This window comes from Geobacter sp. AOG1 (assembly GCF_019972315.1).
In the GTDB taxonomy this organism is placed as follows: domain Bacteria; phylum Desulfobacterota; class Desulfuromonadia; order Geobacterales; family Geobacteraceae; genus Geomobilimonas.
In genome coordinates this window covers 574,832-689,367 of record NZ_BLIZ01000001.1, presented here as the reverse complement: position 1 = coordinate 689,367, position 114,536 = coordinate 574,832, and the positions used below count along the sequence as shown (strand labels likewise).

Sequence of the window (114,536 nt, the reverse complement as noted above, 5' to 3'; positions counted from 1 at the left end):
TGCCAGTGCAACCTCACCGTCAACAGTTTTACCGGCGACAAGACCTCATTCAACCCCGGAGCCGGCCAGACCTTGAACTTTTCCATGGCCTTTACCGAGACCTACAACAACCCGGTGACATGGACCATTACGGTTGGAGGCAAGTCTTTCAGTAACTCCGACCCGTCGCCTCCTGTTTGGGACGGCACGGGAGCGGATGGCAGGGTCGTCCAGCCCGGGACCTACCCCGCCACCCTTACCGCTTCCGTCAATGGGGGGTGTTCGCAGACCATGAATATCAACGTTGATGTCATTGAATCTGGATCTGGCCAATGCCCGATCACCGGCAAAATAGGGCCATAGCCATAATTCGACGTAAAGATAATAGTGAAGACATGATTTTTCCCAACTGAAGGAGAAGCACTTGAACATAGGGAATTCAGAACCTTGTGTAAAAAAATCGGTTTCTCTCGTCCTCTGCACGCTCATGGCGCTGTCGTTCATGCTCAGTTCCAGTGCGGCATGGGGAAGCTCGGCAAACCTGGCAAATGGTGAGTTGTCCCATGACCAGGGACTCCTGTCCCTCAGGGGCACGGCCATGTCGACAACCATCACCCTCTACTACAAGAGCCTTCGTTCCAAAACCGGCGTGATGGGGCAAGGATGGACCCACAGCTATGATATCGGTCTGACGTCTGGCAGCAGCGGCTGGCTGGTTTTCGCGGAAGGGCCCACATCCCGGCTGTATAAGCCCTCCGGCTCAATCTACCTGTCCCAATCCGGCGATTACTCCACCCTGGTGAAAAACGCCGACGGGACCTGCGTCATTACGGAACAGAGCGGCCTCACCCACCGGTTCGATCCGGCTGGGAAAATCGTTTCACGTACCGACAAGAACGGCAACACCATGACCTTTGCCTACACGGGGGGGAACCTGACCGGCATAACCGACGGCGCCGGGAGAACCACCACTCTCGCCTACGATGCCAACAACGTTCTCACCTCCATCACCGATCCCAAGGGGAATGTCTATTCCTTCGCGTACACGACTGGTCTGCTCTCCTCCGTTACCAATCCCGATGGGGGGCAGTGGAGCTATACCTATGACGTCGGCGGCTTCATCCTCACTAAGACCGACCCCGCCGGCCGGGCCACGACCTACACCTACGATGCCAACCACAAGGTGATCTCCGGCACCGATCCGGCAGGGATAGCGAGAAGCGTCGTCTATCCCTCCTTGTCGGCAAGCGCCAGCGCCATCACCACCTTCACCGAGGCCGATGGCGGCATCTGGACCTACAACAACGACAGATCGAAGGGGACTCTTACCAGCAAGACCGACCCCTACCTCAACGTCACGAGCTACACCTACGACGCCAACCGGAACATGCTGACCAAGACCGAGCCGGTGGTCGGGACGACGACCTACACCTATGACGCCAACGGCAACATGACGTCGGAGAAGAACCCGCTCAACCAGACCACCACCTACACCTACAACGGCCTCGGCCAGGTGTTGACCAGCAGCGGCCCGCAGGGGACCACGACCAACACCTACGACGGAAGCGGCAACCTCCTCACCGCCACCGACGCGGCCAATGCGACCACCACCTACGAATACGACGCCAAAGGGAACATGACCAAGATCACCACCGCCAAGGGGCAGGTGACCACCATGACCTACGACAGCGCCGGGTTCCTCGCCTCCACCACCGACCCGACCGGCGCTGTCACCACCAGCACCTACGACGCCAACGGCAACCTGGCGACCCAGACCGACCCGGCCGGCAAGGTGACCACCTTCGAGTACGACGGCATGAACCGGCTCACCAAGGTCACCGACCCTCTCGGCAACGTCACCACCTACGGCTACGACAAGCGGGGGAACCGGACCACCGTCACCGATGCCAACGGCAACACCACCACCTCCACCTACAACGACGAGGGGCAGGTACTCACGAGCACCGATGCCCAGGGGAATGTTACCACCTATACCTATGGCACCAGCGGCTGCACCAGCTGTGGCGGCGGGGTGGGCAAACTGACGGCGCTCACTGACGCCAAGGGGCAGACCACCAACTGGCAGTACGACCTTCTCGGCCGGCTCACCCGGGAGACCGACCCCCTGCAGAAGAACACCGCCTATCAGTACGACCCTGCCGGGAACATGATCCTCAGGACCGACGCCAATGGCGTCGCCATCTCCTACGGCTACGACCCGCTGAAAAGGCTCACCGGCAAGGGCTATCCCGACGGGAGCAGCCTGACCTACACCTACGACACCACCGGCCGCATCCAGACCGCCGCCAACGGCAACGTCTCCTACACCTACGCCTATGATGCCGCTGGCCGGACGACGAGTGTCACCGACTCCCGCGGCTACACCACCACCTACGAGTACGACCAGGTGGGGAACCGGACCAAGATGACCTTCCAGCCCGGCACCGCCGACCAGCGGGTAACCACCTACGCCTATGACGACGCCGGCCGCCTGACCGGCATCACCTCCCCGGCGGGGACCTTCACCTACGGCTACGACACCCTCGGCCGGAGGACGTCGCTCGCCTACCCGAACCAGGTCACCGCCAGCTATGGTTACGACGACGGCGGCCGGCTCACCAGCCTCACCCATGCCGCCGGCGGCAACACCATCGCCTCCTTCACCTACACCCTCGACAAGGTGGGGAACCGGACGAGCAAGGCGGCGGCGGAGTTGGAAACCTACGCCTACGACCTCGTCTACCGGCTCCTTACCGTCACCGCCACCAAGCCCGAGGTCTTCAGCTACGACGCAGTGGGGAACCGTCAGACCGGCCCCGGCGCCAAGGACACCGGCTACCTGTACAATGCCGGCAACCAGATGACCCAGGGGCGGCGGCTCGCCTACGGCTACGACAACGCGGGGAACCAGACCACCCGGACCGTCGCCGGTGCGACCGACCGGAGCTGGACCCAGAGCTGGGACTACGAGAACCGGCTTGCCACCGTGACCATGTCCAAGGGTGCGGAGACGCGGATCGTCACCTTCCTCTACGACTCGCAGGGGCGGCGGACATGGAAGCAACTGACCACCACCGTCGACGGCGTTGCCGCGACCAGCAGCTGGCGGTACGTCTACGACAACGACAACATCCTGCTCGAAATCTACACCGACCCGAGCGGCGCGGTCGAGAAGACCTTCTACACCCATGGTGCAAACGTGGATGAGCACCTTGCGCTGGAGCGGAATGGCCAGTTCTACTACTATCACGCTGACGGGTTGGGGAGTGTCACTACCATCACAGACGCCAACCACAACGTCGTACAGAGCTACGCGTACGACTCCTTCGGGATGGTCAAGCCCGCAACCGGCTTCCGCAATAGCTACACCTACACAGGCAGGGAGTGGGATAAAGAGACGGGACTTTACTACTACCGTGCTCGCTACTATGACCCGATGGAGGGAAGATTAATCTCAAAAGACCCAATCTCCTTCGCTGGGGGGGACGTTAATCTCTATGGGTACGTTCAAAATAATCCAATCAACTATATCGATCCGACAGGGTTAGCTACTGTAACTAGTAATCCGTATATAGATGCTGATATGTTTTTTGATTACGTGGTTAGGACGATAAGAGTTAAAACAAATAGCTTAATGCGACCGCTTTGCAGGAAAGCCTGCGAATACTATTTTGATAAAATTGCGAGTAAATTGCGTGTAAAAGGACTTGCAAAGGAATGCGTCAATGAAGTTAAACCAGATATTTGTTCTGAACTGTGTGACAATAGACTTTTTAATGATGGGATAGATAATGATGTGCTTGATATTTATAATAATGGAATAACAAGTAATAAATAATAGGGGTTAAATAATGAAGCGTATTATTGTTTATATTTTGTTGATTATTTTAGGATATATATTTTTTCCAGTTGTTAGTGGTGGAATAAGTGGTGCATATTTTGTTGCTAAGGTGAATAGCGATATTACCTTGCAGGCTAAAATTAATAAAATATATAAGGATTATCCAAATAGTTTAAGTAATAACATTGATAGAAAACGTATTGTATATATGGCTTATTCAGAACGCATGACAAATACTGATAGATTAATAATAATTTCACTTATTAACATAGTAACATTTTCAGTTATTGGACTTGTCTATGGTTTTGCCTTGCGGAGTTATTTGCTATCAGGAGTTATTCCTTGTTTTATGTTAATGTTGACTTTACAATCATTTAGTTCAGATTATTTGATAATTAATAACAAAGTTGCTACTGTTATTTTTGGCTTACTGATTCAAATAATAACTATTTATTTATTTTCATATCTTGGCTGTGCCATAAAAAACAGGATGCAAAAGAGAAGCTCATAGGGGACATCCCTGACACAATACAAACAGCACTTATACCACCTGAGAACACGTAAAAGCAAAGATAGGTTCAATACTATTAGCCATTTGCACTGCATACAAGGAGTGGCAAGATGAAAAAAACCGGGATCGTGGTGACCATTCTCGTGCTGGTGGGGGCGCTCCTGCTCCCCTGGTCAGGTGCATGGGCGGCAACTGACGGCTTTTACCAGCTTTCGGAAACGACTGCTGCCTGGGATGGCACGGACGAAAGCCGCACGAAGGCGCCGACCCCCGACTATAACTACACCTACGGCGATGAGTCGAGCGTCACCTACTCCCTCCCGTGGGTCTTCACCTTCTACGGCCAGAGCTACGGCGCCATCACCGCCGATACCAACGGCAACGTTTGGTTCACCGCAGCCGGCTCTGCCCACTCTTTCAACCTCACCACCACCGGCCGCGGCCCGGTCATCGCCGCCTGGAACAACGACCTCTCCTCCTACTTCTACGGCGGTGTCTTTGTGCAGCACAAGACCAACCCGGAACGGGTGGTGGTCGAGTGGCAGACCGAGACCTACACCGAGCAGGGATATTATCGTCCCAACACCTTCGAAGTGGTGATCTTCCAGAACGGCACCGTCCGCTTCGACTACAAGTCCTTCACCACCGCCTATGGCAAGGACTTCGAGTCAGGGATTTCCAAGGGAGACGGGAGCACTCCTCTCAACATCACCGCGAATTACGGCAATGTCTCTTCTCTGGCTGGCCGGTCGTTTGTGATTGGTGTGCCTCCCATAGTGAATGTCGATCCGCACGCGCCCCTCACCAATGGTTCCAGTGCAACCTTCAACGGTTCCATGACGGAAGGGGCGACGGTGTCAGCCACCGTCAACACGACCGCCGTGGTGGGGACGGTATCCTATCCGACAGCAACCACCTGGAGCCTCACGGTGAACGGGCTTATGGAGGGAGAAAACGTTCTTGCCATCACGGCTACCAACCAGTCCGGGATCAGCACCACCACCCAGAAGACCGTGACCAGAGATAGTACTCCGCCGACCGTCCACATCATCGCACCGACCGGATTCATCCGCGAGGCAACGCCGGTTCTCAGATATACCGTGAGCGATGGAGATATAACGGTAATTGTCGACAACAATACGGTATCCAAGGTTGCTGGAGATCGTCTCGATACTCTAACTACCGGCGGCATCCACTCGCTTCGGGTGGAATCGCGCGATTTGGCAGGGAATATCGGCTTCGCCGAAAATGTCTTTACGGTTGACACAACCCTTCCTTATCCGTCGCCCCTAGCGGTGGACCGTATTGGCGTTTCCCACGGCAACGGCGAGTGGGACCTTGACTCGAACGGCAACGGCGCATGGGATGTTGGAAACAGTGCGTTTACGTTCGGCATGCCAGGTGATATCCCGGTAACCGGGGATTGGAACGGAGATGGCAGGAAAAAAATTGGCGTCTACAGAAACGGTCAATGGTATCTGGATATGAATGGTAACGGTGTCTTTGATCCGGGAGTAGATGCAATCTATAATTTTGGAAATCCTGGAGATGTTCCTGTAACCGGAGACTGGAACGGAGACGGCAGAACAAAAGTCGGCGTCTACAAAAACGGAGAATGGTATCTCGACCTGAACGGCAACGGTGCATGGGACGGCACACCAACCGACGGCCTGTATTCTTTCGGCGGTCTCACGGAAGACGTACCGGTCACCGGAAACTGGACGGGAACCGGAACCACGAAAATCGGAGTGTACCGTAACGGGACATGGTCCCTCGACCTGAACGGCAACGGCACATGGGACGGCACACCAACCGATGGCCTATACACTTACGGCATCGGTCTCGCGGGAGCCGTGCCGGTCACCGGGGACTGGACGGGCAATGGAACCAGTAAGTTAGGAGTTTACGATAACGGGTTATGGTATCTTGACCTGAACGGCAACGGAGTATGGGATGGTACGCCAACCGATACCATGCATGCTTTCGGTATCGGTCAAGCAGGGGCTGTACCCGTGACTGCTGACTGGTCAGGTAGCGGTACCACAAAAATCGGGGTGTTCGCAAACGGGGCATGGTATGTCGACCTGAGCGGTAACGGAGTATGGAATGGAGGAGATAGAGTATCTACGTTCGGGAATACTGGCGATATTCCGATAACCGGAGACTGGAATGGGACCGGCACCACTAAGAGCGGTGCTTATAATCCGACTACGAGCGCATGGCATCTGGACTTCAATGGCAACGGCATCTTGGACGGCCCGCCAACCGATAAATTGTACTACTTTGGCTTTACAGGCGCCATTCCCGTAACAGGAGACTGGAACGGGACCGGCACTACTAAGATCGGAGTCTACGACCCTGCTACGAGTGCATGGTACCTGGATTACAACGGCAACGGCGTCTGGGACGGTCCGCCAACCGACAAATTGTACTACTTCGGCTTTACAGGGGTCATCCCCGTAACAGGAGACTGGAGTGGGACCGGCATTACTAAGATCGGAGTCTATGACCCTACTATGAATACATGGTACCTGGACTACAACGGTAACGGCATCTTGGATGCCACGCCAACCGATAAATTGTACTACTTCGGCCTTACAGGTGCTACTCCCATAACAGGAGATTGGAACGGTAGCGGCACGAGCAAAATTGGGGTGTTTACGGACGGGACATGGTATCTTGACTCGGATGGCGATGGATCTTGGGACCCGGGAACAGATATCTTGTACTTGTATAGCTTTGGTGCTTCAGGTGATAAGCCTGTGACCGGAAAATGGTAGCATCGCGATTTCGCATGCGAACTTTAAAAGGTCTCATCGCTTGTTCTGATCGGACGGCAAAAATCTCAAAAAGGTTGTCGGAGACGAGCTGAAAAAGTTCCTAATTTCGTCCGCCAGGGGGAGCCAATAAAAACAGGCACTTACAAGTTTTCTTGTAGGTGCCTTTTCTTTTGAGATGTAATAAAGTTATCTGCTACCCCTCTTCCACAACAAAAAAAGCCGGAGAAAACTCCCCGACTCTTCCTCCCCTCACTACCCGCATTCTGCAGCCGCAGCAGGGATTTACCCTTTACTTGTTATAAAAATCCATGAACTGATGCCTGACACGCTCCTCCGGGTTCTGCTCATAGAATTCGTTCTCTGCAAATGAAAAACGATATTCGGAAATGTAGTCTTGGATTATGCGATAGGCCGCATTTATTTGACGGATTGCTTCCGGTTCGGACGTGACACAGGCATCAGGATGATGGCGCTTAACCAACTGTCGATGCCTGGCTTTGATTTCTCTCTGCGTCGCCCGTTCACCCAATCCTAAAATCCGCAGTGCCTCTTGTAAATCGGCATAGGTCATAGTGTGCTTAGTGCGTCCAGTCGATAATCTTCGTTTCGGGGCCGAGTTTATTCTCTACCGCTCCTTTGATTGCGGCAAAGTGCGGGCAGGAATATCCGATTGGGTTGCCGTTTTTCATACAGGAAGCGAATACGATTGCCTCAGCTCCACGGTCAACCATCATCTTGGCCCGTGTGACTGCCTTCTTGCCTGAACATCCACCACAGGAGAGAAACCCGATAATCTCTACCGGACCGGTTTCCTCGAAGGCCAATGTCCCCTCCTTGGCAGCCTTGAAATCGGTGCTGCCGGGGCACATGTCCTCGGTCAACTGACAACGTATGATGCCTATCTTCATATATCCTCCTTGTCACGTTTTTGAGCTCTAATAACGACGAAACCTCCAGCGCCGAAACCTTCGCGAACAGTTACGTCAGGTGGTTCTCCTGGAAGCAATGTCTGCCAGTATGAGAAGTCTTCAAAACCGGCTCTATGCAGTAACACCACCAAGTCACCTACAGAATAAAAGGTGGCGTCACGATAGAAAACGCTCTGTTCTTGCTTCTGCTCATAGCTGCGGCCAAGAGCACTCTCCCGGTCTATGAATCCGACGACAAGAGATCCTCCAGGCTTGAGTATGCGCCAAGCTTCCCGGAACGCTTTGGGTAGATCGTCAAGGAAGCAGACAACCGTGACCATGAGCGCATAATCAAAACTGTTGTCGGTAAGCGGAAGGGCTTCCGCCACACCTTCCAGCACTTCAACTCCTCGTTGTCGAGCCAGTTCAGCCATGCCAAGCGACGGGTCTACCCCTGTGGAGATACTGAGAGGAGCTGCAAAACGGCCTGTCCCGACACCAATTTCCACTCCTTGACCACTTTTGGGAACAGCAGCATATATTGCAGCAAGCTCTGCCTGGTAGAGGTCATGATGCCTTTCAAACCAGGAATCGTAATCGTTTGGCTGTTCATCAAAAGCTGTTGTCTTGGTCATTGTGGTTTTCGGCGGCCTCACGGGCAGTAAGAAGATCATCAGGTAAAAGGCTTCCTGAAGAGTAACCCGTAGTGGTGAGGCGGCAGGTTGTAGCGATTTCGCTCATTGAAGTTGAATCCAGCTTCCTTCCCCCATTCGATGCATTGTTCCGGTCGGGGACGGATCTCCATGGCCGGCCCGCGGGGCGTTGTGGGGTCGTAGTTCCAGTGAATCACCGCCAGCATGCCGTTCGGCTTGAGTACGCGAAGAGCCTCTTTCATTAAGGCCACCGGCTCTTCATGATGCAGGATATTGAAGAGCAAGGCAGCATCCATTGAGTTGTCGGCTAGGCCGGTGCCGGTGGCGACAAAGTCGCGGAGCGTAACTTTCACATTTTGTACCCCGGCATCTAGGCACTTCTTCTGAACTACGGCCGTCATCTCCGGTTCTATATCCAGGGCATGCACGGTTCCTGAAGCAATCGCGGCGGCGGCCAGGGTAAAGGTGCCATAGCCGCAACCAAATTCAACCAGGTCTTGAAGGCCACGGTCGAGACCAAACGTGGCCAGTACCTTGGCTGGCTCAAAAAAACCGTCCCACATTTCCTCATCCGGCATTCCGCTGTCACGAACCTTCATGCGTCTCCTCACCGTCCAGTGCCTGTTCAAGATACTCCTGCATTCGGCCCGCCGATGTTGCGATGTCGAGGGGAACCCATGCATCGTTAAGAAAGACGGTTGTTGCCGCTCTCAGCACATAGTTGGCGGCTTCCGGTGAATCAATCAGATGTATCGCTACGTCAATCGCCCCACCAAAGTGGTCCTTCATTTTATTGGCTACACCTGTAGCCATGGCGCAACTTGTTCAACCCTTACTTCCGGTGTGAAATACGACGAGCTTCAACATGGAAACCTCCAAGGGATAGATTCAGTTATGCTCCAGGAGTGCGGACAGTGCCAGTGCACAGACTTTCAACGCAGTTTCATGGCCATCGTCGCCACCCTTTTCAAAATCATCATCACGGGTGGCCATGGAATTTGTTATGTGGGCGAAGCAGATTACTGGCTTGTTGAGGGCCGTGCCCATCGCCAGCAAGGCGGCAGCTTCCATTTCCACGGAAATGATGCCTTCGTCTCTTCGTGCTGAAATCAGTTTCTGTGTCTCGCGGAATGGCGCATCGGTTGTCCAGGATTTGCCACGGATACACTGGAGACCAGCATCATTCAATTGCCGGGCTACTGCCTCCAGCAACGGTGATGATGCCTGTGCATAACGCTCGGGCGGCAGATAGTGATAACTTGTTCCTTCATCACGCAACGCCTGCTCGATTAACAAAAACAAGGGTGTCTGGAGCTGTTCGGCAATGAGTCCGGCTGAAGAGATGGTTACCAGTGCCCTGCACCCCAAGGCGAAGAGTTCTTCTGCTACAAGTACCGCGAATGATGCCCCGACAGTGCCGCCGATAATCCCGTATTCGGTTCCGTTAACCGACCAGCGGTAAAGGCGAGTATGGAAACAGGGCCAGGCTGGTTCGTGAGTTGCTGCCCCAGTCATCAGCAAAAAGTCCACCAGTTCGCCGTCAAAATCCAATAGGCAACCATGTGGCACTGTCAGCGATGGTAAATTCTTCTGAACTCTGGCGGCTTCCAGCATGTTGCCAGCAAGGAACACGGGTCTCTCTGCATGGTCGTGCTCAAAGAGAGGCACCTTGACTTCATCAGACACAGCAGGCACCTCCAGAACGTTTTTCCTGGTCAATCTCTTCCTTTGTCTTACGTGTAACCGGCTCCCCTGCGGCAAGTTGTGAAAGAATCGCAGACACGAGGTTGGGACGGCTTACGAAGTAACACCGTTGGGAGCCGTCCTGGGAGAAACTCACGATTCCCGCATTACGAAGTACGGTAAGGTGCTGCGAGATGTTGGACTGAGACGCAGGCAATATCTCTTGAATGTCGGTCACGCATTTGGTGCCTTTGAGGAGTTCCGCGACAATCTGAAGGCGTGTAGGGTGCGCTATAGCCTTTAAGAGTTCGGCCCATTCAAGTGATGTATTAAAATCCACGATGTTCTCCTTGCTGATATTCGAATATCCTAATATCAGCTCCAGGCGAAAAGTTCAAGAGTAAAAACTCCCGATCAGCGATAGCATCGAGAATTAGACCATCCAGCTTATCCAACGGTCAACGCTGTAACGTTGGCCTTGCACCATTTCTTGCGTCTGGCGGAGTTGGTCAGTTGGTCAGGGAATGAGGTGCGCTCGAGCCGATGTTTCACATCCTTTCTGTGGATGGATTGCAACAGTGTCAGTCATGTTGATAAGAAGATTTTCTAGCTTTGAAAAATGATTATGAAGGTGCTATAGAAAGGAGGGATGTATTTTTGAAGGCCCCATGTTACGGGGTGGTCTTTGGAGAAACTGGCCGCTTTAAGAATTCTATATGGAACGTCTACCAATAATGGGATTAGCCACCAAGGGACAACAAACTATGAGATTGTTAAACAAGTTAATGCTAGCAGGGCACCAAATATTTACAAAGCCGAGCACTCCAGTGCTGGAAAACGTCGGTAATTGCCCAACGTGTGAAAGCGAAGTCACATTTGTGGCCCGGGAAGCATGGCTTAGAGATCACTATTTCTGCTCAAAATGCGGAAGTATACCGCGCGAACGAGCACTAATGCTGACTATTGACACTTACTTTCCAGACTGGCGAAATTTAATTATTCATGAGTCCTCACCCGGAAATCGGGGCGCTAGTAAGCGTCTTGCGCAACAATGTAATCATTATATCCCCTCACAGTTTTTCCCCAACAATGATCCTGGAAGTATCGTAGGGGGTACACGCTGTGAAAATCTTGAGGCACTTTCATTTAACGATGAAAGCGTAGACTTGCACATCACGCAGGATGTCTTGGAGCATGTTTTCCATCCATCAAAGGTATTTAGTGAAATTGCTCGCACATTGAAACCAGGTGGGGCACATATATTTACTGTGCCCATTGTGAACAAATATAGGCCTTCCAAGCTTCGGGCACGATGTGACAACGGTGAAATAACCCATCTTGTGTCACCTGTATTCCATGGTAACCCAATAAGCGATGAAGGGTCCTTAGTTACTGTAGATTGGGGATTTGATATTTGCCATCACATATTTAAATCTAGTGGCCTTTTCACTCAACTTATTTACATTGATGACATAAGCAAAGGCATTAGAGCTGAGTATATTGAGGTTTTCATTACCTTCAAACTCAGTGATTCCGGCCGAGGAAATGCAATTCCATGAGATGTTTGCTAACAACTGGCAGCAAACGTAAACGAGCTGCTACGCTTAGAACCGTCATAAAAATTATATGTTCTTGCCAGTGACCAGATTAGTCCGCGCTGGGGAGCCTAGCAACAAGGGCTTACAGAGATTGTCTGTAAGCCCTTGTTGTTGTATTCTGGTTCCGTTGCACGGACCGTTTGCCGGCTTCCCCTAGAGGAACCGAGAGCCCACGGTTAGGTTCCTCATTATCAAGAATCATCCGTTACTTGTGTTTTTTCTTAGCATATTGTTACTGAGTAATATGTCGTACGGGTATCTGATCAGAGGTTTGAAGCTACTTAAACACTTAAGTAATTGCTTCAACGTATATTGCCCCTTATATAGTTCTATGTTGCTGTATTCAGTATATATAAATCGAGTTTTTGTTAAAGTATTCCGCCCTCCCTGAAACACGTCAATCTCAGCACCTTGAACATCCATCCACATTAAATCAATGGACTCTATGCCTTGTTCACTGCACCAAGTATCTAAAGTTGACGTTTTTACGGTTATTTTGTGGTCAAACGTAACTGACGGTACATATTTGAGATGTTCCAGTGGAGGTTTAATCGAGCCTGAACGATCCCATCCTTTAGCCATTATCTTTGCTGATTCTTCATCAAATTGACCGCCACTTTGGTAAAAAGTAATATCACCGTTATGCCCACTCAGCGCATTTTCAAATAGTGTAACGTTAGATCGTTGACCAACTTGCCGTTTGAATCGAGCTGCCGCCCTTGGATCAGGCTCAAAACAAAATATTTTAGGATTTTCAAATATCTCTAAAAACCACAAGGTGTGAGTTCCATCGTTGCAACCAATGTCAAGAATCGTGGGATCTTGTTTTCCGATGCATTCCCGTAACAATTCTTTTGTAATTTCTGAATGAGAGACTCGCGGTATTCCCTGGTAGGCATGGTAAATGGATGTCAATATGGTTTCCAAGCGAGGATACCGGGCAATAAAATTATAAATAAATTGCATTCCCACCCCAATTCTAGTTATTTCTGGAAGAGAACATTCCAGGCACTGGATCAAAAATTAATTTGCCTGCCTTACCGCTACTGCAACCGGCTCTTTAGTAAACCACGATTCTGCATTGTGCCTCTTTTCGGACGGCGAAAGTCTAATATATTTATTTATACCAATGTATCAGGGGGACATAATTACCACTCTAGGCATGAATTGCTGAGTAAAGTCGATCGAACTAATTGTTTTTAATGCTGGCAGTCGATACCTGTTGAGTTTTGTGGCAAAGTGTGATTGTACCCGCAGCTCCAGCTTCAATCAAGGCATTTTGTTTCCATAACTGTGGTAAATATGCCTAACGGGCCGCACAGCGTCCAAACCGTTGATGGGAAGCACCATTGTATCTGTCGGAACACCAACAAAAAGTCAAAGAAGAGTCGTTACTATTTTGCTCTGCCGCCTGCAACTGTCCGGACTGAACATCCAGATACTCGATCTGACTTGAGAAAAAAGTTGACAACCCTCCATGGAAATGTAAAATTCAGAAAAATTGTTTGAGAGTAGATAGACGATAATACTTAACCATTCGCAAGAATGGGGCGGAAAGCCTACGGGTCTTACTGAGACAGCCGGGTTGCCGAAATATCACACGATATTCGGTCCCGGCTTTTTTGTTGCCAAAAACATACGTGGAGGTTGCGTTAGCAAGAGGTTCGCCATTGAAGGGCGCGTAGTATGCCGGTTCGTGTCGGTGGCGGAAAGCGGCATCAAATCGGTTGGTGGTACACGATAATACTCAACCATCCGCGAGGATGGGGCGGAAAGCCTACAGGGTCTCACTGAGACAGCCGGGTTGCCGAAATGTCACCTTATCTTCGGTCCCGGCTTTTTTTTATCAATCATCATCGAGAAAGGTACCTTATTTATCCCATGCGCCGAATTGCAGAACTGTCACTCTTGACCAATTGGCTTTGTTTTATTGCTCTCTGTACGGTCATTGTATCTCTCAATGGCTGTGCCGCTATGAAAAATGTCCAGGAGCCAAGCCATCCTGAAAGCGAGATCAAACGAAACGATTTTCCGGTTGCACGAGGAGAAGACGTCGTTGGCCAGCTGGCAATCATCAAGCTTGAAGAGGGTGATACGCTGCCGGATATTGCGCGACATTTCGGCCTGGGGATCAATGCGATCAGCGCCGTCAATCCAGGGGTAGATGTATGGGTGCCCAAGGCCGGAGAGCGCATCACGTTGCCGCTGAGTTTTATCCTGCCGGACGCACCCCGAAAAGGGATTGTGATCAATCAGGCCACCATGAGGCTCTTTCAATTCAAGGGGGATAGTCCGTCATTGGTGGTCTCGACCTATCCGGTCGGTGTCGGAACCGAAGAGCGGCCTACCCCCATGGGCCAAACGCGTGTGGCGCGCAAGGCACCCCGACCGACCTGGCATGTGCCCGCGTCAATTGCCGAGGACCATCGGAAAAAAGGAGATATTCTGCCCGCAGAAATTCCGCCGGGACCTGAGAATCCTTTGGGAGAATACGCGCTCTATTTGAGTAAAACGGGTTATTTGATCCATGGTACCAATAAACCGGCCAGCATCGGTCTGAGAGCAACCAATGGCTGCATGAGACTCTATCCGGAAAACATTGCGATGCTTTACAAGGACACCCCGGTCAATACGCCGGTACTCATTGTTAACCAGCCCTATCTCATAGGCCAACGAGATGGCGTGCTTTACCTGGAAGCCCATACCCCTTTTGAAGGCTCGGGCACTGGCGAGCTGGAGAAGATAAATGCGAAATTGAGAAGTATTGAAAAGCAGTCGGCGCGCACGCTTGACTGGAAAAAAGTCAAGGAGGTGCAGGCCGAGGCCCGAGGAATTCCTGTCCCCATCCTGGAGATGGGGCAAGGAGGTTACAAAGAGGAGGTGAAACCGATAAAAGTCGAGCATCCGGACACGTTATACGGCAGACCGGCCATGCCGGAACTGAAACTGGAGGCATGGTATGTCCTGGCTGCAGATGTGCGTGAAGAGATCGATGCCCGGAGGCTTGCCGCCATTATCAACCACCAGGGGCCGCCAATACCGGCAAGGGTACTGTCAAAGAGCAGCGGTTACCGTGTTGTCGCCGGCCCTTTCGATGATATCGGTGCGGCCAGAGAAGCAACCAAACGTTTGAAAATCGATTTGGACATAGATGGCATAGTGATAGAACCGGCTAAGCAGATATAGAACCGAAAGGAGGTGATTGGAGTCGAAGCAACGCTCTTTTGGTAATCTCAACAATAAACTAGACAAAAAGGAGGAATTAAAGATGAAGACACGTCTTTTGGTGATCTCAATGATGCTCGTTGTTGGTGCTGCGGTGTCGGGTTGTGCAACATCCGGTGACCTTGAGAAAGTGCAGGCGCAGCAAAATCTTATTAATGCGAAAGCCGAGCAGGCATTGCAGGATGCGCAAGCTGCCAAGGCTGCCGCCGATGCAGCCAAGTTAAAGGCAGATGATGCCACCGCCCGCGCCGATAGTGCTGAGAAGGCGGCAGCGGAACGAGAAAAAATCGCAGACGAAAAGGCGCAAAGAGCCGACGCCGCTTTCCAGAAATCGATGAGGAAATAGGTTGACTATTAACGTTGCCCGTGGTGCTTCGGATGATGAAGTGGCAGGGTCTCGATAACCCTGCCACTTCATCATCCGGCATTTCAGGTCTCTCAGTGCATTCAAACAAATTACTTGTTAGGTTAGTGTATGTCACGTATGGCAAAAAATCAGAGCAGGATGGGTGAGCGCCTTTGTCTTTTCTTTATCTACAGCATATTCGTGCCAATTCTCATATCCGGATGCAGTCACTTTGATGAAGGCTATCAGGCCAGGTCAACCTTCAAGGAAGCGAATGACCTGTTCAATCAGGGAAGCTACAACGCCTCTCTGGACAAATATGAGCAGATTGTTGCGAAATATCCTGCGAGGGGAGACAGGGTGCTCTTCGAGATGGGTATTATTTATGCGTATCCGAAGAATGGGCAAAAAGATTATCAGAAATCACAGGAATGCTTTCAGAAAGTGATAAAGGATTACCCCGAGAGTAGTTACCGGCAGAACAGTGAGACAATGATATTCTCTATCAATAATGGCGTTATCAAGGACAAAACGATTGCTATGCAGCAAGCGCAGATTGACACTCTCCATAAAGAGCTTGAAAGCAAGGGAAATGAAGTTATTACACTGCAAAAAAAGATTGATGTGCTTGAACAAGAGGTTAGGAACAAAGAGGATGAGAAGGTTAAATTATTTGTAAGCCAGAAGGGAACAGCAGATAAGATCCTGATAGAAAAACAAGCCCGCCGATTGACGTTGATCTCAAAGGGTGAGGTGCTCAAAACCTACAAGATAGCCTTGGGGGGAAACCCGACTGGCCCAAAGGAAAGGCAGGGGGATAACAAGACCCCGGAGGGAACCTACGTCATCGATTCAAGAAACAAGGGGAGCCTCTATCACCTGGCTCTTCATGTTTCCTACCCAAACGAGAGAGACAAAAAACGGGCAAAAGAACTGGGCGTTTCTCCGGGCGGCAACATCATGATCCACGGCATCAAGAATGGTTTCTCGTGGGTTGGTGATGCTCACACAGAGGTTGACTGGACGAAGGGGTGTATTGCCGTAACAGACGAAGAAATAGAGGAAATTGGCAAGTTAGCGTCAAATGGTACGCTTGTCGAGATAAGGCCCTAAAAAACGGCTGTTTTTCATGTGTATCATGACTCTGCCGTCGCGCGCAGAAAATGTAAGGCTCCCTGCAAAGGCACAATCAGTTCTTCGCTTTCCTGTTTTTCAACACCTCATCCAAAAGCCTGGCAGCCCTTGACGCTTCATCTTTTCCGACCTTGTTGCCGAGCACGGACACGAACTGCCTCAACTGAGCCTCGGTCAGGCCGACGTTCATACTGACGTTCAGATGTGCCTGCAGTTGGGGATTGACGCCGTCCATGCTGGCCAAAGCCGAAACGGTGGCAATCTCCCTGCTCTGAAAGTCCAGGTTGTCACGCCCGAAGATATCGCCGAACAGGTGGCCTTTTAAAAACTGGTCGATTGCGGGAGCGAAGGTATAGAGTGCCCCGGTGACCGGCTTTCCGACCAGGCGCGTCTGAATGTCCGTGCCAAGCTCGATGCTGCTCTTGTTGACTGGCAAGGGGCTTGCCTCCCTGCCAGTCTCGTCCTTGATCCCCTTCTTCTGCCGCTCTTCCATAACACCCATGAAGGTGCCGATACCGTTCAGGCTGCGCGGGAAGCCGGTATACGCGTACAGTTGCACCAGGATTTCCTTGATTTCGTTCACGGTCAGGCCGGCATCCAGACCTTCATTCAGGGCGACTTTCAGTTTTTCCGGATCACCCTTGGCGGTAAAGGCTGCAATGCTGATGATACCTTGCTGTCTTGCACTCAGTGCCTGATTTTTGTCCATGTCTTGTGCCTCCGCAATGGCTACAATGCTACATAACAAGGCAAGCATGATCGCCAGGAACTCGGTAATCAGTCTATTCATGCTTGCCACCCGGTTTACCGTTGTACTGCTCGTCGGTGACCTTTTCCATCCATTCGACGTTCTTGCCGTTGGCTGTCCCGGTGAGGGCGATATGCGTCATTGCGGTAGTGGGTGAGGCTCCGTGCCAATGCTTTATCTTCGGCGGGCACCAGATCACGTCACCGGCTTTGATTTCCTCTACCGGGCCGCCCCACTCCTGGGTCCGGCCAACGCCAGAGATAACGAGCAGTCTCTGCCCGGTCGGGTGAACATGCCATGCAGATCTGGCCCCCGGCTCAAAGGTCACATACGCACCGGAGAATGGTGCCGCATCATTGGCAGGAAACAGAGGATCGACACGGACATTTCCGGTAAAGTATTCGGCAGGCCCTTTGATGGAAGCCTGAGAGCCGGCCCTGGTTATTGTTTGGGATTGTTTGTTTTCTTCCGCGGCTTCTGCCTTGCTGGCAAAAGCACCCATTGATGCAAGAAGAGATAGCGATACGACCAATGTTATGAATTTCATGGTTCCTCCTCGACGCAGTCTCGATTCATTATTCGGATCAGAGCGTGATCAACTCATACTGACCGTTGCCCATGTTCATCTCTTTCATGTACGACAGCTGGCGCAGCCCATTCCGGGATTCAATGCGTTCCTTCAGGTCGTGCAGTTCCGCTTCGGGCAGCTTATACACCATGTCGATGGAAGCCTGCTCCACGGCCAATAGATCGGTGGAAGCCAGGATGCCCAGATCGTGCGCTTTGACCGGAGCTGCTTTGGTGCCGGCGCAGTCGCAGTCCACGGACATGTTGCGCAGCACATTTATATAGACGATCCTTTTGCCGAAGTGATCCGTGGTGGCTTTTGCCGACTCCACCATGTTTTCCTGGAAAGGCTCGCCTTTAAGCCAGCTCTCGTAATGCTCATTGTCCGGGGCGGCGTGGACCATTTTCTTGCCAATGGGCCCGTCCGCGCAGCCTATGGCGATATTCTTCAGTGAACCACCGAAGCCGCCCATGGCGTGCCCTTTGAAATGGGTCAGCACAACCATCGAGTCATAATTGAGCATATGCTTGCCTACCGACATCTCCTTGAAGCGCTTCCCCCCCTTAACCGGGATCATCACCGCCCCGTCCTCGTCCATGATATCCACGGGGCAAAAATCCCAGCCATTGATCATGATGGTCTCGCGATGGTCTGCCGTAGTAAATCTCTTCCCCTTGTACAGGGTGTTGGTTTCCACCAGGTTGCTGTTGGCAATCTGCTGTTGCAGGGCCTTCACCATGTCATGCGGTAGTATATTGGGGCCGTGCGGCTCGCCGGTGTGTACCTTGATCGCGACTTTTCCGGTTATCTCCTGATTGATTTTAGCATAGACTTTCAGTAGTCCGGCGGCGCTGATGTCATTGGTGAAAAAGACCGGGGATTTCCCCTGTTGCGCGGCAAAAGCGTCGCCTATGCCGGAATATCTGCTTACGGCTACGGTTCCCAGGGCAATTGCCCCAGTCTGCAGAAATTTTCGCCGTGAAATGCTGTTTGCCATGCATCACCTCCTTTTCAGGTTAACGCAGCTCCTTGCCGAAGAACTGGGCCAATTTATCCATGGCCTGCTTCACATAGTCCGGTTTCCAATAGGTTTCGATGTGAGTTGCACCGTCAATCAGGAATAATTCTTTAGTTTGCGCGCTGGTCGCGCCTTGAAAAGCACTTTGGGTCATATACAGAGAATCGGCTTTACTCCCTGCCATCATCAGTAAGGGTTGGTTGATCAAGTCCATATTGCTGGCGGCATCGAAATTCATCAAATCGAGCAGACTGCTCATCGTGTATTTGAACGTTGAGTTGGGGTGGGCGTGCGTCTTGCCGTAGTATTCGAAGCCCTGACGATAAAGATCAAACGGGAGCCTGGCAATTTGTTCATCCGTCAGCTGAACATCACCTGCATAGATAATCTTCCCGCCCGCGGCTTCCTGTGCACGAGCGTCAGAGGCTTGTTTTAAGCGTTCCTGTATGGTGGCTACTTGCGAGTCCATATAGCCGTTTCGTCGCACCAGGCCGGAATTAAACATGCTCAGAGTGGCAACGGCCTTAAAACGCTTGTCCGTTTGGGCTGCTTTTAATGCGTAACCGCCGCCGCCACAGATACCCAGTAAGCCTAAACGGTCAGCATTTACACCAGCATACTGAGTGATGAAGTCAGCCATGCCTCGAATGTCTTCAATCCGGTTTGCCGGCTTATCCACATTGCGGGGCAGACCACCACTGGCACCTTGATATGCCGCATCAGCAGTAATGGTGATGTACCCCTGTTCAGCCAATCGCTGAGCATACAAGCCGGCGACTTGCTCTTTCACGCCACCATTGGGGTGAGCCACCACCACCGCCGGATACTTATTACTTGGGTTATAGTTCGCAGGGGTATAAACGTTAGCAGAAATATCGATACCATTCAGTTTGTACGTGACGGGATGAATATTGACTTTGCCCTTTGCGTTTTCGGTGATCGCACCGTCATAGGTCAGAGTATACGGATTTAGTTTATAGTCTGCTGCCATGGCTGCTCCTTGTGAAATAGTAATAGTTGCTGTTAATGCCATTGACATAAGAATTGCCATCCATAATGTTGCGTTTCTGATGTTTGACATTGTTTTCACGTTTCTCCCGGTTGTTTTTAATTTAATGTCCCCGCTAATGGAGTTCCACGGCAAGCTTCGGGAATGGGGAGGTTTCGGGTACAGAGGCGATAGCTGCTCCAAGCCAGGCAATGGTCTGCCCGAGATGGAGCATATTCCGCATGGCCTCCTCGTCGCCACTGACCTCGCCTTTATCCGTTCCCAGTCCCAGGTTCCAGTACAGCGAGCCGGGAACGATCATGGAGGATATGAGGAACATGTTGTTTATGGTGTTGAACACATGGGTCGCGCCCGCGCGCCGGACCGCCACGACGGCTGCACCGATCTTGCCGCTGAACGCCCCGCCGTTGGCCAGCGCTACAAAGCCGGCCCGGTCGATCAGCGCCTTCAGTTCGGAGGTGACATCGGCGAAATAGGTTGGTGAGCCGAGAATGATTGCATCTGCTGCATACATTTTTTCCAGGTATTCGTTAACAACGTCCTCTTCGATGACACACTTTCCATTCCGCCTTTCGACGCACATCATACAGGCATGGCATCCCCACACACGGTTTCCGCCGATCCGCAGGTACTCCGTGTCCCATCCGGCGGCTTCCAGAGGTTCGAGCACCTTTTTGAGCATGATCTCCGTATTGCCACCCGGCCTGGGGCTTCCGTTTATAGCTACAGCTTTCAATATCATATCCTTTCAACTGTTACGGACTACCTTGTTGATGATTTCACCGTACCTCAGAATGAGCAAAGACAGATAGACCGATCCTGTCCAATTATTGCCTAATAGTATGATGCTTTGGATAATAGGTTTATAACGCGCAGTGGGATTGGTCAGAAGGTTGGCAAATAAACCGATGAGAAATGAGCCGGTTATGGGGAAGAGCTAGGTATCACAGGGCTTTAAGTCTTAGGAAAGAGGTATTGTCTGATGAACCGAAAATGCGGCATTGACCTCGGCGCGGCAGTATCTGTAGGATTAAGAACGATTGTGCACTGGGGAATATGAAAACAGCAAAGCAGGCAACTCCATTAACCTTTCTTAGTTATTGCCTCTCTGCTGCCTTCAGCCAATCATTTATTGAATTTACCCCCAAGGACAGCAGTAAATCTTGCACTATTACCACACGTTTAAGCATTGCGCCGTGATCGGATTCTTCCCGTTCCTCGGCTTCGGCAAATAACCTGGTCATTAACTGGACAAGTCTATTCTCATGGTCGTAGAAGTATGGCTTGGCATGACCGACATAGGCTAGGTAAATTTCGGTTGCAGCTAAGGCGAGCTCTGGTTCGCGCTGTGAAGTGGCGTTGAGCCATTCATTAAATCCGAACAGGCGATCATGTTTGTTTTCGCTATCGTTTTCGAGCACGCTAAAGAAGAGGCGAATCAATTCTATTGGGATGGGAATTGGTGGCATGTTGTCCCGAAAGATCTTACCGATACGTCGTGCGACTGCCGCAGAATGCTGGTTGCCAGCTTTCATTCCCGCCTCGATACCTGCAAGGCATTGCTCGTGATGCTGTCTGATATTTCCAGTGTGAGTCCAAACACTCGCTGCCCCCTTCCACGCTTCGGGAATATCCAGTGTGTTCAATTCAGCAAGCAAATTAACAAAGTTGATATGCCCGGTCAGGGCAGACAAGGCTGAAATTCGCCCCCAAGATTCCATGTCTTTATTGCCACCGTCTCGACGGATGCGCTCAAGCAAGGGCGCAACCTTTTCGAAATGATCGTGATAGGCGTAATACAGGCAACGTTCGGCGGACTGCCAAAGCCCCACAGAATCCTGCATGGCAAGGTAAAATAATTCCCAACCCAACTCGGAATTCTTGCTTTGGAGGTATGGCAAACGTCTCAGAATCAGGGCGCGGATCGCATGGTGTTCATTGCTGGCAAATCGACGTAGCGTTGGTGGCAACAATTCAGGTAATGCGGTGCCGCGCTCTTGAAGGTTATTGGCCAAAATCATCAAAGCTTCGGCAACATTTCCACTCATCATATTGATACCGGTGGTAATCAGATCGACTGAATCGCCTCGAATATTGCTTTCCTCCCTATGACCTCCAAAGCCTATTGCCAAGAACACAAGCCGTGCAGCATTTTGTGTATCTTGGATGACATGTGCGCAGGCTTCCAGAGCCTTGGCTGCGGAGCGATTGAGCTGCCAGTGGGCGGGATTTCTCTCCAGTTCGTCAAGAATTTGATTCGCCAAGGCGGGAGCATCGGGCTCTTCGATCGGTACCCAGGTTCCGTTGGTTTGCAGGTTACCATAGCGATGTGCCAGGTAGGTGGCGATGCCGTCCATGATGTCGTCGCGAAAACTTGCCGAAATGTCGCCCCAATATGCGACCAGCAATCTCAAGAATCGCGATGGGTGACGAGAGGAAACCTCGCGCAGTTGACAACCTACTTCTCGCTCCCCTCCTACCAAAAAGTCATCGAATAAATTCCTATTATATCCAACGTAGTGCGCCAGCAAACGAATTACGCCGCCATCGCTGGCATTCAGAAATACCTCATATGAAAATGGGGCGGCGACCGTGCCCCCTCGGCTGCCTATGTACGGCTGTCGAATAAATGTCCCATATATTTTTTCGTAAGCATCTAGTATCGCTTGGGCTTCCGCTGAGCGCAGATGACATGGGATGGCGGATATATATTCGGCTCGATGTTTCAATATCCAGAAACGTGTCCCATCATCCGGTTCCGGTTCCTCCCACACGATTAGCATTGTTGCCATCACTGCGTCTTGTGTGTGGCTATCCAGGTAAATGAACGCAGTCCGGATCAATGTACCTAGTTCGTAAGAGAGATCGAATTCCAGAAAACTCTTGTCGCATAGCAGACGACCGATCAAGTCAATATTGGGCTGAGAAGAATTTGTGAAAGCGAGGACGGCGAAGTAACACAGTGCACCTTCGTGGTTAAAACATAGGCGTTCTCGGTTCTGCTGCCACCAGCCGGAGTGTTTTTGGGCGTGGTCTAGAATTGCTGCCTCTATCGCATCGAAGAGCATCCGCTCTTCATCAACGTATCGATGATCGTGTTGAGAGTGGACATCATTGTATGAGGTATTGCTTAGATATCCATTGCGATAGCCTATTCTGGTCTCTCCGTAGTGAGATGACTGGATTTGGCTCCATTGCTCAATCGTTGCCAGTGCTAAATCGAGTAAGGTAGTGGATTGCACCATCCGCTGTTTCAGGAAGTTCTCGTTCTTGTCTCCGAATTCATGGGGTTGGCAATGCAGTTTCTTGTCAAAATGAAATTTCATCACCTCGTCTTCACTGATGTCGCCAGTGATGTAGCGCCAAAGCATTCTGTCATCAATAGCGCCAGCGACGATGCAGCGTGCAACGATATGACCTACCAAGCTATGCTCAGGCTTTGGCATACTGAGTAGCCGCTCTAGCAATGGAGCAACCAGTGGCAGATTTTCTGTTTTGAAATCGGATAGAGAAAAAACCAATTGCTCTGTGATTCTGTTGCCATCCAGCCAATCCAGTCCCAATGTCTCAATCCAGAATGCCAGTACCCCGGAAGCATCTTCATTTTTCCACTGCGCTACCCGATGAACATGGGCCGTCATTCCCTCGGCATCGTTCATTTCCTTCAACGCAGGCACCAGATGAGAAAACCAGAAGTGATGCCACTCAACCAACGATGCTTGGGCGTAAATCACCTGAAACACCTCGCGATGCTTCTCTCGCAAGTCTCGTATCAGCGGCCAGTCATCATCCTGCGGTATCTGCTGGGCAAACGACTCTGCAATTAGGCGGCGGATGTGAAAGGCCGCGTTGCCCGTCAATACCGCTCGTATTTGCTTCCTGAACTCACGACGATCTCCCGCCGCTAACTGTGAAACAAAGCTTCGTATGCTCGGTCGCACGAAAGGCACGGGCGGCAAGCCTTGGATGAACTCATTGAGCGAAACCCCTCGGCGTACAGCGCCGCACATCACCAGCACATCCAGCAGGGTTTGATGGCCAAACGTCAACTTTCCATCATGGGTATCTTGTAGAACATTGAGACTGTGTAGCCGACGCAGGATGTCCTGTGAAGCACTGAAACGCTGACGAGGAATTGACAGAGTGCGTGACTGCAGCATTGCATTAGCGATGGATTCAATCGCTTGCATTGCGGTGTCGCCCAGCGCGGGATCGGCCTGCACGATGGTATCGAGGTAGCGTTGCGCCAGCGCTTGGCTGGTAACCACGTTGAAGCTGCCATCACGCTGGGCCAGTTCGACAAACAGGGCCAGTTCGCGCGGATTTCGGATCAGTTCACGTGTGACGTGGTCAATAGTAGTCGAATCGATTTCGAGCTTTTCGAGTAACGGGGCAATCTCGATCTCCCAGTCCAGCGGCAGGCACTGAAACTCACAGTCCCACTGCCGTGCGGCAATGCGGCGGTCATATTTGCGGTCGAAGTCGCGACAAGCTATGATAGCGGTGATATTGGGGATCAGTAGCAGCTGGTCAATTTGTGCCAGGAAGTACGTTAATACGCTGTGCTCGCGGGCGATGGACAAGACATCAAGTGAATCGATGACCACGACCACATGCGCGTCTTCTGCTAACCGGGCAGCCTGCTCCACCCACTTCTCTGGTAGTCCTTGTGCCTGGCGCTCCTGCGCTGTCGCCAGGTCGGCGAATTCGCGCGACTGTATGAAGAGCGGCACTATATCCGGTCGGGTTTGCGTTCGCTTCTCCAGTGCTTCTTGCAAATTCAGCATCACACAGGTTTTGCCGGAACCCGGAAGCCCCGTAAGCAGGATACTGCGTTTCCCTGCATCGATAGCAGCTAGGAGTTCGTTCACGATTGGGCTCGAAATGCGCTGCCCAGCAATGTCCCGAAGCCACGACCTGCCGATGGCTGAAGTGCCGGAAAACGATGTCCGTACCTGTGCGGTGGACATGATCGGAACCAGCATTGCTCCTGCTTGATGGAGAATGTCTTTGAGATCGTCCTTGGTCAGGCGATGCTGACTGGAAGCGGATAGGTTGTCGCCCAACATACGTCCACCAAGTTTGTCCAGGCGTATCCAGAGGGCGTTGAAGGCAGCATCTGAGTTGCTCGCCATTTGTCGCAAACGTTCATGCAGTAAAGTCTCCATGCGATCAAAATCTGGGCTGATCTCGAAGGAGGTGCGGCGCAGGAATTCATAGGTCGAGAGATCGGGAGCCTTATCTGCAATGCAAGCGGTCAAATCGCTATTTGTTTTTATATGCTCTTTGGTTAAATTCGCATGATAGTCGGCCTCATTGCCATAGAGGATGCTGTATTCACGTAGTTTAGCGAGTGTGCCAAACTCGCTACGTGAATAGAAACGGACTTGGGCGTGTTGATTTCTAGCCAGTGACAGAGAAGCCTTGGCCAACTCCCCCGCAAGATCGGCTATCGACCATGCGCTGAAATCGGCCTGGTTCTTTTTACATTGGCAACAAATCAGGGAGCCGTCGGGTTTTCCAATAACGACATCATCCACCAGATAGGTCGTCGAATCTATTTCAAGCCATTGAAATTCGGGATCGGACAGGACAGTTATTGCCCAATCGAAAGCAACCAAAGTCTGATAGATATCACCACGGGTGGAGCGTATTCCTGCGATGCTCATTTAGCCCCCTGCTCGAGCTGTTTCATTCAAATTGACAAATCTTGAAGATGCGCATTTACGCTTACTTCCCAATGAACAGTTTGAAGTTGGCAAAAATAGAGACACTTCCCCTGTTTCTAATTCTTCCGGGTCATCGCTCGATGGAAAATGGGTTGAGAAATTGACGTCCCCACAGATAGTTTTTATCAACCGGGCTTAGCCCCGCTTCTTCACAGACCCGCTCCCAATTGTCGCGAATGGCTGTCTCGATCCGGTCAATCGCATCGACAGCTGCCTCCGGGAAAGTAGGAAGTGGTGCGCGGCAACCAGGCAGGTTTTGAGCTGCAGGAATTCAAGGGACAGTTTACTTAATTTTTCCCGGCACTACAGCATACTTCACAACCAAGAAATGCCGGTCAAAACCAAAGGCAGTGGAAAGCTTCATGCGCTCCATCACGGCAAAGCTGGTGCAATCCACGAAGCTGAAATCCTGGTCCCGGTATTTGCTGAAGATATCCCAGGCCCGCTCTTCATCGGCGTGCGTAACCCCAACCACCCTGACGAAACTGCTCTCCTGCAGCTTTTGCCCGAAACTGCATGCGGCTTCATGGCCGATTCGATAGCGAATAAGGGTGACTGTTTCCGAGAAAATGAAGTTAGTGGTAATGAGCGGCATCGTGTTAGCGGCCAGGAAAGCCGCCGCCGCCTTATGATCGGCATCATCGCTGTCTACCAGGGCATACCAGGCGCCGGTATCGACAAAAATGCCGTTCACGGTTTCTTCCCGTATAGTACGGCATCGTGATCGCGGGCCGTATGTTTTTGTCCGCTACCGCCGATTCCGACAATGGAGTAGACCGGATCATTTTCCGCTACACCCGGCTTTGGGGCAAATTTTTCGTTAATCATCTCACGAATCAGCGCGGAAAGACTTTTCTTGGTTTTGCGCGACAGATCCAGCAGCGTTTGATACTGCCAGTCGTCGAGAGAAATCTGGGTTCTATGTTTGATCGCTTCCATAATCGGTTTACCTCCACACAAATCTTACATCAGATGTAACTTGCCGTCAATCGCCGAAAACAGGAAAGGGCGCCGCAATTAGCGCCCTTCGAATACTAAGCAATCAGGCTTTTGATGCGCCATTTCCCATTCCTTTCTATCATCCATTATTCAGATTTGTTGCTCAGAACTTTATTCTCCAGGAACTTGTACATCTGGTCGACGATTTCAAGAGTGTTCAGAACGAAAAGAAGGCAGACTACTTAGTAAAAAGCAGCCCGCCCCCTTTTATTACTGAAACCATCGTCTTGTTTGTTTACGGCAGCAAATCAAGTTTTTTCAGCCAGTTTGCCAAGTCATTGTCTGCTCTGCCAACAGTGCCGCCTTTAATCGCCAAGCCGGATAACACCTTTGCCTTCGGACAAAGTTTCTTGATATCGCGCTCGCTGCTTCCCAAGCCACTCCCCTCATGGGTGCAATAGGGGACTATGGTCTTTCCCGAGAAATCGTACGCATCCAGAAACGTAAATACTGCCATCGGCATTGTTCCCCACCAATTCGGATATCCGATGTAAATCACCTCATAGGAATCCATGTCAGCTACCAATTCCGTAAGCTCAGGCCGGGCATTGCCGCTCAGTTCATCCTGCGCTACTCGGGTCGTTTCCGTATAATCTTCCGGATACGGTTTTACGGTTTGAATCTGGAACAGATCGCTTCCTGTCAGTCCCTGTATTTTCTTGGCGATTACTTCTGTGTTGCCGATGGGCAGATTTACAATACTGCCTCCAAGATAATTGTTCCCTTTGCGTGAAAAATACGCGCTCAGGCTTTTTTGATGTGCCATTTTCTATCCCTTCCAACCATTCATTATTCAGATTTGAGCGACGACATGTCGATGGAGAAGCGGTACTTCACATCCGATTTGACCAACCTCTCGTACGCCTCGTTGATCTTCTGGATCGGGATGATTTCCACGTCTGAGGTGATATTGTGCTCACCGCAGAAGTCGAGCATCTCCTGGGTTTCGGCAATGCCGCCGATGAGCGAGCCGGAGATGCTTTTGCGGCCGAACAGGAGCGCAAAGGCTGAGAGTTGCAGTGGCGACTCCGGTGCGCCGACCAGGGTGATGTTGCCGTCACGGCCAAGCATATTGATGTAGGCATTGATGTCGTGATCAGCGGCAATGGTGTCGAGAATGAAGTTGAATGTCCCGGCATGCTGTTTCATCTCTTCGTCGTTGGTGGAAACAATGACCTCGTGGGCACCGAGACGAAGTGCATCCTCTCTCTTGCTTGGCGAGGTGGTGAAGACCACGACCTGGGCGCCGAAGGCCCGGGCGAACTTGACTCCCATGTGGCCCAGGCCGCCGAGGCCGACCACGCCGACCTTCTTCCCCGCGAGGTCACCCCAGCGGCGGATGGGGGAGTAGGTCGTGATCCCGGCGCAGAGCAGCGGTGCCACCCCGGCCAGATGAAGGTTGGCCGGAACACGCAGCACGAAGCTTTCATCGACGACGATACTCTCGGAATAGCCGCCGTAGGTGACCGGAGCGGTCCCGTGTTTGTCCGCTGAGTTGTAGGTAAAGGTTGCATTATTGCAGAACTGCTCAAGGCCATCATGGCAATGGGGGCAGCTATGGTCAGAATCGACCATGCAGCCGACCCCTACCAGGTCGCCCGGTTTGAAGTTCGTGGCTGCCGAGCCGACCTTGGTGACCTTGCCGACGATCTCGTGGCCCGGCACACACGGGTAGGTTGTCGGCATGACACTGCTCCACTCGTCACGGACCGTATGGAGGTCCGAGTGGCAGATGCCGCAGAAAAGGATTTCGATCTGCACGTCGCGCTCGGTTGTTTCACGCCGCGGGATGGTATCGGCGGCAAATGGTGCTGTGGCACTGGCGGCGGAATATGCTTTGGCTTTGTACATGGTATATCCTCCCATAGTTTTTTTGTTTGGTGAGCACGCTGCAGGCAATGGAGCGCGGAAAAGGCGGATTGAACGGATTCAGGCGGATTTTAAATACAAAACTGGTTGTGAAAATCCGTGTAAATCCCTTTGATCAGATTTGATCCGCGTTCCATTGCTTTTGAATTTCAGCGGCCGGTCAACTGCTCCAGCTTTTCCGGGTAGCGTGCCCCTTCCACCTTAATCTGGGCGGCGGCGCTGTCGATCTCGCGGAGATCGTCGTTAGTGAGTTCGAGAGCCACTGCCCCTATATTCTCGTCCAGGCGATTTAGCTTCGTGGTGCCCGGGATCGGCACGATCCACGGCTTCTGGGCCAGCAGCCAGGCCAGGGCGATCTGGGCCGGAGTTGCCTTCTTCTCTGCCGCGATCCTGCCAAGCAGATCAACCAGAGCTTGATTCGCCTTCAATGCCTCGGGGGTAAAGCGCGGCAGGGAGCTGCGGAAGTCGGTACTGTCAAAGGTAGTAGTTTCATTCATCTTGCCGGTGAGGAATCCCTTGCCCAGCGGGCTGTAGGGGACGAGGCCGATACCCAGCTCATCCAGCGTCTGCAGCAATCCCTCCTCAGGCCGCCGGAACCAGAGCGAGTATTCATTTTGAACCGCGGCGACCGGCTGAACGGCATGGGCGCGGCGAATGGTCTGGATTCCAGCTTCCGACAGCCCGAAGTGCTTCACCTTACCTTCCTGGATCAGCTCCTTCACCGCGCCTGCCACGTCTTCGATCGGCACGTCCGGGTCGACCCGGTGCTGGTAGAACAGATCGATGACATCGGTTTTAAGGCGCTTGAGCGAGGCCTCGGCCACCTCTTTGATATGCTCCGGCCGGCTGTTCAGGACCGGTCCGCCGCCTTTCATCGCCCGGGGATCGACACTGGTGTCGAAACCGAACTTGGTGGCGATCACCACCCGGTCGCGCAGCGGCGCGAGCGCCTCCCCCACCAGTTCCTCGTTCGTGAACGGGCCGTACACTTCTGCCGTATCGAAGAAGGTGATGCCGCGTTCCACGGCTGTCCGGAGGAGAGAGATCATCGACCGTTTGTCTTTGGGCGGACCGTACGAAAAGCTCATTCCCATGCAGCCGAGCCCGAGCGCCGAGACTTCCAGACCGCTTTTTCCCAATATACGTTTTTGCATTGTGTTCTCCTTTTCACTGTTTTACAGACTGACCTTGTTGATGATTATACCGTACCCGAGAACCAGCACAGACCGGTAGACCAATCCTGTTAATTTATTGCCTAATCGTACGATGTATTGGATAATAGTTGTAATGCAAAGTGGGGTCAGGTAGTATTCAAGAGGGAGGTATTTATGACAAATCAGGCCATTAGAGAGGAAATTGGAGATAGTAGCTTGGAAGTTGCGCTTGGGGCTTTGAGGAATAGTATTGCACGATGGACCGACAAAAGCGACCTGCTCGAGACCGCGGTCTCGGGCTTGCTACTCTACCAACACGATGAACCGACCCAGCCGCGGAACGCCATGTACGAACCGTGCATTTGCCTGGTCGCGCAGGGTGCCAAGCGCGTGCTGCTCGGAGATGACACCTATGTGTACGACGCGCACCACTATCTGATCGCGTCCGTGCATCTACCGACTATGGTGCAGATTGTCGAAGCGAGCCGGTCAAAGCCTTGCATGGGAGTGGTGTTGAAGCTCGATCAGCGCGAAATTTCACAACTGATGGTGGACAGCAATCTCCCGCAACCACGTGCGCAGCAATCAAGCCGTGGCATGGTACTCGGCGAAGTGACTCTGCCGCTGCTCAATGCCTTTCAGCGATTGATCGACTTGCTGGATGAGCAGAAGGATATCCCGATTCTTGCACCGATTATTCAACGGGAAATCATTTACCGGTTGCTGGTGGGCGAACAAGGTGAGCGGCTGCGCCAGATAGCGTCGGCGGGGAGCCAGAGTAACCAGATAGCGCGGGCAATCGATTGGCTGAAGGTCAACTTCTCACAGTCGTTGAGTATCGATGACCTCGCTGCGCAGGCCCGCATGAGCACATCGACGTTTCATCACCACTTCCGGTCGATGACCGCTTTGAGCCCGTTGCAATACCAGAAGCAGCTGCGCCTGCAGGAAGCGAGGCGCCTCATGCTTGCTGAACGGATGGACGCGGCAAACGCAGCATTCCAGGTCGGCTACGAGAGTCCTTCCCAGTTCAGCCGCGAGTACAACCGCATGTTCGGCGCTCCACCGTTACGGGACATCACGAACTTGCGGCAACTGGCGGCCGGTGAGGGGGGCTAGGCCATTCATTTTGTTGCGCCAGGGGGAGTCATAAATTATAAAGGTCACTTTTCAGGAGAAAAGTGACCTTTTGTATTCGCAGGGGTTTTTGTCCAGCGGCAAACCTTTTCGATTGTCAGATTGGTTCGTTCGGTTGCGCCAGGGGTTGTGGCGTGGGCGCTGGTAGCCGCTGCCGGCACCGGCAGATTTTCATACCGCAACACTTTCGGCAAATTTTGCCGCCATCCGTTTCCGGTAGTCGACGATATCCTTTCGCAACGAAGCGAGGCTGGCCATCTTTTCGTCAATCGTGTTGACATGCTCATCAAGGATTTCAAGCAGGCGCGGGATCATCCGTTCGGTTTCTTTGGCTTCGCCGTAGGCGATGTAGAGATCCTGCATCTCCTTGATGGTCAGACCAAGCTCCTTCAGCTTTATGATGAACTTGATCCGTCGTACGAAGTACGGGGTGTAGCCTCTGGCCGCACCATCGGCCCGCTGGACGGACTCGATTATCCCCACCTCCTCCCAGTAGCGAAGTGTTCTGGTGGTGAGCCCCACCGATGTAGCCAGCTCTCCAATCGGGGTTATTGCTTCGTTGCTCGTTTCGTCGTTCACGCAGTTTACCTTTACGTTAAATTTTGAAGAATTATAGGGCAGGCTTTTCGCAATGTCAATCTGTTTCACACAGCTGTGCGTTAGCCGAGTGGGTGGTAGGGGAGCGGTTGTATGACAGCTTAAAGAAATTTAGTAAAAACATGTTTTATTTATGCTTGACATGTACGTAAGCTGCGTTATATGTTCGGTCACATATAGTTTGCCAAATAGTTGCCGGTGCATAAAACCCTTGAATAAGGCGTTACTGGCCGGGTCTTCGCGTTATTGACAATTTGTGCGGGATATCGCAAACGCGAGACAGCCTTTCCAGAACTAATAGATCCCCGTTTCAGGAACTATCTGCGGCCGTTGTCTGAAAACAATGATGAGGAGGAACCGCCATGCATACCGCATCCCCTGAAGTCTACAAAACCAGTCACAAGGTCCGCTTCGTCACCGCCACCAGCCTGTTCGACGGTCACGACGCCTCCACGAACATCATCCGCCGCATCCTCCAGGCCTCCGGGGCCGAAGTGATCCATCTGGGGCATAACCGCTCGGTGGATGAGATCGTCACCGCGGCCATACAGGAGGATGCCCAGGGGATCGCCGTCTCCTGCTATCAGGGTGGGCATCTGGAGTTCTTCAGGTACATCAAGGACCAGTTGCGGGAGCGGGGCGCGGAGCAGGTGCGGATCTTCGGCGGCGGTGGCGGGGTGATTATCCCGGATGAGATCCGGGAACTGGAGGCGTACGGCATCAGCAAGATCTTCTCGCCGGAGGATGGCCGCCGCATGGGGCTGCAAGGGATGATCAACCTGATGCTGAAGGAGTGCGATTTTGCGCCGCAGCGCAGCATTGACGCGGAAATCGCCAAACTCCAGCACCAGGATATCCGGGCGGTCAATACCCTGATCACCCTGGCGGAGCAGGATGTACATGATCACACAGCCGGCTATGGCCCGCTGCGGGAACAGATCCGTGTCATGGGGCGACCGGTTCCCGTGGTCGGCATTACCGGTACCGGCGGGGCGGGAAAGAGCTCCCTCAGCGACGAACTGGTCCGCCGTTTCCTGCGTGATTTTCCTGAGAGGAGTGTCGCCATCCTGGCGGTGGACCCGTCACGGCAGCGGACGGGGGGTGCACTCCTGGGGGACCGGATCCGGATGAATGCCATCAATACCAGTAAGGTCTACATGCGTTCGCTCGCCACCCGCGATTCCCACTCCGAGCTCTCCGCCGCCATTCACGATGCCATTGACGTGGTAAAAGCGGCAGGGTTCGACCTGGTGATTGTGGAGACCAGCGGCATCGGCCAGGGGGATGCCCGGGTGGTGGACATCGCCGACGTTTCCCTCTACGTGATGACCTGCGAGTTCGGGGCCCCGACCCAGCTGGAGAAGATCGACATGCTCGACTTCGCCGACCTGGTGGCGCTGAACAAGTTCGAGCGCAAGGGGTCCGAAGACGCCCTGCGCAACGTGCGGAAGCAGTACCGGCGCAACCGGAACCTGTTCGAGGTGGCGGACGAGGAGTTGCCGGTCTATGGCACCATCGCCGCCCAGTTCAACGACCCGGGTACCAACGTGCTCTACCGGGCGCTGATCGATGTCCTGAACGCGAAGACGGGGGCGGGACTGCAGTCGCAGCTGGCGGTCGATGAGAAGGAGAGTCTCAAGAAGTACATCATCCCTCCGGACCGGATTCACTACCTGGGGGAGATCGTCCAGGCGGTGCGGAGCTATCGCAGGCGTGTGCTGGAGCAGGTGGGGGTGGCGCGGCGCCTGTTCCAGCTCAAGGGTGCCAGAGAGGTCCTGGAGGGGACACCTACGCTTGAAGAACTGGATCGTCAGATTGCCGGCTACGAGTCGAAGCTGCACGAAGAGCCGAAAAAAATACTCGCCGACTGGCCCTGTCTCAAGGAGAGCTACCGCCAGGACCAGCTGGTCACCAGGGTGCGGGACAAGGAGATCCGGAGCGACCTCCATACCACTACCCTCTCCGGCACCCGCATTCCCAGGGTCTGCCTCCCCGGTTTCGCCGACTGGGGGGAGATTCTGCGCTGGACCATGCTGGAAAATGCACCGGGGCTCTTCCCCTACACGGCCGGGGTGTTCCCCTTCAAGCGGGCCGAGGAGGACCCCAAGCGCCAGTTTGCCGGGGAAGGGACGCCGGAGCGGACCAATCGCCGTTTTCACTACCTCTGCAAGGATGACGACGCCAAGCGGCTCTCCACCGCGTTCGACAGTGTCACCCTCTACGGCGAGGATCCGGATTATCCCCCCGATATCTACGGCAAGGTGGGGGAGAGCGGAGTCTCCATCTGCACGGCGGAGGACATGAAGAAGCTCTACGCCGGCTTCGACCTCTGCGCCCCCAACACCAGCGTCTCCATCACCATCAACGGCCCGGCCCCCATGATGCTCGCCTTCTTCTTCAATGCGGCCATCGACCAGCAGGTGGATGCGTTCCGGGAGAAAAACGGCCGCGCCCCCGGCAACGCCGAATACGCGGAGATCAGGAGCTGTACCCTGCAGACCGTCCGGGGAACGGTCCAGGCCGACATCCTGAAGGAGGACCAGGGGCAGAACACCTGCATCTTCTCCACCGAGTTCGCACTCCGGATGATGGGGGATATCCAGCAGTACTTCATCGAGCAGAAGGTGCGCAACTACTATTCGGTCTCCATCAGCGGCTACCATATCGCCGAGGCGGGGGCCAACCCCATTTCCCAGCTCGCCTTCACCCTTTCCAACGGCTTCACCTACGTGGAGTACTATCTCTCCCGCGGCATGCATATCGACGACTTTGCCCCGAACCTCTCCTACTTCTTCAGTAACGGCCTGGACCCGGAATACACGGTGATCGGCCGGGTGGCGCGGCGCATCTGGGCGGTGGTGATGCGGGAGAAATACGGCGCCAACGACCGGAGCCAGAAACTCAAGTACCATATCCAGACGAGCGGTCGCTCGCTGCACGCACAGGAGATGGACTTCAACGACATCCGCACCACCCTGCAGGCGCTCATGGCGATCTACGACAACTGCAATTCCCTGCACACCAATGCCTACGACGAGGCGGTGACCACCCCCACCGAGGAGTCGGTGCGCCGGGCCATGGCGATCCAGATGATCATCACCCGGGAGTTCGGCCTGGCCAGGAACGAGAACTCCTGCCAGGGGTCGTTCATCATCGAGGAGTTGACCGACCTGGTGGAAGAGGCGGTGCTGGCGGAATTCGAGCGGATCGACCAGCGGGGCGGGGTGCTCGGCGCCATGGAAACCCAGTACCAGCGCAGCAAGATACAGGACGAATCCATGCTCTACGAGCACAAGAAACACAGCGGCGAACTCCCCATCATCGGTGTCAACTGCTTCATCAATCCGCGGGCCAATGAAGAGGGATACCAGGTGCCGGGGGAACTGGCCCGGGCCACGAAGGAAGAGAAGGAGCAGCAGATCGCCAACCTGCGCGCTTTCCAGGAGCGAAACCGGCAGCAGGCCCCGGCAGCCCTCCAGCGGCTCCAGGAGGTGGCAGTAAGTGGCGGGAACATCTTCGCCGAGCTGATGGAGACGGTGAAGTATGCCTCGCTGGGGCAGATTTCCCACGCGCTGTATGAAGTGGGAGGGAAATACCGGAGAAATATGTGAGGGCAGGGGCAGATCCTGTCGTTGACGCCGTGGCGGGTGAGCGCCCTGTCTCCCATCCCTTTCTTTTGTCCGGTATACGGCTATACTCATCGGACAAACATATTCAAAGGCCATCATGCTCTTCTCCGGAAAGGACACCCCGATGCTGACCAAAATGGAATCGGAGCAGCGGATCATCCGCCTCCAACAGGAACTGCGTGCCGCGGGTATCGACGGGGCACTGATCATCTATCCCATCGATATCTACTACTTCAGCGGCACCCGACAAAACGCCACTCTCTGGATTCCAGCCGACGGCAACCCGTTGCTCCTGGTGCGCAAGAGCTACAGCCGCGCCGTCACGGAAAGCCTCATCGAGGACACCCGACCGTTTCCCTCCAGCAAGGAGTTTCCGGCCCTGTTCGGCGATGCTGTCAGGAGGGTCGGCCTGACTTTCGACATCATCCCGGTCCAGCAATACAACTACTACGCCAAGCTGCTCCCCGGGCGTGAATTCGTCGATATCTCCGGCATCAACCGCGATATCCGCTCGGTCAAGTCCGCCTGGGAGCTGGAGCAGATGCGTCGCAGCGGCAGCCGGCTCTGCGGCATTTTCGAACAGGTACCCGAATTCCTGCGACCCGGCATGCGGGAACTGGACCTGTCCGCCGAGTTCGAGTGTCGCCTCCGGAAGGCGGGGGGTGAAGGTTACGTGCGGATGCGGGCCTTCAACCAGGAGCTGTTCATGGGACTGGCCGTCTCTTCCTCCGCCGGGCAGCCGGGGTTCTTCGACGGTGCCGTCACCGGCGGAGGGCTCTCCAACGCATCTCCCCACGGCGCCTCGGTCGACGAAATCAGCCCCAACACCCCGATCCTCATCGACTACGCCGGGGTATTCAATGGGTACATCGTCGATATGACCCGGATATTTGTCATCGGCTCCCTGTCGCCCGAACTCCGGCATGCTTTTGCCACAGCGCTGGCAATTCAGCGGCAGTTGGTGGAACGCCTCAAGCCGGGCACCGTCTGCGAGGAGCTGTTCCTCACGTCGCTTGCCATGGCCGAAGAGGCCGGGCTTGCCAAGTACTACATGGGGGCGCCGGGAGAAAACGCCCGATTCGTCGGCCATGGTACAGGACTCGAACTGGACGAACTGCCGGTCCTGGCCCAGGGATTCAAGGTACCGCTCCGGGCAGGCCAGACCGTTGCCATTGAGCCCAAGTTCGTTATCCCGGGCCAGGGGGTGATCGGCATCGAAAACACCTTTGTGGTCAGTGACAGCGGCGGGGTAAAGTTGACCGATCTGGCCGACGACATCGTCAGCCTGTAAGGCAATGCCGCCATGGGGCAGTCAAAGGGCTGCCCCGTATTCTTTCAGGTGATCGGAGCCTGCATGATACATTCCGCTCTGTTCATCCCGTGCACCTTCGTTTTGCCTTTCCCACGCAGGTGGTCCCTATTCCGCAAACTTCGCAGCCGAGAGCTTGTCCGCACTACCATTTCAGGCTCTCAGGGGGATCCTGGGACAATCTCGGCGTCTTTCCCGGTAAAATGACACAAGGTCACCCCTGTATTGGCAGGATTTGTAGTGATCAACAATACGCCGCAGGTTGTTTATGCAGTATTATATAAACACGTTTTATATTTGGTTGACATGTACGTAAACTGGAGCTATACTGGTTCAAAATTTCCCCGGGGAGGAACACGATGAGCGATGTCTTTGTAGTGGAGGCGTTACGGACCCCGTTTGGTTCTTTCGGTGGCATGCTGGCAGAGGTGGAGGCGCCGAAGCTGGCGGCGACGGTCATGGCCGGGCTGTTGACACGGGCCGGACTCGCTGCCGACCAGGTGGACGAGGTGATCGTCGGCCAGGTGCTGACGGGTGGCTGCGGCCAGGCCCCCGCGCGGCAGGCCATGCGGGGGGCCGGCATTCCCGACACGGTCCATGCCCTGACCATCAATAAGGTCTGCGGCAGCGGTCTTAAGGCGATCATGCTCGGTGCCGGCAGCATCCGTCTTGGCGAGTCCCAGGTGGTGATCGCCGGCGGCATGGAAAACATGTCGCTTGCCCCCTATATCCTGAAAAAGGCCCGGGCCGGCTACCGGATGGGGCATGGCGAACTGCTCGATCTGATGGTTTACGACGGCCTGCAGGATCCATACACTGGCCGGCACATGGGGGACATCGGCGAGGTGAGCGCGGAGCGCGGCGGCCTGACGAGGGAGGAACAGGATGAATTCGCCATCCGTTCCTACCAGTTGGCCCAGGCGGCGGCAAGCGGCGGGGTGTTCGCCGGCGAGATCGTGCCGGTAGTGAAGAAGGGGAAAAAGGGGGACGAGATCCTGGACACCGACGAAGAGCCGTTCAAGGGGGATCCGGCCAAGCTGCCGCAGCTGAAGGCGGTCTTCAAGAAGGATGGCACCATCACCGCCGGCAACGCCTCCTCCATCAACGACGGCGCCGCTCTGGCCCTCCTGACCGATGCCGCAGGACTCAAGAAGCACAACCTCACCCCCAAGGCGCGCATCGTGGCCATGGCGACCGAGAGCCGCCATCCCGACAATTTCCCCGAGGCCCCCATCGGTGCCATTCAGAAGGTCTGCACCCGGGCCGGGCTGAAGATTTCCGACATCGACCTGTTCGAGATCAACGAGGCCTTCGCCTCGGTGGCGCTCCTGGCCATCAAGGGGCTGGGCCTTCCGCTGGACAAGGTGAATGTCAACGGCGGCGCCTGCGCCATCGGCCATCCCATCGGCGCCAGCGGCGGACGGCTGGCGGCGACCGTCATTCGGGAACTACACAAACGACAGCAGCGCTACGGGCTGGCCACGCTCTGTATCGGCGGCGGCGAAGCAGTGGCGGTGATTTTCGAACGGGTTTAAGAAGCCTTATGGGTCCTATGGGTCTTATGAGTCCTCTAGGTCCTATGCAAAGCTTTTCATCACAGGAGGATATATGATCAAAACAGTCGGTATACTCGGGGCAGGGCAGATGGGGAACGGCATTGCCCATGTCTTTGCCCAGTTCGGGTATCAGGTTGTTCTCTACGATATCGCCGAAGTCCAGCTTGAAAAAGCCATTGCCACCATCCACCAGAACCTGGAGCGGCAGGCGAAGAAGGGGGTCATTGCCGAAACGCTGGTGGGGGAGACCGTGGGACGGATCATGACCACGAAGGACATGACCGGCCTGGCCAGCTGTGATTTCTGCGTGGAGGCGGTCACCGAGCACGAGCCGCTCAAGCTGGACATCTTCCGCAAGCTGGACGACATCGTCCAGCCCAGTGCCATCCTTGCCTCCAACACCTCTTCCATTCCGATCACCAAGATTGCCGCCGTCACCAGGCGGCCCGACAAGGTCATCGGCATGCACTTCATGAACCCGGTACCGGTGATGAAGCTCGTGGAAGTGATCCGCGGCCACGCCACGAGCGACGCCACCTTCCGCACCACGTCCGAACTGGTGGCCGGACTGGAGAAGGAGATGGCGGTCTCCCAGGACTATCCCGGCTTCATCGTCAACCGGGTCCTCATCCCCATGATCAACGAGGCGGTCTTTGCCCTCTACGAGGGGATCGCCACGGCGGAAGACATCGACAAGGGGATGAAGCTTGGCACCAACCAGCCGATGGGACCCCTGACCCTGGCGGACTTCATCGGCCTCGACACGGTGCTCGCCATCGCCAACGTCCTCTACGACGGCTTCAAGGATCCGAAATACCGCCCCTGCCCGCTGCTGGTGAAGATGGTCAATGCGGGGTACCTGGGGAGAAAGTCGGGACGGGGTTTCTATACCTACTGAGCCGCTTCGCCTTCACGTCCATGCCGGCGTTGGCTTCTCAACGTAGCGCTCTACGCCTCGTTCCCACCTGGGCCTGAACGCGAAATCGAACCGGTTTAAGGAGAAAAATCAATGGAATTCAAGAACCTGCTCATCGAAACTGCCGCCGGCGTCGCCACCCTCACCGTCAACCGCCCCCAGGCGTTGAACTCCCTGACCAGTGAGGTGCTCACCGAGCTGGGGTGTGCGCTTTACGAGCTGGAGTACGATCCGGCGGTCAAGGTGGTGATCGTCACCGGTGCCGGGGAGAAGGCCTTCGTGGCCGGGGCCGACATCAAGGAGATGTCCGCCATGTCCTCCTACGAGGGGCACCGGTTCGCCGTCAAGGGCCAGCATGTCATGATGGCCATGGAGAAGATGAAGAAACCGGTCATTGCCGCGGTGAACGGCTTTGCCCTCGGCGGCGGCCTGGAGCTCGCCCTGGGGTGCGATTTTATCTACGCCTCGGCAAAAGCCAAGCTCGGTTTCCCGGAGGTAACCCTGGGGATCATGCCCGGCTTCGGCGGCACCCAGAACCTGGCCCGGCTCATCGGCCCCAACAAGGCCAACGAGCTGATCTTCACCGGCCGGATAATCACGGCGGACAAGGCACTGGCCTGGGGGATCGTCAACGAGGTCTTCGCCCCGGAAGAGCTTATGGACAAGGCAAAAGAGACCGCTGCCGCCATTGCCGGCGTCGGTTCGCTCGGTGTCGCCTACGCCAAGGATGCCATTGCCAACGGCCTGAACATGGGCAAGGAAGACGGCTTCCGCTACGAGGCCTCTCTCTTCGGGGTGCTGTTTGCCACCGACGACCAGAAAGAGGGGATGGGGGCGTTCGTCGAGAAGCGCAAGGCGGCGTTCAAGGGGAAATGAAAACGTAAAACCTCTGGAACCGCAAAGAACGCAAAGAACGCGAAGAACGCGAAGAACGCAAAGAACGCAAAGAATAGCAAATCGGTAGTTACTTGGCGTCCTTTGCGTCTTGAGCGACCGCAGGGAAGCGAGCGGTTCAAGGGGTTTTAACCGGAATTATAAAGGAGAAGATTATGAATTTCGAGTTGAGCCAGGACCATAAGGTGTTGCAGGAGAGCGTGCGGGACTTTGTCAACAAGGAGATCAAGCCGATAGCCATGCAGATCGACGAGGAGCACATGATCCCCGACACCCTCGTCAGAAAGATGGGGGACATGGGATTCCTGGGGAGCTACCTCCCCGAGGAGTACGGCGGGGCCGGCCTGGACATGCTCTCCTACGCCATTGTCGTCGAGGAAGTCTCCAAGGCGTGCGGCTCCAGCGGCGTCCTCATCTCGGCGCACACCTCGCTCGCCTGCGGCCCCATCCACACCTTCGGCACCGAAGAACAGAAAAAGAAATGGCTCCCCGCGCTGAATAGCGGCGACATCATCGGCTGCTTTCTCCTTACCGAGCCCGATGCGGGGAGCGATGCAGGTGCCATTGCCACCACCTACCGGCGCGAAGGGGACGAGTTCGTCGTCAACGGCGCGAAAATCTTCATCACCAATGGCGGGTACCGGGGGACCGGCGTCCTCTTCGCCACCCACGACAAGAGCCTCAAGCACAAAGGGGTTTCGGCCTTCATCATCGACCTCCGCTCCCATGGTGTCGAAATCCTCAAGAACGAGAAGAAGCTCGGCATCCGCGGCAGCTACACCACCGCCTTTGCCCTGGACAATGTGCGCATCCCGGCCGAGAACCTGCTGGGGCAGGAAGGGCAGGGGTTCAAGATCGCCATGGACACCCTGAATGGCGGCCGGATCGGCATCGCCTCCCAGGCGTTGGGCATTGCCGAGGGGGCCTTCGAACGCGCCCTGGCCTACTCCAAGGAACGGAAGCAGTTCGGCGCCCCGATCTGCGACCTGCAGGCGATCCAGTTCAAGCTGGCGGACATGTGGGCCAGGATTGAAACCAGCAAGCTCATGACCTACAAGGCCGCCTGCCTGAAGGACGCCAAGAGGAACTACACCATGGAATCGGCCATGTGCAAGATGCTGGCCTCCGAGGCGGCCACCTACGTCGCCCGGGAGGCAATCCAGATCCATGGCGGCTACGGCTTCATCTGCGACTACGAGGTGGAGCGGATGTACCGGGATGCCAAGATCACCGAGATCTATGAAGGGACCAACGAGGTACAACGGGTGGTCATTTCCAAGTTGCTGCTGTCCTGATTTGCCATAAGTCCCATGGGACCTATAGGTCTTATAAAACCAGTGGGCACCAGGAAAAGTCTTACTCAGGAGGTATATATGAAGATACTGGTCTGCATCAAACAGGTACCGGACATGGAATCCCGGTTCAAGCCGGCGGCCAGCGGGGTCTGGTACGACGAGAGCGACCTGGCATGGCGGATGAACGAATACGACGAATACGCCGTGGAACAGGCTGTCCAGCTGCGGGAACAGCTGGGTGAAGGGTGTGAGCTCACCGTTCTCTCCATCGGCCCGGACCGGGTGGGGGAGGCGATCAAGAAGGCGCTGGCCATGGGGTGCGACCGTGGTGTCCATGTCCAGGACGACGCAGCCGCCACCAAAGACCCCTGGCAGATCGCCGCCATCATCGCCGCCTACGCCAAGGACCAGGGGTACGACCTCATCTTCACCGGCATGCAGTCCCAGGACCGGGGCTCGGCCCAGGTAGGGGTCACCGTCGCCGAAGACTTGGGCTACGCCTGCGCCACCACCCTGGTCGGCTTCGCCTATGACAATGGCACCGTCACCGCCAAACGGGAACTGGAAGGGGGGATCAAGGGGGTCGTCAAGCTGACCACCCCGGCTCTGGTAACCTGCCAGCTCGGCCTCAACGTCCCCCGCTATCCCACGCTTCCCAACATCATGAAGGCCAAGAAAAAAGAGATCCAGGCCATTGCCGTGGCGGAGCTCCTCAAGGAAGAGCCCCTGGCCGCCACCGTAAGCTTCCACCCCCCCGCCAAGAAGGGTGGCGGTATCGTCCTGGAAGGGGAAGTCGGGGCACTGGTGGACCAGCTCATGGGGATACTCAAAGAGAAGACGACGGTCTTGAGATAGGAGACGACAATGAAAGCACTACTCATCGGCGAATACCGCGAAGGGAAACTCCTGGAGAGCACCTACGAGCTATTGGGCTTTGCCGACCAGCTCGGGGCGGAAACCGCCCTGCTGCTGGTCGGAAGCGACAGCCAGCTCCCCGCCTTTGGCGGCACCCTCTACCTGGCCGACGCAAACCAGTGCGGGGAATACAACCCGGACCTGCACAAGCAGCTGGTCCTGGATGCCGTTCAGAAGGAAAACCCCGACTACGTCGTCTTTCTCCACTCCTCCTACGGGTGGGACCTGGCGCCGCGGGTGGCGGCAAAACTCAGAGTCGCCCAGGTATCGGAAGCCATCGGTCTTACCGAGGGCGGCTTCGAAGTGGGGTGCTGCAACGCCAAGATGCGGCGGACCGTCAAGCCGACCACGGCGAAAGCAGTCATCACCATCCAGGCCGGGGCCTTCCCGGGACTGCAGCCGGGTGGTACCCCGCAGGTGCAGAAAGTGACGGCAAGCGTAGAGAGCAACGTCAGCTTCAGCGGCTACGAGCCTGCCGAAGCAAAAGACGTGGACCTGACCCGTGCCGAGGTGATCGTCACCGCCGGGCGGGGAGTGGGGAAAAAGGAAAACGTGCCGGTCATCGCCGCCCTGGCCAAGGCGCTGGGCGGAGAACTGGGCGCGAGCCGTCCGGTGGTCGATGCGGGGTGGGTAGAGCACAGCCACCAGGTGGGGACCACCGGCCAGACGGTAAGCCCTAAGCTGTACATCGCCTGTGGGGTGAGCGGTGCCATCCAGCACCTGGCCGGGATGAAGAAGTCGGACTTCATCGTCGCCATCAACAAGGACAAGGACGCCCCCATCGGCGAGGTGGCCGACGTCCTGGTGGTGGCCGACGTCCTCCAGTTCGTCCCCGCGCTGACGACGAAGTTGTGACAATGTCGCGGTAGCTACACGTCACGGAGTGACTATGAAACCCCTTCATGGCATGCGGATTCTCAACCTGGCAGTAAATCTTCCCGGGCCGGCCGCGGCGAAGCGTCTGTATCAACTGGGAGCCGAAGTAATCAAAGTGGAACCTCCTGCCGGAGACCCGATGGAACGGTATCACGCCGCATGGTACCGTGATATGGCCGCCGGCCATGCCGTTGTACGAATCGATCTGAAGGCGGAGGAAGGGCGGGCCTGTATGGATGAACTGCTCACCGGAACGGACCTTCTCATCACCGCCAGCCGGCCGGCGGCCCTGGAACGGCTGGCACTGGACTGGACCACCTTAACGCAACGCTATCCCCGACTCTGCCAGGTCGCCATCGTCGGTTATCCCGTCCCCCGTGAGAACGAAGCCGGTCACGACCTTACCTACCAGGCGGCCCTGGGGCTGTTGACCCCGCCCCACATGCCGCGCACCCTCATGGCCGACATGGCCGGCGCGGAACAGGCGGTGTCTGCCGCACTGGCCCTGCTGCTGGCGCGGGAACGGGGAGAGGGGGGTGGTTATGCGGAAGTCGCCCTCTCCGAGGCGGCTGCGGCTATGGCCGAACCGCTGCGCTACCAGGCAACCAGCCCGGGGGGTGTCCTCGGTGGCGGCATTCCCGAGTACAATGTTTACCGGAGCAGTGATGGCTGGGTTGCCGTGGCGGCATTGGAGCCCCATTTCAAAAAGAGGCTGGAAGATGCACTGGCGGTGAGAAACAAGGGGGAATACCAGGCGATGTTCCTGGGGAAAAGCTCGGCCGAGTGGCAGCAGTGGGGACAAGAGCAGGATATCCCCATCGTGGCAACGAAAATCTTTTAGCATCTCCCGAGCCTTGTTTCGCCCGCAGCGGAGGATCTCATGTTTCTCGATCTGACCGAAGAGCAGAAGCTGATCCAAGACACTGCCCGGAATTTTGCCAGAGCTGAACTGGAGCCGGTAGCGGCAGGTCTCGACCAGGGCGACGACCGGGAGGCCATGCTGGTCAACTTGAAAAAACTGGCCAAACTCGGTTTCATGGGGTTGAACGTCCGGGAGGAGTATGGCGGTACCGGGGCGGGGTGTATCGCCTTCAGCGTGGCCGTGACCGAGATCGCCCGGGCCTGTGCCTCCACGGCGGTTACCGTGTCGGTCAACAACATGGTCTGTGAAGTAATTCAGGCGGTTGGCTCGGAAGAGCAGAAGCGGGCCTATATCCCGAAAATCTGCTCGGGAGAATTCACGGCCGGCAGTTTTGCCTTGACCGAAACCGGTGCCGGTTCCGACCCGTCGGGGATGACCACCCGGGCAGTTGCGGACGGCGACAGTTTCGTGCTCGATGGCTCCAAGATTTTCATCACGAGCGCTCCCTATGCCGGCGTCTTCGTGGTGTGGGCGGTCACCGACAAGGATGCGCCGAAGGGGAAGGGGATCAGTTGCTTCCTTGTCGAAGGGGGGACCAGGGGGCTCATCGTCGGCAAGGAGGAGAAGAAGATGGGGCAGCACGCAGCCTCGACCAACGAAGTCATCTTCGACAACTGCCGCATTCCGAAAAGTGCGCTGATGGGCAAGCTGAACGACGGATTCCGCACGGCGGTGACGGAGCTCGCCGGTGGCCGTATCGGCATCGGTTCGCTCGGCCTCGGGGTCGGTCTGGCCGCCATGGATTATGCGACCCGCTACGCCACGGAGCGCTCCCAGTTTGGCCAGAAGATAAGCTGCTTCCAGGCGATCCAGTGGATGATCGCCGACAGCTATACCGAGCTTGAGGCGGCACGGCTCCTGCTCATGAATGCGGCGTTCCGCAAGGAGCAGGGAAAGTCCTTCGCCAAGGAGGCTTCCATGGCCAAGATGTTTGCCACGGAAGCGGGTAACCGTGCCTGTTACAATGCCCTGCAGATGCTGGGCGGGTACGGCTACACCCGGGATTTCCCGGTGGAGCGTTACGCCCGGGATGCCCGCGTTACCACCATCTACGAGGGAACCAACGAGATTCAACGGGTGATCATTTCGCGGGAGATATTACGGCATTTCAGCTGACATGGATACAACAAGCAGGGAAGTGAGGGTGGATACTCATCGGCAGTTCTTCAACACTGCGGCGGCTATGCCGCCCAGAGGGAGCACCATGTCCACGCCGCCGCGGGCGATGGCTTCTTTCGGCATTCCGAAGACCACCGAGGTCGCCTCGTCCTGGGCGATGGTCACCGCTCCGGCCTCCTTCATCTCCCACATCCCCCGGGCGCCGTCGTCCCCCATGCCGGTCATGATCACCCCCACTGCATTGGCCCCCGCATACCGCGCTGCCGAACGGAACAGCACATCGACCGACGGACGGTGACGGCAGACGAGCGGTCCGTCCTTCAATTCCACGTAGTAGCGGGCGCCGCTTCTCTTCAGCAGGAGATGGCGATTCCCCGGCGCGATGAGCGCTCGGCCGGGAATCACCGTGTCGTTGTGCTGGGCCTCCTTGACGGAAATGCGGCACAGCCCGTCGAGCCGGCGGGCAAAGGCATTGGTGAAGTGTTCCGGCATGTGCTGCACGATGACGATGCCGGGGCTGTCCGCGGGGAGAGCCTCCAGAAAGACGCGCAGGGCCTCGGTCCCCCCCGTTGAGGTCCCGACGGCGACCACCTTTTCCGTCGTCTTCACCATCGCCAGGGATGTTGATTTGGCTATTACGGCGTCGGCGGTGAGTTTTGGGGCGATCTCCCGCCGGGATGCCACAATCCGCCGGGGACGTACCCGGCTGGCCGCCCGGATGGCATCGCAGATGCGGACGGCCGATTCTTCCAGGAACTGGCGTGAGCCGAGGCGCGGCTTCTCGATGATCTCCACCGCACCGTATTCCAGTGCCTGGATGGCGCTCTCGGACCCTTTCTCCGTCAAGCTCGAACACATCACCACCGGGATGGGGTGCTGGCTCATGATCTTCTTAAGGAATGAAAGCCCGTCCATCCGGGGCATTTCCAGATCGAGGGTGATGACGTCGGGTATTTCCGCTTTCATCCGTTCCGCGGCGATGAACGGATCGGCGGCAGCGCCCATCACTTCCATCTCCGGGTCGGCGGCGATTATGTCGGTCAACACCTGCCGTACCACGGCCGAATCGTCGATTATGAGGACTCGGATTTTCTTTTTCATGGAGAAACCGGTTGCCTTCCCGGCGGGAGAGAGTTCATCGGATATTCCTGTAAACCGTGGGGTAGACGGCCTTCAACGGGAGGTTGTAGCCGCTCAGGGTTTCCGAGTGGCCGAGGAAGAGATGCCCGTTAACGGCAAGATAGGATCGGAAGCGCTCCAAAAGCGTTTCCTGGGTTGCTCGATCGAAGTAGATGATCACGTTCCGGCAGAAGATGACGTCAAATGTCTCGTGAATGCCGAAATCCGTCCCCGTGAAATTGAGCCACCGGAACTGCACCTTGTTCCTGAGGCCGGGAATGATCCGCACCAGCCCCTCGTTCCGGTCTTTGCTCCGGAGCAGAAACTTCTTTTTGAACGGCAGAGGAACGGTAGCGGTCCGCTCTTCCCGATAGACCGCCTGGCGGCCCGCTTCCAGAACCCGCGTGGAGATGTCGGTCGCCATGATCCGGAAATCGAAGCCGGGGCACCGGTCGGCAAAATCCTGGAGAACCATGGCCAGGGTATAGGGCTCTTCTCCGGTGGAGCACCCTGCGCTCCAGACCCGGAAGGGGCGGGTGCCGTCGGGATGCCTGCGCACCCATTCCGGCAGGAGATGCTCGGTCAGGTAAGCGAAGTGGTCCGGTTCCCGGAAGAAATCGGTCTTGTTGGTGGTTACCAGGTCGATCATCCCGATGACTTCGTGCTTCTGCCCCTCAGGGCTGAAGAGATAGGCGCAATACTGGGAGAAGGAATCCATGCCGAGGGCGCGAAGCCTTTTCTGAAGCCGCGATTCGAGCATCGACTTCTTACTGGGGGGCATCCTGATGCCGCAGGCATCGTAGATGAACTGAGCCAGCCGGAGAAAGTCCCCGCCGGTCAGGCGCATGCACCTGTTTCCCGGTAACGCTGCGTCCGCCTTTGAGCAGTTCATCGCATGACCTTCCGGATGACGGTGATGAGTTCCTCCGGCAGGAACGGCTTGGCGATCCATGCGGTCGCCCCCGCCGCTGCCCCCTCCCGCTTCAGCAATCCCTGCCGTTCGGTGGTCAGCATGATGATCGGCACGAAACGGTACGCGGGAAGTTGCCGGACGTGGTGAATGAAGCCGATGCCGTCCACGTTGGGCATGTGGAGGTCGGTGATGATCAGGTCGGCACCATTTTCGGCCAGTTTCTCCAGCCCGTCCCGGCCGTCTGCCGCTGCGATGACCCTGAAGCCGAATCCCTCGAGGGTTGAGCTCAACAGATGCCGGATGCTGGCTGAATCATCGATGGCCAGGATGGTTTTTGCCATGGAGTCTGTGGCCCTCTTTTGGATATGCAGGGGGGCTCCCTTCATGCACCATGCTCCGGTGTGCGGGAAACGGAACGCCGGAGGAGAACCTCCCCCGTGCCGGTGTCGTAGATGATCTTGCGACTGATGCTTCCCCCCGTATCCCTGCCGACGACCGGAATTCCGTAACGGTCCAGCATGTGCAAGGCAAGCTCGATATTCCGTTCCCCCACGGAAACGAAGCTGCTGCCGCTCTCCCACATGGCGGCCCCCCCGAAGAGTTTGGCCTGCAGACGGGAGGGGAGGCAGCCGACCCCCTCCAGCCTCTCCACGAGGAGATCGATGGCGACGTTGCCGTAGCGGGGGGTGGGGAGCCCTTCACCGTTCCAGAGAGGGAGCATGTAGTGGTTGATCCCCCCCATGCGGCGTAGCGGGTCGAACAGGCAGACGGCAATGCACGAGCCGAGGACCGTCGTTACCCGATGGGGGTGCGGTTCGGCAAACAGCATCGCCGGATAGAGGTAATAGTCATTCTTGGTCGCCATCGTCTCCCCGACACTCCCGATCGATGCAGCGGTCGATCAGAACCTCTCCTCTGCTGCGAAGAACAGATTCTCATCCGGCATGAGAGACTCCACGTCGGCCGTCGGTCGGGGAAGGTTGAGTTTGAAGGTGCTCCCGGCGCCGGGGGTGCTTTCAATGCCGATATTCCCTCCTGAAAGCTCCGCGAGGGCACGGCATATGCTCAGACCGAGCCCCAATCCGCGATGGTTTCTGCACCGCCCCTCGTCCAGTTGCCGGAAACGGGCGAAAACCGTCTCCTGGTCTGCAATGTCGATACCGGGTCCTTGATCCTCCACGGTAACCTGCAGGAACGACTCATCCGCGACGGCGTCAATGGTAACGACCCCTTTGGACGGGGAAAACTCCACGGCATTGGCGACGAGATTCCTGAGAATGATCCGGAGAAACCGCGGGTCGGCGGCAAACGGCAGGGGCGAGGCAAGGGCGTTCCTAACCCGGATCTCCTTTTCGCAACAGCGATGCTCCACTGTTTCAATCACGTCGGCAATGATGCCCCCGACATCGATCTGGGCCGGTTCAGGCGCCTCCCGGCCGGCCTCCAGCCCGGCGGCGGTAAACACATTCTCCAGCTGGAAGTCGAGCTCGCATGCCTCGTCGTAGATCAAGCGGCCGTTGAGAGCCACCCGTTCCCCGTTGCAGCTCCCGTCCCGCAACTGGGCGGCAAGACCCATAATCGCCGCGAGGGGGTTGTTGATCTCGTTACGGATATTGGAGAGGAAGTGCCCTTTGAGGGCCTCCGACTCCTGCAGACACCGATTGGTGGACTCGAGTTTCTCGGTAAGATAGCGAAGTTCGTCGATGGCCTTCCGTTTTTCGGCAAATCTCTCCCGGAGAGCGGCTATCAACTCTTCGTCGTGCAGATGGGACATGCGTCCTCCCGGTGGTAGTGATTATGCGACGAGACCCGGTGGCTCAGAATTTTTCGAAGGAGGTATCCAGCCGGTCACTTCCCTCCCCCAGGTCATAAGCTACGCCGGTCGGAAGGGAAATCGCGCCAGGCTGCGGCTTGTTCACGTGGGCTACTGGATGCAGGTGACTGTGCGACCGGCGCGGGGTGGCGCGCGATGCCAGCTGATGCCGGTGCGCACCTCCGTGCTGGCCGCGATCCTTGTCGTCCAGCCGGAAGAAGGCGACCGCATTGTACAGCTGCTCGGCCTGGGAGGAGAGCTCCTCGGAGGTGGATGCCATCTCCTCGGATGCCGAGGCGTTCTGCTGAATGACCTGGTCCAGCTGCTGGATCGCCTTGTTGATCTGCTCGGCCCCCAAGTCCTGTTCCCGGCTTGCCGCGTTGATTTCCTGCACGAGCTCGGCGGTTTTCTGGATGTCGGGCACCATCATCCCGAGAAGTTGTCCGGCCTTTTCCGCCACATCGACGCTGGATGCCGAAAGGCTGCTGATCTCTGCCGCCGCCTTCTGGCTCCGCTCGGCCAGCTTGCGGACTTCGCTCGCCACGACGGCGAACCCCTTGCCGTGCTCGCCGGCCCGGGCCGCCTCGATGGCCGCGTTGAGCGCCAGGAGATTGGTCTGGCGCGCGATCTCCTCGATGATGGAGATCTTCTTGGCGATGTCCTTCATGGCGGTGACGGTTTCATTCACCGCTTTTCCCCCTTCGAGGGCGGCGGTGGCGGACTTGACGGCAATCTTTTCGGTCTGGAGGGCGTTGTCGGCATTCTGCCGGATGTTGGAGGTCATCTGTTCCATGGATGCCGAGGCCTCTTCCGCTGCGGCCGCCTGCTCGCTGGCCCCCTGGGACATCTCTTCGGCACTGGAGGAGAGTTCCTGGCTCCCGGACGACACATTGGCTGCGGCGCTTTTTACCTCGCCGACAATCTCCCGCAGTTTCCCCAGCATGTTCTGCATGGCGGAGAGGAGTTGTCCCGCCTCATCTCCGCCGGTAGAAACGACGGTTACCGACAGGTCCCCTTCCGCCAGCCGGTTGGAGACCGTGACCGCTTCCCGCAGGGGGCCGGTAATGCTCCGGGTGATGAAGAAGCTTATCACGGCTCCGGCCAGCAGGGCGAAGAAGGCGGCAAGGAACGTCATGATCCGGGTGGAGCGATAGAGTTTTGTTGCTTCGGCATAACTTGCGGCCATCTGGTCTTCCTGGTACTTGACCAGGTCGGCGAACGGAACGAATATCTTCTCGATGAGGGCGGCTGCTTCGTTATTGTAGACGCTTACCGCCTCGGCGGGCTTGCCGGCAAGACAGAGATCTTCCACCCGCTGGTCCGCGGCCTTGGCGTTGGCAATGTTGGTGCTGATCTGGGCCATGAGATCTTTGCCCTTTTCCGTCGTCTCCATCTTGTCCAGCTTGGTGACGAGTTCCCGGTAGATCACCCGGTTCTTTTCGATTTCGTCTTTCACATCCTTGAGCCTGCTCCTGTCTACGATGAGCATGGTCTTGATGTCATCCACGACCTTCCTGAGGGTCTTCTGGGCATCTGCGGCCAGTTTGATCTTGGCGTAATTCATTTGCACGATGGTTTCCATGTTGCTGTTGACCTTGCCCAGGCTATTGGCCGCCATCACGGTAATCGCCACGAGGAGCAGGAACACCACTCCGAATCCCAGGCCGAGCCGTACACCGATTTTCATGTTATTGAGTTTCATGCCGATATTCTCCTTTTCAGAGGCTTTGCAGGGGTATTTGTTATTGGTTTGCCTGCAGCAGGCGGGGTTGGTCTTCCTCATCCGCTCCGCAGGCGAGCAGTTCATCCACGGAAAAGACCCGGTCGATATTGAGGATCATGATGAATCTTTCGCCTTCCTTCCCCATCCCCTGGAGAAAGTCGATGTTCAGCTTGGTGCCGATGCGGGGGACCGGTTCGATCTGCTCCGGTCCCAGGTCGAGGACCTCCTGGACCGAATCGGCCATGGCGCCGAGCACCGTCGTTTCGCCGTCCACCGTCACTTCCACGATGATGATGCAGGTGTTGACCCCCTTTTCGATCGCCGGCATGCCGAACTTCAGACGCATGTCCACCACCGGCACCACGTTGCCGCGCAGGTTGATGACGCCGCGCATGAATTCGGGAGTCCGGGGGACCCGCGTCACGGTGGTGTAATCGAGAACCTCCCGCACCTTGCCGATGTCGAGGGCAAATACCTCCTCGTTCAGGGTAAAGGTCAGATACTGGGCAGGTTCCATCACAGTTCCCTCTTGCATACAGGTTTCTCCTTTTCGTGATTCATATACCGGCTTCAATGCTCCAGCCGTTCCTCGTCGGCGACCAGTTGCTGCACGTCGAGTATGAGCGCGACCGAACCGTCCCCGAGAATGGTGGCGCCCGAAACCCCGCGCACTTCGCGAAACATCTTCCCGATGGACTTGATGACGGTCTGGTGCTCGCCGATCACGTAATCGACCACGAGACCGACCCGCTTCCCTTCGATGTCGGCAATGACGATCTGCTCGATTTCCGGTCGCTCGCCGGCAATGCCGAAATGCTCCCGCAAGGGAACATAGGGGATGATCCGGCCACGGACATCGGCGAGGTGGTGGCCATGGGCCCGCGTCACATCCGTCCGGGTCAGCTCGATGCACTCTTCCACCTGGGAGAGGGGTATGACGAAGCAGTCAGCACCGATCTTCACCAGCAGACTCTCGATGATCGCCAGGGTGAGGGGGATCCTGATGGTTACCGCCGTCCCTTCCCCGGGAGCGCTGGCGACACTTATGGTGCCACGCAGCAGATCGACCCCCCTTTTCACCACATCCATCCCCACACCGCGCCCCGAGATGCTGGTAACCGTTTCCGCCGTTGAAAAACCGGGCGCGAAGAGGAGGCTGAAGGCCTCTTTGTCGGACAGCTCGGCCCCTGCCGGGATCAACCCTTTGGCAATCCCCCTGGCCCGTACCGCATCCCGGTCGATTCCCGCCCCGTCGTCCCTGATGGTCACCAGCACGCTGTCCCCGGAGTGGACCGCCGAAAGGTGAATGGTCCCCCGCGCCGGTTTGCCTGCGGCCAGGCGGACGTCGGGGGATTCAATGCCGTGGTCGATGCTGTTCCTGATCAGGTGGACGAGGGGATCGTTGAGCTTTTCGATCACGGTCTTGTCCAGCTCCGTGTCGGCCCCCGTGGTGACCAGTTCCACGTCCTTCCCCAGTTCTGTGGAGAGATCATGGACCATGCGCTTGAACTTGCTGAACGTGCCGCCGATGGGGATCATCCGGATCGTGAGGGCGCTGTCGCGCAATCCCGCGGTAAGCCGTTCCACCTCTTCCGCGAGGGTGATAAGCTCGTCGTCGTCGCGGGCCAGAGCCGTCCGGCTGAGGCGTGCCTGGACCGTCACCAGCTCTCCGACGAGATTGATGAGCCGGTCGAGCTTGTCGGCGGTCACCCTGATACTGGAGATTCCCCTCGCTGCCGGGATATCCCGACTGTCTGCCGGTTCGGGGGAAATCCCCTCCCGCCTCCCTTCCGAAGGGAGGACTCCCGCTTTTTGGGAAGTTTCCGCCACGGTCGTGCTCCCGGGATGGGACACCTCTATCTCGACGCACTCTTCGCCGGCAAACATGAATATGTCGTAAATTGCATCCAATCCCCGCGTGGTCGTAAGAACCACGTCCCAGCTAAGGTAGCAGATTTCCGGATCCAGTTCGGCAAGGGGAGGGACCTGGTCCGTATGGAGCGTCACGTGACACGCTCCCAGCTCACGCAGCTCATTCAGGCACTGGACAGGGTTGAGTCCGCGCATGAAGGTGTCCCTGGCCGGACGAAAGCGGATAATGAAGGTGATCTCTTCACCGCTCTCTGCGTTCTCAGGGGAGTCGGTTCCGGAATCCGCTGCTGCAGCTAGAGGCGCGGCCCCGTCCGCAAGGATGCGGAAGGCAGCCACAATCTCCCGTGCCCGGAGTGCCTCGGCCTCTCCTCCGCCGGTCGCGGACTTCAGCATCTCCTTGATCTGGTCCCGGGCCGCAAGGGTGAGCACGATCAGCTCTTTCGTCACGGCGGTCCTGCCGTCGCGGAGCATCTCCAGGACCGACTCCACCTCATGGCTGAACGAGGTAATCCTGTCAAACCCGAACATGGCGCTCGAACCCTTGATGGTGTGCATGGCACGGAAAATTCGGTCGACCAGTTCCTCATCGGTCGGATTGCGCTCCAGTTCGAGAAGGGACAACTCCAGGTCCGTCAGGAGTTCATCCGCCTCTTCCCGGAATGCCTGTCGGAGTTGCTCTATCATCCCAGGACTTTCCTGACGACGGCCAGCAGTTGTTCCGGCCGGAACGGCTTGGTGATCCAGCCGGTCGCGCCCGCGGCCCTCGCCTCGTGCTTCCGGACGTCCTGCGACTCGGTCGTCAGCATGATGACCGGTGTGAAGCGGGAACCCGGATTCTGGCGGATTCCCCGGACCAGGTCGATCCCGTCCATTTTCGGCATGTTCAGGTCGGTGATGACCATGTCCACCGTCTCACCCCGGAGCTTGTCGAGACCGTCAAGGCCGTCCTTCGCCTCGATCACCCGGTAGCCGCTCTCCTTCAGGGTAAAGGAAACCATCATGCGGATGCTTGCCGAATCGTCAATTGCCAGAATTGTTCTGCTCATTGTCTTCACTCCTCCCTCAAGGGTTTTTCCCCTGGTGTGAAACTTCCGTCGAAAGGAAACGCCGCTGCCAGGGCCGCCTCCCCACAGGCATCGGAATGTCCGGGTGCCAGCGCCAGCTCTCTCCCCTCTGCCTCCGCCGTCTGCCGTGCGGAGCAGAGCAGCTGAAAAAACGAAGGGTCCGTCTCCGTGATCCCCCCCACGTCGAGGAGTACCTTGTCGGCGGCAGCCAAAGCACTGACAAGGGCCTCCCTGAGTTCCACGCTTTCCCTGACCGTCACGCTCCCCGCCAGTCCGATCATGGCCGTGACCGGTTCATGGGTAGATTCATGCAGTGTCACCTTCAGTTTCATGCGCCGCTCCTGTTAGAAGAATTCAACGTTGTCCCCCAGATGTTCCCCAGTCGCGGGGGTGTCAGTGTTTCGTTCCCCCCTGACCGCAAACAGCTGGTGGACCTTGCGTTCGCTCTGCATCGTGTACCGATCCTCTACCTGTGCCAGTCCGTCAATCATGCCGGTAGCCCCGTTTTCACTGCAGGAGCGCCCTGTCGCCACAAGATGATGGAGAGGAGAGAGGACCTCTCTCTGGAGGGTTGCCACCATTTCCCTGCTGTCCAGGGATGTCCGGATATCTTCAATGGTGGCCGCGAGACCGGCCGATGCCTCGTCGGTCCGTGCCAAGAGGCCGGTCACGGCAGTCGTGACCTCCCTGATGCGGGCGATGGCCGCCGCCAGTTCATCCTTGCGCAACTCCACGTCCGATGCTGTGTCTTCCTCCTCCGCTCCCTCGGCAAGATCGTGCTGCAGGTCTGTCACGTGCCGGGTGATGGCATGGATTGAAGCGGTGATGGCGGCAGCCTGTCGGCAGATATCCTCCGACAAGTGTTTGACCGTCTCGGCGATCACACCGAAGGCGGCGCCGTCCTTCCCCGCCTGGGCCGCCTTGATGATGGCGTTCAGGGCGATCAGCCTGATTTCGGATCCCAGGTACTCGATATCTTCCGCAAAGGTATTGATTTCCGTCATGGCCTTTGTCACGGCAAGCATGATGTCGTTCAGCCTGCCGTTTGTTGCCACGTTATCTGCAAAAGCGCTGACGACCGATGCCAGCCCATGTTCGATATCCCTGAGGGACGCATGTCCGACCTGGTCGGCCTGGCGAAACAGGCCATGGGCATTGGTTGCGGTCGTAGTTGCTTCCTGGGAAATCCCCGACAGGCTCGCCGTTATACGATTTATGGCGGCCATCAGCTCATCGCGGCTGTTGCTGAGCTGGGCCATCTGCAGGGCACAAAGTTCGGCGGCCTCGCCGGCCGTAACGGGCTCTCCGTTGGCAGCGATGCGCTTCTGCAGGGTAACGAGCGTTTCACTGACATGTTCCATCTGCTGGCGGGTTATGTCCTGGAACTGCAGCGAGACCACAACCTCGCTCACATCACGGGCAATCTTTGCGGAACGGCCGGAAACATCCTGCGCTCCACCGGAGCAGTTGGTGTGCATGCCGGCAAGGGAGGCGATATTGTGTCGAATGGCGGTAACTACCTTGTGGCCCAGGTGTTTCTGGCTTTTACCCAGTTCTCCGGCCATGGAAACCGCCTTATCAAGATCCCCGTGGAGCCACTTGATCCGGGAGATGATGGCGGAAGATTTTGCCTGGATGTTCCCGGAAAGGGTGTTGATGTCGGTGGCGACATTGCGGAACCCGGCTCCGTGCCCGCCATGGCATGCACTCTGGATGTTGGTGAGGATCTTCAGCATGCGGAGGTTTCCCACCTGTTCCTTGAAGGTATTCATCAACCGATGAATGGTATCCAGTTCCCCGAGTATTCCGGCGAGCGAACAGCCGGCCCGTTCGGCGACCTTGTCTGTTCCGTGGAAATGGCTCTCCATCCGGTCGAGAACATCCTCCAGCTCACGGATTGCGGTTTGTGTCCCCTCGTCTGCCATAAGCTGTCCGGCTGCTGCCGCGCTTTGCTCAATGTCCCTCAGCTGTCCGACAAGGACCCGGAGATTGGCTCCCGCCTGGAGAAACTTCTCTTCTGACAGTACCGGTAACCGCTTCAGTTCTCCAATAGTCCGGTCAAGGGTAATCGGCCACTGGAACGGCAGCCGTCCGGATGAGGGTCGGATCGTGGTGTGACTATGGCACGAATCCCCATTTCCGCAACCTTCCCGGGAATGATCGGGATAGCTGTCTGCTCGGGTGGCGGCGGAGTTCATCACGGCAAGATGACCTCCGCTGGTTGCATGCTTTGGTTGGTTCCGCAGGAGGAATGGTCGGCGTCGAAGATTTCGGCAAAACAGCCGGCCGTTGAGTGAAAGGCCTGCAGTACCCCCGGATCGAAGTGATCTGGGCGGGTCTGGCCGTCCCCATCGCAGATGATGCGGCATGCGGCTTCATGATCGAGGGCCGGCTTGTACACCCGCCGGCTTCTGAGCGCATCGTACTGGTCCGCCAGAATGACAATCCTCCCCGCCAGGGGGATCTGCTCGCCGGCAAGCCCCTTCGGATAACCGGTCCCGTCCCATCGTTCATGATGGGTCAGGGCGATGACGGCCGCCATTTGCATGAGGGGATGGGATGCATCACGCAGGATATGTCCGCCGATTACGGTGTGCATCTTGATGACTTCGAACTCCTTCGGGGTGAGACTCCCCGGCTTGAACAGGATGGCGTCGGGGATGCCGATCTTCCCGATGTCGTGCATGGCGCTGGCACAGGTGATGGTGTCGACGAAACCGTCGGACATCCCCATGGCCTGCGCGAGTACGCCGGCGTAGCTGCCGATCCGGCCGATATGTCGGCCGGTATCCTCGTCGCGCAGTTCGGCCGCCGTGGTCAGGCGTTCGATGATTTCACGGCTCATTCGTTGCTGGCTTCGCAACGCCGTGGCCAACTCCTCGGTCCGGTGCTCCACCGTCATTTTCAGTTCGTCCCGTTCCCTGTTCTTGCCTTGGGCGAGACGCTTGCAGCTGATTCCCCGTTCGACGACGCTGATCAGGCCTGGCCCTGAAAACGGCTTGACGATGAACTCAAATGCCTGCAGCTTGATGGCCTGCACCGCCACGTCGAACTCGGCATTTCCAGTTATGAAGATCACGGGTGTTTCCGTATCGAAGGTGCGGATTGTTTCCAGGAGCCGGAAGCCGTTGACGATCGGCATGTTCACATCGGTCAGGACCACGTCGGTCGGCGTTTTACGGAACGCCTCCAGCGCCTTGCGACCGTCCAAATACGAGGAAACGGCAAAGCCGTGACTGCTGAGAAGCAGTGAAGCCGTCTCCAGTAACAATGGATCGTCGTCGACCACCATGACACTGCCGGCACCACGCTGTACCATCTGCCATCTCCTCTCAACCGCCGGCCGGGCAAAGGCCTTTCCGATAACGAAACTCTCTTCCGACCTATGCCATAGAGCACGGAGCATGCCAGCGAGGTCATGCATATTTAGTGCGTAATATTGACGTGTTACGCAATGGTGCTGCCGTCAGGCCAGCGACAAAAGTGTGACGCGTCAGTGTCCGCCCGGTTCACGGAAATGACATAACATGATGAAATAATGGGAGAGTGGTGAGGCTGCGACAAAAAGGATGGGTGCGACAAATGTCGCAATTTGTAGAGGGCAGGGAGGGAATTGCAGGGGAAAAGGAGCGGTTACATACGGCACAGTCTCTTGTTTAGCGCCTGGCGGGTCATGCCGAGGAGGGCCGCCGCCGCCCCCTGATTCCCTCCGGCAAGCCGGAGGGCTTCCTCGATGAGGTACTGTTCCATCTCCTTGATCTTCGGAAACCGGCCGGTTACGGCAAAATCCCGTTCCGGTGCCCCGGATGGGACCGGGTCGATGGCCGGCGCCTGCGTTGTGCCAAGATTTTTGCGAAACGCGGCCGGTGTCAGGTTTCCTTCATTGTGGCGGGTTACGGCGTCAAAAACCATGGCCCTCAGTTCACGCACGTTGCCGGGAAAGTGATAGACGGACAGGTGGGTGAGAAGTTCGGGGCGGTAAACCGGCTTCTCTTTCCGGAGCGTGCGGGCAGCTTCCTGGAGGAACGCCTCCAGCAGGAGGGGGATGTCTTCCCGCCTTTCCCTGAGCGGCGGAATCTCCACCTGATGGGCGCAGAGACGATAATAGAGGTCTTTGCGAAACGCCCCGTCGGCAATCAGCCGCTCAAGATGCTGGTTGGTGGCAACGACGATGCGCGCCCGGCTCGGCACCGGTCGATCGGCCCCGAGGGGATGATACTCACCCTCCTGGAGGAGTCGGAGCAGCTTCACCTGGGAAGTGGGGCTCATGTCGCCGATCTCGTCCAGAAACAGGGTGCCGTCGGCGGCCCGGGCGATCATCCCCTCGCGGGCCTCCCCTGCTCCGGTAAAGGCCCCTTTCCGGTGACCGAAGAGCGTGTCGGCAAACATCAGGTCGTCGAGCCCGGCGGCGTTGATCGCCACGAAATCGCCGGCAAGGCCGCTGAGTGTGTGGACGGCACGGGCTAAAAGTTCCTTGCCGACACCGGTTTCCCCGGTGATCAGGACCGGCTGGTCCGTGGCGGCTATGGCTTCGAGATAGCCGAATACCGCCTGCATCTTGGGGCTGCGGGTGAGGATGGCGGCAAATGCCTGCCGGTTGCGCACCTGTCCGGAAAGAAGGGATTCCCGGAGGGAGGTGATCTCGCGCCGCAGGGCATTCATCTCCAGAGCCTTCCTCACCCCACCCACCAGCCTGCTGATTTCCACCGGCTTCACCTGGTAATCGAAGGCGCCGGCCTTCATACACGCCACGGCGGTTTCGAGCTGGTTGGCGGCGGTGACGATGATCACCGGCACGTGGGGGTAGTTGGCAGTTATCTCCTGGAGAAGTTCCGCTCCGGTGAGGTGGGGCATCTGCAGGTCCAGCACCACAACCCCCGCTTCGCGCTCCGCCAGCAGAGGAAGAAGCTTCCTGCTGTCGGCACAGGTAAGGATATTGTCGAACCCGGCCCCCTGGAGCATCACCTCATAGCTGAACAGGATGTCCTGTTCGTCATCGACGAGGATTATGGCCGGCGAATTTGAAAGGTCTGTTCCCACAATCAGCCTCCTTGGGAGTTAGATTGTAGCCAAATGTCACCGCCAGCACAAGACCAAACTCCCATAGAGGATGCTTTCAAACAGACCGGTTGGCAAAACGGATGAATGCATGAAGCAGACGATTATTTCCTGCTCATCAGGTACATTTTGCTTTTCTTCGGGTCACAGAAAACAGTATAGTTCTCATTAAACGAACCGCTCCTCTTCCTTCCCCCTCAAGCACCGTGCAAACCTCAGTCGGGAGGACTCCCCGTGAAAATCAGATTCAACCTGTTCTTCCTCAGCAGTTTCATCGTCACCCTTGCCGTTCTCTTCAACACCCTCCTGTTCCTGGTTCAGATGCGCTCAGAGGCCCTGCAGACAGCACAAGTCGAACAAGAACAGGCCATCCGCACCTTCTGGCAACTCCTCCTGGCCGAGGGGAGCGACTTCCGGATCGTCGACGGCAGGCTTCTGGCCGGCAACTACGTGATCAACGACAATTACGAACTTCCCGACAAGGTAAAGGATATCTTCGGTGGGACGGCAACCATCTTCATGGGAGATACGCGGGTATCGACCAACGTGTTGACGGAAGACGGCCGTCGGGCCGTCGGTACCAGGCTTGTCGGCCCCGCCTACGATGCCATCTTCAGGCAAAACCGGCCCTACCGTGGTGAGGCTCCGATCCTCGGTATTCCCTATTTCACCGCCTACGATCCGATCCGGGATCGCAGCGGCAAGACAATAGGCGCCCTCTACGTCGGGGTAAAGAAAAGTGACTTTTTTGCCAACTATTCCCATCTTATGATCGAAGTCATAGTCGGCGCAATCCTGCTGGAAATCCTGCTGATCGCATTTGCCTGGGGGATGCTCCGGCAAAGGGTCCGTGCGGAGGCCAGGGAGAAAGAGACGGCCAACCGGCTCAGACTTATCATTGACTCGGTTCCCGCCAGTATCGCCTACGTGGATACGGAAATGCGCTACCTCTTTGCCAACAGCCGCTATGAAGAATTATTCGGGGAGAGCAAGGAAGGAGTTGCCGGCAAGATGGTGAAAGAGGTGGTCGGCGATGGTTTTTTCTCCTCACGGGAAGAACATATCCGGCGGGCTCTTGAGGGAGAGGCGGTTCTCTTCACCCATCAGCACCTCCACAAGGACGGCAGCAGGCAGATATTGCAGACCGCCTATATCCCCCACCTGGGCGAAGGGGAGGAGGTCATCGGCTACTTTATCCAGCACTACGACGTCACCGATCTTACCCTGACCCAGGAGGCTCTGCGTGCTTCCGAGGAGCAGTACCGAATCCTCTTCAATACCACCGGTACCGCCACCTTCGTAAGCGAGGAGGATACCACCGTATCGTTGGTCAACGAGGAGTTCATCAGGCTTTCCGGCTATTCACGCGAGGAAGTGGAGGGAGTGTGCAGCTGGACGGTATTCGTCACGCCGGAGAACCGGGAGCGGATGCTCGTCTACCACCGGAACCGCCGCATCGATCCCTTATCGGCACCCACTACCTATGAGTGCGAAGCCATTCATCGCAATGGTTCACGGCGTAACATCCTTGCCCATGTAAACCTCATCCCCGGCACGAGCCGGAGTATCGTCTCGTTCCTCGACATCACCAGGCACAAGGAGTTTGAAGCAAACCTCCGGAGCCAGCTGAACTTCCTGCAGACCCTGATCGACACCATTCCGAGTCCAGTCTTCTACAAGAACAGGGATGGTCGCTATACCGGCTGCAATACCGCTTTTGAAGCCTACCTGGGGCGAACGCGGGAAGAGGTGGTGGGGAAGACGGTATACGATCTGGCACCGCCCGACCTGGCCGATCGTTATCGGGAAATGGATGACGCTCTTATTGCCAGCCCCGGCATCCAGGTGTATGACGCTTCCGTCGTTTATGCCGACGGCACTCTACACGACGTCACCTTCAACAAAGCTGCCTTTTTCTCCGAAGATGGCCACGTGGAGGGGCTCGTGGGGGTAATCCTCGACGTTACCGAACATAAACGGGCGGAGGATGCACTCCGGGAAAGTGAAGACCGTTTCCATCGCATCTTTTCCCAGAATGACGATGCCATTCTCTTGGTAAGACTCGACAATTTGGCCATAATCGATGCCAACCCGGCGACCGAGGACCTCACCGGTTACCGGGTGAACGAGCTCCGGTATCTTACCCCTTCCTCTTTCATCGATCCCGACGACTTCCGCATGTTGATCGAACAGATCCCGACCGACGATCACAGCCACGCCTTCCAACTGCACAGTGCGACCATGGCCAGAAAGGATGGCAGTATCCTCTCCATCGCCATCCGGGCAAAAATCCTGAGGCTTCGAGACGAATACATCATCCACTGTTCCATCAGGGACATCACCGAGAAAATGAGGTTGGAGGATGAAGTCCGCGCGACCCAGGCGAAACTGATACATACCAACAAGATGGCATCCATCGGCATGCTTGCCTCCAGCGTCGCTCACGAGATCAACAATCCCAATAATTGCATATCCGTCAACGCTGCCATGATGGCCGACGTCTGGCATGATGCGGAGCCGGTGCTGGTCAAGGCACTTGGGGAAGATGGCGACTTCACGTTGCGGGGGATACCATTTTCGAAGATGCGCGACTTCGCCCCGAGACTTTTGAACGGTATTACGGAAGGTTCCCGACGTATTACCGCCATCATACAGAACATGAGAGATTATGTGCGGGAGGAAAAGAGCGGCCTGCACAGCGAGATCGACGTCAATCACCTCATCCGGAATGCCGCCTCAATCCTCTGGCACCACATTCATGTCCGCACTGACAATTTCCAGATGACGCTGGCCGAAAATCTTCCCCTGGCCTGGGGTAACGGCCAGCAGATAGAGCAGGTTATCATCAATTTGATAGTGAATGCCCTGCAGTCCCTCACTGACAAGCGGGCCGGCGTTTTCGTCACCACATCCAGCGACGTCAACAGCGGGACCATATCAATAACGGTGCGGGATGAGGGGAGAGGGATGGATGCCACGATTCTGGCGCGGCTGAAAGAGCCGTTCTTCTCGACCAAGCTAGCCGAAGGAGGAACGGGGCTAGGACTCTACATCTCCGATTCCATACTCAAGGAGCACAAGGGCTTTCTCGAGTTCGATTCCAGCCCAGGCAGGGGAACTACAGCGACCGTCATTCTCCCCATGGCGGGTTATCAGGCCTGAACCATTGCTCTCGCCGGCCTGGCGATCGGAGGGGTAAGGAAGATTGACGTGCAGAAAGGAGTGAATCAGGCGGGTTTTAGGGGAGAAACGGTCTCTATCTCGAAGCTGCGATGTTCAGGGTGGTGGCAGTAGAATTTATCACGCACGAAGATGGTATGCTTGCACTGAGAATCTTCAACCAGACATCGAGAAAATTCAGGGCCGATAGGAAGGGCGCGGCACTGGTCCGTATTTGGCTCGACCGTAGGTTGAACTTGAAATGCTAGCATTGATTCCTCCCAGAATTACGATTTGCTAATCTATCACCATCCTCTCCCCTGGTGCAAGTATAATGTTAGACAATGTTAAAAAAACGGACCTTCGCGTTGTCGATTGAGGTACTTCTTTGTCGTTTGCCCATTGTGAATTTGCCAGTTGCAAACTCCGCGTTATAATGGTGCAATGCTCTGATAATGGCTGACGCATGAGAAGATAAGATCGGGATAGGGACAAACAAGGAATTCCATAAACCGTCCTTGCACTTTGTAATAACAACCAAAATGGAGGAATGAACATGAAAAAGATGCTTACCGGGATATTGCTTGTTTCGTTTATGGTCGGAGGGTGTGCTGATATGTCGCAAACCACCAAGGGTGCCGGCATCGGCACCGGCGCTGGTGCGTTGGTTGGCGCGGGGCTTGGCCAGCTCATCGGTGGGAATACCACGTCTACCCTCATCGGGGCAGGGGCTGGAGCTGTGGCCGGCGGCCTGACCGGCGGCCTGATCGGTAATTACATGGACAAGCAGGAAGCGGCCATGCGCCAGAAACTGGCCGACTCGCAGGCGGTTTCCGTCCAGCGCCAGGGGAATAACCTGAACCTCAACTTCAAGTCGGATCTGGTCTTCGATTCCGGTTCGGCAGAAGTAAAGGGTGCAAGTGCCGCAGATCTTCAGCAGGTGGCAAAAGTCATGAACGATTATCCGCAAACCAGAATCCTGGTAGCAGGTCACACGGACAGCACCGGTTCCAACGAATTGAACCAGAAGTTGTCGGAGCGTCGGGCCAATGCGGTAAAGGACCTGCTGGTGAGTAACGGGGTGAGCGCCGATCGTATTGTCGCTAGGGGATACGGGAAGACACAACCGATTGCCAGCAATGACACGGCAGCCGGTCGACAGCAGAACCGGCGGGTAAAAATCACCATCGAGCCCATTGAGGCCAAGTAGTTCTTCCCAGTAGATGCCCAGTTTGGGGTAGCCATAAAAATAAAGGGGTTACGGTTCATGCCGTAACCCCTTTTCCTGTTGAGCAGTTTCTTGTACCCTCAGTTCGGTATGGCGGGAAGTTCGACGCCGGCCATCTTCTGCACCATTCGCACTACCTGGCAGCTATAGCCGAATTCATTGTCGTACCAGACGTAGAGGACACAGCGGTTACCCTCGGCAATTGTGGCCAGGGAATCGATTATGCAGGCATGCCGCGAGCCCACGAAGTCACTGGAAACCACCTCGGGGGAATTGGTGTAGTCGATCTGGTTCTGCAAGGGGGAATTCAGCGAGATGCCCCGCAGATACCCGTTAATCTCCTCGACGGACACCTTTTGTGCCAGTTCCAGGTTGAGGATTGCCAGCGATACGTTGGGGGTCGGCACGCGGATGGCGTTGCCGGTCAGTTTGCCGCTTAGTTCGGGGATAACCTTGGCAACCGCTTTGGCGGCACCGGTTTCGGTAATGACCATGTTCAGCGGGGCGCTGCGCCCACGGCGGGATGCCTTGTGATAGTTGTCGATCAGGTTCTGGTCGTTGGTGTAGGAGTGGCAGGTCTCCATGTGGCCATGCACAATGCCGAAGCGGTCGTTGATCGCCTTCATGACCGGGACAATGGCATTAGTGGTGCAGCTGGCCGCCGAAAAGATCCGCTCAGCCGGGGTAATCAGCTCGTTGTTGACGCCGGCCACCACGTTGGGGATATCTCCCTTGCCCGGGGCAGTCAGTATTACCTTGGCGATCCCCGGCGTTTTCAGGTGTCGGCCGAGTCCGTCACGGTCACGCCACTTGCCGGTGTTGTCGATGAGAATGGCGTTGTGGATACCGTACTGTTCGTAATCGACCGACTCGGGCGCATCGGAGTAGATGATGCGGATCATATTGCCGTTGGCGATGATGGCGTTTTCCTCTTCATCGACGGTAATAATGCCGTTGAAATGGCCATGAATCGAATCGCGCCGCAAAAGGCTCGCCCGCTTGATCAGGTCGTCCCCAGCCCCCTTGCGCACTACGGCAGCCCTCAGCCGTAATTTTTCACCACTTCCGGCTTTTTCAATCAGGATACGGGCCAGCAGGCGGCCGATCCGGCCAAAACCGTAGAGCACAATGTCCTGTGGTTCGGAAAGCACGGGACCGCGCCCGGTCATGACCGGCGCCAGCTCCTGACGCACAAACTCGTCCAGTGAGCGCCCCTTGCCGCTCGTTTGATACAGGGTGGTCAGTTTGCCCAGATCGATCCGTGCCGGCGCCAGATTGAGCGTACTGATCGCCTCCAGCAGGGGAAAGGTTTCCCGGACGGTGAGCTCGCCGTCGAGAACCAGACGGGCAAAACGGTGCGCCTTGAGGATGTCGATCACCGTATTGTGTACCAGTGACCGCCCGTAGACGGTGGTAACGATGTTGTTGTCACGGTAGAGATGGCCGATCATGGGGAGCATGCGCTCGGCCAGTTCCTCCTGCTGCTGCCATTCTTTGAGATGGGTTTCCCTTTTTTTCGGGTTCATGGGACGTTTCCTTTCGGCTCTATGAATTTCAAACGGTCACTGCTTCGCGGTTTATGAATAATGTCGGTGAGGCTCCCTACCGGAGCCTGTCCAGGATGCGCAAAAGCCCGTCGAGAATGGTTGCCGGGTGGGGCGGGCAACCGGGGATGTACAGGTCGACTGGGATAAGGTTGTCCGCACCGTTGCAAACCTGGGGCGAATCGATGTAGGGCCCGCCGTTGATGGCACAGGCACCGCAGGCAACGACGATCTTGGGGGCCGGAATAGCCTCGTAGGTGGTGAGCAGGGCCTGTGCCATGTTTTTGCTTGCCGGCCCGGTTATCCAGAGCCCGTCGGCGTGGCGAGGCGAGGCGACGAACTGGATGCCGAAGCGTCCCAGGTCCCAACCGATGGTTGAAAGCACGTTGGTATCGGCTTCGCAGGCGTTACATCCCCCCGCGCTGACCTCCCGGAACTTGAGCGAGCGACCGAACATCCGCAGCAGATCGGGGGAAAGTGGCCGGGCATGGTGGTGTTCCGACCCGGGACGCACCAACAGTTGCTCCCGGCCGGTAACAGCGAGTTGGTAATCCGTGGTGAATTGGATATTGCCCGCGGGACACTCGGCGCAGAAGAGGCATTTCCCCATGTCCAGGCACCCCCCGCCGGTAGCGGTGAACGCGCCATAGGGGCACTCAGCCGATGCATCATGGCATTCGGCAGTTCCCGTCGGCGTAGAAACGACAGGATAGCCGCGAAACCGTTCCGGCATCTGTAACGGAGCTGCGGGATAGGGCATGGTGCGATGCCCTTGTTTAATGCGGGACATGATTGCACGGAACACGGTGAACTATCCTTCCTCCCGGCAAACCGGGGTGTGACCAAGCCTGATTGAATTCAGCGCCTGCCGTTTTTCTCTCTCCTACAAATCGAATCCGCAATACGAGAGGTTGAAACTCTTGTTGCAGAGCGGAAAGTCCGAGATCTGTTGTTCCCGGAGTGCCATGGCGAGCCCCTGCCAGTTGTGAAACGAGGGGTCGACAACCTTGTACCGGGCAAAGCGTCCGCTGTCATCGGTGATGGCGACGTGGCAGATCTCCCCCCGCCACCCCTCGGTCAGGGCCACGGCCAGGTGCTGACCTCTACACGGGGATGCCTTCGTCCGATGTCCTCCACCGGGGAGTTGCCGCAATTGTTCCTCGATGAAATCCATGGATTTCTGGGCTTCCTGCCAGCGGATCATGGTTCGCGAACAGACGTCACCGTGGAAGGCAGTGGCGACCGGCAGATGGGTCATACGAAAGATGCCGAAGGGATGGTCATGGCGCACATCGCGCTTGATGCCGCAGGCCCGGGCCGCAGGCCCCACCAGCCCCAGTTCCAGCGCGAGTTCCTGCGACAGTTCCCCGGTCCCCTCCAGACGGCCCATGACGGATGGTGTGCTCCAGATGAGATCCACGGCATCGGTCAGATCGCGTCGTGCGTCCGCCAGGCGTTTGAGCAGGTCGTCACGCTGGGCCGACGTGAGATCGAAGATCGTGCCGCCGGGGGTGAGTAGACCCCGGCCAAACCGGCTGCCGCAGAGGACGGCCGTCATGTTGAGGAAGTCCCCCCTGATACGGCCGCAGAACGAGGCTGTCGGGAGATAGCCCACGTCTCCGGCGATTGCCCCCAGGTCGCCGGTATGATTGGCCAGCCGTTCCAACTCGAGGGCAATGCCTCGCAGCACTTCGGCCCGCGGCGGAACCTTGACCCCTGCCAGCGATTCCATGATCATGCAGTGTGCCTGTCCATGACCGATGGTGGTATCTCCGGCGGCTGTCTCCATGTGCTGAAGGGTACGCGGGTGCGGTCCGCCCAGGAGATCGGCCTCTATGCCCCGGTGCTGGTAGCCGAGGGAAATCTCCAGGTGGAAGACCTCTTCCCCGTGGCATTGGAAGCGAAAGTGCCCCGGTTCGATGATCCCGGCATGGACCGGGCCAACCGCGACTTCATGCACTTCGTCCCCGGCCACCTGGAAATAGTCCATGACACCCACGCGGAGCGGTTCGCCCGCAGGGCGGTTCCAGGCATCGCGGCCGGCTAGGAACGGATGATGGAAGCGTACCGGCTTGAACCAGGGATGATCGTCGAATAGCAGCCCGCACTGTTCCGCGATCTCCCGTTCAAAAAGCTGCACCTGGGGGCAGAGGGAGGCAATGGAGGGGAAGCGGTTGTCGTCTGCAACCGTGCGTACCACCGCGAGGCGGCTTTCAACCTTGTCCGCAAGCACGCAGACAAGGGGGATTTCTGCACGGGCGGGAATGCCGAAGTACGAGACAACGCGCCAACCATGACCCGTCGCGTCGAGGATGCTCTGGAGAAACTGGCCGGAGTCCACGAGGGGTATTTCCGCCCACGGAACGGCTGAGCCGTTATAGAGAATGCGTAGTGAATTGTTCATGGCTGCGCCCCCAGCATGACGGCGCCATCTTTGAGCAAGGTGACCAGAAAGCCGGGAGGCCAGATCCCCAGCACCAGAATGACCGCCATCATGAAAAATGGCGGCCCCACCGTCAGCAATCGGTCTTCGTAATCGGTCGGTTCAGTATCCGTCGGGGGTGCCCCCATCACCATCGGCAGCACCGTAAGGGCCATGCCGATGAAAACGATGACCAGAAAGAGCAGAAACAACCACCCCACCAGATGGCGCCCCTCGATAAAGGCGCTGCTGACAATGGTGTATTCGCTGATAAACGGAGAAAACGGCGGCGAACCGGTGATGGCTATGAATCCAGCCAGGAAGAGCCCTCCCGACCAGGGGAGACGCGTCAGCGCACCCTTGACCACGTCGGTCGTCTTATTCGAGTAGGAGCGGTGAATGTTGCCTGACGAGAGGAACAGCACCCCCTTGGTCAGGCCGTTGTTCAGCAGGTGAAAAAGCGCGCCGTAGAGTCCCCCCTTGCCGAGGCCGAGTCCAATGGCGAGTATCCCGACATGCTCGACGCTTGAATAGGCCAGCATCCGCTTGAAATCTGACTGATGCGCCATGAACACGGCGGCAAAGGCCATGGATACCAGCCCCATGCCGACCAGGGTCTGCTGGAAAAAGTGGATTTCAGTCCCGGACGCCAGGCATATCTGGTAGACCCGCAGGATCGACAGAAAGGCGCAGTTTACCAACCCCCCGGCCAACAGCGCTCCCACCAACCCCGGTGCTTCGCCGTAGGCATCCGGTTTCCAGGTATGCAAGGGTGCCAACCCCATTTTTGAACCGTAGCCGACGAGTAGAAAAATGGCCGCTGCGTGAAACCAGCCGGCATTAAGTTCGCGGGCCGATGCCATGAGTGGCCCCAGCAGCAGGGTTGCGTCGCGATGTGCCACATAGGTCGAATAGGCGAGGAAAAGCAGCCCCAACAGAGCCAGGGCAATCCCGACGGAGCAGATCAGGAGATATTTCCAGGTTGCTTCGATAGAACGGGCATTTTGGTTGAAATAGATGAGTGGCGCCATGGAGACGGTCGTGGTTTCCAAAGCCACCCAGAGGAGCCCCAGGTGCTGGGTGATGGTTACCAGTCCCATGGCGGACAGGCAGACCAGAAGCCCCATGCAGAGGATCCGGTTGGAGCGCTTCTGGCGGTATGCCAGGTAGCCGACCGCATAAAAGGCGCAGACGGCAAACAGCAGGCTGATGCACAGGAGCACCACCTTTCCCAGCGGGTCGAGCCAGATCCATCCTCCAGGGGATGGCGGCGGGGCATTCCCCACAAGGAGCGCGGTCAGCACGAGGTGGATCGTGGCGACAACCGGCAGGGTCAGGGGACGCAACCGGTTGTCCGGTACGACCCAGGCGAATAACGCTCCGATCAGGGGGAGCAGAACAAGGGCGAACAACATGCGACTACTCCTCCTTAAGGGCCCGCAGGCGGGAGGTATCGATGGACGAAAATTCCCGGCTGATGTGGTTGATGACAATTCCCATGACGAAGATACCCACCAGAAGGTCGAGCAGCGCACCGGCCTCCACCATGACCGGCATCGCCTCGGTCAGGAGCAGGCCGAATACGAATATCCCGTTCTCCATGACCAGATAACCGATGACTTGGGAAATAGCCTTGCGACGGGTCGTCAGGATCAAGAAACCGGTAAGTAACGTGGCAATGGATGCCGGGACGAAGAGCAGATCTTTGTGTTCCGGGGCGAGCGGCAGTTTTTCTGCAAAAGCGAAGGAAAGAGCCGTAAAGACGGCGCCGAGGAGCAGGGTCGACACATAGCCGATGAATGGCTCCACTTCGCGTCTGATCTGGGCCTTGTGCACGGCATTGCCGATCAGATACGGGATGACAATCCCCTTGGCCAGGATGATGCCAGCGGTGATGCCGGCCAGGTGGCCGGAAAAAGGGTTGATCAACCCCGGCAAAATGCCGAGGATGACCCCTTGGACAGCTACGGCACGGATGGAAAAAACCAGTCGGCTCGTCCCGAGCATGACCAGATTGATCAGCATCACCAGCACCAACAGTTGATCGGCGAATGCACTCATGGGTTACCTCAATACCAGCAGCAGGGCAAAGGCGGACAAGATGGTGGCGCCGACCAGGAGTTGGGGGATACGCACCAGCCTCAACCGGGCCATGACCGATTCGACCACGCCGATGGCAACCGCCAGTGCCATCATGGCGACGACGAAGATTGCCCAGTCCACCAGCGGATTTCCCGTGGCAAGGGGGAGGGCGACGTTGACGAAGACCGCCCCGAGAATGAACAGTTTCAATGCCGCACCGTAGAGAATGATGCCAAAGGCGGGGCCGCTGTGGTCCAGCACCATGACTTCATGGATCATGGTCAGCTCCAGGTGAGTGTTGGGGTCATCAAACGGGATCCGGCAGTTCTCCGCCAACAACGTGATGAAGAGCGCCCCCACCAGCAGCAGCATGCTGGCCCCCGCGGCGAGCCATATCGCGGGGGTGGGGTAGATCAGGATGGTCGAGAGGGTGAGGGACTTGCTCATCCTCGCCAGGGTGATCAGGGTAAAAAAGAGTGTCGGCTCCACGAGACAGGAGAAGGTTACCTCGCGGGCCGCTCCCATTCCTTCGAAGCTCGAGCCGGTATCAAGGGCTGCGATGGTGGTGAAGAAGCGTGACAGCCCGAAGAGATAGGCGAAAAGAATCATGTCTCCGCTGAATGAAAGCGGGGCGGCATGGCGCCCCAGCGGAATCAGCAGGACGGCGATGAGCGTTGCCGACAGTGTCACCACCGGCCCGGCGCGAAAAACCCACGTGGTGGTCTCGCTGAAGACGGATCCCTTGCGGAAGAGCTTTATCAGGTCGTAATATGGCTGCAAATAGGGCGCGCCGACCCGTCCGGCAAAGGCCGCCTTGGTCTTGCCGATGATTCCGAGCAGAAGGGGCGGAAACAGCAGCGCCACCGCACAATGGATGATGATGTCGGTCATTTGGTGCCAACCTCGGTGAACATGAAACGTCGACAGCCCATCAGTGTGTCCAGATCATCAGGACGAACAGGGTAGCAAAAATGTACAGCATGTAGATATGCAGCTGGCCATGCTGGAGCTTCCTCAGATAGGAAAAGCCGAGGCCGATCCAGTGAAAAATCGGCGACAGCACCCGGTCGAGCACCGTTTCGGTGACTGCATAGTGAAACGCGGCCTTGCGGGGAAGAATCACGCCGGTCATGACGGGTCGTTCGCGTCGCGGGGCAACGATGGTGCCGAGCAGATTCACCACCAGCTCACTGAAAGACGTGCCGGTATACTGCATTCTGGGGGTTGGCTCGAGATAGCCGCATCCCCAGGTGGTGCTCCGGGGTTGGGATGACCCGCGTAACCGCACCAGGTAGACGGCTCCGATTATCAGCGTGAGGATAACGAGCAGGATATTGACAAAGGTGAGTGGCAGGAGAGGCACCTGGCTGCTCGCCTGTGTGAACAGATCGCCCGCCACGTCGCCATAAAAGCCGACCACGGGCGTTACCAGTCGGACCAGGAGCTGGGGAGACATGCCGGCAGCCAGGCAACAGATGGCCAACAGGATCATCGGACCGTTCATGAAGCCGCTGGCTTCATGGCTGTGGGCTGCAGCAGCTGAACGGGGAGTGCCGAGAAAGATGATGCCGTAGAGTTTGACGAAGGTTATGACCGCCAATCCGCCGACCAGCGCCAGCACCGGCGCAACGAGAGCCGCCAGGGGCAACGGGGCGGTGATGCCATCCGTAATGGACCCCACATAGAGAAACAGTTCGCCGACAAAACCGTTGAGAGGCGGCAGACCGCAAATGGCAAGGGAGCCGACCAGGAAGAGGGTGGACGTAATCGGCATTCGCCGGGCAAGCCCACCCATCCGGTCAATTTCGCGGGTGCCGGCGCCATGGATCAGCGCCCCGCTCCCCAGGAAGAGGAGGGACTTGAAAAGCCCGTGGTTGACAATATGGATGAAGGCGCCGGAAAGGCCGCATACCACGAGATAGGGGGCGTGGGCCTGGATGCCGACCAGCGCCAGTCCTATGCCGATAAAAATAATCCCGATATTCTCGATGCTGCTGCAGGCGAGAAGACGTTTCAGGTCACGCTGGCCGGTCGCCAGGGCGATGCCGTTGACTGCCGACCACGCCCCCAGCAGGAGGATAACCCAGCCAACCCAGACGGGGAGCGCAACAAAGAACGAAAGAGTCCTGAGGATGCCGTAGACTCCCATCTTGAGCATCAAGCCGGACATCATGGCTGAAACATGGCTGGGGGCATTTGCGTGGGCTCCGGGAAGCCAGAAGTGCAAGGGCATGAGACCGGCCTTGCCGCCGAAACCGACCAGGGCGGTTACGATGATGAGCGTCGCATACGGCAACGTCTGGGCGAGAGCATGGGATGCCGGAAAGGCGAAGGTACCGGTCGTGCTCCGTAACAGGGAGAACATGACAAACAACGCCATGGTGCCGGTATGGGTGGCAAGGAGATAGACGGTGCCGACACGCTGCACAGCAGAACTCTGCTGTTCGGTCGTCAGCAGAAAATAGGCGGACAGGGCCATGACCTCCCATGCCATGAGAAACAGCACGCCATTACGTGCCACGACTACCAGGACCATCGCTGCGGCAAAGAGACCAAGAAAGAAGGTCAGCTTTCCCGCACTTGACTGCTCACTGGCCGGCCAGTAGGCAAGGGAGTACACTGAAACGCAACCGGTAACCAGGAAGAGTGGGAACAGAAAGATTGTAGAAAGATGGTCGGTGGAGAAGAGCGCAGGTCCGAAGGGCAATGGCCAGTCAACCTGGTAGAATGCCGCCGGGGAACCGCCCAGGAGCTGGATGACGGCGATTTCGCCCAGAAGAGAGGCGATGACGACGGCGAATGCGGCTATCCGTTGGCCAAAAAGGGGGGCGCGCAGGAGTAGTCCCGGTACTCCGGATGCTGCTAGAATTGTTGCAGCGGTCAGAAGGTACGCAGTCGGTTCAAGGAAGAAAAACAAGGATGCCTCACAACTACCCTCTCGTTCATGTCAAGGTCGAACATGATATTGGGTGGCATGAAAATACTATGTGTTGTAAAAAAATATAACACATGACAAAAATATATGGTATAAATAGCCACACGTCAATAAAATTGTGCACCACTATAAATTAAATACGACACATATGTAAGGGAGTGCCGTCATGCCGAACACGCGACTGAATATCACGCTGCCAACCCCGATCGTGGATGATATCAAGGCCCTTTACGGGCAGCGGGGTTTGAGCCAGTTTCTGGAGGAAGCGGCCCGGGAAAAGCTTGAGGAAGTAAAAAAGAAGGCGTACAAAGGGCTGATTGAAGGGTACCAGTCCACTGCCGAGGATACGAAAGAAGTGCTGAAAAAATTCGAAGCTGCGGTGACGGAGAAGCGCGATGTTTAAACGTGGTGGCGTCTATGCGGTCAATCTACCCCATGTCGGTGTACAGGAGCCGGAAGTTTGCCCCTGCTTGGTGGTGAGCAACAATATCAGCAACGAGTATTCACCGGTCGTGACCATTATTCCCCTGAGCTTCACCAAACTGGAGAAGATCTACGATTTCGAGACATTTCTGCCGGCAGCCGGTACCGGCTTGGGTCGCGATGCAAAGATCAGTTCCCACATCCTCATTACCATTGACAAGGCCAACGTGGTGGGAGATCGCCTCGGCTTTCTCACCAAAACGCTGATGAGCCAGGTTGAAAAAGCACTCTGTTTACAACTCGGCATCGAGGAGACGCCGGGACTCATAAAAGGATGAATCCATGCTGTTAGAGCCGTCTGAAGCTGCACAGGCATTGAATGTTGATGAAAAGACCGTCGTACGCTGGATAAAAAAGGACAAGCTGCCGGCCGAACAGATCCGAGGGGGAGATTACCGGATAAACCCGGTTGACCTTTTGGAGTGGGCTACGGAGCGGGGCATCAAGGTGCATCCGTCGCTGTACAAGATGCACGATGCGGATAGCGGTCCCTTGCCGGCCCTGAGTCAGGCCCTGGAAGCGGGGGGCATTCACTGTGCCGTCGCCGGAAGCGACAAGGAGACGGTGCTGCGTACCGTTGTGGCACAGTTGGAGTTGCCCCCCGAGCTTGATCCGGACTTCATCCTTCAGGTGCTTTTGGCTCGTGAAGCCATGGGTACAACCGCGGTCGGTGACGGCATCGCTATTCCCCATGTACGCAACCCCATCCTGGTGCAACTGCCTGTGCCAAAGGTATCACTCAGTTATCTTGCGGAGCCGGTCGACTTTGGCGCGCTGGACGGCAAGCCGGTGCAGATACTCTTTACGATCATATCACCCACGATCAGAATGCATCTGCACCTGCTTTCAAAGCTGGCTTATTGCCTGCGCGATTCGCGTTTGCGAAAGATCCTGGGTAAGCAATGCAACGCCGAAGCTATCATGGCGACGGTTGTGGAAATTGAAAAAGATATAGGCCTAGGCGTTTCATGACCGGCGGCCGATGGCCGTTCACCAGCAGATTTTCTACACCTCATCCGCCATGAGAAATCCCTGTCTTTCAGACCACATAGGTTGCGAATTTCGCACGCCCGGATGGATCCACAAAAACCGAGGGGTCAGGCATATGCCCGACCCCTCGGTTTTTTCATGGCGTTCCACTTTGACGCAATCAAGGGTGGTTATTGGGATACGACGAACTCGTCCCGCCGGTTTTTCGCCCATGCGGCTTCGTTGTGTCCGGAGTCAACCGGTTTTTCCTTGCCGTAGCTGATAAAAGTCAGCCGTTCCGCGGGAACCCCCAGTGTTGTCAGATACCTGACCGCCTCCTTGGCACGCTGCTCGCCAAGGGCAAGGTTGTATTCGTCCGAGCCTCGCTCGTCACAGTTGCCTTCGACACGGATCTTGGCCTGCGGGTTCTGCTTCAGGGCTTCGAAGTTTTTGGTCAGTGTCTGACGCGCGGTAGTATTCAGCGTCGAAGAATCGAAATCAAAATATATCTTCTCAAGGGCTTTCCGCATATCGGCAGTCGTCGCCGGTACAGTGGCCTGTTGTGGCTTCTGCTGACTGAGAGGCTGTGTCATTGTATTTGATGTGGTCGGCTTCTGCGGTGCGGTTGCCGCAGGTTTCGCTGCTGCAGGGGAGATGGGCTCGTCTTTTTTCACTATCTCCTGTTTGGCGCAACCGGCATACAAGAACATCCCTGCAAACACTACCGGCAGAAACCGGTTCATGGTCCTCTTCATGGCATTCACTCCTCTTGGTTGATTGATCAATACAATGCACCCCACGCGGCGCGAGCCACCATACTGCCAGCGCCGGAGGGTCAGGCCGATTTTGAAATGGGATTGGAGGTCAGGCTGAAAAGGGAGGAGGTGCACGGGATGAATTGGGAAACAGCGAGGGTCGCCCCGTGGGTAGCAACGCTATGGGGAATTCGGTACGATAAAGTTCAAAAGCGCGGAGTTCGACAGGTTTTGCCACGACAGCAACGATTTCAAGGGATTTCTTGATGGCATGCGAGGAGTTCTTTACCTGGTTTTCGACGACGGCCCGCTGGCTCGGCTTGGGGCGGTGGGGTCGCGCAAGGTCAGGCACGCGCATTCCCGCCAAGAGGAGAGCCGCTGCGATAACGAACGCTGTGAGCAGGGGAATGCTCTTGTTATGCAGAAAATAATTATTAGTCATCTGTTATGTTTTTGGTGATACAAAATGATGCAGGGTTTCAAAAAATAGCCTGTTTTTGGTAAAAAAGCAACCGTGCCCCGGCATGATTTTTCTGCAGGTTGCGGGATAGCTGATAGACTATGAGTCACGTTTACCCATTGAGGAGAACAACCCAGGGTGGGGTTAAGCGTTGACAGAATCGATACGTCCGACTATTATATGCAGAAATATGAATATAGCAGGGGAGGTGTAGGCTATGCCGCTGTTCGAATATACGTGCATGGCATGCGGATGCCGCTTTGAAAAACTGCACAAGGCCGGCGCGGAGTACCGGACCGAATGTCCCGCGTGCGGTTCCGCCGAGGTCAGGAAGGAAATGTCGACCTTTGCGGCGACGGGAAGTTCCCCGGCGGGAGGCGGGTGTTCCAGCGGTGGCTGACGGATCTGATAACGCCGGTCTGGCGTTATAGTGATAAAGCAGAAATGGAACCGGTGGAGGTCGTCTTGAGAACTTTTTTGCTGGTAATAGCATTTTTAGCTTGCTGGTTTGCACTCATAGCCATGGTGCCACGGTTCAGAGTCCCCACCTGAAGGTCCGATCTTCGCGACCTCGGGGGCCGGGGTACCGTCAGTAAGACCGAAAAAGCTCACCATCAAGTGAACGGATGACCATGGCGGTTCGCGTGCCGCTATAGCATGCCGTGGCTTATCCACCGCAGCGGGAAGAGGGGGTGTCGCCATGATACGGGCAATTCTCGTCGGGGTACTGATTGCGGGCACCGCGATCACCATCGAAGCTTCGGACCACTGCAGCGAGTGCCATGGCAATCGTCAGCGGATGGAGTCTTTGGGTTATGGCCATTTCACCGTAACCAGCCAGGAGGTCGGGGCGCAGACGCGTATGCCGGCCACCTGCAGCGAATGCCACCTCGGCAACCCGGATGCAAAGGAGAAGGAGGAGTCACATAGGGGAATGGCCCGCCTCCTCGTCGTGGGGAAGAAGGGGTTTGCGGTCATGACGTCGGTCCGCTCCTATCCCCTTGCCTACGATACCAATCCCATGAACCGCCTCTATACCGTTGTCGAGAAGAATGGCAAGCCGGTGAAGGATGTGTCGGTAGTTACCCTTTCGTGGCACGACAAGAAGACCGACACCCTGAGCCAGGACTTCGACGTCATGAAGAAGACCTGCGGGGCATGCCACCGGAAGGAGTTCGACGAGTTCTCCCGCAGCACCATGGGGACCAACGGCAAGCAGAGCCAGTACAAGGGGTGGATTACGCCAGAGCGTGGCCCCCACAACTGCGGTCCCTGGTTCGAAGGTAACCTTGCGGCGATGCAGGCAAACACCCTCGTCCCCCTGTCGCCAGAGAGCCAGCGCATCAACCAGAAGGCCTGCAATACCTGTCATGTTGGCTGTCTGGACTGCCATTTCAACCCCCAGGAGAAGCATCCCGTCGATCCCTCCCGCGGGCCCCATACCTTCGCGAAGACTCCGCCGTCCGAGAGCTGCTACGGCAACGGTAGGGCCTCCATCTGTCATGCGGGTCCCGAGGACCGACGCCGGGGAGCGGGGTATTTTGGCGGTTCGTTCTCATTCCCCGAAGGTAACGAACCCGATGTCCACCTGAAAGCCCGGGTCGGCTGTCTCGACTGCCATGAGAGTACGAGAAGCAACCCCGCCATCGGTCACGGCATGGTCAGACGGCAGGCCCAGGACTCGTGCAAGCGCTGCCATCCCGATGCGGTTGCAACCCATGCTGCCTCACGGCACAGGAATCTCTCCTGCGAAGCGTGCCACATTCAAAAGGTGGCCGGCTACCAGGGAACCTACTGGGGACCGGGGAAGATTGCTGGAGCGGCTACCCCCTATTTCAAGTACAAGGCCTATTACGGCTATATGCCGGAGCCTATCCTGATAAAAGACCAGAAGGGGCGCTGGATACCGGTCAAACCCTTCCCCATGGCGGTCATGAATCAGAAAGCGTCCCCCTTCAAGCCCGGCCTGCATTGGCGCTACCCGCTCGACCTCCCGGACCTGAAACGGACGGACGACGCCTGGGGCTATGTGGGGCTGGTCAGCGGTCTGCCGGACAACAACAATGCCCTCCTCTGGATCCAGATGGACAAGATGTCGCACAAGCTGGGGAAAAGCCGCTCCTGCGATTCGTGCCATGGCTCCACGGACGGCGCCCAACGGCAGAAGGTCACCTGGGAGTACAGCGACCCCGGCGCACTGCCGTTCAGCGGCAGCCACGAGGTGCTGGCCGATCGTAACGGCCTGTTCATCAAGGGGATGCAGTCGGAGAAAATCGAGCCGGAACCGGGATATTCTCTCTCGGCCTTCGCGCCGTGGGTCTACCTGAAGGACGCATGGCAGATCAGGGGGAACTTTTCCCTGCCGGTTATCAAAGACCGGAATCAGTACGAGCCGTTCAGGACCAGTCCCGATGACGCGCGAAAATCCGGCATTATCCATCGCTGACGTGGAATGTGGACCAGTACCGAAACGATTGGAAAGGACACCACTATGAAGGTAGGCATTATCCGTTGTCAGTTGACCGAGGACATGTGTCCCGGCAGCACCGATTTCAAGGTGGCCCGGGAAGGGACTCTGGCCTTCGAGGAGACCGGTCCGGTGGAGATCATCGGGTTTTTGTCCTGCGGCGGCTGCTCCGGCAAGAAGGCCGTCACCAGGGCCAAAATGATGGTTGACCGTGGGGCGGAAGCAATTGTCTTTGCTTCCTGCATGAAGAACGGCAACCCCATCGGCTATCCCTGTCCCCATTTCGCAGCCATCAAGGGAGCGGTGGAGAAAATGCTCGGCCCCGGGACGAAAATCATTGACTGGACCCACTGAGGCCAAATTGTGAACAATGCCGTTTTACGGCTATGACGGAGTACAACAATAATGTTTTGCCCCACCATGCTCAAGCTGCGGGAGCTCTACCGCACCGCGGCGCTTCTGGCGCTCATCACCATTTATTACAACATAGCCGAGGGGGTGATCTCGGTCTGGTTCGGCGCTGCCGACGAGACATTGTCACTTTTCGGTTTCGGGCTCGACTCGTTTGTTGAGGTGATTTCCGGCATCGGCATCTGGCACATGGTCAGACGACTCGGTCATGGAGAGACGGCAGACCGGGACCCCTTCGAGCGGCGTGCCCTGCAGATAACGGGAGGGGGCTTCTATCTCCTTGCCGGCGGACTGGTGGCGACCGCTCTCGTCTCCTTTTTTGAGCACCACCGGCCGGTGACTACCAAGTGGGGGATCGTCGTCTCCCTTATCTCCATCGTAGCCATGCAGGCCTTGATCCACTACAAGGTGAAGGTCGGAACCGCCCTCAATTCCCCCGCCATCCTGGCGGATGCCGCCTGTACCCGCACCTGCCTGCATCTTTCGGTGGTTCTGCTTCTGGCCAGCGTTGGCTATACGTTGACCGGCATCGGTTCCCTCGATGCCATCGGTTCACTGCTCATCGCCGGTCTCTCCTTCCGCGAAGGGAGGGAGGCGTTGCAGAAGGCCCGGGGGCTTGCCTGCTCCTGTTCCTGCTCCGGGAGTTGCGGCACTGCCCCCTAGCCGGCCAAGCTGTTGAACGACAGATAAGGACACATATCGAAAGGATCGTTGCATGGACTGGGATGAACGCTACAGCGAACCGGGCTTTGCCTACGGCACGGCACCAAACGAGTTTCTCGTATCCGTGGTGGACCGGATTCCGAAAGGAAAGATCCTTTCTCTGGCCGAGGGGGAGGGGAGAAATGCCGTCTACCTGGCATCGCTCGGGTATGAGGTGACGGGTGTTGACGGGTCGGAAGTCGGGCTGCGTAAAGCCGTGGAACTGGCAGCGGAACGGGGTGTCGTCATCACCACGGTACATGCCGATCTGGGCGCGTTCGAAATAGAACCGGCACAGTGGGACGGCATCACTGCCTGCTATTGCCATCTGCCATCGGCGATTCGCATTCCGCTTCACCAGGCCGCCGTCAGGGGGCTGAAGCCGGGGGGAGTCTTCGTGCTGGAGGCATTCAGCAAGGAGCAACTCGCCTATGGCACCGGTGGCCCCCAATCCCTTGACATGCTCATGTCGTTGGATGAGCTGAAACGGGAGCTTGCCGGTCTGGAGTTCATCCATGCTGTCCAGGTGGAACGTGATGTGCGTGAGGGAAGCAGGCATACCGGCCTGGCATCGGTGGTGCAAATCCTGGGTGTCAAGCCGCTTGAGCCGTAACGCGAGGGCGTATCGTCCGTCGGAGAATATGGTAAATTTGTTAGTGCACTGCAAAATGAGAGGTAGGAATGGCCTGTCAATTACTGGACTGCTGCCAGCTCTTTAAAAACCTGGAGAATTTTCCCCGGACGGCGGAGTACATACGGGAGAAACTGTGTCTCGGTGATTATGAATCCTGCAGCAGGTTCAGGATATTCAAGGGGTATGATGGCGGAAACGCCCCCCTGGACATCGATCCCAACGATGAGGAAGCGGTGAAAAAGGTCATACGGTGCATGAAGAAAAAACGGCGGTCCGGAGATTGATTCTACGGCAGCTTGTCGCAGAAGAGCAGACAGTACGGAATTCCACATGATTCAGGACCCTACGGATCAGTACATAACAACGATTCTGGCGCGGTGTGACATTCTCGGCAAGGACCTCCTCGAAATAGGGTGCGGCAAGGGGAGGATCACCCGTGACCTGGCGAAGCATGCGCGGCGTGTGGTGGCCAGCGACCCCGATGCTGAGGCCCTCGAAACTGCACGGGCCGTTGTTTGTGCGGATAACGTGCAGTTCGTGCATGCGCCGACCGGGATGCCCGATTTCCCCGCCGGCACCTTTGACCTGGTCATCTACACCCTTTCTCTTCACCATGTCTCTGTCGAGGAAATGCCCGACAGCCTGCGGATGGCAGCCGGCCTTCTGCGCAAAGACGGGTCCATTGCGGTTGTCGAGCCGGGGGATGGCGGCTCCCTTACTGAGGCAAAGGAGCGTTTCGGTGCGGGGAGCGGCGACGAGCGTCCTGCAAGGGAGGCGGCAGTTTGCGCCATGCATTTACTGGATGGCTGGACAGTGGGGGAGACGGTACCATTCCGGACCCTGTTCCGGTTTGACGATGACGAAGATTTCTTCGTCAGCATGCTCCCCGGCTACCGGCAGCAGCCGGAGTCTTTTTTGCGTGATGTCAGGGCGTTTCTCGACCGGCACCGGACCGGCGATGGAATTATCCTCGATGCCGACCGGCGGCTGAACGTGCTGCGGCTGTCTGCACAACGAGAACAACCATGAAAAGCCTGCTCGACTACCGGTTTCTCATCCCGCTGGTGCTGCTCCTCGGCTTTGCGCCATTCTATCCCCAGCCCCACATCGTGGAAAAACTCAGGATGCTGCAGGCGGGTACGCTGAAAAGGCCGATCGATATATTTGATCTCGTCTGGCACGCCTGGCCGTTTGTGTTGCTGGCGTACCGCATATCCCGGGACATCAGGCTTCGTGCTAAGTGATTGCAGCACTTCCGGAAGAAGGAGAAGAAATGCAGCCCCAGGACCTGGCAAAAAAAATTGCAGCAAAAAAGGCTCCAACCGTAGTCGATGTCAGGAGCGGCATCGAGTTCCGGCGGGGGCACATACCCGGTGCAGTCCATGCGCCTGCCTGGAAGATACTGTTTCGGATGGCGCCGCTTCCCTCCGATAAGGAGGCGGAACTGGTGGTGACCTGTGAACATGGTCCCCGTGCTCAGATTGCCCAAGCGCTTCTCAACTCCCGCGGTTACCGGAATGTCGTGCTTCTTGACGGACATATGGCAGGCTGGCGTCGGGCCGGGCGACCCCAGGAAACGTAATAGAATCACCATTGCCCAAGGGATTTCAGAGTCAAGGAGGCCATTCATGAAGATGCACATTGTTGTTATCGGTGCCAACGCCGCGGGGGCGAAGGCCGCTTCCAAGGCGAAGCGGATCAATCCCCACGCTGAAGTTACGCTCGTAGACCGGGGAAACTTCATCTCCTACGGGGCATGCGGCATCCCGTACTACGTGTCCGACACCGTGGCCGACGTGAAGGAGTTGATGACCACGCCGGTCGGTGTTGTGCGTGATGCGGCCTTTTTCGGCAAGGTAAAGGGGGTGAAGGTCATTACGGGCACGGAGGCTGTTGCCATCAACCGCGAAGCCGGGACGGTGGAGCTTCTGGAGACGGCCTCGGCGAGAAGATACACCCTCGGCTACGACCGGCTGGTGCTTGCGACCGGCAGTACTCCGTTCTTTCCTCCCCTTGACAACAGCGACCTTGAAGGGATCCTGACGGTGAAATCCATTGAGGATGCGGAATTGCTCAAGGCCAGTGCCGTTGCGGGTAAGCAGGCCTGCATCGTGGGGGCCGGGCTCATCGGTCTGGAGACGGCGGAGGCGCTCAGACAGCAGGGGCTTGAGGTGACGGTGATGGAGATGCGTGACCAGGTGCTGCCGGGGGTGCTGGACGCCGAGATGGCCGCACTGGTGGAGAAGCATCTCCGGATGAACGGGGTCAAGGTCATGACCTCCTGCCGGGTTACCCGGTTTGTCGGCTCCGGGCGGGTAGCGGGGGTTGTTGCCGATAAGGGTGAGGTCGCCGCGCAGCTCGTCGTGGTTGCCCCCGGTGTGCGGCCGAATACCACCCTGGCGCGGGAGACGGGGCTTGAGATAGGTGCCACCGGGGCAATTGCCGTCGATTCCCGCATGCGGACCAGCGATCCTTACATCTTCGCCTGCGGCGATTGCTGCGAGTCGCTTAACCTGGTCACCGGCGCCAAGGTTTTCGTCCCCCTCGGAAGCACGGCAAACAAGCAGGGGAGGGTGGCCGGCATCAATGCGGCAGGTGGCGAAGCGTCCTTTCCGGGAATTCTGGGGACCTCTATCCTCAAGGTCTTTGCCGTCAACGCCGGGAAGACCGGCATGACCGAAACCGAGGCCAGGGCCTGCGGATATGAGGTGGAGACCGTCCTTTCTCCGGCCCCCGACAAAGCCCACTTTTTCCCCGGGGCCAAACCGATTGCGCTGAAGATTGTTGCGGACCGGAAGACCGGCAGGATCCTCGGCCTCCAGGCGGTCGGCGAGGGGGCAGTGGACAAGCGCCTCGATGCGGCGGCAGCTGCCATAACCTTCAAGGCGACGGCCGACCAGCTCTCCCAGCTCGATCTCGCTTATGCCCCCCCCTATTCGGCGGCCATGGACAATCTTCTCGTCGCCGCCGATATTCTCAAGAACAAGCTTGCCGGCCATGCCCGGGGCATCTCTGCCCGGGAGGTCAAGCGCAAACTCGATGAGGGGGACGACTTTATCCTCCTTGATGTCCGTTCTCCCGCTGAACATGCCGAGGTGGGGATCGAGGGAGCGAAACTCATTCCGCTGGGGATGCTGCGTGAAAAACTGGACTCCCTCCCCCGGGACAAGGAGATCGTTACCTTCTGCAAAATCAGTCTTCGCGGCTATGAAGCACAGAAAATACTGGATGGAGCAGGCTTCGACAAGACACGCTTCCTGGATGGCGGCATCATGATGTGGCCTTACGAACTGAAGCGGGGATAACCGCCGCGTTTTGCTCAGGGAGCTGGTGCCGTTTACAACACCGGGACAAGGGCAATGTGACCGGCGGGCGTACTTGACGAAGCCTGATTTGACAGTACTATTGCTACGACAATGTAGCGCGGCTACATTGCGAATCAGAACCATCAAAGGAGAATAAGGCCGCACCTGTCAGCAGATGATGATTGTGCGGCTTTTTTTCGTCCCGGAGCCCGGTGATGCGTGCAGGAAATGCAAGACTGCCAGGTTTGTCCGTTCTTGTCTGGCTGATGCTGGCTGTGGGCTCGGTCTGTCTTGCCGGACCTCCGCCGCCGCTGACTCCTCCCCCCGTCATCAAGGTGGTGATGGACAACAATTACCCTCCGTTCGCGTTCAAGGACAGCGAGGGACATCTCCAGGGGATCCTGATCGATCAATGGAGACTCTGGGAACAGAAAACCGGCATCAGGGCCGAGATCCACGGCTATGACTGGGATGAGGCCCGGCGCCGGATGGAGGCGGGTGAGTTCGACGTCATCGATACCATCTTCTTCACGGAACGCCGGTCCAGAATCTACGATTTTTCCCCGCCATACTACACCATCGACGTCCCGGTCTTTTTTCACAGAAATATCTCCGGCATCAACAACGCCACATCGCTCAGGGGATTTGCGGTCGCCGTCAAGACGGGCGATGCCGTCATCGACGTCCTGAAGCAGCAGGGCGTCAGCCAGCTTGTCGAGTTCAATAGTTACGAAGCCATTATTGACGCGGCCCGAGATCAGAAGGTGGTGGTGTTTGCCGTCGACAGGCCGCCAGCGCTCTATTATCTCTACAAAAAAGGCATCTACGACCAGTTCAGACAATCTCCTCCCCTTTATTCCGGCAAGTTCCACCGGGCCGTGAAAAAGGGGAACACAGCCCTGCTGAAGATGGTTGAACAGGGATTTGCCCGCATTTCGCCGACAGAGCTGAAGTCCATTGAACAAAAGTGGTACGGGACCCCGCCGTTCGGGACGACATACCCGAAGTACCTGGTTGCAGCGGCAGCCGCCGCGGTGGGACTCGTCGTGCTGTTGGCGATCTGGACCTTTACCTTGCGCAGGGTCGTTGCCGGCAAGACTGCCGAGCTGGTCAGGGAAATCGCCCTGAGCAACCGGCGGGCTGAAGAGTTGCAGCTTAGCGAAGAGCGTTTCCAGGCGATCTTCGATTCGGTCAACGATGCCATTTTCATCCACGACCTGGAGACCGGCGACATTCTCGACGTGAACCGGCGCATGTGTGAAATGTCCGGCTATTCGAGGCAGGAGGCCTGCAGCATTGGTGTCGAAGCCTTGAGTTCCGGTGTGCCTCCCTATACCCGGAAAGAAGCGATAGAGTGGATGAGAAAAGCCGCCCAGGGTGATCCGCAACAGTTTGAGTGGCATAGCAAGGACCGTAATGGACGCCTTTTCTGGATTGAAGTGAACATGCGGAGAGCACGTATAGGCGGGCAGGATCGGATCCTGGTGACGGCCCGCGACATTTCCGGCCGTCGGCGGGCAGAGGAGGCGTTGCGCGCGTCGGAGGAAAAATACCGGAACATCTTCGAGTATGCTCCCATCGGTATTTTCCAGTCCACGGTGGAGGGGCGGTTCCTGTACGTGAATTCTACCCTTGCACAGTTATACGCCTATGACTCACCGGAAGAAATAATTGCGGCCGTTAAGGATATCCCAGGACAGATATTTGTCAGACCCGAGCAACGCAGCGACCTCATCGGCAGGGCGCTGGCGTCGGACGGCTTCGTCCGGGGCGAGGTCGACTATCGCCGCAGTGACGGTTCACTCTTCATTGCCAACCTGCACATCCGCGTCGTGCGCGGCTACAAAGGCGACGTCGCCTTCCTTGAGGGGTTCGTGGAGGACATCACCGAACGCAAACGGGCGGAGGATGCCTTCCATGCCCAGTTCGTCCAGATTTCCACCATATTTGACGAACTGAGCGTCATTGTCTATGTCGTCGACGCGGCGACAGGTAAACTCATCGCCCTCAACAAATATGGGACCGCCATCTTCGGGGCCGGCTGGCAGGGAAAACCGTGTCATGACGTGATTCATTGCGGTGCACCCTCCCCCTGCGTGTTCCCGGCGGGGGAAGAACCGGGTACCCAGCAGACGTTTGCCTATAAGAACACCCTCACCGGCAGATGGTATCAGTGTGTGCGGAAAGAGATTGCCTGGGTCGATGGCAGGCGGGTCCATATCGCGGTCACGTCCGATATAACCGACCTGAAAGAGATGGTGCGCATGAAGGACGAGCTGCTCTCCATCGTCAGCCACGAGATACGGTCGCCACTCACCGCCATGCGCGGATACACGGAGTTTCTCCTGGAAAACAGCGTGGACGAAGCCGAACTGCGCCAGTATCTCGGAATCATCCAGAGCGAGAACATGCGCCTGGATGAACTGCTCACCAACCTGCTCGACCTCAAGAATCTGAAGGCCATCGTGCCCCTTGACGGGATGACGCCCTTGGCACTGGGACCGCTACTGGAGGAGGCGGCTGCCCTCTTCGCGAAACGGGACAGCCGGCATCGGATACTTAAACAGATTTCTCCCGATCTGTCCCCAGTCCCCATAAGTGCGGGGTACATGCACCGGGTGCTGGTCAATCTCCTCTCCAATGCCGTCAAATATTCTCCCAAGGGTGGGGACGTCATTCTTGGTGCGCAGCGGAACGGAGCTGAAAGCGTTACCATTTGGGTACGGGATGAGGGTGTCGGAATGCCACCGGAAGTCCTGGATAAGATATTCGACCGCTTTTACCAGGTGGACAGCAGCGACCGGCGGGTTTTCAGCGGGACCGGCCTGGGTCTTGCGCTGGTGAAGGAGATCGTGAGCGGGTGCGGCGGAAGGGTCTGGGTGGAAAGCACCCTTGGGGAGGGGAGTACCTTTTTCGTCTCGTTGCCGGCCGCACGTGAGGGTGAGCAGGTGCGAACGGAGCATGCCGGATAGAAAACGCTCCTTGTTACGGGCCGTCGCAGGTCGCTTCATTCCACTGGATATACTTCTTCACCGTTCGCCTGTCGAGGCCGGTCCGGCGTGCGACCTCTTCGTAGGTGCCGTGTCGGCGGTAAAGGAGAGAGCAGTATCCTGCCAATAATGTCTGGGCATCCGTGGTTCCCGCTTCGATGCCGGCAACCAGCTGTTCGTGCAGTCCACCAGATATGGCTCGGCTGTCCCCGGCGTAGTGGCGGGTGAGGATGATGCGTCGGATCGCCTGCTCCAGTTCCCGGACATTCCCCCCCCAGGGGTAACGAGGCCCCAGATCCCTCTGTATGCTCTCGCAGACCAATCCCACCATGGACTTCCCTTCCGGACCAATCATACGCGTTAAAATGCCGGTCACCAGGACCTCCAACTCCCGTGGCTCCTCCTGGAGCCGCTGGCGCAGCGCTGGCACGGTGATGATATCGGAGCAGAGCCGGTAGTAGAAATCATCGCGGAACTGCCCCTGTTGCCGCATTTCGTCCAGGGGCCTGTTGGTGGCGGCAATGACCCGGCCATGGAAGCGGAGCCGGTCGTGACCGCCGACCGGCGAGAAGGTCCGTTCCTGGAGAATTTGGAGAAGCTTGATCTGTACCTGGATGGAGACGTCGCCGATCTCATCGAGAAATATGGAGCCATGGGGGGTACAGCGGGCGAATATCCCTTCGTGGTTTTCAATGGCGCCGGTAAAGGCCCCTTTCCTGTGGCCGAAGAGTTCCGATTCCAGGAGCGATTCCGGATACTGGGAGAGGTTAAGGGAGATGAAGTTGCGGGTGAAACTCTCACTGAAGCACCCCTTCCGCTCGTCGAAGGGGATGAAGCCCGAACGGCCGATGGCTGCCGCTGCCGCTCCCTTGCCGGTCCCGGTCTCGCCGAGCAGCAGGGTGGAGAAATCCTCCATCCGGTTCCAGAGATGGTTCTCGTACCAGTTGATGTCGGAGGTGAAGACATTGTTCCAGAGGTGCAGCCGGAGAGTGTCCATGGAGGGGGCGAGGCCAGTGAGACTGTTTTCGATGAAATAGAAGGCGCGGCGGATCTGGTAGAAGATGGCGAAGTAGCGCCGGGCTTCGTCGTTGTCGATCCCTTGGGCGACAAGGCTGGCGAAGATGTCCCGGGCAAAGGGGACCTGGCAGGGAGTGTCCCCCGCCTCGATCTGGCGCAGGATGAAGGCGTCGAATTCGAAGCGGAAGCGGTGGTAGACGTCGAACAGAACCACCGTCCGGACGATCTCCCGGTCCTCCCCCCTGTAGCGGCGCAGGTCGGTTTTCCCTGCCGTCATGAGGCTGCGCACCCGTTCCTCGACCCGGGAGATGGTTCTGATAACCAGCTCGTCCCGGGAAACGGCCTGGGCCGCCCCGGCGATCTGCCGGTCGAACTCCACCCGTTCCTGGCTGAAGGGGTTGGTGAAGGCGGCCCGGGCCACCGTGGCGAAAAACTCACGATCCGCAGCAGAAAGTTTCAATGTCGTTTTCATGCACAAAATGTACATGACCCTTTCATCCAGTGTCAAGACATCCCCGAAGAAATTTTTCATGGATATCCATTTACTGCTGTATTTATCCAGCGCTATCGGTATGATAGGCAGACTCAGCGCTCCTGGCACGATCCCTGTATTACGATCGCCATGGAAACTCCCTCCCCGACGGGGGAGCATTCGAGGAGCTGGAACCCATGACCGACGTCCCCATCATCGACTTGCATTGCCACACCGCCGGCATCGGCGCCGGCGACAGCGGCTGTTTCGTCTCTCCCCCCCTGCAGCGGAGTTGGAAATACCGCATCTACCTCAGGGCCTTCGGCGTAACCGAGGCGGAACTGCTCCGCGAGGGGGATGGCCTGATACTGCACCGCCTATCCCGGACCCTGGCCGCGTCGCGTCGCGTCAGAGCCGCCGTGGTCCTGGCCATGGACGGCGTGACGGATGAACGGGGAGAGCTGGACCGGGCGCAGACCGAGATCTACATCCCCAATGAGTTCATCGCCGCCGAGGTGCGCCGCTATCCCAACCTCCTCTTCGGGGCGAGCATCAACCCCCACCGGGGTGATGCCCTGGAGCGCTTGGAACGGGCCCATGCCGACGGTGCGGTGCTCGTCAAGTGGCTTCCCTCCATCCAGCACATCGACCCGGCCGACCGGCGGATCATCCCGTTCTATCGCCGGCTTCGGGAGCTGGGGCTGCCGCTCCTGACCCACACCGGAGAAGAGAGCTCCTTTACCCGTTCACGGGACGAGCTGGGAGACCCGGAACGCCTCCGTTGTCCACTCCAGGAAGGGGTGACGGTCATAGCCGCCCATGCTGCGAGCAACGGCAGGAACGGGGGGGAGCCGAACCACGAGCGCTTTCTTCGCCTCTGCGCACAGTTTCCCACCCTTTACGCCGACATCTCCGCCCTGACCCAGGTGAACCGGCTCGGGCATCTCTCCCGGCTGCTGAAGCACCGGGAACTGCACGGGCGGCTCCTCTACGGTACCGATATGCCACTCCTCACCACCGGTATAACCTCCCCCTGGTTCCATGCCTGTTGCCTGCCGCCCCGCACCCTGGCCAGAATTCTTGCGGAGAAAAACCCTTGGGACCGGGACGTGCTTCTCAAAGAGGCGTTAGGGGTGCCGGCGGATATATTCGGCAATACGGCGAGACTATTGAGGCCACTCCTCCAGGGAGAGGCACAAACAAAACAGAATGAAGCACGGATCGGATCTTAAATTGCGGAGCACTGCGGATTTTGAAACCAGGAGTCCTTTGCTCTGATTGGTGTTATCCGCCGTTTCTGTGTCCGATAGCCTTTCGACAGGAGTGAATCCATGAACACATCCGTCCCGACCACCACCATTTCTCCCGGCATCTTCAACCGCCTGAACCTTACCCAGGCCCTGGGGGCTATGAATGACAACCTGATCAAGCTGATCATCGTCTTTTTCCTGGTCGGTCGGCAGGGGCCGGCGGCAGCCGGTACCATCGCTGCCATCGGCAGTGCCGCCTTCGTCGCTCCCTTTCTCGTCTTCTCCGCCCTGGCCGGCTCCTTGGCCGACCGCTACCCGAAACAGCGGGTCATCGTCGGCGTCAAGCTGCTTGAGGTCGGCATCGCCCTGCTGGCTGGAGTCGGACTGTTTCTCGCTGTTCCCGCTCTGCTCTACCTTGCGGTCTTTCTCCTCGGCACCCACAGCGCCCTGCTGGCGCCGGCCAAGTACGGCATCGTTCCCGAGCTCGTGGAGCGGGAGGAGCTCTCCCGGGCCAACAGTCGTCTGGAGATGTTCTCCTTCATGGCAATCATCGGCGGTACCGCTCTGGCTCCCTTCCTCGTTCAGGCGTGCGGCGGCCGGCACGGCCTGGCCTCCCTGGCCGGGATTGTGGTTGGGGTAGCCGGTTTGCTGCTCGCCCTTTCCCTGCCTACCACCGCCACAGCCGCTCCCGGTCGGCGGCTGACGGTCATGCCGACCAGCTATTTTCGTACACTCCGGGACCTGCGCGGTGACGGTTATCTTCTCCTCACGGTGCTGGGGGCGGCCTACTTCCTCTTTGTCGGCGCCTTCTGCCAGTTGAATCTTCTCCCCTACGGCATCGCCCGCCTCGGCCTCAGTCAGGAGGAGAGCGGCTACCTGTTTCTCGCCGCCGCATTCGGCATCGGCCTCGGATCGCTCCTCGCCGGCCGCCTGTCGGGACGGACCGTCGAATTCGGCGTGGTCCCCATCGGCGCGGTTGGCCTCACCCTCAGCGCGTTCGCCCTCCACGCTGCCCCTGCCAACCTTCCGGCCGTGCTCGTTCTGGTCTTCCTGTTCGGTGTGTCCGCCGGGCTTTTCATCGTTCCGCTCCAGGCCTTCATTCAGCTCCGCAGCCCCGCGGACCGGCGAGGCGAAATCCTGGCCGCCTCCAGCTTCCTCAGCTGGGTCGGGGTGCTCCTCGCTTCGGGGCTCCTCTGGTGTCTCTCCGGTCCTCTCGGCGTCTCCGCCGGAGGCTGCTTCACGGTGCTTGCCTGCATCACCCTGGTCCTCTCCCTTATCACCCTCCGGGTGCTCCCCGATTTCCTCCTTCGCTTCGTCGCCCTCATGGTGATGCGGGTCTGTTACCGGATCAAGGTCATGGACGACCGCTTCGTGCCAAGTGAAGGGGCAGCACTGCTGGTTGCCAACCACGTCTCCTGGCTGGATGCTCTCCTTCTCATCGCCACCCAGCAGCGGCGTATCAGGTTCGTCATGGACCGGCACATCTACGAGACGCCGGTGTTGAAACAGCTCTTCCGGCTGATGCGGGTCATCCCGGTTTCGTCGAAAGACGGCCGCAAAGGGCTGGTGGAATTCATCGCCACCGCCCGCGCGGCACTGGACGAAGGGTATCTGGTCTGCATCTTCGCCGAGGGGGCGATCACCCGGAGCGGCATGCTCGGCGAGTTCAAGGGGGGCTTCGAGCGAATCGTCAAGGGGAGCGACTATCCGATCATCCCGGTCTATATCGGCGGTGCTTGGGGGAGCATCCTCTCCTACGCCCATGGCCGGCTCCTTTCTCGCTGGCCAACCCTCTTTCCCTACCGGATGACCATCATCTTCGGCAAGCCGCTGCCGACGGAGAGCATGGCGACGGACGTCCGGCAAGCGGTCATGGAGCTTTCCTGTGCCTGGTTCGAGTCGCGCAAGTCGCGGCGCCGCTCCCTCGCAGAACTGTTCGTGGAATCGGCACGGGGGAACTGGAGCCGGCACGCCGTCTCCGATACGGGGGGGAAGGTTCTCAGCTATGGCGAGGCGCTGACCGGTGCGGTCCTCATGGCCGGGAAGCTGGACGATCTCATCGCCGGCCAGGAGAAGGTCGGCCTCCTCCTTCCCCCCTCGGCGGGGGGAGCGCTGGCGAACATTGCCATCACCATGGGGGGGAGGGTGCCGGTCAATCTCAACTACACCGCATCTCCCGAGGGTATCCGTTCGGCAGTGGAACAGTGCGGCATCCGGACTATCGTCACCTCCCGGGCCTTCCTGGAAAAGCTCGGTTCCCTCCCTGTGCTGGAGGGGATGGTATTCCTGGAAGATATCATTAGAGATATTACTCCTGGTCAGAAGCGGGTAGCCTGGCTCAAGGCCCGCTTCCTGCCGTGCAAAGCCCTGGTCAGCACGGAAGCCTTTACCGCCGACAGCGTCGCCACCATCATCTTTTCCTCAGGCAGCACCGGTGATCCCAAGGGAGTGATGCTCTCCCACCACAACATCCAGTCCAACCTGGAAGCGCTCCGGATGGTGTTCCGGGTCTCCCCTCGCGACAACATCTGCTCGGCGCTCCCCTTCTTCCACTCCCTCGGGTTTACCGGCACCCTCTGGTTGCCGCTGGTCTCCGGGTTTTCCGCCGCTTACCACCCCAATCCCCTTGACGGCGAGACCATCGCGCGGGTGGTGCGTGAACATGGCTCTACCCTCCTCATCGCCACCCCCACCTTCCTCCTCGCCTATCTCCGCCGGGCGAAGAAAGAGGACTTCGCTACCCTGCGCCTGGTTATAACCGGCGCCGAGAAGCTAAAGGCAAGGGTGGCCGACTCATTCCAGGAAAAGTTCGGCATCCGCCCCATGGAAGGGTACGGTGCCACTGAGTTGTCGCCGGTCATCACCCTGAGTCTGCCGGACGTGGAGATCGACGGGGTGCGGCAGAAGGGGGTGAAGGAGGGGAGCGTGGGGCACCCGATCCCGGGGGTGGCGCTCAAGATGGTCGATCCGGAAAGCGGCGCGCCACTCCCCTCGGGAGAGGCCGGGCTGGTGCTCGTCAAGGGGCCGAACGTCATGCTCGGCTACCTGAACCGTCCAGACAAGACCGCCGAAGTGGTCCGGGACGGTTGGTACGTCACCGGCGACATAGGCATCATGGACCAGGACGGCTTTCTCCGGATCACCGACCGGCTGTCCCGCTTCAGCAAGATCGGCGGGGAGATGGTCCCCCACGGGGCGGTGGAGGACGAACTGCACGCCCGCCTGGGGCAGCAGCAAGTGGTTGCGGTTACCTCCATCCCGGACGAGAAGAGGGGGGAACGACTGGTGGTGCTCTACACGAAAGGGGTTACGGACAGCGAGCGCCTGCACAAGTTGATGGGGGAAAGTCCGCTTCCCAATCTCTGGAAGCCGGGGAAGGAGTGCTATCTGGAGGTGGAAGAGCTGCCGATCCTCGGGACCGGCAAGCTCGACCTGATGGGGATCAGGGAGATCGCCCTGGTGGCGCTGGGAGGGAGCTAAATCCCAACGACACGCATGTCCGAAACAGGACGTTCCCCATGCCGTACCGCCTTGGCCGGCGAGGGGTAACACTATGCCGGAACGAAAGGAGTTCCCATGTCACGCCGAACGATCATAGCCTTTGCCGTTGCCACCCTTTTAATCGGTTGCTTTGCAGCAGTAGCCGCCGTCGGCACCGGCGGTGTCTCAACTGCTGCAATAACTCCGGAGATTCATCGGGCCGGTAATGAGGGATATTTCCGTCTGGTGCTCCCCTTGCCAGACAATGCACCTAGCGGGCCTCTTTCCTTGGTGCCGCGGGTGGAAGAAGGGGATGTGTATCTGGTACACGCAATAGCGTCAGGCCAAGCCCGGGAAGATCAAGATGAAGGCGAGGTGGCAGCCGTTCCTCACGGACGGACCATGACCATCACCGGCCGCTTTGGCAAGCCCGGCCCGGCCCGGCTGACCATCCTTGCCCGGCCGGCCGGCGGGGTGCTCAAACCGCTTGCCTCTCTCAGGTTCAAGCTTCCGACGGGCGACGTATCCCGCCCCGACGTACGGCAATCCTGGGCACGACAGCAGCAGGCCGGATTCCAGATGGCAGACCCCGGGGACACCGATCCGTTCAGTCACTACTGGAACCGCGTGATTGCCCCCCGTTACGGCCTTTCCCCGGCTGCTGGCGGCGACACGACACGCTTCCGTCGCGATCCCCCCGACCTGTACAGCGTCTTCACCGGCGCGGCGGCCATCCAGGAATCCCTCCAGTTGGAACTTCTCGGCGATTCTCCCCAGAGCCCCAGCCAGCGGGACGCCATTAAGAAGGCAACCGCCGGAGTGCCGGCGGATATCCCTCTTGCAACCCTTGCCGGCCCGTCAGTGAAGTCCCATCCTTTTCCGGAGATGCTGAAAGGGAAGAACCCCACCGTGCCCCTCCTGTCCGCCTATGTTCCGGCCGATCAGTACGCGGTCTTTTTCACCGATATCACCAAGCAGCTGGAGCTGGCTGACCTGATGGACGAGTGGGGGGGGAACCTGTTGCGCCAGGTGGAAACGAGCGCCCGGGACTTCAAGGTCAGGGAGAAGCTCTCCCGCCAGCTCTGCCTGGAAAACAGCCTGTTGACCCGCATGTTCGGCGATCGGGTGATCGGCGACATGGCTTTTACCGGTAACGACCCGTTTCTCAAGGAAGGGACCGCCTTCACCGTGATCTTCTCCCTTAAAGACAGGGATCGCTTCCGCAAACAGATAGAGAAAAATTACCGCGAGGCTGCCCGGCAGGGGGCTGTGCGCAGCGAATTCACCATCGATGGGCACCGGGGAATTGCCGTTGTCTCCGCCGACCGGCGCATATCCTCCTACACCCTGCTCCTGGGAAATGTTGCGGCGGTTGCCACCAGCAAGGAAGCCCTGGCGCGGATCGTCGCCGTGGCAGACAAGCGGCTTCCTCCCTTGGCCCAAGCCGAAGATTTCCGTTACATGCGGACCATCTTCCCCCAGAACGCAGGAGAAGAGGATATTTTCATCTACCTCTCCGATCCCCACATCCGCGCCCTGGTCTCCCCCCGATGGAAGATAGGCGAGGCGCGCAGGATGCGCTGCGCCGGTAACATGACCCTTCTGGCCAACGCTCGCCTCTGGTTTCGCGCCGAGCAGCGCCGCGAGCCGACCATGGCGGAGCTTGTCGCCGGCGGCTATCTGGGGCCGAATCCACCACACTGCCCCGATCACGGTGAATACGCTATCGACAAGAAGGGGGAGCCTTGCTGTTCGGTCCACAACCGTTCCGGCCATCTCACGCCGGTCGGGGAAATTCCCCTGGAGCGGATTACCCCCCGGGAAGCCGCTGAATACAAGGCGTTCGTTGAAAACTACAACCGCTACTGGACCCAATTTTTCGATCCCATCGGCATCCGGGTGAAACTGGGGGAGACCATCCGCATCCAGACCTGCATTCTGCCGCTTATTGAAAATTCCTGGTACGACGGGCTGGTTGCCCTGTCGGGCTGCACCCAGGGGACTCTCACGGAAGCAGCCCTCCTGCCCCGCACTGTCATGTCGTTGCGGGGGCACATCTCCCCCGATTGGCTCCGAAAAACCGAACTGGTGCGCGCACTGAGGGATCGCAACGGCCTCGATCTCGGGTGGCTGGGGGATGACGTGGCCCTCAACCTCTGCGACGGCCAGGTGCTCTTCACCCTGGGGGGACAGGGGTTCGGCATGCTCGGCCATGATGCGGGTCGCACCTCTTCTTTGGAACCCCTGGTCATTGGCTACCTTGCGTCGGCCCTCAATCTCCCCACCTACCTGACCGTAAAGGTGACGGACCCGGTCAAAGCGGAGGCGTCGATTCCCTCGCTCTTCCGCGCCCTGGGTCCGTCGTCCCATGACGACGAATTCGGTGTGGAGACCTACACCCTGGAAAACCACCGAGGAAAACCGTTCTACGTGACCAACTTTAGCCTGTTCGTGGTGAAGCTTCGCCTGTATGCCGCTGTGGTGGATGACCGTCTGGTGATTGCCTCCCGGCGTGACATCATAACCGACCTGATGGATGGGTTGGCAATAAAGGGTAAATCTTCTGCCCAGCAGGGGAGCATGCAGCTTTCCGTCTACCGCTCCGCATTCAAAGAACTGGGGGAACCGGTTTCCCTCGGTTACCAGGAGGAACTGCGCCATGCCTGCCGGAAGAACCTTCCCCTGGAGGCAATCATGCTCAAGAATCTGGGAGTGGCGCCGGAACAGTTGGAATCTTCAATTAGTGCTCTACGTGGCTACACTCCCTATTGCCCTGCCGGTGGCCGCTACCTGGTCGACCCCTCCACCGGCATCACCAGTTGTAGCGTCCATGGCAGCCTAGGCAGGCCCAGGCAGCCAGCCGTCGGCGATGATCGTTCGCCTACCCTGCAGTTGGTCAACAGCTTGGAGAAGGTGGATGCCCGCCTTGCCTTTACTCCCGAGGGGCTCATGACCACCCTGGAAATCCGTAGGAAACGCTAGGCATATAACAGCTGACCTGCCCCTATCTGGCCAGGGGAAGGGGCAGGTCGGCGTGCTACCTGGATAGAGAACTCGTCCGGGGATTGTTTGACTTGATGGCTAAAGGATTTAGACTTGGTTATGCAGTAGCAGGCAGGGAGGAGCCCCCCCTGAACCCCCATACAAAGGATGCAGTGGATGAAATCGAACGTCCTGATAGTCGGTGCCTTCCTGGTTGCCATCGGCATCGTTTCCGGGTGCGCATCGCTACTCCCCTCCGGAAAGGAAGAGACCCGGTCCCCCTGGAAAAGTTTCGACGATGCCAAGGCCGCTTACGACCGGGTCGTTCCCAACAGTACGAATGTGATCCAGCTCCGGGACATCGGGTTCAACATCTATTCGACCCCAAACGTGCGGATCCTCAACTACGTGGATATCGCACAGGCTACCCAGACCATCGGGAAGGAAGAGCTGGCCGAAGGGTTCCGAAAGTGCCTGCAGGCAAAAAACGGATGCCGGGGGTATGTGCTGGAGCCGAAGGACATCAGGAGCAAGCGGTACGGGAATCTGTTCCTCGATATCCTGAATTTCAGAAGAAAGTCGAAGGAGACAGGATGGAGATTCAGAGTGCTGTTTGTCGTCGTTGACGACATCGTCGTCGAAAAACTCTGGAGCGGCGAACCGATGATCGAGGCGGAGAGGGATACGAAAAATCCCCTTGGTCCCTTCCAGGAAGCCGGTTCTCTGCTGCCGAAACTCTGGTAGAACGGAAGGCCGACGAGGGAAAAGATCGCTCCCCTGCAACATGCTTATCCTGCCGCAGTATAGACACCCCACGTCCATTTACTGTACATTAAATGCATATGAACCCTGCGATGCATTCTGCGATACGATACTCTCACCAAGAAAATACCCCATAATATCGGCGTAGTATCCGGATATATTTGCCTTGGCACACTCCCTGCCTAGTGGTTTACCAAAAGTACAACACCGCAGCAGGGAGGAAGTCATGGAAACCTTTTTTCTCAGACTGGCCGTTGCCGTTGTCCCGTTGGTGCTCCTCGTCACGCTGGTCATCATTCTGGACAGCCGAACCCGGAAAAGTTTTGCCCTCCTCTGCTTGAGGAAAAGCCGGTGTCACCCGATCCTGCGTTCCTTTGCCGTGGCTGCCACGCTGCGCTGGTTCTAATAGACAATCTCTCAACAGATGGAGGACGTATGAACCCGGTTTATATAATCATCGGTGCCCTTATCGGCGGGTTTCTGGGAAAATGGGGAGGTATGGTCGGCGGCGCCTTGATTGGCTATCTGCTGGGTGCGTTGGGTGAGATGGGGGAGCGACTGGCAGAACTTGAGAAGGATATAGCCCGGCTGCGAAAGCTCGTAAAGTCCGGAGCCAGTGACTTCTCCCCTGCAGCGTCACCGCAAGGGGCAGAACACGTGCAATCCTGCACGGCCCTTGGAGAAACAGCCCCCGACGTGAACCAGGATGCGTCGACAAGCGTGCAGCAGCCTTCTTTCCGTGAAACCATTTCCTCGAAGGGTTCGGCTACCGAACTGAAAGGGGCCCCGGCTGATTTCGTTTTTCTGACGGTGGATGAGCCCCCTCCGCCTCGGTCTGAAACAAGGTCGGCGCCTGCCGGCGACCTCCTGGGCCGCTTTTTCAGCGGCGAGAACCTGCTCGTCAAGGCCGGTGTGGTCATACTCTTCTTTGGCGTCTCGTTCCTCGTCAAATACGCTGCGCAGCACGGGATGTTCCCTTTGGAGCTGCGGCTGGCAAGTGCCGCCTTGGGTGGCTGTGCTCTCATCGGAACCGGCTGGCGCCTGCGCGACCGGCGTGCCGGCTATGCCCAGGTCATCCAGGGGGGCGGGATAGGCATCCTCTACCTGACTATCTTTGCCGCCATGCGCCTCTACCACCTCATCACCACCATGGCGGGTTTCGCCTTCCTGGTGACGGTCTGCTCCCTCGCAGCACTGCTTGCGGTTCTTCAGGATTCCCACTCCCTGGCGATCCTCGGCACCGCCGGCGGTTTTCTCGCCCCCGAACTGGCCTCCATCGGCAGCGGCAGCCCCGCCATGCTCTTCAGCTACTACCTGGTACTCAATGCCGGCATCATCGGTATCGCCCGGTACCGTGCCTGGCGCAGCCTCAACCTGCTAGGTTTCGTCTTTACTTTCATCGTCAGCGCAGCGTGGGGCGGACGGTTTTACCGGCCGGAATACTTTGCCACGGTAGAGCCGTTCCTTATCCTCTTCTTCCTCATCTACACCGGTGTGGCGATCCTTTTCGCCCGGCATCAACAACCGGAATTCAAAGGCTACCTGGACGGCACGCTGGTGTTCGGCACCCCAATCGCCGCCTTCGCCCTCCAGGCCGGACTGGTGCACAACCATGAATTCGGCCTGGCCTGGAGCTCCTTCGCCCTCGGCCTCTTCTATTTGGGCCTTGCCCTCGTCCTATTCCGCGTGGACCCCGATGCCATGCGCCCCTTCTGCGACGCCTTCCTCGCCTTCGGCATCGTCTTCGCCACCCTGGCAATCCCCCTGGCTTTCGACGGGAGATGGACGGCCGCGGCCTGGGGGGTGGAAGGGGCGGCACTGGTCTGGGCTGGGTTACGCCAGGATCGGCAGCTGGCACGTGGCTTCGGTTATCTGCTTCTGATCGGCTCCGGCGTTGCGTTCGTTGCCGAGGCAGGGAACCCGACCGGCAGCTGGCCGGTGCTCAACGGTTTCTACGTAGGCTGCCTGATGGTGAGCGGTGCTTCCCTTTTTTCCGCATACCTGCTGTACCGCCAGAGCTACCGGCTCGAACCGTGGGAAGCCGGTATCGGCACGCTCCTGTTTGCCTGGGGGATGGTCTGGTGGTTCGGCAGCGGTCTCCACGAGATCGACCGGCATCTGCTTGCCGGCGTCCGCTTTGGCTGTTTCCTCACCTTTGTTGCGCTTTCCTGCGGTGTCTGCCAGCTTCTCCGCCCCCGCCTTGCCTGGCAGCTTCTGGACATCCCGTCTCTGGGACTCCTTCCGGCCATGGTCATCTTTGCCGCGATGCAACTGCTGACCGGCATGGGGCATCCGGCAGGAGAGGGGGGATATTATGCCTGGCCCCTCGCCTTCGTCGTCCTCTACTCCATCCTGTGGGATCAGGAGGAGCGTTATCCTCTCCTCGGCAGCTTCCATGCTGCCGCCCTCTGGCTTCTGGCTGGTCTTGGCGCGTGGGAACTCCATTGGCAGATCGACCTCCGGCTGCCGGGAATGACGACCTGGGCGTTGATCGTCTGGGGGGTAATACCTTCCCTGCTGGCGCTCACGGTCGTTCGCCGGGGAGAAGCCATCGCCTGGCCGGTGGCCCGGCATTATGGTGTCTATTTCGGCCTCGGCACCGGTCCTCTCGTGCTCTTTGCCTGGCTCTGGTGCCTCGGCGTGAACCTCACCAATCCGGGGAATCCCTGGCCGCTCCCCTATCTGCCACTCCTCAACCCCCTTGACTGTGCCACCGCCCTGGTGATGATCACATTGGCGGCCTGGTACCGGAAGGCCGGCACACTGGACGTTGCCGAACTCCCTCATGGCCCATTGCGGGCAGTCTTTGCCGTCACGGGCTTTATCTGGCTCAATGCCATCCTGCTCCGCACCATCCATCACTGGGGAGGGATACCGTTTACTTCTCATGCACTCTTCGACTCAATGCTCGTCCAAGCGGCCCTTTCCATCTTCTGGTGTCTCCTGGCGCTGGTGGTCATGACAATGGCCACCCGTCGCAGCCTCCGCGGCCTCTGGCTCACGGGAGCAGGTCTTCTCGCCGTGGTGGTGGGGAAACTCTTCCTCGTCGATCTGGCCAACAGCGGCACCGTGGAGAGGATTGTCTCCTTCGTGGTGGTCGGTATCCTTCTTCTGGTCATCGGCTGGTTCTCTCCGGTCCCTCCGCGCACCGATGAAGGGGGTGCGGCATGAAATGCCTGGTCCTCGGATCAATCCTCTTTCTCGCCACGGCAACGGCCGTTCTGGCCGATTCACCTGCCCCACGGGATTTTGCCTATGGGCAGACCCTGGCCGTCGCCGACAAAGAGCCCCTCCATGAGTTGCCGGTACCGGCCGATGCCTATCTCTGGTCGCGGCAACCGAATCTGGCCGATCTTCGCGTCTTCAACAACGACGGGGAGCTGGTTCCCGCCATCCTGCTCCCGGCTACTGTCCCGCCACCACTGCCGGTTGTTGCCTACCAGTTGCGGCTATTCCCGGTGACGGCGGTGCAGGCCGTCACCGCAGGCGGTATGGCGCTCCAGGCAAGGACCGACCGGAACGGTACTATCATCAATCTGAACACCAACCAGTCAACAACGGGGGGCAAACTGCCGGCCGTCTACATCGTCGATGCCACTTCGCTTGAACAGCAGGTGGTGGGGATGGAGCTGAGCTGGGAAACCCCGCCCCGCAATTACCTCGGTACGGTGACGATTTGCACCAGTGACGACCTCCAGAACTGGAAACCCCTTGCCGCCGGTACCGTGGCGAGTCTTCGGCAGGGGAGTGAAATCCTGGAGCAGCGTACGGTGGAGTTTCCCTCTATCCGGTCAAAGTATTTCCGGCTCACCCTGGCGCCGGAACAAGATACTCCCCGCATCACCGGAGTGACTGCCCGACTGGCCACCTCCAACGTCGAGCCGAACCGGCAGTGGCGCTCCCTGGCCACCGTTCCGGGCAAGGACCGGGCCGGCGACTACCACTTCGACACCGGCGGACAGCTGCCGGTGGACCGGATCCGGGTCCATTTCCCGGAGGCGAACACCATGGTGCGGGCTCGCTTCTATTCACGCCCGAACGACAAATCTTCCTGGGTCCTGCGTCACAGTACACCCCTTTATCAGCTGCACCAGGGGGGCACAGAGCTGGTCAGTCCCGCCGCGACCCTTCCCGTCACCACCGACCGCTACTGGGTCATGCGGATCGAGCAGGACGGCGGCGGTATCGGTACGGGACTTCCCCAGGTGGAGATCGGTTGGCTTCCCCACCGGCTCGTTTTTGTTGCCCGCGGTTCCGCCCCCTATCTCCTCGCCTACGGCAGCAGCCGGGACGACCTTTCTCCCCTGCGGGACGATACTCTCCTGGCGGGATTTCGGGCCGACCAGCGTGACCAGCTGCGGCCGGCTCCGGCACGTGCCGCTCCCCGGCAGGAACTTGGCGGGAAAGGGGCCTTCCGCATCCGTATCCCCTCGACCACCTGGAAGAAGCTCCTTCTTTGGGGCATTCTTGCCCTCGGTGTGGCGCTGCTGGCCGGGATGGCGTGGCGGCTGCAACGGGAGATGAGCGGCAACGCACGCCCGTGATAATGCGGGAGATACGGGGATTAAGAGGGTTTTATGAACAATTGTTGGAAAAGCAATTGTTTTTGCGCGGAAAGCACAGTATCTTTGCACAGATTCGCGGACGAAGGAGCTCAGCATTTGATCAGCCCTCGCTCGACCGTTAAAAGAGGGCAGGATTCGGCAACTACGATGCGGAATTCTATTCAAGCAACCTATCTGGTCCTCCTTCCGGGCATGGATGGAACCGGCAAACTTTTTGGCCCATTGCTGAGGCGTTTACCGGATTGGGTACATCCCATCGTTGTCAGCTACCCGCCAGACCGTGTAATGGCATATGATGAACTCCTTGCGGCGGTACGAGCCTCTCTTCCACGGGGCGAGCCTTATGTAATCCTGGGCGAATCGTTTTCCGGTCCCCTGGCATTGATGGCTGCCGCAGATTGTCCCGGAGATATCAGAGGGGTTATCCTCTGTGCATCCTTCGTGAAAAGCCCGCTGGTGCGGATGGCATCGTGGTTGAGTTTTCTGGTAGGTCCGCTTACCGTGCGGCTTGTCCCGTGGACTCTTAAGCTGAAGGTGCTGTTTGGCGCTTATGGTGCCGACGATATCAAGGAGCTGTTCGCCTCCATCCGCGGTTCCGTCTCCCCGGAAGTCATGGCTGCCCGTGCAAAGTACATCCTGGAGCTCGACTGCACCGATGAGCTGCGAAAATGTCCGGTTCCGCTGCTCTACATCACAGCAACTGATGATGCGCTGGTTACACGACGAAGCCTTGCGCTGATACAGCGAGTTCGCCCCGATGTTACCGTCGCCACCATAGAGGGACCGCATCTGATCCTGCAATATGCACCGGTCGAAACAGCACGGGCCATTCAGAATTTCATCGAAATCTGTAGGGTAGAGGATTGACATGACAAAGGTCATTATCGGGATGCTCTGCATCACCCTGGCCGTAATTTCGGCAGCCATCAGCCACGCTGGACCTGCAACAAACGGCATTGCAACGTCATTACCCGTTGTTCATCTCCCCACGGACGCTCACACCTCGGAACGGATCTATAATTTGCCGGGGCTTTCTAACGTGGGGCGGGTTGCGCCGGGTATCTACCGAGGAGCGCAGCCAGCGGCGGAGGGGTACGCGACCCTGAAAAAGATGGGGATAAGGACCGTCATCGACTTCCGCACCACCGAGAACGACCGACGGCAGGTGGAGGATGCGGGGATGAAGGCCATCTCCGTGCCGATCGAAATGTCCCGTAATGGTCTCAGGGAGAAGGTGGATCGGGTCGTGGCGCTCATGGCCGACCCGGCCAACCAGCCGGTCTTTATCCACTGTCGCCACGGCCAGGACCGGACCGGTATCGTCGCCGCCGCTTACCGGATGAAGGTTGAGGGGTGGTCGTTGCAGGACGCGGAAACGGAGATGCAGTCCTTCGGATTCAATGACATCTGGGTGAATTTCAAGAAGTTCATCAGGGATTACGCCCAAGGCATCACGAAGAGGTAGGGAGGGGCCACCCAGGGCGGCCACAGGGGCCGTCCCTCGTAGATATTTCCTTGCGGAGACAATTATGAAATTTCTTGCCCCTTCCATCTCCTGCCTGCTCGTCATCACCCTCTCGCTGCCCAGTGTTGCCGTATCCGGTTCCCTCAGGGAACTGGTCCGGGCCGGGACGAAGAAAGGGGTGCCGGAAGGTTGCCCCGGCCACCTCGTCACCGCCCATGGTACTGAACGGGCGGCCATCGAAGCCTCGCTGCGCAAGGAGATTATCGACTTCCGGAACCTGGCGGAACAGGCCCTGGCCCTGCGGGCAGAGACCATCAAGGTGGGGAAGCGGGTGAAGGAAAAGATGGAGCAGGGGAAGCCGCTGTCGGGAGACGACCTGGATCTCCTCAACCAGGGTATCGTCCAGCACCTGGCGCTCCGCGAGGAGCTCATTGCCGTGGCAGAATCTCATGAATGCTGGCTCGACGCCTCGAACAAGGATCTTGACGCTCTCGGCATAACCCCGGAGACGCGTTTCAAAGGGGTGATGCTTTCCCTCTCCGCCGCCCTCGTCCTCTACGACAACTACCTGCTGGCGGTTTCCCTCTTCGAAGGGGACGGCAAACTGCGACGGCTGCTCAACGAACGGGACCCCGGGTATGCGGTGAACAGTGCGGCCCTTGCCAAGGTGACCCTCAACTACAACTCCATCCTCAACCGGAACAGGGTGCGCAAGGCGATCAAGTTCTACGAGCGGGAAGCGGGCAAACAGCAGGGAATCGTCACCGAGAGCCCCGAGATGGCCTACGTGAACGTTCTCATAACCCAGAGCCCTTCCTACACCATGGTCAAGGAGTGGTCTCCTTTCTACGTCGTGGGCCGCAAGCTCGGCTTCCTCGGCGCCGTGACCAGCGATACCGTGACCGGTTTCGAGCGGGACGGGGTGAGTCTCTTCAGCATGGTCTTCGGCAACGCGGTCGGCCTGGTGGAGACCCGTAAGGGGAAGCTCTACGGCCGGAAGGACGTCCTGGGGGAGGTGAAGGGTTCACTCCGGGCGGGTGACATCCTGCTGGAAAAGACGCCGTTCCGGTTGACGGACAAGCTCATCCCCGGCTACTGGGGGCATGCGGCGGTCTGGATCGGGACGGAGGCAGAGTTGAAGGAGCTGGGGATATGGGGTAATCCGCTAGTGGCAAGTCACCACGAAGAGATCCGCGCAGGAAGGCTGGTGGTGGAGGCGCTCCGCTCCGGTGTGGAGATGAACAGCCTGGAACACTTCCTCAATATCGACAGCATCGGTATTTTGCGTAAGCCGGCCAGCGGCAGGGAGGAGCGGGCGCGGACCATCATCCAGGCCCTGCGGCAGGTGGGAAAACCGTACGACTTCAACTTCGATGTTGAATCGAAGGAGCGGGTCTACTGCTCCAAGCTGGTCTACCTCTGCTACAGCGGCATCGACTGGCCCACCAAGAAATCCCTCGGCCGCACCACCTTTACCCCCGATGACGTGGCGATGAAGGCGGCCCGGGAAGGATCGCTCCAACTGGTCACTTTCTACCATGACGGAAAGCGGGTCAACGAGTCCCCCACGGCCCGGATGGCCGAGTTGATGGGGGTGGCTAACGGAAAGCAGGTGTCGTTCAACAGTCTGCGGTGATTATCAGGTTGTTTTGCCCAGCCGTTGTGATATGATTTCTCCACCGATGTTCCCCTGAAGCCTTTCTGCACCACTTTCCGCCAAGGAGTACCCGTCATGAAAACATGTTCCCTTCTACTGCTCGGGGTCGCTGCCCTTGTCTCCGGCTGTGCCATGTTCACAGCATGGAAAACCATCCCTCCGCCGGGGGGGTGTGACCAATGCCATACGGTTCCCATCAGTGCGAACTGGCAGGTAGCCTACAAGGCGCCGATGCTTTCCGACGAACGGGGCGGGGAGTATTTTCAGACTGCCCAGCAGACCTTGCCCCAGCCACCGCGGCCCGCTTCCGCCCTCGAACTGCGCAAGGTTGAAGAGTTGGCTTGCTTCGAATGCCACAAGTCCCCCACTCCTGCCCACCGGGAGCGAAAGGGAAAGTTCCACCATTAACTCGGCGGGGGCCATCGGCCCCCCCGCAGATCATTCCCATCCCAGGACGGTTTCATTCCATGCAAAAAAATACCCGCAGAACCAAGATCATTGCGACGCTCGGTCCCTCCAGCGCCGCCCCGGCCATGATCGAGAAGTTGATCGTATCGGGCGTCGACGTCTTCCGCCTCAATTTTTCCCACGGTGCCAACAAGGACAAGGCTGAGATCATCGCCTCGGTAAGGAGTATTTCCCAGCGCATCGGCAAGGCGGTGGCGATTCTGGCCGACCTCCAGGGACCGAAGATCAGGACCGGCCGGATGGAGAACGGGGCTATCCAGTTGCTCAAAGGGGAACGGCTCGACATAACCACCGATGAAGTAATCGGACGCCCCGGGCTCATCTCTACCATCTACAAGCCCCTTCCCCATGACGTGAAGCAGGGGTCGCGCATCCTCATGGACGACGGGCTCATCGAGCTGAAGGTGCAGTCGGTGACCGGCAACACGGTCCACTGCATCGTGGTGGAGGGGGGGATACTCAAGGACCTGAAGGGGATTAACCTCCCCGGTGTCAACGTTTCCAGTCCTTCCCTCACTCCCAAGGACCGGATCGACCTGGAATTCTGCCTGGCGCATGGCGTTGACTACCTCGCCCTCTCCTTTGTGCGGAAGAGTTCCGACGTGGAGGAGCTGAAGCAGATCATTGCCGACCGTGGCCTGGCCATTCCGGTGGTGGCGAAAATCGAGAAACCCGAGGCGCTTCGTAACTTCAAGGCCATCCTGAAGGTGACCGACGGGGTAATGGTGGCCCGGGGGGATCTTGGGGTGGAGATCGAGGCGGAACGGGTTCCCCTCATCCAGAAGAAGATCATCCAGGCCTGTAACGCGGCCGGCAAGCCGGTCATCACCGCCACCCAGATGCTGGAATCGATGATCAACCATCCCCGGCCGACCCGGGCCGAGACCTCGGACGTGGCCAACGCCATTCTGGATGGCACCGATGCGGTCATGCTCTCCGGCGAGACCGCATCGGGTCAGTTCCCGGTGGAAGCGGTCCGGACCATGGTCAAGGTGGCACGGGACGTGGAGAGTACCGGTCTGGTGCCCACATCGACCCGTCCGGGGGTGCACCGGAACAACATCGCCGAGGCGGTGGCGGAAGCGGCTTGCCATGCCGCTGCGTCGCTCAGAGCGCGGGCTCTCGTGGTTTTTACCCAGTCCGGCAGCACCGCCGCCCTTATCGCCAAGTTCCGGCCCCAGCTTCCGATCTTCGCCTTCACCCCCTTTCTGGAGATCGAGCGGCGCCTGGCGCTCCACTGGGGGGTCCAGACCTTCCACGTCGGGAGCATGTCGGGAACGGACCAGCAGATCGCGGCGGTCGAAGAAACCCTTCTGTCTTCCGGCTTCAAGAAGGGGGACGTGGTGGTCATCACCATGGGGGTGCCGATCGAACTGCGGGGATCGACCAACCTGATCAAGGTGCACAAGCTGGGAGCGGGTTCTTTTATTTGAAGGTAGCTTCAGGCTGCTGATGGGCGTTCGGGAGATGAACGTATGAGAAGCGTATTCGACGAAACAAGGATCAACGGCATGCTGCTGCAGAACCGGCTGGTCCGCTCCGCAACCTGGGAGGGGATGTGCGACGATGATGGCAGGCCGACGGCGAAGCTTGGCGCCTACTACGGCTTGCTGGCACGGGGGGGGATCGGCCTCATCATCACCGGCTATGCCTTCATCCGCCCCGACGGCAAACAGCTTCCCGGCCAGCTCGGCATCCATTCCGACGCGTTTGCCACCGACATGCTCGCCCTGACCGACGCGGTCCACCGGGAAGGGGGGAAGCTTTGTCTCCAGCTGGTCCACACGGGGGGACAGACGAGCTCCAAAGCCATCGGAACCCGGCCGGTGGCGCCATCGGCACTCAAGGTGGACCAGTATCCGGAGGAGCCGTCCGAGCTCTCTCCTGACGACATCGCGGAACTGGTGTCTCTTTTTGGCGAAGGGGCTTGCCGCGCCAAAGAGTACGGTTTCGACGCGGTCCAGCTTCACGCCTCCCACGGCTATCTCATCAACCAGTTCCTTTCCCCGCTCACCAACCGGCGAACCGATGGCTACGGCGGGAGCGTGGAGAACCGTTGCCGCTTCCTCATGGAGGTCTACCAGCGCGTCCGGCGGGCTGTAGGGAAGGAGTTCCCGGTGCTCGTGAAGCTCAATGGCGACGACAACCTCCCGGGGGGGCTTACGCTGGACGACGCACTGGTGGCGGCCCGTCTCCTGGACGAAGAAGGAGTCGATGCCATCGAGGTGAGCGGCGGCACCCCCGCCTCCGGCGATAAAACCCCAGTCCGGCAGGGGATCGAGACCCGCGAACAGGAGGCCTACAATCTTCCCTGTGCCTACCGCATCAAGCAGGCGGTTTCTTGTCCGGTGATGGTGGTGGGGGGGCTTCGCTCTTTCGAAGTCGTCGAGGGGGTCGTCCGCCGTGAAGAGGCGGACTATATTTCCATGGCACGTCCCTTCATTCGCGAACCGAACCTTGCCCGGCGCTGGCTGGGGGGCAATGAGACCCATGCTCGCTGCATCTCCTGCAACGGCTGCTTCAAACCGGGCATGAAGGGGGGGATTTACTGCGTGGTGGACAAGATCGAGCGGGAGAACAAGGGGACGTCGCTTTAATGACCAATGTCATACTGCTCGTCGTCTGTTTTGTTGCCGGCATCTTCCTCCAGAAGACCGGCCGCTTCCCGGCCTCCACCCCCGCGGTCCTGAACGGCTTCATTATTCATATCTCCCTCCCCGCCCTGGCGCTTCTCCATATCCACCGGCTCCATCTGGACACCTCCCTCCTCTATACCGCTATCATGGCCTGGTGCCTGTTCGGTGCCGGATTCCTCTTTTTCTGGGGAGCCGGCCGGTTGGCGGGACTTTCCACTGGCACTACCGGTGCTCTCATTCTCGTGGGGGGATTGGGGAACACTTCCTTTGTCGGGCTTCCCATGATCGAGGCCTATTACGGCAAGGAGTTTCTGGGGATTGGGCTCATAGCCGACCAGCTCGGCTCGTTCCTTGTCCTTTCTACCTTGGGGATCGTGGTGGCGACGGTCTACTCCTCCGGCGATGTGTCGTCCCGCCAGATGGCACGGAAGGTCCTTCTCTTTCCTCCGTTCCAGGCTCTGGTGCTCGCTTTTCTCCTCATTCCCGTATCCTTTCCCGATTGGTTGCCCATCATCCTGCAGAAACTGGGGGATACCCTCACTCCCCTGGCTCTCGCCTCCGTCGGATTCCAGCTTCGTCTGAGTCATATGCGGGGAGAGATCAAACCCCTCTCCATTGGTCTCCTCTACAAGCTCATCATCGGACCGGCGCTCCTTACCCTCCTGTTCGTTGGCCTTTTGGGAGGAAGCGGCAAGGTGATGCAGGTCACTCTCTTCGAGGCGGCCATGGCCCCCATGATCACCGCAGGGATCATCGCCGTGGACCACGATCTCAATCCCCCCCTCGTTACCCTCATGCTCGGGATCGGCATACCCCTCTCCTTCCTCACCCTGCCGGCTTGGTGGTGGCTGTTGCGGGGAGTGTGACGGGAACACAAAAAAAGCCCTCCGGGATGGAGGGCTTTTTTTGTGGCTTATGAAAGGAGCGTTAGTCAGCTGTGTTCCCGGGTTGCGTGGAACTGCAGCTCTTTCCAGTTGTCCATGGTGTTGTCCAGGCGCCACTGGCTTCCTGCCAGATAGGCGAGGTTCCCCTCTCCGTCCCGGTAGAGGTGCATCGCTTCTTTCTTTTCGAACTCCTCCAGCTTCTTCTTCTCACCGGTGACCCAGCGGGCGGTAGCGTAACCGACCGGCTCGTAGGCCGCCTTCACGTTGTACTCGTGTTCCAGGCGGTGCATGACCACGTCGAACTGGAGGAGCCCCACGGCTCCCACGATCCAGTCGCTCCCCATGAGAGGGCGGAAGACCTGGGTGGTCCCCTCCTCGGCCAGTTGGACGAGCCCCTTCTCCAGCGCCTTGGACTTCATCGGGTCGAGGAGCCGAACCTTGCGGAAGTGCTCCGGGGCGAAGTTGGGGATGCCGGTGTACTTCAGTTCCTCACCCTGGGTGAAGGTATCGCCGATCTTGATGGTGCCGTGGTTGTGGATGCCGATGATGTCGCCGGGGTAGGCCTCGTCCACGTTGGTCCGATCCTGAGCCATGAAGATGGTGGCGTTGGCGATCTGTACCTCGCGGCCGAGGCGGCTGTGGCGGACCTTCATGCCGCGGGTGAATTTCCCCGAGCAGATGCGGAAGAAGGCGATCCGGTCCCGGTGGGCCGGGTCCATGTTCGCCTGGATCTTGAAGGTGAATCCGGAGAACGGCTCCTCGTAGGGAGAGACGACCCGGTTCTCGGTCTCCCGGGGAAGCGGCGCCGGGGCGTGCTCCACAAAGGTGTCGAGGAGCTGCTGGATGCCGAAAGTGTTGATGGCGCTGCCGAAGAAGACCGGTGTCTGCAGACCTGCCAGGTACGCCTCCTGCTCGAAGGGATGGGCCGCTCCTTCCAGGAGTTCTACGTCGTTCCGGAGCTCCTCCACCTGGGAACCGAGGAGTTCGTCGAGGCGCGGGTCGTCCAGCCCCTTCACCGTCTCGATCTGGCCGGTTCCCCGGTCAGCCGCCGGATCGAAGAAGGTCAGTTCCTTGCTGTAGAGATGGTAGGTGCCGCGGAATCGCTTTCCCATTCCCACCGGCCAGGTCATGGGGGCGCACTGGATGTTGAGGGTGCTCTCGATGTCGTCCAGAAGGTCAAGGGGCTCGCGCCCTTCCCGGTCGAGCTTGTTGATGAAGGTCATGATCGGGGTGTGGCGGAGACGGCAGACCTCCAGGAGCTTCTTTGTCTGGCTCTCCACCCCTTTAACCGAGTCGATGACCATGAGGACCGAGTCGACGGCGGTGAGGGTCCGGTAGGTGTCCTCGGAGAAGTCGTTGTGGCCGGGGGTGTCCAGGAGGTTGATCTCGTAATCCCGGTAGGTGAACTTCATGACCGACGAGGTAACGGAGATGCCGCGCTGCTTTTCCATTTCCATCCAGTCGGAGGTGGCGTGGCGAGCGGCTTTGCGCGCCCGGACCTCACCGGCCTGCTGGATGGCGCCGCCGAACAGGAGGAGCTTTTCGGTGATGGTGGTTTTTCCCGCGTCCGGGTGGCTGATGATGGCAAAGGTGCGGCGCCGGTCGATTTCCTGCTGGTTGTGTTTAATCACTGCTGTGCTCCATTGTTTTCGTTTACGTGCTTCCGTGAGAGGTGAGCGTCCCGTTCCGCTCAACGTCCCCTCGCCCGCCGCTGTACGGCTCATTTCGCGCCGGCCGTTCGGCCGACTCTGCTCAATTTCGCCTACATCGACTGGCACTCGGGCACATTCGCTCCATGGGACGCCCACCCCCCACGGTGAATATGCTGCGCAAAACACAAGAACGGCGAAGAGAATGTCTTCGCCGTGAGGGAAATAATGACACGGAGGGGTCGAAAGCGCAATAGAAAACTGTCCAGCATCGTCAACGGAGAAACCCCTTTCATTTTTTAACCGTGAAATGATACATTTTCTGTCATGTTCATCGACACCCACTGCCATCTCGACGACTCCTCCCTCCGCGACCGGCTCCCGGATGTCCTTGCTGCAGCCACAGTGGCGGGAGTGGGACGTTTTATCGTTCCTGGAGTGGAGCCCAAGGGGTGGGACGATGTCATGGCGCTTGCCGCCGGAGATCCCCGCATCCTCGCGGCCCCCGGTGTCCACCCTCTGTGGGCGGATCGCTGCAATGACGAGGCGTTATGCCGGCTGGAAACGCTGTGCAGAGAAGCCGTCGCCATCGGCGAGATCGGTCTTGATTACACCTGCGAGGATGTGCCCCGGGAAGTCCAACAGAAGACACTTCGTGCCCAACTCCGGTTGGCGGTAACCAAAGGTCTGCCGGTGCTGATCCATTGCCGCAGGGCCTTTCAGGACCTGCTTCTTATTCTCAGGGAAGAGGGTGCCGAGCGGGTCGGCGGGGTGATGCACGCCTTCTCCGGCAGCGTGGAAATTGCCGAAGAGTGTATCAAACTCGGATTCTTCATCTCCATTGCCGGCACGGTCACTTACGACAATGCCGTTCGTCCGCTGGAGCTGGTGCGCCGGATACCCCTAGATCATCTCGTTTTGGAGACCGATGCCCCGGACATGACGCCGGAACCGTACCGGGGGCGACCCAACGAACCGGCCTTTCTCGTCGAGACCGCCAAGAAAGTGGCGGCAATCAAAGGGGTCTCTCTTGAGGCAGTGGCGGCGGTGACGACGGCGAATGCAGAGAGGGTGTTTAAACTGTAGTATTTCCACGATACGCACACATCACAAGGTAGGGGAGGTGTTCGCATCGTCCAAACGGGCGGCAAGCAGCGTCCCTAAAGCAAGGCTCAAATCATGTCCAATCTGCACCGTTTTTCCCGTACCGAACTCCTGGTCGGCCCGGCCGGTCTGGAAAAACTCAAACAATCAACAGTTGCCCTGTTCGGACTGGGAGGGGTGGGGAGTTATGCCGCCGAGGCCCTCTGCCGGGCGGGGATCGGCCGGCTCGTTCTGGTCGATTTCGACGACATCTGTCTCACCAACGTAAACCGCCAACTGCACGCCATGGACGGTACCGTCGGACACCCCAAGGTGCAAGTTATGGCGGAGCGGTTACAACGCATCAATCCGGCTGCCGACATAATCCCCCACCGGGAGTTCTACAGCGCGGAGAGCAGCGATTTCCTCTTGGCAGACCATTACGATTACGTGCTCGACGCCATCGACCACTTCACCAGCAAGATCCATCTCATCACGAGCTGCCGGCAACGGGGGATACCCATCATCTCCAGTATGGGGGCAGCCATGAAGTTGGATCCCACTCTGGTGCGGGTGGGGGATATCGCTGACACAAGCAAGTGTCGGATGGCCCGGTCGGTGCGGAAGCTGCTGCGCAAAGAGGGGGTCGAACGGGGAGTGAAGGTGGTCTACTCTTTGGAGGAATTTCGGGAGCCAATAATGCAGGATGCCGGCTGCAAGGGGAATTGCATCTGTCCCAACAAGGACGACCAGCGCTTTTCCTGTGAGCATCGGCGGGTCATTCTCGGAAGCATCTCCTTTATCCCTTCCATCTTCGGGCTTACCATGGCTGGAGTGGCGGTAAACGACCTTTTGAGGGAGGACAAAAATATATAATCGCCGTTGACCCCGTTTTATTTTCCGATACACTTTTTACAAAATCGGATTGTTATTAATTAAGCGGGGAGGAACGGGTCATGGGAAAAGAATACACGATGCAGGAAGCGCTGAAGCTCGCTATCCAGGGGGAGAAGGACAGCATGGACTTTTACCGCCGGGCGGGGGCGGCCACCAGGAATGAGCGGGCGAAGAAGGTCTTCGACCTTCTGGCCAACGAAGAGGTCGGCCATCTGAAGGCGTTCTTCGATCATTACAAGGGGAGCGAGTTCGGTGACCTGAAGAGCTACATGGAGTCCCCCCCCGACAAGAAGTCGGCCACTTACTTGGCACTGGAGAAGGCGATCGACGAGAATGTTCACGAGCAGAAGGCGCTGGAGATTGCCCTCAAGGAAGAGAAGGCGTGCATCGACCAGTACACAATCCTGGTCAAGGATCTCGTCGACCCACTGGTCCGCAAGGTGTTTGAGCAGGTGATCAAGGAGACCCAGAATCACTACGACATGATCGAAGACGAGTACATGCATGTAATGAAGATGGTGGACAAGTCCGATCAAGACATCTATGTGAGGGAATAATGGGTCACGTCAGTCATATACTGGGTCCTGCAGTGATGGTGCTTGCGGTACTCGCCGGAACGGTAGCTGCCGAAGAGGACGTGCGGGGAGTGAAGCTACGCCAGCAGGAGTTGAAGGTGATCGAGGAGAAATGTCTCGTCTGTCATAACAGGCAGCGGATAGATGCGGCTGCCGCCGAAAAGCGGGACATGGACAGGATTCTGCGCCGGATGGAGCAGAAGGGGGTTGTTCTTACCGAGCAGGAGCGACAGGTGATGGGCCATTTCAAGGGGCAGCAGGTGTTCAGGCCCCCTGCCGGCGGGGACAAACCCGTCGTCAAGTAGTCGTCGTGGCTATCGGCAGAAAATTTGAGGGGCGGTCGGGAATTTCCCGGCCGCCCCTTTTCGTTAGTACATTCCCTAACGCGTGGCAGTCAGGATGAGTCCGTTCCTGTTGGCGGTGACACGGCAGGCGGAGAAACCCTGCCGCTTCAGACGGAAGAGGAGAAAGGGGGCTGCCAGGGGAAGCGCACCGGGAAAAAGGAGGGAAAGGTTGCCGGCGTCATCCAGGGCGCCGTGGAGGTTGGCAAGTAGCCAGGACAGTTCCTCTGCCGACACCGGCCGGGTGGACGGAGGCCGATTGCCCGGTGGGACGGGTGTATGCGTGTCGGGGAGACGTCGCCCGGGAACCAGGGCATGGCGGACAATGAGCAACGAAAAATGGAGCCTGGCAAAAAATGACATGGTCCGTACTCTAACATGTTGGGCCAAAAGGCTCAAGCCGTCAGCTGATGAGCACTTTTTCCCCTTTCCTCGGGCGCCGATTGTGGCTACAATCCCCGCCATGAGTCACTCTCCGCTCCAGTACACTCCGTCGTTCGATGACGATGCGGTCCAGTCCGAATTGCAGCAGTTGCTGGTTACCGGCCCGCTCCATGACGATGTCCTGGAACGACGCAGTGCCCGTTTGAGCGAAATGTTCAGTCTGTATGCCACCTTTTCTCCCTACGGATTATGGGCGCCGGGGCTTATTTTGACCCACGAAATGCGGAGCCTCGCCGAGCAGTATCTCCCCCTGGCGGAGATATTGTGCTCCCTTGAACGGATGATCGTACGGTCTTTGCGGGTCGCACCGGAGCTGGCGGGGTCCGCCATCCGCAATGCGGCCACCTGGCTCGATCTTCTCGACCAGCTTCAGCCGCTTGTCCGTCACCCCGACCCGGGCCGGCTCCTGCGGGAACTCATGGCAGATGACGGGTCGCGCCGCCGTTTCCTCTGGCGGATATTCCTTCCTCCCCGCTACGGGTGCGACTTCGACCGTTATCCGGAGCAGGGGGCATTTCTTCGGAACTGGCTGTCCAGGAATCGGCTCTCGGCCGGCAGCGTAGTGCGGTGTCTGGATGCGGCCTGCGGCACCGGTGAAGGGACGTATGAACTTGCGCGGATTATCCATGAGGCGGTGACCGGCTGGGGGGCCTGGCTGGTCGATGGCGTGACACTGGAGCCGTTGGAGCTCTTTTCCGCCACCCATGGCTACTTTCCCCATGACCTCGGCCGGCAGATGGCATTCCGTTCCCGGGTGGCACCTCTTCTGGCTGCGGTCCCTGCGAAGCGCGTTTCTTTCCGGCAGGGAGACCTGACTGGCCCCGCTTCCGCAGCCGGACCCGGTTACAGGATCATCGTCTGCAATGGCCTGCTGGGGGGACCGCTCCTCCACGAGGAACGCCAACTTGTGGCGGCGGTGGCCAACCTCGTGACACTGCTCGAACCGGGCGGCGTACTGCTGGCTGCCGACCGGTTCCATGGCGGATGGAAGAAGCGGGTTCCCCGTGACAATCTTCGGGATCTTCTGGTGGGCGGCGGTCTGCAACCCCTTGCCGTAGAGGACGGAGTTGCCGGGATCAGATCCTTGGCGTGAAACGAAAAAGCGCAGCCGGGCGTTGCCGGTTGCGCTTTTTATTGTGGAAATGCGTCTGGTGTCGGAAGTCAGAACTGGAGCAGCATCCCACCCCAGGAAAGCCCACCCCCGAACCCCATCATAAGAACTCGCTGGCCCGGTTTAATAGTGCCGTTCTGCAGGTTTTCATCGAGGGCGAGTCCAACGGATGCGGCGGCGGTGTTTCCGTAGCGGTCCAGGTTGAGGAGAAAGCGCTCCTTGGGGATTCCCATCTTTTTGGAGATAAAGTCGATGATACGGAGGTTGGCCTGGTGGGGGATGATGTGGTCGAGCTGGTCGGGAGTAATGTCGGCCCGGCGGGTGAGTTCCGCGATAATCTGGGGGATTATGTCGGTTGCGAACACGAACACGCTTTTCCCAGCCATCTTGAACGTATTTTCCCCCGCGGAGATGGTCTCGGCGGTGATCGGTTTGCGGGAGCCTGAGGAGGGGACCTGGATCAATTCCCAGCCGTTGCCGTCGCTTTTGATGAGGCTCTGCAGAATCCCTTTCTTCTCCGGCGAGGCACCCAGGATCATGGCGCCGGCTCCGTCACCAAAGAGGGGGCAGGTGGTCTTGTCCTGGAAATCGAGAATCTTGGAGTAGGTATCGGCACCGATGACGAGGATTTTCTTATATTTACCCGAACGTACGAAATTGTCTGCAGTCTCTACGGCGAAAACGAAGCTGCTGCAGACGGCGTTCATGTCGAAGGCGAAGGCGTTCTTTGCACCGATGTTTTTCTGCACCATGCAGGCGGTAGCGGGGAGAATCATATCGGCGGTTGAGGTACCAACGATGATGCAGTCGAGATCTTCCGCAGAGATAGAGGCACGCTGCAGGGCCTGTCGTGCCGCGGCGGTGGCGAGATCCGACGTTGCCTCATGTTCGGCGGCAAAGCGGCGTTCCCGAATTCCCGTACGGGAGAGTATCCAGTTGTCGGCATCCTCCACCAGGTAATTGAAGTGACTGTTTGGCACAACCCTTTCGGGGACGGCCCCGCCGGTCGATAGAATGTGAGAATATACCATGTAATGCCTCGATTCCCCGCGAATGCTCCAATGTGCAATCTTTTCGTGGATCTGATTTCAGGTAGTTTTAACAAATATTGTTTTGCAGAATATTGTTTGCTTTGGTCAAACCAGTGCAGCTTGCTGGTGGAAGCCTCTCTCAGAAGGCTTTGCGGCCCGCTGCGATACGTCGTTTCAGTGACATCGGAATGGACTTTTATCGCACACCTGTAGCTGATTTGTCAAAATAATATTCCGCAGTGTAGAATTCATCGCGTCTCGCCGTTGCCGTTGCACCGTGCCAGTGCTGCATCGACGACGGAGTAGAGCCAGAGGCCGAAAAAGCTTGCCAACAGCAGTCGCGCCATTGGCGAATGTTGTCGCAGTTGCTCCATCACGCGGCCCGCATCTATTCCACTTCGGCTGCCTGTTGCAAGTACCAGTTGACCAACACCTTGCAGAACAAGCCAGAGTGCGGCGAGCAGGAAAAAATTCACCAGGATGACAAGAATAATCCCTTTCCGGCGGTCGCCTTTATATACCTGGCCCAGTCCCGGTAGAACAAGGGCGGACAGGAGTGCTGCCTTGATGTTGAACTGCATGAATACACGCTCTTTTCTTTCCACAGCAGCCCTTATGTATGCAATGCCCAAGTACGGAGTTAAACGGTGTGACGAGGGGCTGTGTGCCATTTGGAAATATAAATGTTGTCGTTGGCGCTATTTTTTTGTAATAATGCCCTTGCTATGGAAACGGCGACTAC

At 57.7% G+C, this 114,536-nt stretch carries 102 protein-coding genes and 2 riboswitches (1 of these 104 cut by a window edge); of the genes, 55 read left to right on the top strand and 47 right to left on the bottom strand.

All coding sequences use genetic code 11. The annotated features are described in order from the left end of the window. From LDN04_RS03040 to LDN04_RS03025, 4 genes are all read left to right on the top strand, one after another. A partial coding sequence (locus LDN04_RS03040) for a hypothetical protein (RefSeq protein WP_223906207.1) occupies window positions 1-342 on the top strand: 342 nt, incomplete at its 5' end. 61 nt (window positions 343-403) lie between these two features. Beyond that, the gene (locus tag LDN04_RS03035) at window positions 404-3,817 is read left to right on the top strand and encodes an RHS repeat-associated core domain-containing protein (protein WP_223906205.1); all 3,414 of its coding nucleotides are present in this window, start codon (window positions 404-406) and stop codon (window positions 3,815-3,817) included. 13 nt (window positions 3,818-3,830) lie between these two features. Then, window positions 3,831-4,331 carry a hypothetical protein gene (locus tag LDN04_RS03030; protein WP_223906203.1) on the top strand — a complete coding sequence of 167 codons (501 nt, stop codon included), beginning with the start codon at window positions 3,831-3,833 and terminating at the stop codon, window positions 4,329-4,331. A gap of 110 nt (window positions 4,332-4,441) precedes the next feature. Next, entirely contained in the window at window positions 4,442-7,111 is a 2,670-nt protein-coding gene (locus LDN04_RS03025; RefSeq protein WP_223906201.1) for a hypothetical protein, read from the top strand. 289 nt (window positions 7,112-7,400) lie between these two features. On the opposite strand, the gene LDN04_RS03020 is transcribed toward LDN04_RS03025, so the two are convergent. The 7 genes from LDN04_RS03020 to LDN04_RS02990 are packed head-to-tail and all read right to left on the bottom strand — an operon-like array spanning window position 7,401 to window position 10,695. Beyond that, window positions 7,401-7,682: a J domain-containing protein gene (locus tag LDN04_RS03020; RefSeq protein ID WP_223906199.1), complete on the bottom strand. Its 282-nt coding sequence runs from the start codon at window positions 7,680-7,682 to the stop codon at window positions 7,401-7,403. 7 nt (window positions 7,683-7,689) lie between these two features. Continuing rightward, a complete protein-coding gene (locus LDN04_RS03015) occupies window positions 7,690-8,019 on the bottom strand; it encodes a CGGC domain-containing protein (protein ID WP_223906197.1) in 330 nt (109 codons plus the stop codon). Continuing rightward, on the bottom strand, window positions 8,016-8,654 hold the full coding sequence (locus LDN04_RS03010) for a class I SAM-dependent methyltransferase (protein ID WP_374045160.1): 639 nt from the start codon (window positions 8,652-8,654) through the stop codon (window positions 8,016-8,018). Before LDN04_RS03010 ends, LDN04_RS03015 begins: the two co-directional genes overlap by 4 nt. A 38-nt stretch (window positions 8,655-8,692) precedes the next feature. Further along, the gene (locus LDN04_RS03005) at window positions 8,693-9,271 is read right to left on the bottom strand and encodes a class I SAM-dependent methyltransferase (protein WP_223906193.1); all 579 of its coding nucleotides are present in this window, start codon (window positions 9,269-9,271) and stop codon (window positions 8,693-8,695) included. Further along, window positions 9,258-9,539: an HSGNPxU motif (seleno)protein gene (locus LDN04_RS03000; protein WP_374045128.1), complete on the bottom strand. Its 282-nt coding sequence runs from the start codon at window positions 9,537-9,539 to the stop codon at window positions 9,258-9,260. Before LDN04_RS03000 ends, LDN04_RS03005 begins: the two co-directional genes overlap by 14 nt. 21 nt (window positions 9,540-9,560) lie before the next feature. Further along, a complete protein-coding gene (locus LDN04_RS02995; RefSeq protein WP_223906189.1) occupies window positions 9,561-10,358 on the bottom strand; it encodes a nucleoside phosphorylase in 798 nt (265 codons plus the stop codon). Then, a complete protein-coding gene (locus tag LDN04_RS02990; protein ID WP_223906187.1) occupies window positions 10,351-10,695 on the bottom strand; it encodes a helix-turn-helix transcriptional regulator in 345 nt (114 codons plus the stop codon). The genes LDN04_RS02995 and LDN04_RS02990 overlap by 8 nt, the downstream gene beginning before the upstream one ends. A 376-nt stretch (window positions 10,696-11,071) precedes the next feature. Between LDN04_RS02990 and LDN04_RS02985 the strand changes: the two genes are divergently transcribed. After that, entirely contained in the window at window positions 11,072-11,914 is an 843-nt protein-coding gene (locus LDN04_RS02985) for a class I SAM-dependent methyltransferase (RefSeq protein ID WP_223906185.1), read from the top strand. A 237-nt stretch (window positions 11,915-12,151) separates the two neighbouring features. Here the strand turns inward: LDN04_RS02985 and LDN04_RS02980 are convergent, their stop codons facing one another. Continuing rightward, the gene (locus LDN04_RS02980) at window positions 12,152-12,880 is read right to left on the bottom strand and encodes an FkbM family methyltransferase (RefSeq protein WP_223906183.1); all 729 of its coding nucleotides are present in this window, start codon (window positions 12,878-12,880) and stop codon (window positions 12,152-12,154) included. Window positions 12,881-13,470: 590 nt separating this feature from the next. Then, a riboswitch (cyclic di-GMP riboswitch) is annotated at window positions 13,471-13,546 on the top strand. Window positions 13,547-13,688: 142 nt separating this feature from the next. Beyond that, window positions 13,689-13,765, top strand: a riboswitch (cyclic di-GMP riboswitch). Window positions 13,766-13,834: 69 nt separating this feature from the next. Here LDN04_RS02980 and LDN04_RS02975 point away from each other — a divergent pair. The 3 genes from LDN04_RS02975 (at window position 13,835) to LDN04_RS02965 (ending at window position 16,637) form a co-directional block, all read left to right on the top strand. After that, window positions 13,835-15,139, top strand: a complete 1,305-nt coding sequence (locus LDN04_RS02975; protein ID WP_223906181.1) for a L,D-transpeptidase family protein — start codon at window positions 13,835-13,837, stop codon at window positions 15,137-15,139. A gap of 82 nt (window positions 15,140-15,221) precedes the next feature. Then, entirely contained in the window at window positions 15,222-15,524 is a 303-nt protein-coding gene (locus tag LDN04_RS02970; RefSeq protein WP_223906179.1) for an Lpp/OprI family alanine-zipper lipoprotein, read from the top strand. Window positions 15,525-15,662: 138 nt separating this feature from the next. Next, window positions 15,663-16,637, top strand: a complete 975-nt coding sequence (locus LDN04_RS02965; protein ID WP_223906176.1) for a L,D-transpeptidase family protein — start codon at window positions 15,663-15,665, stop codon at window positions 16,635-16,637. Between the two features lie 76 nt (window positions 16,638-16,713). On the opposite strand, the gene LDN04_RS02960 is transcribed toward LDN04_RS02965, so the two are convergent. From LDN04_RS02960 to LDN04_RS02910, 11 genes are all read right to left on the bottom strand, one after another. Further along, a complete protein-coding gene (locus tag LDN04_RS02960; RefSeq protein ID WP_223906174.1) occupies window positions 16,714-17,448 on the bottom strand; it encodes a carboxymuconolactone decarboxylase family protein in 735 nt (244 codons plus the stop codon). Beyond that, window positions 17,441-17,953 carry a cupin domain-containing protein gene (locus LDN04_RS02955; RefSeq protein ID WP_223906172.1) on the bottom strand — a complete coding sequence of 171 codons (513 nt, stop codon included), beginning with the start codon at window positions 17,951-17,953 and terminating at the stop codon, window positions 17,441-17,443. Before LDN04_RS02955 ends, LDN04_RS02960 begins: the two co-directional genes overlap by 8 nt. 37 nt (window positions 17,954-17,990) lie before the next feature. After that, complete coding sequence (locus tag LDN04_RS02950) at window positions 17,991-18,971, bottom strand: DUF362 domain-containing protein (RefSeq protein WP_223906170.1); 981 nt, start codon at window positions 18,969-18,971, stop codon at window positions 17,991-17,993. Between the two features lie 19 nt (window positions 18,972-18,990). After that, window positions 18,991-20,073 (bottom strand): alpha/beta hydrolase, encoded by a 1,083-nt coding sequence (locus tag LDN04_RS02945; protein WP_223906169.1) that lies wholly within the window; start codon window positions 20,071-20,073, stop codon window positions 18,991-18,993. Window positions 20,074-20,116: 43 nt separating this feature from the next. Beyond that, a complete protein-coding gene (locus tag LDN04_RS02940; RefSeq protein WP_374045126.1) occupies window positions 20,117-20,737 on the bottom strand; it encodes a flavodoxin family protein in 621 nt (206 codons plus the stop codon). Between the two features lie 361 nt (window positions 20,738-21,098). Beyond that, a complete protein-coding gene (locus tag LDN04_RS02935; protein ID WP_223906165.1) occupies window positions 21,099-25,670 on the bottom strand; it encodes an AAA family ATPase in 4,572 nt (1,523 codons plus the stop codon). A 343-nt stretch (window positions 25,671-26,013) separates the two neighbouring features. Continuing rightward, window positions 26,014-26,424 (bottom strand): type II toxin-antitoxin system VapC family toxin, encoded by a 411-nt coding sequence (locus LDN04_RS02930; protein WP_223906163.1) that lies wholly within the window; start codon window positions 26,422-26,424, stop codon window positions 26,014-26,016. Further along, entirely contained in the window at window positions 26,421-26,669 is a 249-nt protein-coding gene (locus LDN04_RS02925; RefSeq protein ID WP_223906161.1) for a ribbon-helix-helix domain-containing protein, read from the bottom strand. The genes LDN04_RS02930 and LDN04_RS02925 overlap by 4 nt, the downstream gene beginning before the upstream one ends. Before the next feature lie 295 nt (window positions 26,670-26,964). After that, window positions 26,965-27,495, bottom strand: a complete 531-nt coding sequence (locus LDN04_RS02920) for a flavodoxin (RefSeq protein ID WP_223906159.1) — start codon at window positions 27,493-27,495, stop codon at window positions 26,965-26,967. Between the two features lie 23 nt (window positions 27,496-27,518). Continuing rightward, window positions 27,519-28,580, bottom strand: coding sequence for an NAD(P)-dependent alcohol dehydrogenase (locus LDN04_RS02915; protein ID WP_223906158.1), 1,062 nt, complete (start codon window positions 28,578-28,580; stop codon window positions 27,519-27,521). A 167-nt stretch (window positions 28,581-28,747) separates the two neighbouring features. Further along, window positions 28,748-29,752 (bottom strand): aldo/keto reductase, encoded by a 1,005-nt coding sequence (locus tag LDN04_RS02910; protein WP_223906156.1) that lies wholly within the window; start codon window positions 29,750-29,752, stop codon window positions 28,748-28,750. A 174-nt stretch (window positions 29,753-29,926) separates the two neighbouring features. On the opposite strand from LDN04_RS02910, the gene LDN04_RS02905 reads away from it, so the two are divergent. Next, window positions 29,927-30,871, top strand: a complete 945-nt coding sequence (locus LDN04_RS02905; protein WP_223906154.1) for an AraC family transcriptional regulator — start codon at window positions 29,927-29,929, stop codon at window positions 30,869-30,871. Between the two features lie 189 nt (window positions 30,872-31,060). On the opposite strand, the gene LDN04_RS02900 is transcribed toward LDN04_RS02905, so the two are convergent. Then, a complete protein-coding gene (locus LDN04_RS02900) occupies window positions 31,061-31,468 on the bottom strand; it encodes a MerR family transcriptional regulator (protein ID WP_223906152.1) in 408 nt (135 codons plus the stop codon). Between the two features lie 380 nt (window positions 31,469-31,848). On the opposite strand from LDN04_RS02900, the gene icmF reads away from it, so the two are divergent. From icmF to LDN04_RS02850, 10 genes are all read left to right on the top strand, one after another. Then, window positions 31,849-35,097: a fused isobutyryl-CoA mutase/GTPase IcmF gene (icmF, locus tag LDN04_RS02895; protein WP_223906150.1), complete on the top strand. Its 3,249-nt coding sequence runs from the start codon at window positions 31,849-31,851 to the stop codon at window positions 35,095-35,097. A gap of 142 nt (window positions 35,098-35,239) precedes the next feature. Beyond that, window positions 35,240-36,406, top strand: coding sequence for a Xaa-Pro peptidase family protein (locus LDN04_RS02890; RefSeq protein WP_223906148.1), 1,167 nt, complete (start codon window positions 35,240-35,242; stop codon window positions 36,404-36,406). A 377-nt stretch (window positions 36,407-36,783) separates the two neighbouring features. Next, window positions 36,784-37,959 (top strand): thiolase family protein, encoded by a 1,176-nt coding sequence (locus LDN04_RS02885; protein ID WP_223906146.1) that lies wholly within the window; start codon window positions 36,784-36,786, stop codon window positions 37,957-37,959. 73 nt (window positions 37,960-38,032) lie between these two features. After that, window positions 38,033-38,878: a 3-hydroxybutyryl-CoA dehydrogenase gene (locus LDN04_RS02880; protein ID WP_223906144.1), complete on the top strand. Its 846-nt coding sequence runs from the start codon at window positions 38,033-38,035 to the stop codon at window positions 38,876-38,878. Window positions 38,879-38,989: 111 nt separating this feature from the next. After that, window positions 38,990-39,772, top strand: a complete 783-nt coding sequence (locus tag LDN04_RS02875) for an enoyl-CoA hydratase-related protein (RefSeq protein WP_223906142.1) — start codon at window positions 38,990-38,992, stop codon at window positions 39,770-39,772. Between the two features lie 173 nt (window positions 39,773-39,945). Continuing rightward, window positions 39,946-41,085 carry an acyl-CoA dehydrogenase gene (locus LDN04_RS02870; RefSeq protein WP_223906140.1) on the top strand — a complete coding sequence of 380 codons (1,140 nt, stop codon included), beginning with the start codon at window positions 39,946-39,948 and terminating at the stop codon, window positions 41,083-41,085. Between the two features lie 78 nt (window positions 41,086-41,163). Continuing rightward, window positions 41,164-41,940 carry an electron transfer flavoprotein subunit beta/FixA family protein gene (locus tag LDN04_RS02865; protein ID WP_223906139.1) on the top strand — a complete coding sequence of 259 codons (777 nt, stop codon included), beginning with the start codon at window positions 41,164-41,166 and terminating at the stop codon, window positions 41,938-41,940. A gap of 9 nt (window positions 41,941-41,949) precedes the next feature. Continuing rightward, window positions 41,950-42,855 (top strand): electron transfer flavoprotein subunit alpha/FixB family protein, encoded by a 906-nt coding sequence (locus LDN04_RS02860; RefSeq protein ID WP_223906137.1) that lies wholly within the window; start codon window positions 41,950-41,952, stop codon window positions 42,853-42,855. Between the two features lie 34 nt (window positions 42,856-42,889). Then, window positions 42,890-43,717, top strand: coding sequence for a CoA transferase (locus LDN04_RS02855; RefSeq protein ID WP_223906135.1), 828 nt, complete (start codon window positions 42,890-42,892; stop codon window positions 43,715-43,717). 39 nt (window positions 43,718-43,756) lie between these two features. Continuing rightward, entirely contained in the window at window positions 43,757-44,914 is a 1,158-nt protein-coding gene (locus tag LDN04_RS02850) for an acyl-CoA dehydrogenase family protein (RefSeq protein ID WP_223906134.1), read from the top strand. A gap of 36 nt (window positions 44,915-44,950) precedes the next feature. Here the strand turns inward: LDN04_RS02850 and LDN04_RS02845 are convergent, their stop codons facing one another. The 13 genes from LDN04_RS02845 to LDN04_RS02785 form a co-directional block, all read right to left on the bottom strand. Next, window positions 44,951-46,018: a chemotaxis response regulator protein-glutamate methylesterase gene (locus LDN04_RS02845; protein ID WP_223906132.1), complete on the bottom strand. Its 1,068-nt coding sequence runs from the start codon at window positions 46,016-46,018 to the stop codon at window positions 44,951-44,953. A gap of 34 nt (window positions 46,019-46,052) precedes the next feature. Next, window positions 46,053-46,883 (bottom strand): protein-glutamate O-methyltransferase CheR, encoded by an 831-nt coding sequence (locus tag LDN04_RS02840; RefSeq protein WP_223906131.1) that lies wholly within the window; start codon window positions 46,881-46,883, stop codon window positions 46,053-46,055. Between the two features lie 41 nt (window positions 46,884-46,924). Next, window positions 46,925-47,290, bottom strand: a complete 366-nt coding sequence (locus LDN04_RS02835) for a response regulator (protein WP_223906129.1) — start codon at window positions 47,288-47,290, stop codon at window positions 46,925-46,927. Window positions 47,291-47,331: 41 nt separating this feature from the next. Continuing rightward, window positions 47,332-47,814, bottom strand: coding sequence for a chemotaxis protein CheD (locus LDN04_RS02830; protein WP_223906127.1), 483 nt, complete (start codon window positions 47,812-47,814; stop codon window positions 47,332-47,334). Window positions 47,815-47,850: 36 nt separating this feature from the next. After that, window positions 47,851-48,723, bottom strand: coding sequence for a sensor histidine kinase KdpD (locus tag LDN04_RS02825; RefSeq protein WP_223906126.1), 873 nt, complete (start codon window positions 48,721-48,723; stop codon window positions 47,851-47,853). A 43-nt stretch (window positions 48,724-48,766) separates the two neighbouring features. Further along, entirely contained in the window at window positions 48,767-50,464 is a 1,698-nt protein-coding gene (locus LDN04_RS02820; RefSeq protein WP_223906124.1) for a methyl-accepting chemotaxis protein, read from the bottom strand. Window positions 50,465-50,504: 40 nt separating this feature from the next. Beyond that, window positions 50,505-51,020: a chemotaxis protein CheW gene (locus tag LDN04_RS02815; protein ID WP_223906123.1), complete on the bottom strand. Its 516-nt coding sequence runs from the start codon at window positions 51,018-51,020 to the stop codon at window positions 50,505-50,507. Between the two features lie 35 nt (window positions 51,021-51,055). Beyond that, entirely contained in the window at window positions 51,056-53,041 is a 1,986-nt protein-coding gene (locus tag LDN04_RS02810; RefSeq protein WP_223906121.1) for a chemotaxis protein CheA, read from the bottom strand. Further along, window positions 53,038-53,403, bottom strand: a complete 366-nt coding sequence (locus LDN04_RS02805) for a response regulator (RefSeq protein ID WP_223906119.1) — start codon at window positions 53,401-53,403, stop codon at window positions 53,038-53,040. Before LDN04_RS02805 ends, LDN04_RS02810 begins: the two co-directional genes overlap by 4 nt. 5 nt (window positions 53,404-53,408) lie before the next feature. Beyond that, on the bottom strand, window positions 53,409-53,753 hold the full coding sequence (locus tag LDN04_RS02800; protein ID WP_223906117.1) for an STAS domain-containing protein: 345 nt from the start codon (window positions 53,751-53,753) through the stop codon (window positions 53,409-53,411). A 12-nt stretch (window positions 53,754-53,765) separates the two neighbouring features. Further along, on the bottom strand, window positions 53,766-55,619 hold the full coding sequence (locus LDN04_RS02795; protein WP_223913322.1) for a methyl-accepting chemotaxis protein: 1,854 nt from the start codon (window positions 55,617-55,619) through the stop codon (window positions 53,766-53,768). Further along, the gene (locus LDN04_RS02790; RefSeq protein WP_223906115.1) at window positions 55,619-56,740 is read right to left on the bottom strand and encodes an HD-GYP domain-containing protein; all 1,122 of its coding nucleotides are present in this window, start codon (window positions 56,738-56,740) and stop codon (window positions 55,619-55,621) included. The genes LDN04_RS02795 and LDN04_RS02790 overlap by 1 nt, the downstream gene beginning before the upstream one ends. 314 nt (window positions 56,741-57,054) lie before the next feature. Further along, a complete protein-coding gene (locus LDN04_RS02785; protein WP_223906113.1) occupies window positions 57,055-58,461 on the bottom strand; it encodes a sigma-54 dependent transcriptional regulator in 1,407 nt (468 codons plus the stop codon). Window positions 58,462-58,713: 252 nt separating this feature from the next. Here LDN04_RS02785 and LDN04_RS02780 point away from each other — a divergent pair, with 252 nt between their 5' ends. Beyond that, window positions 58,714-61,641, top strand: a complete 2,928-nt coding sequence (locus LDN04_RS02780; RefSeq protein ID WP_223906111.1) for a PAS domain S-box protein — start codon at window positions 58,714-58,716, stop codon at window positions 61,639-61,641. Window positions 61,642-62,194: 553 nt separating this feature from the next. Further along, window positions 62,195-62,848 (top strand): OmpA family protein, encoded by a 654-nt coding sequence (locus tag LDN04_RS02775; protein WP_223906109.1) that lies wholly within the window; start codon window positions 62,195-62,197, stop codon window positions 62,846-62,848. Between the two features lie 98 nt (window positions 62,849-62,946). On the opposite strand, the gene LDN04_RS02770 is transcribed toward LDN04_RS02775, so the two are convergent. The 7 genes from LDN04_RS02770 to LDN04_RS02740 form a co-directional block, all read right to left on the bottom strand. Further along, the gene (locus LDN04_RS02770; RefSeq protein WP_223906107.1) at window positions 62,947-64,392 is read right to left on the bottom strand and encodes a glyceraldehyde-3-phosphate dehydrogenase; all 1,446 of its coding nucleotides are present in this window, start codon (window positions 64,390-64,392) and stop codon (window positions 62,947-62,949) included. Between the two features lie 76 nt (window positions 64,393-64,468). Then, on the bottom strand, window positions 64,469-65,215 hold the full coding sequence (nuoB, locus tag LDN04_RS02765; protein ID WP_223906105.1) for an NADH-quinone oxidoreductase subunit NuoB: 747 nt from the start codon (window positions 65,213-65,215) through the stop codon (window positions 64,469-64,471). A 78-nt stretch (window positions 65,216-65,293) separates the two neighbouring features. Next, window positions 65,294-66,814: an NADH-quinone oxidoreductase subunit C gene (locus tag LDN04_RS02760; RefSeq protein WP_223906103.1), complete on the bottom strand. Its 1,521-nt coding sequence runs from the start codon at window positions 66,812-66,814 to the stop codon at window positions 65,294-65,296. Further along, window positions 66,811-68,247, bottom strand: coding sequence for a proton-conducting transporter membrane subunit (locus LDN04_RS02755; protein WP_223906101.1), 1,437 nt, complete (start codon window positions 68,245-68,247; stop codon window positions 66,811-66,813). Before LDN04_RS02755 ends, LDN04_RS02760 begins: the two co-directional genes overlap by 4 nt. A gap of 4 nt (window positions 68,248-68,251) precedes the next feature. Beyond that, the gene (locus tag LDN04_RS02750; RefSeq protein ID WP_223906099.1) at window positions 68,252-68,893 is read right to left on the bottom strand and encodes a hydrogenase; all 642 of its coding nucleotides are present in this window, start codon (window positions 68,891-68,893) and stop codon (window positions 68,252-68,254) included. Window positions 68,894-68,896: 3 nt separating this feature from the next. Next, the gene (locus LDN04_RS02745; RefSeq protein WP_223906097.1) at window positions 68,897-69,805 is read right to left on the bottom strand and encodes a respiratory chain complex I subunit 1 family protein; all 909 of its coding nucleotides are present in this window, start codon (window positions 69,803-69,805) and stop codon (window positions 68,897-68,899) included. A gap of 40 nt (window positions 69,806-69,845) precedes the next feature. Continuing rightward, window positions 69,846-71,831, bottom strand: a complete 1,986-nt coding sequence (locus LDN04_RS02740) for a proton-conducting transporter membrane subunit (protein ID WP_223906095.1) — start codon at window positions 71,829-71,831, stop codon at window positions 69,846-69,848. A 184-nt stretch (window positions 71,832-72,015) separates the two neighbouring features. Between LDN04_RS02740 and LDN04_RS02735 the strand changes: the two genes are divergently transcribed. Genes LDN04_RS02735 through LDN04_RS02725 form a run of 3 tightly spaced genes read left to right on the top strand, consistent with a single transcriptional unit; the run spans window position 72,016 to window position 73,304 of the window. Then, window positions 72,016-72,252 carry an antitoxin gene (locus LDN04_RS02735; RefSeq protein ID WP_223906093.1) on the top strand — a complete coding sequence of 79 codons (237 nt, stop codon included), beginning with the start codon at window positions 72,016-72,018 and terminating at the stop codon, window positions 72,250-72,252. Next, a complete protein-coding gene (locus LDN04_RS02730) occupies window positions 72,245-72,610 on the top strand; it encodes a type II toxin-antitoxin system PemK/MazF family toxin (protein WP_223906091.1) in 366 nt (121 codons plus the stop codon). The genes LDN04_RS02735 and LDN04_RS02730 overlap by 8 nt, the downstream gene beginning before the upstream one ends. Window positions 72,611-72,614: 4 nt before the next feature. Beyond that, entirely contained in the window at window positions 72,615-73,304 is a 690-nt protein-coding gene (locus tag LDN04_RS02725) for a PTS sugar transporter subunit IIA (protein ID WP_223906089.1), read from the top strand. 188 nt (window positions 73,305-73,492) lie between these two features. On the opposite strand, the gene pal is transcribed toward LDN04_RS02725, so the two are convergent. After that, window positions 73,493-74,056: a peptidoglycan-associated lipoprotein Pal gene (pal, locus tag LDN04_RS02720; protein WP_223906087.1), complete on the bottom strand. Its 564-nt coding sequence runs from the start codon at window positions 74,054-74,056 to the stop codon at window positions 73,493-73,495. Between the two features lie 109 nt (window positions 74,057-74,165). Continuing rightward, window positions 74,166-74,498 (bottom strand): hypothetical protein, encoded by a 333-nt coding sequence (locus tag LDN04_RS02715; RefSeq protein ID WP_223906085.1) that lies wholly within the window; start codon window positions 74,496-74,498, stop codon window positions 74,166-74,168. A 235-nt stretch (window positions 74,499-74,733) separates the two neighbouring features. Here LDN04_RS02715 and LDN04_RS02710 point away from each other — a divergent pair, with 235 nt between their 5' ends. From LDN04_RS02710 to LDN04_RS02660, 11 genes are all read left to right on the top strand, one after another. Further along, window positions 74,734-74,916, top strand: a complete 183-nt coding sequence (locus tag LDN04_RS02710) for a zinc ribbon domain-containing protein (protein WP_223906082.1) — start codon at window positions 74,734-74,736, stop codon at window positions 74,914-74,916. Window positions 74,917-75,216: 300 nt separating this feature from the next. Next, window positions 75,217-76,962 carry a cytochrome c3 family protein gene (locus LDN04_RS02705; RefSeq protein WP_223906080.1) on the top strand — a complete coding sequence of 582 codons (1,746 nt, stop codon included), beginning with the start codon at window positions 75,217-75,219 and terminating at the stop codon, window positions 76,960-76,962. 45 nt (window positions 76,963-77,007) lie between these two features. Further along, on the top strand, window positions 77,008-77,337 hold the full coding sequence (locus tag LDN04_RS02700; RefSeq protein ID WP_223906078.1) for a CGGC domain-containing protein: 330 nt from the start codon (window positions 77,008-77,010) through the stop codon (window positions 77,335-77,337). A 51-nt stretch (window positions 77,338-77,388) separates the two neighbouring features. Then, entirely contained in the window at window positions 77,389-78,057 is a 669-nt protein-coding gene (locus tag LDN04_RS02695) for a cation transporter (RefSeq protein WP_223906076.1), read from the top strand. A gap of 52 nt (window positions 78,058-78,109) precedes the next feature. Continuing rightward, complete coding sequence (locus LDN04_RS02690) at window positions 78,110-78,709, top strand: bifunctional 2-polyprenyl-6-hydroxyphenol methylase/3-demethylubiquinol 3-O-methyltransferase UbiG (protein ID WP_223906074.1); 600 nt, start codon at window positions 78,110-78,112, stop codon at window positions 78,707-78,709. A 68-nt stretch (window positions 78,710-78,777) separates the two neighbouring features. Beyond that, complete coding sequence (locus tag LDN04_RS02685) at window positions 78,778-79,014, top strand: hypothetical protein (protein WP_223906072.1); 237 nt, start codon at window positions 78,778-78,780, stop codon at window positions 79,012-79,014. A gap of 46 nt (window positions 79,015-79,060) precedes the next feature. Beyond that, window positions 79,061-79,759 (top strand): bifunctional 2-polyprenyl-6-hydroxyphenol methylase/3-demethylubiquinol 3-O-methyltransferase UbiG, encoded by a 699-nt coding sequence (locus LDN04_RS02680; protein ID WP_223906070.1) that lies wholly within the window; start codon window positions 79,061-79,063, stop codon window positions 79,757-79,759. After that, on the top strand, window positions 79,756-79,974 hold the full coding sequence (locus tag LDN04_RS02675) for a hypothetical protein (protein WP_223906068.1): 219 nt from the start codon (window positions 79,756-79,758) through the stop codon (window positions 79,972-79,974). Before LDN04_RS02680 ends, LDN04_RS02675 begins: the two co-directional genes overlap by 4 nt. A 29-nt stretch (window positions 79,975-80,003) precedes the next feature. Further along, on the top strand, window positions 80,004-80,312 hold the full coding sequence (locus LDN04_RS02670) for a rhodanese-like domain-containing protein (protein ID WP_223906066.1): 309 nt from the start codon (window positions 80,004-80,006) through the stop codon (window positions 80,310-80,312). A 46-nt stretch (window positions 80,313-80,358) separates the two neighbouring features. After that, window positions 80,359-82,035 carry an FAD-dependent oxidoreductase gene (locus LDN04_RS02665; protein WP_223906064.1) on the top strand — a complete coding sequence of 559 codons (1,677 nt, stop codon included), beginning with the start codon at window positions 80,359-80,361 and terminating at the stop codon, window positions 82,033-82,035. A 245-nt stretch (window positions 82,036-82,280) separates the two neighbouring features. Beyond that, entirely contained in the window at window positions 82,281-85,007 is a 2,727-nt protein-coding gene (locus LDN04_RS02660) for a PAS domain S-box protein (RefSeq protein ID WP_223906062.1), read from the top strand. A 13-nt stretch (window positions 85,008-85,020) separates the two neighbouring features. Here LDN04_RS02660 and LDN04_RS02655 read toward each other — a convergent pair whose 3' ends face one another. After that, the gene (locus tag LDN04_RS02655) at window positions 85,021-86,514 is read right to left on the bottom strand and encodes a sigma 54-interacting transcriptional regulator (protein ID WP_223906060.1); all 1,494 of its coding nucleotides are present in this window, start codon (window positions 86,512-86,514) and stop codon (window positions 85,021-85,023) included. Between the two features lie 197 nt (window positions 86,515-86,711). On the opposite strand from LDN04_RS02655, the gene LDN04_RS02650 reads away from it, so the two are divergent. The 14 genes from LDN04_RS02650 to LDN04_RS02585 all read left to right on the top strand — a co-directional run bounded on the left by LDN04_RS02650 (window position 86,712) and on the right by LDN04_RS02585 (window position 106,645). Then, complete coding sequence (locus LDN04_RS02650) at window positions 86,712-87,746, top strand: amidohydrolase family protein (protein ID WP_223906058.1); 1,035 nt, start codon at window positions 86,712-86,714, stop codon at window positions 87,744-87,746. A 99-nt stretch (window positions 87,747-87,845) separates the two neighbouring features. After that, window positions 87,846-91,244, top strand: a complete 3,399-nt coding sequence (locus LDN04_RS02645; protein ID WP_223906056.1) for an acyl-[ACP]--phospholipid O-acyltransferase — start codon at window positions 87,846-87,848, stop codon at window positions 91,242-91,244. A gap of 96 nt (window positions 91,245-91,340) precedes the next feature. Beyond that, window positions 91,341-94,226, top strand: a complete 2,886-nt coding sequence (locus tag LDN04_RS02640) for a hypothetical protein (RefSeq protein ID WP_223906054.1) — start codon at window positions 91,341-91,343, stop codon at window positions 94,224-94,226. 177 nt (window positions 94,227-94,403) lie between these two features. Next, on the top strand, window positions 94,404-94,970 hold the full coding sequence (locus LDN04_RS02635) for a hypothetical protein (RefSeq protein ID WP_223906052.1): 567 nt from the start codon (window positions 94,404-94,406) through the stop codon (window positions 94,968-94,970). A gap of 244 nt (window positions 94,971-95,214) precedes the next feature. Further along, window positions 95,215-95,394, top strand: a complete 180-nt coding sequence (locus LDN04_RS02630; RefSeq protein WP_223906050.1) for a hypothetical protein — start codon at window positions 95,215-95,217, stop codon at window positions 95,392-95,394. A gap of 29 nt (window positions 95,395-95,423) precedes the next feature. After that, entirely contained in the window at window positions 95,424-98,159 is a 2,736-nt protein-coding gene (locus LDN04_RS02625; RefSeq protein ID WP_223906049.1) for a DUF2339 domain-containing protein, read from the top strand. After that, window positions 98,156-99,532, top strand: coding sequence for a DUF3999 domain-containing protein (locus tag LDN04_RS02620; RefSeq protein WP_223906047.1), 1,377 nt, complete (start codon window positions 98,156-98,158; stop codon window positions 99,530-99,532). Before LDN04_RS02625 ends, LDN04_RS02620 begins: the two co-directional genes overlap by 4 nt. A 33-nt stretch (window positions 99,533-99,565) precedes the next feature. Continuing rightward, the gene (locus LDN04_RS02615) at window positions 99,566-100,420 is read left to right on the top strand and encodes an alpha/beta hydrolase (RefSeq protein ID WP_308464652.1); all 855 of its coding nucleotides are present in this window, start codon (window positions 99,566-99,568) and stop codon (window positions 100,418-100,420) included. A gap of 1 nt (window position 100,421) precedes the next feature. Continuing rightward, window positions 100,422-101,018, top strand: coding sequence for a tyrosine-protein phosphatase (locus LDN04_RS02610; protein WP_223906045.1), 597 nt, complete (start codon window positions 100,422-100,424; stop codon window positions 101,016-101,018). A 64-nt stretch (window positions 101,019-101,082) separates the two neighbouring features. Further along, a complete protein-coding gene (locus LDN04_RS02605) occupies window positions 101,083-102,654 on the top strand; it encodes a YiiX/YebB-like N1pC/P60 family cysteine hydrolase (protein ID WP_223906044.1) in 1,572 nt (523 codons plus the stop codon). Window positions 102,655-102,750: 96 nt separating this feature from the next. Then, window positions 102,751-103,083, top strand: coding sequence for a cytochrome C (locus LDN04_RS02600; RefSeq protein ID WP_223906042.1), 333 nt, complete (start codon window positions 102,751-102,753; stop codon window positions 103,081-103,083). 59 nt (window positions 103,084-103,142) lie between these two features. Then, a complete protein-coding gene (gene pyk, locus LDN04_RS02595; protein WP_223906040.1) occupies window positions 103,143-104,576 on the top strand; it encodes a pyruvate kinase in 1,434 nt (477 codons plus the stop codon). A 42-nt stretch (window positions 104,577-104,618) separates the two neighbouring features. Further along, window positions 104,619-105,740: an NADH:flavin oxidoreductase gene (locus tag LDN04_RS02590; RefSeq protein ID WP_223906038.1), complete on the top strand. Its 1,122-nt coding sequence runs from the start codon at window positions 104,619-104,621 to the stop codon at window positions 105,738-105,740. Next, window positions 105,740-106,645, top strand: coding sequence for an AEC family transporter (locus LDN04_RS02585; protein WP_223906036.1), 906 nt, complete (start codon window positions 105,740-105,742; stop codon window positions 106,643-106,645). Before LDN04_RS02590 ends, LDN04_RS02585 begins: the two co-directional genes overlap by 1 nt. Before the next feature lie 65 nt (window positions 106,646-106,710). On the opposite strand, the gene LDN04_RS02580 is transcribed toward LDN04_RS02585, so the two are convergent. Continuing rightward, window positions 106,711-108,294: a peptide chain release factor 3 gene (locus tag LDN04_RS02580; RefSeq protein ID WP_223906034.1), complete on the bottom strand. Its 1,584-nt coding sequence runs from the start codon at window positions 108,292-108,294 to the stop codon at window positions 106,711-106,713. Window positions 108,295-108,639: 345 nt separating this feature from the next. Here LDN04_RS02580 and LDN04_RS02575 point away from each other — a divergent pair, with 345 nt between their 5' ends. The 4 genes from LDN04_RS02575 (at window position 108,640) to LDN04_RS02560 (ending at window position 111,172) form a co-directional block, all read left to right on the top strand. Then, the gene (locus LDN04_RS02575) at window positions 108,640-109,398 is read left to right on the top strand and encodes a TatD family hydrolase (protein ID WP_223906032.1); all 759 of its coding nucleotides are present in this window, start codon (window positions 108,640-108,642) and stop codon (window positions 109,396-109,398) included. Window positions 109,399-109,491: 93 nt separating this feature from the next. Beyond that, window positions 109,492-110,271 (top strand): ThiF family adenylyltransferase, encoded by a 780-nt coding sequence (locus LDN04_RS02570; protein WP_223906030.1) that lies wholly within the window; start codon window positions 109,492-109,494, stop codon window positions 110,269-110,271. Between the two features lie 80 nt (window positions 110,272-110,351). Beyond that, window positions 110,352-110,849 (top strand): ferritin family protein, encoded by a 498-nt coding sequence (locus LDN04_RS02565; RefSeq protein WP_223906028.1) that lies wholly within the window; start codon window positions 110,352-110,354, stop codon window positions 110,847-110,849. Further along, window positions 110,849-111,172, top strand: a complete 324-nt coding sequence (locus tag LDN04_RS02560; protein WP_223906026.1) for a hypothetical protein — start codon at window positions 110,849-110,851, stop codon at window positions 111,170-111,172. Before LDN04_RS02565 ends, LDN04_RS02560 begins: the two co-directional genes overlap by 1 nt. 75 nt (window positions 111,173-111,247) lie before the next feature. Here the strand turns inward: LDN04_RS02560 and LDN04_RS02555 are convergent, their stop codons facing one another. Beyond that, window positions 111,248-111,571, bottom strand: coding sequence for a hypothetical protein (locus LDN04_RS02555; protein ID WP_223906024.1), 324 nt, complete (start codon window positions 111,569-111,571; stop codon window positions 111,248-111,250). A 100-nt stretch (window positions 111,572-111,671) separates the two neighbouring features. On the opposite strand from LDN04_RS02555, the gene LDN04_RS02550 reads away from it, so the two are divergent. Next, a complete protein-coding gene (locus tag LDN04_RS02550) occupies window positions 111,672-112,745 on the top strand; it encodes a chemotaxis protein CheR (RefSeq protein WP_223906022.1) in 1,074 nt (357 codons plus the stop codon). 68 nt (window positions 112,746-112,813) lie between these two features. On the opposite strand, the gene LDN04_RS02545 is transcribed toward LDN04_RS02550, so the two are convergent. Continuing rightward, a complete protein-coding gene (locus LDN04_RS02545) occupies window positions 112,814-113,794 on the bottom strand; it encodes a beta-ketoacyl-ACP synthase III (protein ID WP_223906020.1) in 981 nt (326 codons plus the stop codon). A 248-nt stretch (window positions 113,795-114,042) separates the two neighbouring features. Then, complete coding sequence (locus LDN04_RS02540; RefSeq protein ID WP_223906018.1) at window positions 114,043-114,375, bottom strand: hypothetical protein; 333 nt, start codon at window positions 114,373-114,375, stop codon at window positions 114,043-114,045. Window positions 114,376-114,519: 144 nt separating this feature from the next. On the opposite strand from LDN04_RS02540, the gene LDN04_RS02535 reads away from it, so the two are divergent. Continuing rightward, on the top strand, window positions 114,520-114,536 hold the beginning of the coding sequence (locus tag LDN04_RS02535) for a HEAT repeat domain-containing protein (RefSeq protein ID WP_223906016.1). Its footprint extends 565 nt past the window's final position; only the first 17 of its 582 coding nucleotides appear in the window; it begins with the start codon at window positions 114,520-114,522; its stop codon lies off the right edge, out of view.

Excerpts from the sequence above, each read along its gene's own strand:
- LDN04_RS02625 (WP_223906049.1), top strand. The coding sequence starts at position 95,424 with ATGAACCCGGTTTATATAATCATCGGTGCCCTTATCGGCGGGTTTCTG.
- LDN04_RS02585 (WP_223906036.1), top strand. The coding sequence starts at position 105,740 with ATGACCAATGTCATACTGCTCGTCGTCTGTTTTGTTGCCGGCATCTTC.
- LDN04_RS02635 (WP_223906052.1), top strand. The coding sequence starts at position 94,404 with ATGAAATCGAACGTCCTGATAGTCGGTGCCTTCCTGGTTGCCATCGGC.
- LDN04_RS02945 (WP_223906169.1), bottom strand. The coding sequence starts at position 20,073 with ATGTCAAACATCAGAAACGCAACATTATGGATGGCAATTCTTATGTCA.
- LDN04_RS02850 (WP_223906134.1), top strand. The coding sequence starts at position 43,757 with ATGTTTCTCGATCTGACCGAAGAGCAGAAGCTGATCCAAGACACTGCC.
- LDN04_RS02565 (WP_223906028.1), top strand. The coding sequence starts at position 110,352 with ATGGGAAAAGAATACACGATGCAGGAAGCGCTGAAGCTCGCTATCCAG.
- LDN04_RS02870 (WP_223906140.1), top strand. The coding sequence starts at position 39,946 with ATGAATTTCGAGTTGAGCCAGGACCATAAGGTGTTGCAGGAGAGCGTG.
- LDN04_RS02640 (WP_223906054.1), top strand. The coding sequence starts at position 91,341 with ATGTCACGCCGAACGATCATAGCCTTTGCCGTTGCCACCCTTTTAATC.
- LDN04_RS03015 (WP_223906197.1), bottom strand. The coding sequence starts at position 8,019 with ATGAAGATAGGCATCATACGTTGTCAGTTGACCGAGGACATGTGCCCC.
- LDN04_RS02920 (WP_223906159.1), bottom strand. The coding sequence starts at position 27,495 with ATGGCACATCAAAAAAGCCTGAGCGCGTATTTTTCACGCAAAGGGAAC.
- LDN04_RS02620 (WP_223906047.1), top strand. The coding sequence starts at position 98,156 with ATGAAATGCCTGGTCCTCGGATCAATCCTCTTTCTCGCCACGGCAACG.
- LDN04_RS02910 (WP_223906156.1), bottom strand. The coding sequence starts at position 29,752 with ATGCAAAAACGTATATTGGGAAAAAGCGGTCTGGAAGTCTCGGCGCTC.
- pal (WP_223906087.1), bottom strand. The coding sequence starts at position 74,056 with ATGAAGAGGACCATGAACCGGTTTCTGCCGGTAGTGTTTGCAGGGATG.
- LDN04_RS02815 (WP_223906123.1), bottom strand. The coding sequence starts at position 51,020 with ATGCAAGAGGGAACTGTGATGGAACCTGCCCAGTATCTGACCTTTACC.
- LDN04_RS02610 (WP_223906045.1), top strand. The coding sequence starts at position 100,422 with ATGACAAAGGTCATTATCGGGATGCTCTGCATCACCCTGGCCGTAATT.
- LDN04_RS02555 (WP_223906024.1), bottom strand. The coding sequence starts at position 111,571 with ATGTCATTTTTTGCCAGGCTCCATTTTTCGTTGCTCATTGTCCGCCAT.
- LDN04_RS02890 (WP_223906148.1), top strand. The coding sequence starts at position 35,240 with ATGCTGACCAAAATGGAATCGGAGCAGCGGATCATCCGCCTCCAACAG.
- LDN04_RS02810 (WP_223906121.1), bottom strand. The coding sequence starts at position 53,041 with ATGATAGAGCAACTCCGACAGGCATTCCGGGAAGAGGCGGATGAACTC.
- LDN04_RS03010 (WP_374045160.1), bottom strand. The coding sequence starts at position 8,654 with ATGACCAAGACAACAGCTTTTGATGAACAGCCAAACGATTACGATTCC.
- LDN04_RS02690 (WP_223906074.1), top strand. The coding sequence starts at position 78,110 with ATGGACTGGGATGAACGCTACAGCGAACCGGGCTTTGCCTACGGCACG.
- pyk (WP_223906040.1), top strand. The coding sequence starts at position 103,143 with ATGCAAAAAAATACCCGCAGAACCAAGATCATTGCGACGCTCGGTCCC.
- LDN04_RS02545 (WP_223906020.1), bottom strand. The coding sequence starts at position 113,794 with ATGGTATATTCTCACATTCTATCGACCGGCGGGGCCGTCCCCGAAAGG.
- LDN04_RS02830 (WP_223906127.1), bottom strand. The coding sequence starts at position 47,814 with ATGGCGACCAAGAATGACTATTACCTCTATCCGGCGATGCTGTTTGCC.
- LDN04_RS02875 (WP_223906142.1), top strand. The coding sequence starts at position 38,990 with ATGGAATTCAAGAACCTGCTCATCGAAACTGCCGCCGGCGTCGCCACC.
- LDN04_RS02615 (WP_308464652.1), top strand. The coding sequence starts at position 99,566 with ATGAACAATTGTTGGAAAAGCAATTGTTTTTGCGCGGAAAGCACAGTA.
- LDN04_RS02770 (WP_223906107.1), bottom strand. The coding sequence starts at position 64,392 with ATGAACCCGAAAAAAAGGGAAACCCATCTCAAAGAATGGCAGCAGCAG.
- LDN04_RS02905 (WP_223906154.1), top strand. The coding sequence starts at position 29,927 with ATGACAAATCAGGCCATTAGAGAGGAAATTGGAGATAGTAGCTTGGAA.
- LDN04_RS02600 (WP_223906042.1), top strand. The coding sequence starts at position 102,751 with ATGAAAACATGTTCCCTTCTACTGCTCGGGGTCGCTGCCCTTGTCTCC.
- icmF (WP_223906150.1), top strand. The coding sequence starts at position 31,849 with ATGCATACCGCATCCCCTGAAGTCTACAAAACCAGTCACAAGGTCCGC.
- LDN04_RS02735 (WP_223906093.1), top strand. The coding sequence starts at position 72,016 with ATGCCGAACACGCGACTGAATATCACGCTGCCAACCCCGATCGTGGAT.
- LDN04_RS02840 (WP_223906131.1), bottom strand. The coding sequence starts at position 46,883 with ATGCGCCTGACCGGCGGGGACTTTCTCCGGCTGGCTCAGTTCATCTAC.
- LDN04_RS02790 (WP_223906115.1), bottom strand. The coding sequence starts at position 56,740 with ATGGTACAGCGTGGTGCCGGCAGTGTCATGGTGGTCGACGACGATCCA.
- LDN04_RS02685 (WP_223906072.1), top strand. The coding sequence starts at position 78,778 with ATGGCCTGTCAATTACTGGACTGCTGCCAGCTCTTTAAAAACCTGGAG.
- LDN04_RS02725 (WP_223906089.1), top strand. The coding sequence starts at position 72,615 with ATGCTGTTAGAGCCGTCTGAAGCTGCACAGGCATTGAATGTTGATGAA.
- LDN04_RS02865 (WP_223906139.1), top strand. The coding sequence starts at position 41,164 with ATGAAGATACTGGTCTGCATCAAACAGGTACCGGACATGGAATCCCGG.
- LDN04_RS02955 (WP_223906172.1), bottom strand. The coding sequence starts at position 17,953 with ATGAAATTCATAACATTGGTCGTATCGCTATCTCTTCTTGCATCAATG.
- LDN04_RS03020 (WP_223906199.1), bottom strand. The coding sequence starts at position 7,682 with ATGACCTATGCCGATTTACAAGAGGCACTGCGGATTTTAGGATTGGGT.
- LDN04_RS02835 (WP_223906129.1), bottom strand. The coding sequence starts at position 47,290 with ATGGCAAAAACCATCCTGGCCATCGATGATTCAGCCAGCATCCGGCAT.
- LDN04_RS02880 (WP_223906144.1), top strand. The coding sequence starts at position 38,033 with ATGATCAAAACAGTCGGTATACTCGGGGCAGGGCAGATGGGGAACGGC.
- LDN04_RS02730 (WP_223906091.1), top strand. The coding sequence starts at position 72,245 with ATGTTTAAACGTGGTGGCGTCTATGCGGTCAATCTACCCCATGTCGGT.
- LDN04_RS02855 (WP_223906135.1), top strand. The coding sequence starts at position 42,890 with ATGAAACCCCTTCATGGCATGCGGATTCTCAACCTGGCAGTAAATCTT.
- LDN04_RS02750 (WP_223906099.1), bottom strand. The coding sequence starts at position 68,893 with ATGAGTGCATTCGCCGATCAACTGTTGGTGCTGGTGATGCTGATCAAT.
- LDN04_RS02935 (WP_223906165.1), bottom strand. The coding sequence starts at position 25,670 with ATGAGCATCGCAGGAATACGCTCCACCCGTGGTGATATCTATCAGACT.
- LDN04_RS02695 (WP_223906076.1), top strand. The coding sequence starts at position 77,389 with ATGTTTTGCCCCACCATGCTCAAGCTGCGGGAGCTCTACCGCACCGCG.
- LDN04_RS02630 (WP_223906050.1), top strand. The coding sequence starts at position 95,215 with ATGGAAACCTTTTTTCTCAGACTGGCCGTTGCCGTTGTCCCGTTGGTG.
- LDN04_RS02745 (WP_223906097.1), bottom strand. The coding sequence starts at position 69,805 with ATGACCGACATCATCATCCATTGTGCGGTGGCGCTGCTGTTTCCGCCC.
- LDN04_RS02560 (WP_223906026.1), top strand. The coding sequence starts at position 110,849 with ATGGGTCACGTCAGTCATATACTGGGTCCTGCAGTGATGGTGCTTGCG.
- LDN04_RS02915 (WP_223906158.1), bottom strand. The coding sequence starts at position 28,580 with ATGTACAAAGCCAAAGCATATTCCGCCGCCAGTGCCACAGCACCATTT.
- LDN04_RS02960 (WP_223906174.1), bottom strand. The coding sequence starts at position 17,448 with ATGAATAGACTGATTACCGAGTTCCTGGCGATCATGCTTGCCTTGTTA.
- LDN04_RS02775 (WP_223906109.1), top strand. The coding sequence starts at position 62,195 with ATGAAAAAGATGCTTACCGGGATATTGCTTGTTTCGTTTATGGTCGGA.
- LDN04_RS02715 (WP_223906085.1), bottom strand. The coding sequence starts at position 74,498 with ATGACTAATAATTATTTTCTGCATAACAAGAGCATTCCCCTGCTCACA.
- LDN04_RS02860 (WP_223906137.1), top strand. The coding sequence starts at position 41,950 with ATGAAAGCACTACTCATCGGCGAATACCGCGAAGGGAAACTCCTGGAG.
- LDN04_RS02670 (WP_223906066.1), top strand. The coding sequence starts at position 80,004 with ATGCAGCCCCAGGACCTGGCAAAAAAAATTGCAGCAAAAAAGGCTCCA.
- LDN04_RS02700 (WP_223906078.1), top strand. The coding sequence starts at position 77,008 with ATGAAGGTAGGCATTATCCGTTGTCAGTTGACCGAGGACATGTGTCCC.
- LDN04_RS02845 (WP_223906132.1), bottom strand. The coding sequence starts at position 46,018 with ATGAAAAAGAAAATCCGAGTCCTCATAATCGACGATTCGGCCGTGGTA.
- LDN04_RS02950 (WP_223906170.1), bottom strand. The coding sequence starts at position 18,971 with ATGGCAAACAGCATTTCACGGCGAAAATTTCTGCAGACTGGGGCAATT.
- LDN04_RS02675 (WP_223906068.1), top strand. The coding sequence starts at position 79,756 with ATGAAAAGCCTGCTCGACTACCGGTTTCTCATCCCGCTGGTGCTGCTC.
- LDN04_RS03005 (WP_223906193.1), bottom strand. The coding sequence starts at position 9,271 with ATGAAGGTTCGTGACAGCGGAATGCCGGATGAGGAAATGTGGGACGGT.
- LDN04_RS03025 (WP_223906201.1), top strand. The coding sequence starts at position 4,442 with ATGAAAAAAACCGGGATCGTGGTGACCATTCTCGTGCTGGTGGGGGCG.
- LDN04_RS02825 (WP_223906126.1), bottom strand. The coding sequence starts at position 48,723 with ATGTCCCATCTGCACGACGAAGAGTTGATAGCCGCTCTCCGGGAGAGA.
- LDN04_RS02800 (WP_223906117.1), bottom strand. The coding sequence starts at position 53,753 with ATGAAACTGAAGGTGACACTGCATGAATCTACCCATGAACCGGTCACG.
- LDN04_RS02820 (WP_223906124.1), bottom strand. The coding sequence starts at position 50,464 with ATGAAACTCAATAACATGAAAATCGGTGTACGGCTCGGCCTGGGATTC.
- LDN04_RS02805 (WP_223906119.1), bottom strand. The coding sequence starts at position 53,403 with ATGAGCAGAACAATTCTGGCAATTGACGATTCGGCAAGCATCCGCATG.
- LDN04_RS02885 (WP_223906146.1), top strand. The coding sequence starts at position 36,784 with ATGAGCGATGTCTTTGTAGTGGAGGCGTTACGGACCCCGTTTGGTTCT.
- LDN04_RS02795 (WP_223913322.1), bottom strand. The coding sequence starts at position 55,619 with ATGAACTCCGCCGCCACCCGAGCAGACAGCTATCCCGATCATTCCCGG.
- LDN04_RS02680 (WP_223906070.1), top strand. The coding sequence starts at position 79,061 with ATGATTCAGGACCCTACGGATCAGTACATAACAACGATTCTGGCGCGG.
- LDN04_RS02540 (WP_223906018.1), bottom strand. The coding sequence starts at position 114,375 with ATGCAGTTCAACATCAAGGCAGCACTCCTGTCCGCCCTTGTTCTACCG.
- LDN04_RS02645 (WP_223906056.1), top strand. The coding sequence starts at position 87,846 with ATGAACACATCCGTCCCGACCACCACCATTTCTCCCGGCATCTTCAAC.
- LDN04_RS02965 (WP_223906176.1), top strand. The coding sequence starts at position 15,663 with ATGGCAAAAAATCAGAGCAGGATGGGTGAGCGCCTTTGTCTTTTCTTT.
- LDN04_RS02650 (WP_223906058.1), top strand. The coding sequence starts at position 86,712 with ATGACCGACGTCCCCATCATCGACTTGCATTGCCACACCGCCGGCATC.
- LDN04_RS02710 (WP_223906082.1), top strand. The coding sequence starts at position 74,734 with ATGCCGCTGTTCGAATATACGTGCATGGCATGCGGATGCCGCTTTGAA.
- LDN04_RS03030 (WP_223906203.1), top strand. The coding sequence starts at position 3,831 with ATGAAGCGTATTATTGTTTATATTTTGTTGATTATTTTAGGATATATA.
- LDN04_RS02975 (WP_223906181.1), top strand. The coding sequence starts at position 13,835 with ATGCGCCGAATTGCAGAACTGTCACTCTTGACCAATTGGCTTTGTTTT.
- LDN04_RS02590 (WP_223906038.1), top strand. The coding sequence starts at position 104,619 with ATGAGAAGCGTATTCGACGAAACAAGGATCAACGGCATGCTGCTGCAG.
- LDN04_RS02605 (WP_223906044.1), top strand. The coding sequence starts at position 101,083 with ATGAAATTTCTTGCCCCTTCCATCTCCTGCCTGCTCGTCATCACCCTC.
- LDN04_RS02575 (WP_223906032.1), top strand. The coding sequence starts at position 108,640 with ATGTTCATCGACACCCACTGCCATCTCGACGACTCCTCCCTCCGCGAC.
- LDN04_RS02985 (WP_223906185.1), top strand. The coding sequence starts at position 11,072 with ATGGAACGTCTACCAATAATGGGATTAGCCACCAAGGGACAACAAACT.
- LDN04_RS02665 (WP_223906064.1), top strand. The coding sequence starts at position 80,359 with ATGAAGATGCACATTGTTGTTATCGGTGCCAACGCCGCGGGGGCGAAG.
- LDN04_RS02705 (WP_223906080.1), top strand. The coding sequence starts at position 75,217 with ATGATACGGGCAATTCTCGTCGGGGTACTGATTGCGGGCACCGCGATC.
- LDN04_RS02755 (WP_223906101.1), bottom strand. The coding sequence starts at position 68,247 with ATGTTGTTCGCCCTTGTTCTGCTCCCCCTGATCGGAGCGTTATTCGCC.
- LDN04_RS02760 (WP_223906103.1), bottom strand. The coding sequence starts at position 66,814 with ATGAACAATTCACTACGCATTCTCTATAACGGCTCAGCCGTTCCGTGG.
- LDN04_RS02655 (WP_223906060.1), bottom strand. The coding sequence starts at position 86,514 with ATGAAAACGACATTGAAACTTTCTGCTGCGGATCGTGAGTTTTTCGCC.
- LDN04_RS02550 (WP_223906022.1), top strand. The coding sequence starts at position 111,672 with ATGAGTCACTCTCCGCTCCAGTACACTCCGTCGTTCGATGACGATGCG.
- LDN04_RS02925 (WP_223906161.1), bottom strand. The coding sequence starts at position 26,669 with ATGGAAGCGATCAAACATAGAACCCAGATTTCTCTCGACGACTGGCAG.
- LDN04_RS02570 (WP_223906030.1), top strand. The coding sequence starts at position 109,492 with ATGTCCAATCTGCACCGTTTTTCCCGTACCGAACTCCTGGTCGGCCCG.
- LDN04_RS02970 (WP_223906179.1), top strand. The coding sequence starts at position 15,222 with ATGAAGACACGTCTTTTGGTGATCTCAATGATGCTCGTTGTTGGTGCT.